A 115,343-nucleotide genomic window follows, 5' to 3' on the forward strand; every position below is an offset into this window, starting at 1 on the left:
CGTAATGAGTCTGCCAGGATAGCCCGCAAGGATGCGGGCGTAAGGCGGGGCGGCACACGATGTGCCATCCCCCGGCGGTCCGTCAGGCAGACGAATGAAGTGAAGGTACCGCTTTAGCGGCGCGAGGACAGCCAGCCCCAGAACGACCCCAGACTGCGTTATCACTCGTCACTTAACTAAAGAGGACACCATGAATACCCCCGTAACAATCCAGAATGTATTTCACAGGGGACACATTCATGCGCACCGATTATCCGCGCGGGACGTTTAAATCAGAAACTCATCCATCGAACCGCCCGCATCTAATACGGATTTGATCGGTGATGGTGTACGACCCTGACCAGTCCAGAATTTCTGGTTACCGTCTTCGTCGATGAACTTATATTTCGCCGGACGCGGAGCGCGTTTCGCTTTAGGTTTGGTTTCGCTCTGGTTTAATTTCGTCAGTTCACTAATATCGATGCCATCATTTAGCAGCATCTCTTTATATAGCGCCAGTTTTTCTTCTTTCTCGCGCTGAGCGGCATTATTGGCTTCCGCTTCTTCACGGCGTTCTGCAACCACCACGGCGAACTTTTCCAGCATTTCGTTTAATACCGCAATCTCAGTATCACGTGCCTGGGCACGCAGCGTACGAAGATTGTTCAATGCTTTGAGTGCATCGCTCATGAATAAACCCTTATAACTTATATAACGAATGTCAAAGCGAGCATTCTACGGTAATTTAAAGTAAATGAAAATATCGTGGGCGTAACAGAATTATCCGGAAAACAGGCGGGGGATATATCCAATTCTGAGTGTGTGGTGACGTTAATTGATGATATTTCACCCGTCAACGCAGGAAAATAAGCCGCACTTAATAGCGGCTTATTTTCCGGGTTTTTATTCTATATGCTGCGGTAGAACGGGAAGCAACCAGTGACTAACGCCACCAGCAATAACACGATTGAGGTAATAAATGACCAACGTAAGGTGAATCGTTGTGTCTGTGCGTAGTCAAGTTTTAACATGCCGACTAATAAGTAGGTCGAGGCAACCAAGGGACTCAGAATATGTACCGGCTGACCGACCAACGCGGCGCGCGCCATTTCAATCGGTTCGATACCATAATGCCCGGCGGCCTGCACCAGCACCGGCAACATACCAAAGTAGAACACGTCGTTGGAAACCATCCAGGTTACCGGAATACTGATTAATGCGGTAATCACCGCCAGATAAGGGCCGAGCGCGTCAGGAATGGTGTGAACGATGGCCTGCGCCAACGCATTCGCCATGCCGGTTTCAGCAAAGATCCCGGTGAACACCGCGGCGGCGAAGATCAGTCCCGCTACGGCGAGGATGGCCGGCGCGTGGCGGCCAATCTGCTCCTGCTGCTGGCTCAGTTGCGGATAGTTAACCACAAACATGATCGCGGTCGCTAACATAAATAGATAGGCCATGGGCATCACATCCAGCACCAGCATCGTCATGAGCGCAAGGGTGAGTCCCCAATTAAACCAGAAACGCCAGGCGACGCACGGCTTCTCCTCAAACTGAATAGCGGCGCGATCCACCGGCAGATGCTGCTGGAAACCGAGGCGCTTGCGCTCACTTCTGCCCAGCATGATCGCCAGTATGAAGGTCCATGCGACACAAGCCAGTAAGGGAACCAACAGTGGAACAAACAGCGTGGCCACGTCCGCCTGCACGGCCGCTGCCGCGCGCGCCGTGGGGCCGCCCCACGGGAACATATTGCCGAGCCCGGTACACTGTAATAGCAGTGCTGCAACGCTGAGTTTTGATAATCCGACGCGTTCATATATCGGCATAAAAGCAGCCAGCACAATCATATATACCGTCGCGCCATCACCATCCAGCGCCACAATAAAGCCCAACAGGACGGTACCGATAAATATCTTTACCGGGTCTCCATCCACAGCAGAAACAATACGTTTAATGATGGGATCAAACATCCCGGCATCCGTCACGCTCATAAAATAGAGCATGGCAAATATCAACATGACGCCAGTGGGCGCAACGGTACGTAATCCTTTGATCACCATCGGGCCCATATCTGCGCCATGGCCGGACAACAACGCAAATAGCGTCGGGATGATGATTAATGCGGTGAGCGCAGAAAGCTTTTTGCTCATTAATAAGCCAATAAAGCAGATAATCATAAGCAGACTGATGATCAGCAACATGACGATATTTCCTGTCCAGAGGGATATTGCACGTTCGTGGGTAGCAAACGCGACGTGTTCGGAATAAATAAAAAACAGCGAATGATTATTTATTGTTCAAATTAACCTTCTGCAACCTCGTCAGTCTGGTTATATTATCCAGCGTTTTTTTCGGCAGGCACAAGGTTAGGTTATCGCGAAATATGTGCGTAACCTCTTAGTTTTAATAAATTTAAAATAGCGTACGGTGATGATTTATCGTGGTGTTATTTTCTCCAGTTGATGATGACAGTAGGATTGATTAAGGGCGGTTTTTACACCGCACCCAGGTTAATGGCTGCAAACCGCTCAGCTTTTATTTATGGTCGAGCGGTGAGGGCTTAATCGGCAACGGTAAACGATAAAGTTTGACCGGATATTCCACAGTTGACGGTTTGCCGCCGGTGGTCGCTGGCGTGCGATTGATCTGTCCGGATGGCATCCACAGCGCACCGTTGGAGACCCACATCGCGTCAATCCACACCAGACGCGGATCCTGCACCACGGTGGTGACCTGTCCATCCGGTGCAATGCGCTTAATGCTGCGGGTGTTGATGTCTGACGCATAAATATTGCCATCGGCATCAATTGCGGTCCCGCCGGTGCTCCAGGTTTCGCGCACCTTCTCAGCGTGCTTCGCCACCTCCGCCGCGGACAACGTGTTGTCATTCAGATAACGCGTTTCAATGCGCGCCAGCGGCCCTGGAATCGCCTGATAATAGAGCCATTTGCCATCCGGCGAGACTTCCAGCTGATCGAGGCCCACACGCTTCTCCCGGCCATCGCGCAGAATCAACTTCTTGCCATCTGCATAAATTGGCTGGTGGTCAATCGAGAGCGGATGGTTGTCCAGCACGCGCCAGCTTTTACCGCTTTTCAGGTTCAGCACCACTAATCCCACCGCACCCGGATCGGTAATATAGGCAAAATCACCGTTGAAGCGCACATCATCCAGATAGCTGGTGGATTGCAGCGTCGGTGATTTAAAGACATAGCTGTTCATCACTTTGCCTGTTGCCAGACTAATGTGGACCAGCTTGGCGCCCCCGGTCACGGCCTGATCGCCAGTGCCAATCCCCTTATTACCCGAATCCATTACCCACAGATCGCCATCCGGGCCGATACGTAACGCGTTAACGTGGTAAAAGTGATGCTCAGGATCGTTAGCATTCCACTGGTTCCAGCTCTCATCCGGAAACGCCTTCAACTGATTGTTAACCACTTCCGCCAGCTGCAAACCCGCCCCTTCCGATTGGGTCAGTGAGGCGAACAGGCGATTATCTTGACTCACGGTGATGCCATTCCATACGCGCGGCGAAGTTGCTACCTGTTGCAAACGGCTATCCTGCTGAGTCGGCAGCGTTGCGGGCAAGGTGTCATGCGCCAGCGCTTGTGCGCTGGAGGCCAGTGCAATCATCGTCACCAGTGCTTTCAGTGAATGTTTCATCCTTCTCTCCCTTGTTAAGCGCCACAAGGTGACGCGAACAGAGTGTTGCTCTGTTGTTAATGTCTTTCCATCCTGGCAGCGTAAAGTGATAAATTATATTCTCTGATTTTTATCAATCGATTCCTGGTGGGAATGAATGGAACTGAAAGATCTGCATTATTTGCTGGCGGTGCGGGAGACGCAGCACCTGGGTAAAGCGGCGCAATCCCTTGGTATCACTCAGCCGGCACTGACCAAATGCCTGCAACGTCTGGAGAAGTTTTACGCTACGCGCTTAATTCTGAAGGTGGGCCGTGGCATGCAACTCACTGAAGCGGGACTGCTACTTTGTGAACGTGCTCATAAAGTGGTGCATATGATGCAGGTCACAAGACAGGATTTGCAGGCGCTGGGTGCCGGAACCGCAGGGGTGATTCGCCTGGGCGTGGCGGCGACGGCGGCAGAATTTATGTTACCGCTACTCAGCAAAGACCTGTTGCACAAAGCGCCTACCGCCAGACTCGAAGTCACCGTCGGCATGAACGATTTGCTGCAAAAGTTACTGCGCGAGAACAAAATCGATCTGATTTTAGGATTCCTGCCGCAGGGGAACAGCGAGTTTATCACTCGTCCGCTGATTGAAGATCCGGTAGTGATTGCCGCCAGCCGCCATCATCCTCTGGCCAACATTCATCCCTCGCCTGAGCAACTTGATGCTTACAACTGGCTGTTACCTTCGGATAACGTGGCCACGCGCCAGTGGCTGGAACAGCGCCTGCGCAGCGGCGGTTATGCGTTACCGCGCGCGCAAATGGAGAGCAACACGCTATCACCCCTGCGCGCTGTTGTGGCGCAAACGCAACTCCTGAGTTTTATATCCCGGCGATTATTAAAAGGTGAGGGTGGGGAATTGATCGAAATCCCTCTGCCGCTGGTAATGATGCCACGCACCTTTGGCTGGCAATTCCGTTCATTAAGCGAGCTATCGCCTGCATCACGTTTATTGGTCGATTTGGCGGAAAAACGCTGGCCCTGGTAGCCTGCCAGGTCGCGTATTGACGATAACCTGTGAGTTATCACAGGTTTGCTCCATTAACGTGCGTGAAAATTACCGAAAATAACTCACCTGTATTATTAATCATTGAAGAATAAGGATTTATCCAAATGTAAAATTGCCGGATAACCGGTAACAATTTCTTGCAATACTAATCTTAATGCGTATATTTCTCATTTGCTTTCTTAACGGCATCTTTACGGTCGTTCTGTTTGCGCCTGGATGGCGCGGTCAGGTAATTACCTCATCCTGATATTCCCTCTCAGCTCGTTATTCATGGCAGGAGCCAACAGACGTCAACAGGCATGCCGCCAGTAAAAATAACGATAAGTTGATTGAGGAATATTATGTCTTTCGAAGAAAAGCGCGTCAGGGAATCTGGCCGAGTGCCGCAACGCGTGTTGCGAGTTTCTCTGCTGGCAATGATGGTGGCATCCGGTATTGCCCAGGCCGCCGATAACACCGCGTCAGAACAAACCCTGAATGTTGATGCCAGCGCCAGCAACGATGCGCAGCAAGAGCAGGCAGCAAAAGATTACAGCGTACCGATCACTCGTGCCGGTACCAAAATGGCATTAACCGCGCGTGATATTCCTCAATCGGTTACCGTTGTCAGCAAGCAGCGTATGCAAGACCAGCAGCTGCAATCACTGAATGATGTGCTTTCGAATACCACCGGTATTAGAGGCGTCAGCAGCGATATGGATCGTACCAACTACTATTCGCGCGGTTTTATCATCGACAATTACATGGTCGATGGTATTCCAACGGCGTTTGCTTCTCGCTGGAACCTCGGTGATGCCCAGACCGATATGGCGCTGTATGAGCGAGTTGAAGTGGTGCGCGGTGCAACGGGCCTGTTGACCGGCCCAGGCAACCCGTCTGCTGCCATCAACATGGTGCGTAAGCACGCCGACAGCAAAGAGTTCACCGGCAATCTGGAAGCGAGCTACGGCAGCTGGGACAAACAGCGTTATGTCGCCGATCTCTCAGCGCCCCTGTCGCCTGAAGGCAACGTGCGTGGCCGCGTAGTCGCAGGTTACGAAGATAAAAATAGCTTTATTGAGCGCTATGGTTTCGAGAAGAAATTCATCTACGGTGTGGTGGATGCTGACCTGACTGACAAAACCAAGCTGTCTGTGGGCTATGAATTTACCCAGGTCGATACCGACTCCCCAATGTGGAGTGGTTCGCCGCGTTGGTATACCGACGGTTCGCAAACGCATCTACGTCGCGGATACAACACCTCACCAGAGTGGGCTTACAATAACAAAGAAAACAAAAAGGTCTTTGTTAACCTGCAGCAGAACTTCGATAACGGCTGGAACATCACGCTTAACGGCACGCATAACGAGATGTTCCTCGACAGTAAGCAGCTCTACATTGATGGTTATTTCGATAAGAACACCGGTATCGGCACCTCACCTTACGCAAACTACCCTGTTGTAGGCGGCACTGGATACAATACCGGTAAACGTAAAGTCGATGCCGTCGATGCGTTCGCCAGCGGCCCTTATGAATTGTTAGGTCGCCAACATGAACTGATGGTGGGTGTGAATTACAGTCGTCAGGATAATAAGTACTACAGCGCGTGGGCGAATATCTCGCCGACAGAGCTGGGTAATTTCAATAACTTCAATGGCAACTTCCCGGAAACCGACTGGAACCCTCGTGAGCCGGCATCGGATACGCAGTTGGTGCGTCAGAAATCCGCTTATGTTGCCACTCGCATTTCACTGGCCGATCCGCTGCATGTAATTTTGGGTGCGCGTTATACCAACTGGAATCGTGAGACGCTGAATGCAGAGATGGAGAAAAATAACACCACCCCGTACGGTGGTGTAATTTGGGACTTCTATGATAACTGGTCGGCTTACGCGAGCTATACCTCAGTATTCCAGCCGCAAGATTATCAAGATGCTTCAGGGGGTTACCTCTCACCTGTGATTGGTAAGAACTATGAAGCCGGTGTGAAATCTGACTGGCTTAACAGTCGTTTGACCACATCAATTTCAGTGTTCCGTTCAGAACTGGATAACGTTGCAGAAGCGACTGGAGCGACCAACCCGGATACCGGTAATGCCATCTATGTTGGCAAGAGTGGTGTAGTTAGCCGCGGCGTAGAGTTTGAAGTCAACGGAGCGCTGACGGACAACTGGCAGATGACCTTCGGTGGCACCACCTACGTGGCTGAAGATCGTGATGGTGAGAACTACAACTCACAGCTGCCACGCACTTCATTCAACCTGTTCACCAGCTATCGTCTGCCGATGCTGGATCAGCTGACGCTGGGTGGCGGTGTTAACTGGCAGTCGAAGACGTATAAAGACGTTGGCGCACCGGACGGCAATGGCACATGGCGCGCACGTCAGGGCAGCTACGCGCTGGTGGATCTTTTCGCACGTTACGACGTGACGAAAAACCTGAGCGTGCAGGGAAATCTGAACAACCTGTTCGACAAAGAGTATGACGAAAACGTCGGCAGCGGCGGTATCGTTTACGGTACGTCACGCAACTTCTCAGTTACCGCATCTTATCGTTTCTGATTTCAACCAGCCGGGCACGCAGCGATGCGTGCTCTGCCAGGACTTACGCTTGTGTTCGTGAGTCACTGGCCGGGGAGGCAAGGATGCCGGCCCGGCGTTGTTCGCATCAAACTTTATCCATTCTCAACATCCCGCCGCAATATAATCCCCGTTTGCACTGATCGGCACCACGGTTAAAAACAGCACCAGCGCAAATAACATCAGCAAAGCACCTCCGGCAATACGTAATATCCCCAGTATTTGCTGCGAGCGTGGCGATGACTCTGCCAACCATAATTCGCCTGCACGATGACGGAAATGGCGGACAAACAGGGCCAGCGCGACCAGTGCCATACCGGTGCCGAGCGCCATGGTCATCACCGCAAACATGCCCCAGCGGGTAATGCCAATCACACTGGCAAACAGCAACACCGTAAGTGCGCCGCTGCAAGGCCGAACGCCGGTGGCAATAATAATGCCGATCCACGCCTTCCAGTTATCGACGGATTCCGCCGTAATGCCGTGATGGTGGCCGCAGCCATGATGATGTTGCTCATGTTCATGTTCATGCTCCTGATCGTAACCATGCCCATGCCCATGCCCATGATTGTGATTTAGATTATGGTGCTGATACTGACTGCGGCTTCGCCATGCCTGCACCATCATCATCACGCCCAGCGCGGCAATAAACAGCGAGCTGGCCTTTTCCAGATACCAGCGGCTGGTGCTGAGATCGCCGGTCGTCAGGTTAAAGCCAACGGCCAGGATAAACACAAAAGCGATGGCGCTGAGTCCCTGCACCAGGCTACCGAGAAACGGTACGGTGAGGGCGACACCGCGCGGCGGTTGATGAGTGGTGAGCCAGGTGGTGACAATAAATTTGCCATGACCCGGCCCAACCGCATGCAAAATGCCATAAATAAAGGTCACGCCAATCAACCACAACCCCGCGCTGTATTGCCCGCTATTAATCTGCAGCAGATGCGTCACCAGCAGTCGATGGAGTTGAATCTGCGTTTGCAGTGACCAGGCGAGAAACGCCGTCCAGTGGGAAAACAGTACGGCGAGCGCCGTCAGCATCACCAATGCAGCAAGGGTAAATCCAGTTTTAGTAGCAATCATACCAATCAGATATCGCGGCCCTGAAAGCCGACAGCATGCGGGAAATTGCGGAGATTTTGTAGGGTGCGCACGTCTGCGCACCGAAATAATCTGCCTAAGCAGCGGCAGCCAGTGCCTTAACGCGTGCACGAATACGCGGTAACAGGTGCTGGCCATAATCAGTGGCATCCCGCAGTTGATCAAAACCACGGAACAGGAAGGTGGTAATGCCGAGTTTGTAGTATTCCAAAGCCGCATCGGCCACGGTATCGGCTGAACCCACCAAAGCGGTAGAGTTGCCCGCCGCGCCGGAGAGCGCTGCGATTCCGTCCACAGGCAGCTGTCATAGACTTTGCGTGCAGTCGCCAGTTGATAAAGCCGCTGTGAGCCGGTGTTGCTGTCGGGCTGAATGGATCTGCCACCAATATTGGCTTGCGCCTCGCGCAGCAAACGGTTTGCGCGCGCCCATGCCTGCTCATCGGTATCACCAAGAATCGGACGCAGTGACAGGCTAAAGCGAATATGCTTTTCGCGGCCATATTTTCTTGCCGCTGCGCGCACCTGCTCAATGCGTGATTTCACCTGCTCCAGCGGCTCGCCCCACATCATGTAGACATCGGCATGACGCGCAGCGATATCAATCGCGGCCTCAGAAGCGCCAGAGAAATAGACCGGCACGCGTGGTTGCTGCCAGGGTTTAACCTCGGTGAGGTTATCTTCTACTTGATAAAATTTACCGTCGTAGCGGAACGGGGTACGGGATTCCCAGGTGAGTTTCATGATGTCGAGATATTCGCCGGTGCGAGCATAACGCTCATCCTTGCTGAGAAAATCTCCGTCGCGTTGTAAGTCTCCACTGTCACCACCCGTAATCACGTTGATCGCTGCGCGTCCGTGGCTTAACTGATCCAGGGTGGCAAACTGACGTGCGGCGAAGGTCGGCGCCTGGAAGCCGGGACGATGCGCCACCAGCAAACCGAGTTTGTCGGTAAATGCCGCGACATAGCTGGCAAGGATCATCGAATCCGGCGCGCGGGTATTCACCGCCAGCAGCACTTTATCGAATCCCGCGTACTCCTGGGCGTGTGAAAAGGCTTTGATAAAAGGCAGATCGACAATGGGGCCTTGCGCAGCCAGTGATTCACTGCTCTCCTGCGCGCCCACCAGGCCTATAAATTCAAGCGTCATGACGTACTCCTCTCAGCAGATAGGGCGGTTTTGCCCACGGAAGTGAAAATAGCGTCGCTCTGCGGGGTGTGAATGCGACCGCAAAGCACGTTACGGTAGTGACGTTGTAACGGATGTTGACGCGTTAGCGCATGATTACCGATGCTCTCCACCATAAGTTCAACAGCACGAATCGCATTCTCGGTAACCACCTGTTTGATTTGTGCCGTATGGCTGCTGGGTATCTGATCGCGAACGGCGCTATTAAGCAGCGTGCTGTTGGTGAACAGCAGTGTATCGATGCGTCCGACTAACTCTTGAAAACGCGGCAAGGAGGCCAGTGGAGCACCGAGATTGGCGGGAACACGCTGTTGTAAAAAGCCGATAAACCAGTCGCGAGCGCTCTGGGCAATCGCGTCATACAGCGAGCCGAGCAGCACAGCTAACCACACAGACTCTTCTTCATTTAACCCAGTTCTCGGTGTGCTCCAGGGCGCAACGTTGACCGCGTGACCCAGCGGAATGTGCACCTCATCTAACACCACGCGATGGCTACAGGTGCCGCGCATTCCCAGATGATCCCATTCATCGACGATTCGGATGCCAGGCGCATCGGCGGGCACCAGATAGCCGCCGACCAGCGGATCGGCATCATCACTGCTGGCCCAGACGAGAAACCAACTCAGCCCATGGCTGCCGGTGGAGTAAATCTTCTCGCCGCTGATGCGCCAGCCCTCGGGTGTCCGTCGCGCTCGGGTTGCGGGCAAACCGCCACGCGCTGGCGTGCCCAGTTCAGGCTCGACGCGCAGCGCATTGATCAACGCGCCTTGAGAGACCACGCTGCTCGCCACAGTCGCGCGTACATCAACAGGCCAATGAGATTCCTCACTTAACCGCCGCGTGTTGAGATACTGCATGATCAGAATCAGCGCAGCGGAGGGTTCGCCACGCGCTACCGCCTGAATGATCGACTGACAATCGCGTAAATCGCCACCGCCGCCGCCTGCGGAGACGGGGAGAGCGAACTGCAACAATCCCAGTTGTCGCAGATGAACGAAAGCCGCGCGCGGAAATTCACCGCTGCGATCAACTTCTTCAGCATGTTCAGCCAATAGTTCGGTGAGCGCTGGCAATATTTCAGCGAGAAAAGGCGTGTTATTTGCCATTGAGAAAACCTTATTTATCTCTGGATAACATAAGGTCGATTGTTTCCTGATAGGGCGAGACTGTAAAAGCAATAAAACCGCTTAACACATGCGGAATCGGCATAATTACGCGTCTGGTTGCGCTGTTAATTAACGATTAATCTGCCTGTTTCTGAAATGAATGATTACAACGCAAAACCTTTCACCTGCATATATTTTTGGGAGCAAAACCATGCCAGAAAATTATTTACTTTCGCGTCGTCGCTTTCTCGGATATTCCGCAGCGGCGATGATGGCGTCAACGTTACCGGGACGCAGTTTTGCCGAAGACTCAATGCACAATATGCCAATGTCCGGCGACCTGTTGCAGGGCGGTGCAGGAAAATGGGCACTGGCGAAACCCACTCATATTCGCCTCGCAGTAAACCTCAACGCCATCTGCCTCGCACCGGTTGTGGTGGCCGATCAGCATAACTTTTTCAAGGCGCATAACCTCGAAGTGGAGTTCGTTAACTTTGGAAACTCCACCGAATTACTGCTGGAGTCGATTGCCACCGGGAAAGCAGAAGCGGCAGTTGGCATGGCGCTGCGCTGGTTAAAAGCGCTGGAGCAGGGCTTTGATGTGAAGCTCACCGCAGGCACGCACGGTGGATGCATGCGCTTATTAGCGCGTAATGACGGTCCCGCTACGCTGGAGCAGTTGAAGGGCAAAACCATCGGCGTCACCGATATGGCGGGTGCGGATAAGAACTTCTTTTCACTGATGCTGAAAAAGCACGGCGTCGATCCCAACACCGACGTGAACTGGCGTGTGTTCCCGCAAGATTTGCTGCCAATGGTGTTGGAGAAGGGAGAAATTCAGGCCGCCAGCGGCTCAGATCCGATAATGTGGCGCCTGGCGCAGAAACCGGGTTACCGCGAAGTCGGCACCAATCTGATGGATGAATATGCCAACCTGAGCTGCTGTGTGGTGGGAACGCGCGGTAGTCTGATTCGCGAACAGCCAGAGGTGGCTGCCGCGATTACGCATGCCATCTTGCAAGCGCATGCTTATGCCGCGCAGCATCCGGAAGCTATTGGCAGCGAATTCAATGGCCAGGCACTGAACACCACGCCGCAGGAAATTGCCAGCGTGCTCAAAACACATACCCATGGGCACTATTCGGTGGGCAACGCGTTCGTCAAAGAAATCGATGTCTATGCGCGGGATTTAAAAGCCATCAACGTGCTGCGGCCAGAAACCGATCCGCTGCTGTTCGCAAAGGGGATCACCAGCAATGTGCTGGTGTGAGGGGTGATCTAATAGCAAGCCATCTCTGGTAGCGGCGTGATTTATCGCGCATTCACCCGGCAGTGTTGCTGCTAAGGAATGCGCAATAAATCACATCGTGATCAAGATAAGTCAGCGAATCAGGCAATCTTCTGCGATGTCTGAATCGCATTTGCCAGTTTGAAGGTCTCAGCTGGCACCTGATGGGCAAACAGCTGGGTACTCAGATAGCTGCTGCCGCCATCCGCCAGCAAAACCACAATACGTTTGCCGTGATTTTCCGGCCGTGCCGCTACCTGTTCTGCCGCCCATAACACTGCCCCGGAAGAGTCGCCGACTAACACGCCTTCGCTGAGCGCCAGTTGACGCGCCGCTGCATAGGCTTGCCAGGTTTCTACTGCGATCACTTCGTCATAGACGCGGTGATCGAGGTTCGCTGGAATGCGTTCAGGCGGCTGATTACTGAACGCATGCACGCCGGTGATCTCCAGCGGTTCCGGGCGCAACTCGCTAGGCTGCGAACCGACACCAGGCTCCACGGCGATCACCTGTAAACCCGGATGCTGCTGTTTCAAATAGCGTCCAGTGCCGGATAAGGTGCCGCCGGTGCCGACCGCGGCGATGAAGATATCCAGCTCACCGCCGCTGTCGCGCCAGATCTCCGGCCCGGTGGTTTGCACATGCACCGCTGGGTTGGCTGGATTATCCAGCTGCAACAGGAAATGCACGTCCGGTTCCGCTGCTGTGACCTGTTCCGCCAACCATTTGGTGGCCGCGACAAAATCACCGTTGCTGGCATCGTAAAATTCTTTGAAGCCTTCGATGGTGCTGAAGGGCACCACTTGCGCGCCGAATGCCTGAATCAGCTGGGTGCGTTCGATGCTGACAAAATCATTGATGTAAACGCGGAATTTGTATCCCTTTGCCGCAGCAATCGCCGCCAAACCGATACCGGTGTTACCGCTGGTGGTTTCCACCAGCGTATCGCCCGGCTGAATGATGCCATTGCGTTCAGCGGCTTCGATCATGCTCAGGGCGATACGATCTTTCACGCTGTGATTAGGATTGAACAGCTCCAGTTTGGCGATCAGTTCGGCTTGAATTTCATGTTGCTGAGCATAGCGCGAGAGCCTCAGCAGCGGCGTATTACCAATCAGTTCGGTGATTGACGAGGAAATTTTTGCAACCATAGTTCACCTCTGTGGTGGAGTAGCCTGCGTGGGTCGCCATGATTGACGACCCTTCATATGTGGTATGCGTTGCGACAAGGTGCGCCATCGGGCGCATCGCCCTGTCGTTACCATTTCACCGCGCTGCGCTGCCACGAAAGCAGGCGATCGCGAATCACGAACAGTAGAGAGATCAACGAAGAGAACAGTAGCGCCATCACAATCAGCGCCGCGTACATGTTGGCGTAAGCTGCCCAACCCTGCGCCCATTGCAGATACCAGCCGAGGCCGGATTTTACCCCCATCATTTCAGCGGCGACCAGGACTGAAAACGACGCGCCCAGCCCCATAAACAACCCGACAAACAGGTGCGGCAGCGCTGCCGGCACCGCCACGCGCAGCACCAGGAACAGCGAGTTAGCACCGAGCGTGCGTGCCACGTCGTAATAGCGAGTATCGACGCTGGAAACGCCGGACCACGTCAACACCGTCACCGGGAACCAGGTGGCAAGCGCAATGAGAAACACCGCCGCAGAGAAGCTGGAAGGGAAGAAGTACAATGACAGCGGCAACAGCGCGGTAGAGGGCACCGGACCCAGAAAACGCAAAATCGGATGTACCCAATAACCCAGCCCGCGCGACCAGCCAATCGCTACCCCGGTGACGAAGCCCACGACGCTGCCATAGATAAAGCCAAATGCCAGCAAACGCAGAGAGTTGAGTACGCTATCCAGCAAGCGCGGCCAGTCGGTGGCATAGGCTTCCACCAGGGCACGCGGCGGTGCAAAGAACGGGGCGGGTAACCATGCCAGCTTGCCGGTTACGGTTTCCCACAGACCTATCAGCAGCGCCAGCACAATCAGCCAGGGCCCACTGCGTTTGAGCGGTGCCAGCAGCGCCAGCCGGGGAAAAAGCCGGAGGCGATCGCTAGCCCAGTCAGTAACAGCGCAATCGCAGCAAACAGTTCATGGGTTTCATTGACGAAGCGCGGGGCGGCGAAACCCTGCGGCTTATCCGGCACCCCCACCATCAGCGCCACCAGCGCCCACCACAGCAGCAGTGCGACTAACACGCTGGGTTGCAGGCGGCGCGGGGCGTCACGGTGTTGGGCTATCGTCAGGGTTTCACTGGCCATCAAAGCCTCCTTAGCTCGACATGTTGTTCATGTGCGCCATATTACTGGCGTGCTGGTGGGCGGATTCCGCTGGCAGTAGATCTGGCACATAGTGCTCAGCAAAACGCTGTGCATCGGTATCCGGACGGATCACGTTGATTTTCTTCAATTCATTCACATAGGTCGCCACTTCGCTGCGAAGCTGTGCGCCCGTTGAGTGATGGTGGTGAGTGTGCTCCTTGAGCATCGCGGTAATGTCATCCACCGACACCGAACCCGGTACAAACGGCTGGAAGATTTTGGCGGTTTCGGCGGGATGATCGGCCGTCCATTGCTGTGCATCGACAATGGCCTGAGTGATGGCCCGTGCGGTGGCAGGATCGTCGCGCACCAGCGAACCGCGCAGCCCCAGCACGCAGCAGGTCATGGTGGCGTATTCACCTTTCAGGTTGTTGTCCACTTCCAGCAGGTTATGTTGCTTCTTCAACAACCAGCCCTGAGGGTCATCCGTCGCTAACGCCTGTACTTCGCCTTTGCGCAGTGCCTCGCCAAACAGGTCGGGCGGATATTGCAGCCAGTTGACCTGTTTATCCGGATCGATGCCCTGTTTCGCCAGCTGCACGGCGAAGAAGTTGCGGATTGGGCTGGCCTGATCGCTGACCGCGACAGATTTACCGACCAGGTCTTTTACATCGCGAATGCCACTGTTTTGCGGGGTCAGTAAGCGCATGCACCCGCCGTGAGTGCCGACGGTGAGATCGACGTCAAAGCCCTGCTCCAGCGGTTTTAACCAGCGCAACGCCATGCCAATGCCGCCATCCGCTTGCCCGGTAGCGATCGCCTGCAGCAGGGCATCGGTTGGGCCACTGAAGTTAACCGGTTCGACGTTGAGGCCGTATTTTTTGAAGAATCCCTGCTTCAGCGCGACGGAAATCGGTGCCTGACACACCGCCGTTTGTCCCCACGCCAGTTTGATGGTTTTAAGCGGTTTGTCGTCGGCGAAAACATTGCTGCTTAGCAATGGGTTCACCGCCACACCGGCGCTGAATAAACTTAGGCCGCGTAACAGTGCGCGGCGGCTCAGAGTGTAATTGTGCATTGCCATGCTACTTTCCTTGTCGAAATAAAAAAAGATCACAGGCACTATCTCTTAGCGATTTCGCTCAACCAAATAACAATCCCGCATGAGTTCATGCAGTTTTTCTTTATGAGCGATCGGGGATAAGTTTGCTGAAATGGCTATTTCAGCCGTAATGAAGAGAGGCTTACTCTTAATTTATTAAGATAATCAGGAGCCAAATATGACCATTACCTCTGCTGGCGTGAATATTTCGATTGAAAAAGTGAATCATCATTTCACTCTCGAAGGCCAGGATCTTCCAGTGCTGGAAAATATTAATTTACAGGTAAAAGCGGGGGAGTTCGTTGCGCTATTGGGACCGTCCGGCTGCGGTAAATCGACATTGCTGCGTTTGCTCGCCGGGCTGGAACCGCCGGCCAGCGGTTTGCTGGCGGAGGAGGGCAAAGCCATCACCGCGCCCGATCCGTCTCGCGTGGTGGTGTTCCAGGATCCCACGCTTTATCCGTGGCGCACGGTATATGACAACGTCGGTCTTGGATTGCAGATTCGCGGCGAGAACCGCGCAGTTAAAGAGCAGCGAATTAACGCCATGTTGGATCGTGTCGGCTTGAAGGATTTTGCTCGCGCCTGGCCGCATCAGCTGTCTGGCGGCATGGCCCAGCGAGCAGCATTGGCTCGCGCGTTAGTGAATGTGCCACGTCTGCTTATTCTTGATGAGCCTCTGGGCAAACTCGACTCGTTGACGCGATTGCGTATGCAGCAGGAAATTGTCGAACTGTGGCAAGAGCAGCAGTTCACCACGCTGATGGTGACGCATGACGTTGAAGAGGCGCTGGTAATGGCCAATCGCGTAGTGGTGTTCAGCCCGCGCCCGGCCAAAGTGGTAGATGTGATTGAGGTCGATCTGGCCTGGCCGCGCCGCCGCGATGATCCGCAGTTGGTGGCGCTCCGCAGCCGGATTTTGGATTTGCTGGGTACAGAGCGCGTAGCGGCTTAAAGGGCAGTGGAGAACAGTAATTCACGCAACCAGCGGTGTCCGGCATCGCGGTGCGTGCGTTTATGCCAGACGACGATTTTGCTGAAGCCCTTAATGGTCAATGGCGGCGGCAGGATTTTCAGTCCGGGTAAATCGGCCGTTGAGCAAGCAAGCGCGAAACCCAATCCGATGATTAACGGTCATCAGGATTGGCTGGACGGGCTGGTTGCGGCAGCTAAAGCGCGCAAATAAACCTGAATGCTCGTCATTTAAGGCGATATTTGCAAATGCTGTGAATGTTGAAAGTGGCCGCTTTTTGGCGCGAATGCTTGAGTGCGGGCCTGAGCACCTCTGCTGCTGCCGGGCCGTCCTCGCGCCGCTAACGCGGTGCCCTCGGCTTCCACGTCGTGCCGGGCGGACCGTTCGGGTAAGGCCATCCAGGCCAACCCGAACTGCCAGTCGCATCCCTGCGACTGGCTCCTGGCACAACGTAAAAGCCTCAGCGCTGCGGATAGCCCTTGCAGCAGCAGAGGCGCTCAGGCCTCTACTATCGTGCCCTTTTTAACAGCACGCACTGAAGCTAAAGAGCAGATAGGGCACCAGACTGCGTTATCACCTGTCGCTTTACTGACAAGCGTTATGCCAATAAGCCCGACATTCTCGCTTCAAACCCGTGCACAGATGCGCAACAGGGGGGATTCAGATGAAAGTGGGATTAGCTTTTAGCGAAAATCCACAGATCCTCTTTGGGCAGCGAGATGCGGAAGCGCTGATTCCCGCGGAATTCTTTGCCATACGCCCTCAATGCGAAATCATCCCCTTCGGTACGGAACAGATATTCCCAGCGATCGCCTAAATACATGCTGGTGAGTAATGGCAGCTCAAGTGCGTTGTCATCGGAAGTGTCTGCGATGTTCATGCGCTCGACGCGAATCACCGCCGTCCCATCCTGTCCTACTTGCACATCGCCGCTTGGTTTACCCCACAGTGCCCATTTCGCCCCGGCAATACGCGCCCGGCCGCCTTCAACGTGGGTGATTTTGCCGTGCAGACGATTGTTGCTGCCCATAAACTCAGCGGCAAACAGCGTTGAGGGCTGGCTGTACATCTCTTGCGGTGTGCCTTGCTGCTCAATCACACCGTTGTTCAACAGCAGAATACGGTCAGAGATCGCCATGGCTTCATTCTGGTCGTGCGTCACCATTAAGGCAGACAGTCCGAGACGAATAATCAGCTCGCGCAAGAACACGCGCGCCTCTTCACGTAGCTTGGCATCGAGGTTAGAGAGCGGCTCATCCAGCAGAATCACCGGCGGGTTGTAGACCAGCGCACGCCCAATCGCCACGCGCTGTTGCTGTCCGCCGGAAAGTTGATGCGGATGGCGTTTGCCGAGGTGGCCGAGCCCTAACTGATCCAGCACAGCTTGCACGCGTTGATTGATTTCTGCTTTCTCCACTTTGCGCAATTTCAACGGGTAGGCGACGTTCTCAAACACCGTTTTGTGCGGCCACAGCGCGTACGACTGGAACACCAGGCCAAGATTGCGCTCCTCAGCCGGAACTTCGCTTTTGGGTGTGCCATCGAACACCACATTCTTGCCGATGTTGATGCGGCCCTGTGAAGGTTTCTCCAGCCCGGCAACGGCGCGCAGCAGGGTAGTTTTCCCGCTGCCCGAAGGGCCCAACAGCGAAACCACTTCCCCTTTTTTCAACTGCATCGATACGCCTTTCAGCACTGGATTATCGCCGTACATCAGATGCAAGTTATCTACCGATAATTCAATCATGTAATTTCACTCCAAAGCGTAAGGCAATGCCGAGGCCAACCACCACCAGCACAATATTTATCAGGGAGAGCGCCGCCACGATATCAATCGCGCCGGCTGACCACAGTGACACCAGCATGGAACCAATGGTTTCTGTGCCCGGTGACAGCAAATAGACGCCGGTTGAATATTCGCGTTCGAAAATCAGGAACATCAGCAGCCAGGAACCAATCAAACCGTGGCGAGAAAGCGGCACAGTGACGTGGCGCATGGTCTGGCCAGGCGTGGCACCGGCACTGCGCGCGGCTTCTTCTAGCTCAGGGCCCACCTGTAACAGCGTTGAAGTGATCAGGCGCAAGCCGTAAGCCATCCACACCACGGTGTAAGCGAGCCAGACGCTGAAAATGGTTTGACGCAACGAACGTAGCCAGACAATGAAGTTTTCCCGTAGCCAATCCGCCATGGGTAAGCTGGAGAGCCAGCCGTTTTTCAATGACTGATCGAGCCACATCGGAATGAACAGGAATACCCAGAGGAATGCCAGACCGGCCAACAGGCCGGGCACCGCGCGCGGCACCAGCACGCTGTAATCAAGGAAGCGCGTGACGTTATCCTGTTTGCGGTGCATCGCGATACCGACAAATAAATAACAGATCACCGCAATCGCCCCGCCGATAACGCCAATGAGCATCGAGTTGACGATGGCGCGCAGTAGATTCGGCTGCTCCCAAATACTGTGGAAGGTGGCTAAAGACACTTCATCCCACAGCGAGACGCCAACGCCCCAGTGCGAGATAAATGCGCGCAGCACCACGCCAAGTAACGGCACACCGATGGTGACAGTGAGCCAGGTCAACACCACTGCACCCGCAATCCAGCGCCATTTGCCCAGCGGCAGAGCCCGGGCTTGAGAGGCTTTGCCCTTCATGGTGACGAAACGATTAGCGGTGCGCATCAGCCAGCGTTGCAGCATCACCAGCGGCACGGTGAAGCAAATCAGCACCACCGCGACCGCAGCCATTAAATGATATGACGGGGTGCCGAGTTTATTGGTGAGCTTATACAAATAGGTGGCTAACACCATGTTGCCTTCAGGATCGCCCAGCACCAGCATCAGGCCGAACACTTCTAGTCCGAGGAAGAACAGCAGCACGCAGGCATAAAGAATAGAAGGGCGCACCATAGGCAGGCTGACGGCGGTCATTACCTGCAACGGTGAGGCGCCAACGGTACGCGCGGCCTCTTCCACATCTGAACTGACGCTGCGTAAGGCAGAGGAAATATATAAATAGGCATGAGGCACATGGGTAAGCCCAGCGATCACCACAATGCTGGTCATCGAATAGATGTTCCACGGCACCACGCCGAACAGTTGATTTGCCCACTGCGAGAGAAAGCCAACCGGACCCGCTGCCACCACGTAGCCAAAGGCCAGCACCATCGGTGAAACAAAGATCGGTACCAGAATCAGAGGTTCGATCAGACGCCGGCCGGGGAGATTGGTTCTCACCATCAAAAAGGCCAAAATGCCGCCAAGGGGAATGGCAATGATCACCAGGCCGAACGCCAATATAAAACCCGACTCGAGCGCTTTATAGAAATCCGGATCGGAGAAAATGAAACTAAATGAACCGAACGTCAGCTCTTTCTTTTTGGCAAAGAAGGGCGCGGAAAGAAAACTCTGCACCACAATAAACATCAGCGGCACGTAAATAACCAATGCCGTGATCAGAACAATCAATGCACGTGGCAAACTTTGCCACCTTTTCAGTAACCTGTTCATATGCCAACCCTGTCAAACACCGGAGGCGAAAGGAAACGTTATGCATCAGCGCTGACGCATAACGTGGGGAGCATTATTTACCGGCTGCGGTACGCCACTGTTTAATAAATTCCAGGCGCTTAGCCGGTCCCAGATATTCCAGCAGTGACTCATCCACCGGAATCGGCTTCAACGCATTGCCCAGCATTTTGGTCATGCCATCAATATCGTTTTTGCCTTCAATATCATTACGCAGTGAAGGAATATCCGCCTGATTAGCCAGAATGTTTTGTCCCTTCTCTGACAAGACATAGTCCAGCCACAATTTGGCGGCATTCTCATGCTCAGCCTCTTCGGTCACAAAGGATACGCGGGATAACACCAGGATGTAATCTTTGGGATAGGCGATGCCTAACGCGGGATCGTTCTTCGCACGAGCCTCGGCGTAGGAACCGAGAATGTTGAAGCCGATCAGGTTTTCACCGGATGACACGCGCTCCATCATGGTGCCGGTGGAGGACTGCACGGTCAGGCCACCTTTCGCCATCCCCGCCAGATTCTGCTTGTATTGCGGATCTACCTTGCTGTCTTCCACGGTGAGCATAAAGCCCAGGCCAGACTTTTCGATATCATAGGTCGTGACTTTGTTTTTGAATTTCTCAGGATTGGCAGAAATCATTTTAGCCAGTGCGGTGTGGGAGTCTGGTGCTTCACCTTTTGGAATCAATTTATTGTTATAAATGAACACCACCGGTTCGTAGGTGGTTCCATAAGCTTTATTTTGCCACACCGCCCATTTAGGAATTTTGCTTTGTTCCGGCGAGGCATATTCCGCTGCGTATTCCGTCGCCAGCTTGAGTGCGGTATCCATTGATGAACTCCACACCACATCGCCACTGCCACTGCCCGAGGCCTGCTCACTGATGTAACGGTTATACAGCTCGGTGCTGTTCATATCGTTATATTCAACTTTGATACCCGGATAGAGCGATTCAAAGCCTTTGATCAACGGACCCGCCGCTTTGGTATCCGTGGTGGAGTACACCACTACTTTCCCCTCTTTGGTGCCGGCATCGATAATTTTCTGATATTCAGCAGGATAACCAGCAGGCACGGCTGCGAGAGCAGAGAAGGAGAGTCCTGCTAATACAGAGGTGGTCAAAAAACGCAGTGAGGTTTTCATACAGATCCTTTTGGTTACATTTGTTACAAGAATTTAACAGTAACCCATTGCGACTCCGATGCAATCCGCCATCAAAGGTTTTTACAGCTTTTGTGACCTTCGTAAGGTTATTCATTTCAACGTAAAGTTATTTCAGGGCGCATCGTTAATTAATAACGGATGCAACTGAAACATACTCATCATTTTCTTAATTAAACATTAAGGCTGATATTTTATTACCAAAGCAAAAATGGGTAATGAGAGAACTAATCACCTTTGAATTAAAATTCAATTTTATCCGCTCATGACAACTGAAATCTGTTGGTATTGATACCGAACAGAATGGGAAGAGGCAGATGACAAATTGTCATCTTCAGATGCGTTGCTTCTTCTGTGGGTTACGAAAAAGAAAAACGCCACAGCGTGGCGTTTTAGTGGGTGAACCAGATGGTCAGAAAACTCACAACGGCGAACAGGCTCAGCGCAACGGCCAGATACTCACTGGCGGGACGAACAAACATCGATTTCATAAAAATATCCTCGTGGTAATGAGGCTATTTTCACGAACAAAGATTAATTCAACCTTAGGGCTGAGGCGCTTCGCTTAGCCGCCCCAAAAAAAATCAATTGTGAGTCCAATAAGTCCCGGTTTCCGGAATCGGCAGGAACTGCTGGTTCATCTCCCGCAGCGTGTCATCAGGCGACAGATCGTGGAACAGTTGTGGGTGGAAAGTTTTGGCGAAAAACTCGGCGGCCAGCAGGTGCCACGGACTCATATAGAAATTCTGCCAGAAGGCGGCGGCACGTTGCTGCTGCACGGCGGGCAGGGCTGAGACCGTAGTGTCTTGCGCTAAAGCTCGCAGGAAAGTGGTTTTGGCTTGTTCCGCCTTCACCAACGGGCCGAGTTGCAGCGCGCTGGTCTCTTCCGGGCCCGAAGAGCCGGTGGCGATATAAATATCCGGATTGGCGGCAATCACCGCTTCCGGATTGAGCTGACCAAACACCGCGGGAAAACGCCCGGCGGCGATGTTGTCGCCACCGGCGAAGGCGATCAAATCCGCCAGATTGCCATGCGCCACCGTGGTACAGCATTCGGCTTTCTTACCCAGATGCAACTGCAACATCACTTTCGGCCGCGTGCCGTGCCAGTTAGCTAAGCGATCGCGAATGCGCTGCATATGCTGCTGATAGAACGCGATAAAGCGTTCACTTTTGGCTTCATCATTGAGTGCGGCACCGAGCGTACGCAGGCTGGCAACGGTATTCGCCAGCGGATCAACGCGGAAATCGAGAAACAGCACCGGGATGTTCGCTGCCTGAAGCTGCAGCATAAACTGCGAGTTATTGGGCGGGGTACGCGCATACACCGGCAGGATCACCAAATCCGGCTGCAGCGCGATAATTTTCTCTACATTAAGCTGCGAGAAGTTGGAGTTGCCAATCTGGGTAATCTTGCCAATCTCCGGGAACGCTTTGACGTAACGATCCCAGGTCTGTTTATCCAGATTGCGCAGATCCGCGGGCCAGCCCACCACCCGTTTCGCCGGGTTGCCGTCTTCCACTAGCGCAAGGGTATAAATCATCCGGCTTTCGCCAATCACAATCCGCTGTGGATTGTCCGGGACGTTCACCTGGCGTTGCAGGCTATCCGTGAGGGTCTTGCTCTGCGATGCCAGTGGCAATAGCAGCAGTAATGTCAGTAGCACTCTTTTCATCGCATTGCTCACAGTGGGCTCCACCGTTAAAGGCGGAGCGCAGCAGATTAGAAGTCGACAGCGGCCTGTAAGTACATCACGCGTGGTTCACCTTCAATCACACGCAGGTTTCCGGCGCTGGATTCGTAGTATTCGCGGTTGAACAGGTTCTTCACGTTGAGCTTCAGTTGGGTGTGTTTACCGATCAACTGGCTATCCCAGGCGATAAAGGCATCGGCCACGGTATACGCAGGCATCACGAAGCTGTTTTCCGGATCGCCAGCACGGGTACCGACATAACGTCCACCGCCGCCGAGGCGCAGTTCACCCGGCAGCCACGAGAAGCGTAGGGTGTGGCTCAGATACAGGCTGCCCATATTAGTCGGTGCGTTGACCAGACGGTTGCCGACGTTGTCAGGGTTAACGTTGTCGGAAACAATCTCGGTTTTGTCGTAGCTGTAATTGGCGATCAGATTCCAGTCTGGCGCGAACTCCCCGTTGACCTCCAGCTCAGCACCGGTGGAGCGTGCTTTCGGGATGTTGCGCGTTACGCCGTTAATGAAGATCGACATGTCCTCTTCATCAATACGGTACAGCGCCAGCGTGGCCGCCAGATTGGACGCAACTTGCCACTTGGATCCGACTTCCCAGCTGGTGCCTTTCTCGGTAGACGCAACGTTGCCGTCATCATCGGTTTGGGTGGATGGCGTAAAGGATTTGCTGAAGCTGCCGTACAGCGAGACATCCGGCAGCACTTTGTACACCACGCCGAGCTGTGGCAGGAAAGCGTTGCCACGATCGTTGAGCGTGCTCTCTGGATCGATAAATCCGTTGCTGGAGGTTTGGGTATAGCGCTGGAAACGACCGCCCAGTACCGCGATCCATTTATCCGTCAGGTGGATGCTGTCTTTGGCAAATATCGAACGGCTATAAAGATTGGTGCGCAGGTTGCTCAAGGCATCGTTATAGGTGCTGTCGCTGACAATTGGCTCTTCGCCGTACACGGGATCGTACATATTGAAGGTGCGAGAAACGGTGCCGCGATAGGATCGCGCTTTGTAGGTTTCATTCTGCTCATAATCAACACCCACCAGAAGGTCATGCTGCATACCCGCAATAGTGGGTGAACCGCTGACATCCCAGGAGACATATTCGGTCTGATGGTTGAATCCGCGGTTGGCGTCAGCGCGGCGCGAGACAATGCCGGTGGTGGTATTGATGGCGGTGGCGCGCACTTCGTTACTGTCATAACGGCGCTGCATCCAGCCGTAGTTAAGATGCGTATCCCAGACGTCATTCAGGTTGTAACCGTAAGTGACGTTCAACCGTTTGTTTTTGCCCCAGGCATGGTTAGCACTGTCATCAAGGCGACGGTTATAGGGAATATCCACGGGTTTACCGCCGATAAATGCCGTGCCACGGTCGTAAGGCACATCGTATTTGTACTCGACGTAGCTAATGTTGAATGACGCGCGATCGCCGTACCAGCTTAATGACGGCGCCAGCAAGGTGTGCTCGTTAACGCCAAAATTGCGCCAGTAATCCTCGCGCTGGCGTTCTGCCACCATGCGGAAAGCAAAGCCGTTGCCGAGTGGCCCGGTGATGTCGACCATGCCAGTGCCGCCGCCGTAACTGCTGGATTCACCGCTGATGTGGGTGTTCCATTCGTATTGCGGCTTTTTGCTCACCAGATTGATGATACCGCCAGGATTAAGGATGCCGTACAGCAGCGATGACGATCCCTTCAGCACTTCAACATGATCGATGCTGGAGTCCATGGTCAAACCCTGGTTACTGCGCACGCCATCGATAAAAATTGAACCGTCAGTGTTTGAACCAAAACCGCGCTTCACAAAGCCATCTTCAGTGCCGCCAAGGGTATTGCCCTGTGTGACGCCGCTGACGAATTTCACCGCATCATTCAGGCTGGTGACCTGATAGTCCTTTATAACTTGTGGCGTCACCACGCTGATCGACTGCGGCGTTTCATTGCGTGGCGTGTTGGTGCGCAGTGTGGCGGCGGCATCATCCTGGTTATAACTGTTTGTCGAAGTGGACGGGGCAGCTGTGACCGTCAAGGTCGGGTCAGCACCGCTGGCGGCGTAACTGTACAGCAGTGTGGAAGCCAGTAATACCTGAGAGCCAGAGAGGGTATATTTTACCGCTGGAGAAAATAAGCAAAGATACTTCATTGATCTAAATCCGCATCAAAAAGGGAAATATTCAGAAGAGCGGATGGTAATGAGATTGATTTCTATTTACAACAAAATATTGACGGTCAGGCATCAGTTTATCTATTTATTTTTATATTTATCTACTCTTCAATCCGGCACGGAAACCCTATTCATTGCAACCTTAAAATTAAATGTAGTTTTTAAATAAATTGATTTTAAAAGATTTATTGTCGATATGTAGTAGTGATTGTAGTTTCAGGTCGAGTATTTATTTATCACTACATTTTGTCGATTGTCATATCAGGTTATCGTTGCCTGGTGATAAACACGGCCGTTTTGATTATTTTAATTAAATTAAGGTATTCTTAATTTTCAGGTTGATAATACCTTTTTAACTCATGAAATATCATCATGAGCGAGTCTGCATCGGCTTTGATTCTGCATGGGTTCTGGATTATCCTCGCATGACTTTGTCACGACGCAACCGTGCATTTGACCCAACTCACTCCTTTAAAGGTGTCCATTCCAGTGAGCGATACTGCACCGAAAACCAGCAAACGCCCTTATGATCTCTACGGCGAACGCTTTCATGCCTGTAAACATCAGCTCACGCCTCGCCTGTATAAAGTGGCGTACTACATTCAACAGCATCGGAGTGCGGTGCTGGATAAAACCGCGTTGGGCATCGCAATCGATACGCAAACCTCGGATGCTACGGTGATCCGTGCCATTCAGGCGCTGGGATTTTCCGGCTACCGCGATCTTAAAATTGTGACGGCAGAGTATCTGGGCGTGACGCAGCGCTCGCCGGCGCGCGTCGCCTCTACGGTCAATGCGTTGTCGCAAGACGCCAAAGGGAGCGTTGATTTCGTGCTGGATAGTTATCGCATGAGTTGCGATGTCCTGGCGACGTCAGCGAACAGAGAGGCGATTCAGCAGGCCATCGATTTATTGCAACAGGCGGATAGGGTGGCGATCTTTGGCATCGGTGCTTCAGCCATTCTTGCCGATTACACCGCGCGGCTGTTTAAACGTAACGGCACCGCGTCCTATGTGCTTAACCGCACCGGCATTGCCCTCAGCGAACAGATTGCCGAGATGCGCCATGCCGATGTACTGATTATGTTGGTGCAAAGCAGCGCACATCCTGAAGGATTGGTCACCGTGACTGAAGCACAGCGGCTGGGGATGAAAATCATTGTGCTCACCGGCGCGCCCGACAGTATTTTTGCCCAACGTTCAGATGTCACCATTGAGATCCCGCGTAGCCGCGAAACGGACAAAATGCCGGTGCATGCGACACCGATGATCTGTCTGGAGATTTTGGTGCTGGGGCTGGCTGCCACTGCGCCGGTCGCGACCATGAATAGCATGAGCAAGCTTTATGAAATCAGTAACGCGTTAACCCGTCCCGGCGCGCGAAAAACTCAAAAGTCCTGAGTCTCCCCACTTATTTTTGGAAGCCATCATGACCACCGATATTCCCCTGCTTGATGCTCAAGGGGTCACTTATGCCATGCAGGGTCAAACGCTCCTGGCGCCGGTTTCACTGCAACTGCATGCCGGTGATTTTCTCCTGCTGACCGGCCCCTCGGGCAGCGGTAAGAGTACGTTGTTAAAAATTCTGGCCTCATTACTGGCTCCGACTACCGGAACGATCCGCCTTGAGGGGCGTGATATCGCGACCTTGAAACCCGAACAGTATCGTCAACAGGTCTCTTACTGTTTTCAGACGCCGCAGCTGTTTGGTGACACGGTCTTCGACAATCTGGCACTGCCGTGGCAGATTCGCCAGCAGAAGCCAGCTCGCGACAAGCTGATCGCCTCGCTGGAGAGTGTTCATCTCAACGCGGACATGCTGGATAAACCGGTTGAACAGTTGTCCGGTGGTGAAAAACAGCGCGTCGGGCTGCTGCGAAACCTGCAATTCTCGCCGCAGGTGCTGCTACTGGATGAAGTCACCAGCGCGTTAGATGAGGAAAACAAAATCGCGATACAGGCGCTGATTCGTCAGTTAGTGGATCACCAGCGGATGGCGGTGGTGTGGATCAGTCATGATGTGAATGAGATCCAGCACGCCGAAAAGTGTTGCGGCTGGAGACACCGGAAAAAGGGGTGACCCATGAGCCAGCATAATATTAGCGATAACTCATTGTTGCTTTCACTGATGCTGGTGGTGATTGCACTGCTGATCAGTCAGAAAGAGAAGCTCGGCATGGGTAAGGACATCATCTGGAGCGTGTGCCGCGCCATCGTGCAACTGGTGATAGTGGGTTATGTACTTAAGTCGATCTTTGACATCAATAACCGCTGGCTGACCCTTTTAATGGTGCTATTTATCTGCGTGAATGCGGCACTGAATGCGCGTAAACGTAGCCGCAATATTGACCACGCGCTGATCATCTCTTTCGTGGCGATCGCCAGCGGCACCACGCTTACCCTGACGATTTTGTTGTTGAGCGGCGCTATAGAATTCATCCCGATGCAGGTGATCCCGATTTCCGGCATGATCGCGGGCAATGCGATGGTGGCAGTAGGGCTGTGCTACAGCAATCTTAACCAACGATTCAGCGATAACCGGCAGAAGATTTTGGAGATGCTGAGTTTAGGCGCCACGATAAAAATGGCCTCGGGTCGTCTGATTCGCGACAGCATTCGCGCGGCAATGATCCCGACGGTAGATGCGGCGAAAACCGTGGGACTTGTCAGTTTGCCAGGCATGATGTCAGGATTGATTTTTGCCGGTATCGATCCGGTAAAAGCGATCAAATATCAGATTATGGTCACTTTTATGCTGATCGGCACCGCCAGCCTCTCGACGATTATTGCTGCGTATTTATCGTATCGTCGTTTCTACACCGCGCGAGCACAGCTCAAAAGCGCAATTTAAAGGGTGCGGCCCCTGGGCCGCCCGCAAAACTCAAGCTGACTGCTGAAACCGCAGCGCCACGCCAAACGCATGTTCAGCGCTGACGATAAGGGCAGCATCCTCTTCATGAAACGGGATATCACCCAGTAACAAACTGGCCTTCACCTTGCGCAGGTCTGTACTACGCAAGCTCAATGCCGCCATGCGTGCACTGCCGTTGTAATCGAGCGGTAAGCCAGCGAAACGTTGCGTGACATACTCTGCGGCCGCAAAACGCACGGTCGCCACGCCGGTTTTTAATACAAATGCACCTTCCTGGCAGGCGGTGAGCTTATCCCCGCCGAAAAGTCGACTGTAAGGCTGCGCCGCTGCCGCAGGATCCTGCGCCACCACCACAAACTCGACAATGTCGGTCACGCCGTTGGGATGCTGACGCCATGCATCCTGCCACACCGCTTGAGGTGTTTCGTGCTGGCAGAAGAAACTGCGGCCATTTGGCACCAGCGCAGGCCGTAACTGTACGGTGCGGAAACGCGCCTGATCTTCGGTGCCATCCGGTAACTGTACCGGACGGAAGAAGCTGGCCGGCAGATCGCCATCAATGTCCTGGCTCTCCAGATAACGCCATACCGCATCGGCATCGTCAGTCTTCCATACCAAACCGCTTAGGCCAATCGGTGACTGCCAAACATCATGGCGCAGATTGGCACGCCCCGCTTCAAAGCCCAGCAACTCAAGGTAGTTATCACCAAACACCGCCAGATGGTTACTGGAGCCGAGTGAATGATGGCCGCGTTCAGTAAGCTGAAACCCTAATCGGCGAAACAGCGCACTGGCGTCATCCAACTGATCTGCCACATTGATCACCACATGATCAAGACGGGGAGCCGGTACTGAAATCGCCATCGCTTTCCTCCTTGCTCTCATTGTCACAGCGCCCATGCTGGCGCGCCCGGTTCGGTTGCTGACAGGGGTTGCCAGTTGACGTGCGTTTCGGCACCAAAACCAGCGGCGATGCCGGCAATCAGGGTGGTGATTTGTGCATCGGTGTACTGATCCTGACTGCGAACAATGCCTTCTATTTCCGCCGTCTGAGGTAGCACATTCCAACTGTTACCGGCGGTGATGCGCGTGACGCCCAGCGTCCATTGTCGATGTCGCCCCGGCAGCGCATACAGTGCGGAAATGATATGGCTGCCGATTACAATCACATCAATACCCTCATGTGGCCGTGCGGCGTGCGCGCCTTTTCCGGTCAGGGTGATATGAAAACGCTGTGCGGGAAGTGTTTTACCAGTCATGGTCATCCTTGTGATTGTTCGGGTAAAAAAGGTTCGCCCAGCGTCAGCATCAAGCGGTTTGCCCAGGCAAAGAACGCGGCGGACTGGATCACATCCAGCAGTTCCAGTGTGGTGAAGCCTGATCGCGCAACCTTTGCACCTGCTGCAGGCTCGCGGCTGCGGGGGTGATGGAAAGCGTCGCGACCAGATCAATCATTGCCGCCCAGCGTGGTGATTGGCCGTGTGCCAGCTCTGCGCCCGGTGCAACGTTGAGTAACTTCTGCACCGCTGGCTCATCCTTAGACAGCTGGCTGGCTTTACGCGCATGGACAGAGGCGCAATAGATGCAGCCATTCACCTTGCTGACCACCGTGGCGGCCAGTTCACGTTCCGCGCGAGATAATCCGCCAGAGGTGTAGAAGATGCCTTTGTCGGTGAGGGTACGTTGTTCCAGTAACGGCAAATTGCGCGCCAGCAAACGGAAGTAGTCGGAGTCGCTGTGACCATTCTTCTTCAGGGTAGCCTGTTCATCTGCTGTGAATTCATTAAGCGGTTTGGCCGCCAGCCAGGCTTCCCAGCCTAACTCTTGCTGCGTGAAGGCGGTGAGCGCGGTTTGACCACTCAGCGTACGTGGCGCGTCGTGCCATGTGCCTGCCACGGCGTGCGTCTGCGTGGCAGTTTCTTCTCCGGACAGTAAACGCAGGCCAGTTAACAGACGACTCTGGAAACTAACAAAGGCGATGAGTTGCGCGAGGGTTACGATGCCGCGAGGTGTCCATCCTGCCTGTTGAAGGCGTTCAATATGCTGCGGCGTCGCATCGACGGGGTGCAGGCTTAACAGCTCAGCAAAAGCGTGGCCGCTGGCGACACGCGCATCCGGCGTGGTGGTCGTCACCTGTTGTTGATAGTGGGCTTGTAAGCGGGTGGCGCCGTGCCAGCCGGCAATCAGTGCGGCTAAGGCAAAGCGAGATGGCAAAGGCAAGTCGGAATCATCCTGACTAAAGAGCACCTCGTAGCTGCCCTGCGTATGTTGCGTGGCGGCGTGGCGTTCAGCACGCGCCTGGGCCAATTCTGAAGCGGGATCGATGTCCGCTAATGCAGAGAGTAAATCAACGGGTTGAGACATCATGTTCTCCTGTTAAACGTTACCCAGAGCGCGCAGCTCAGGGGCGATATGGTCAGCGATTAATTCAATGGAACGCAGAATGTCAGCGTGTGGCGGATCGATCGAGTGCACCTGGAAAGTGATATCGGTGACGCGTTGCAAGGTGGAGTCCGCGCGCAATGACGCCAACACCGCAGGCGCATCACCAAAGTGCGCATCAAGCTGGCGCGCATGGCTTTCCAGCGTATGGCCTGTGATAACGTGGCCAGCAGCCTGGAACTGTTCAGCCTGACGCTGCAATCCCGGCTCCGCGAGGCGGCGCGCATAATCATTCGAATCAGCGACAAACGCGGTGCGCGAGGCGAGAATGCGCGGGGCAATATCAGCCGGTAGCGCGGCCAGATAGGCATCGATCATCGGATTTTGAATGGCATCCAGCGGTAAATCAGGCTGGCCCGGCGGACGTGACTGCGTGCGAGACAACATCAAACCATGGCCAGCGGCACCCGCACGTGTGGCACCTTCAACCGAGAATGTGGCGATCCACACGCGCTGTGCCAGCGTTGGGGCGGGCGGATAAAGATGATTATCCGGGTGCGCAAGCGTATCGCCGCGCCAGGCGCTGAGCAGCGTGTGCAACTGGTCGGCAAACACGCTGGCGCGTTGATCGATGGTTAAGCCAAAGGGCAGAAAAGAGGTTTGCGTGCCGCCCGATCCCAGCCCGACCTCCAGCCTTTCATGGCTAAGCAGATCCAGTACGGCGGCATCCTCCGCCACGCGCAGCGCGTTTTCCATAGCCAGCGTGATGATACCGGTGCCGAGACGAATCGTGCGGGTCTGCGCAGCCACGTGGGCGAGGAAAACCAGCGGAGAAGGTAAACCGCCTTCCTTCTCATGAAAATGATGTTGGGCGATCCAGGCGCTGTCGAATCCCAGACGTTCGGCGTGCTGAATCTGTTCGGTCGCGAGGCGATAGCGCTCTTTCGCTGACACTTCATCCAGCAGGCGGGTGAAAAACCCAATGCGTTTACGCGTCATGCTGACTCCTTGATCGGCGGACGGATAGCGGGAATAGCCTCAATCAGCGCTCGGGTGTAAGGATGCTGAGGGGCGCTAAATAAGGTGACGGTGTCACCTTGTTCGACCACTTCGCCAGCGCGTAGAACGGTGACGCTGTGCGCGATGCGGCGCACCGTGGCGAGATCGTGGGTGATAAACAGATAGGTCAATCCCAGCTCTTGTTGCAGCTGTTGCAATAGCTGCAAGATCTGCGCCTGTACGGTAACGTCCAGCGCCGAGGTGGCTTCATCCAGCACTAAAATCGACGGTTGCAGGATCAGTGCGCGGGCTATCGCCACGCGCTGGCGTTGACCCCCAGAGAGTTCACGCGGCTTGCGTGTGAGTAATTCCACGGGCAATGCCACGCGCTGAGCCACGGCTTCAACCCGCTGGCGGCGCACATCGGTACTGAGTTTTTCAAAATTGCGCAGCGGCTCTTCAATGATGGCGAACAGTGTCTGGCGCGGATCCAGTGATGCAAACGGATTCTGGTACACGAACTGGATCTTGCGTCGGAGTTGGCGCAGGGCTTCACCGCGCAGCGCACTGGCATCAATGCCATCGATCACCACGCGTCCGCTGTCAGCCTGTTCAAATCCCAGTAGAATCCGCGCCAGCGTGGTTTTACCGGAACCGGATTCACCCACCAGCGCGTGCGTGGTGCCGCGTGCCACCGTCAGGCTGACCTGTTTGGCGACCTGCAGCAGCTGCTGTTTCCCGAGCGAGAACTGCTTGTTGATGGCAGCAAGCTGGATCGCCGGGGTCGAGAATTTTGCCTGGGGCGGGATCGACAGCGCCGTGGAGTCAGGCGAGGCATCCTGCAGCAGCTGCTGTGTATAAGGATGTTGCGGCGCGTTAAACACCTGTGCGGCTGGACCCTGTTCCTGAATCTCTCCGTGACGAAAGACCAGAAGCCGGTCGGCGCGTTCGGCCGCCAACCCCAGATCGTGCGTGACAAACAGCACGGCGGTCCCTGATTCACGGCGCAGCATATCCAGCAGATCCAGAATGCGCTTCTGCACCGTGACATCCAGTGCGCTGGTCGGCTCATCCGCGATGATAATTTGCGGACGCAAGGCGAGGGCGATAGCAATCAACACCCGCTGCTTCATGCCGCCAGAAAGCTGATGTGGATACTGCGTCAGTCGCTGTTGCGGATGGCTCAGTCCAACTTTTTCCAGCAGTTCCAGCACGCGCTGCTGGCGTTCAGACTTGCTGATTTTCTGATGCAGTTGCAGCATTTCACCCACCTGATCGCCGATGGTTTTACCGGGTTGAGTGAGTTGCCGGGATCCTGTGGTACCAGACTGATACTGACGCCGCGCAGGCCGTCCATGCGCCTCGCCGACCAGTTGGCAATGTCGGTGCCGTTTAATACGATCTTGCCGCTGTCGCGGCGACCATTTTCGGCCAGCAGGCCAATAATCGCCTGTGCAGTGGTGGTTTTACCGGAGCCGGATTCACCCACTAATGCCACCATTTCACCCGGCTGCAAAGTGAAGCTCACGTTGTGCACCACTTCACGCCACTGCCCGCGCTGTTGATAGCTGAGGGTAAGATTTTCTATTGCGAGTAATGCACTCATGCGTCACCTCCAGCAATCTGTTGGCTAATACGATTCGCGGCCAGCACCACGGCCACCACCACGACGCCAGGGAAAGTGGTCAGCCACCAGGCGGTTGCCAGATAGTTACGCCCCTCAGCAATCAGTAATCCCCATTCTGGCGTGGGTGGCGGTGTGCCATAACCCAGGAAACTCAGGGTGGAAAGCGCCAGAATCGCCTGGCCAAACTGCAGTGCGGCGAAGGCAATCACTGCCGTCAGCGAGTTGGGTAAGATGTGTCGCCACAGCACGTGCCAAAAACTGCCGCCGCTGCCATAGGCCGCTTCGACATATTCACTGCGACGCACGCGCACCACTTCGCCACGCGCAAGGCGGGCAAAGCTGGCAATGGAGGCAATCCCCACGGCCAGCGCGGCATGCACCGTGCCAAATCCCAGCAGAATCAGTACGCTAAGTGACAGCAGCAGTGATGGAATCGAGAGCAGCACATCAACAAGGCGCATCAGGGTGTTTTCCGTGCGTCCGCCTACGGCACCCGCTAATACGCCGAGAGCGGTGCCGCCAATCAGGCCCATCGCCACGGCGGCAAACGCGGCTGCCAGCGACTGTGATGCGCCGTAAACAATGCGGGTAAACAGATCGCGGCCGAGTTGATCGGTCCCGAGCCAATACGCGGCCTGTGGCGCTAAACGTTGCGCGCCGGGGACTCCTTGTGTCGGGCTGTAATGGGTCAATAATCCCGGCGCGAATGCGGCCAGCAGGGCCAGCAGCATCACGGCCCAGGCCAGCCAAAGTCCGGGCTGGATCTGCAAGTGGCGTTGCGGACGTGGGGTGGCACCGCGCTGGCGGGCGGTGGCGTAATCGACGAGGCTCATCGGTTTCCTCCGGCGATAGGTTGCAGACGGGGATCGAACAGTGGCATCAGCACATCGACCAGCAGATTAATCAGTACAAAGGCCAGTGCAGAGATCATCACCACCGCTTGCAGCACGGCGACATCCTGATTATTGACCGCCTGCTGCGTCAGTTGGCCGATGCCGCTGAGCCCAAATACGGTTTCAGTGATCAGCGCGCCGGCGATCAACTCGCCCAACAGCAGACCGGCTACGTTAAGTACCGGCAGCAGCGCATTGCGCATCACGTGTCGCCACAGCACGCGACTGGCGCTGGCGCCTTTGGCCCGTGCGACGGCTACAAACGGCTGTGTCGAGATTTGATCGATACTGCGCAACAGAATTTGTGCCAGCGGCGCGGAGATCGGGATCGCCACCGTGACCACCGGCAGGATTAACCCCTGCAACGGCGACGGATTGATCACCGGTATCCAGCGCAGCTGGAAGGAGAACAGCTGAATTAACGCGATGCCGAGCCAGAAGGTCGGCAGCGAGATAAACAGCGCAGGAACGGATTGCAGCAACGAACGCAGCATACGCAGCGCGGGTAGCCGGGACAGTGCCGCCAGCGTAAAGGCCAGTAATGTGGCCAGCGCAAAGCCCAGCAGTGCCAATTGCAGCGTGGCGGGCAGGTTGCTGATCAACAGATCGCTCACTGACACACCGGCCTGCACCGAATAGCCAAAATCACCATGTAGCATCGCCAGCAGCGTATGGAAATATTGCTGCCACAGGGGATTATCCGCGCCATAGGCCAGCCGCATCTCAGCGATCTGATCCGGGCTCAAGCCCAGATCCGGATTCTGAAACTTAATCAACACCGCATCGCCCGGCAGCACCTGCAGCAGTAAGAACGACAGGGTAAACGCGGCCCACAATACCAGCACGCTTTGACCCACTCTTCGCAGCAGAGAACGTTGCATCATCAGCCTGCCTTAGTGTTTTTCCAGCCACGCGCCGTAGAACGAAGGACGACCCACCGCTTCAAAGCTCACGCCTTTAAACCATGGAGCCCCCGCGAACACCTGCGGCTCTTCAAAGATCGGGATCACGTAAGCCTGATCGAGCAGATAGCGTTGGGCATCGCCGGTCAGGGCGAGGCGTTTAGCCGGATCCACTTCCGCTGAGATATCCACCAGCAGCGCATTCAGCTTATCGTCGCGGAAGTTTTGCACCTTGTCGCTGGAGCCGCCTTTTTGCAGCAGTACGTTGCGGTTGGTGGGGTAGAAACTGCTTTTGATCACATCGGGATCGGCGCGGCCCACTTCCGTGACGTTAAGCGGCGTTTTCAGCGGATCAAGATTATCCAGCGTGGCGCTGCCCGCATCACCGGCTTTCACCGTTAAGGCGACACCCACCTGACGCCACTGTTGCGCCACCAGTTGCAGCACCTCTTTGTTTTGCGGCTGTGGCACGGATTCGTAGATGGCGAGGGCGAGTTTTTTACCCTCTTTCTCACGGATGCCGTCGCTACCGACCTTCCAGCCCGCTTCATCAAGCAGCTGTTTTGCCAGGGTTGGGTCGTACTTCAACTTGTCGGCGAGATTGACGTAACCGGCTGCCGAATTGGCGATAACCGATGTGGCCTGCGGATAGTTAGGCGAGAACAGTGTCTGCACCACTTGCTGCGCGTTAGTGGCGTGCAACAGCGCCTGGCGCACCTTCAGGTCACTGACCAGCGGATTATCAGGACGGAAGCTGATGCTGTCATTCACACCGCGCGTGGGTGCGGCGTAAATCGGGAAGTTTTGCTGCTGCGCCTGTTTTTCGTCATAGGCCTGCACCTGACGGATAAAGTCCGCCTGGCCTGCCAGCAGGGCACCGATACGCACGCTGTCTTCCGGCGTGACGATAATCTTGATGCCATCGAGATTAGCTGGGCCTTGTTGAGCGATATTTTTCGGGCCCCACTGATAATCTTTACGCGCGGTGAGATCGACTTCACGCCCGAGTTTTTCATCACTGACCACAAACGGACCGGAGCCAATAATATGGCGCGCGTCACCCAGTTGATCGAGGCTACGTTGCAGGGTACTAAGAGAGACTAATCCGGAACCGATGGTTGCGGTGCCCTGCAAAAATCCCGGAGACGGTTTTTTGAAATAGAATTTCACCGTCAGGGGATCGACAACTTCGCTGTGATCGTAGTTATTAATCACTTCCGAAACCGGCAAGCGCAGGGCTTTATTACCGAGGCCGTAGGTATCAAAGTTTTTGGCTACTGCGTTGGCATCGAGCGGCGTGCCATCGGAGAATGTCACGCCCGGCCGAATCTTAAAGGTGTACTCGGTTTTATCGGCGTTGCTGCTCCAGCTTTCGGCCACCCAGGGTTCCACCTGCAGCGTTTTCGGATTTTGCCACGTCAGTTTATCGGTGATCTGGTTGAGAATGCCGCCGTTCGGGTAGAAACCACCGGCAGGCGGATAGAGGTTGGTATGCGGTTGCTGCTCAAGATACACCAGCGTGCCACCCTTGACCGGAGTGTCCGCCGCGTGCGCGCTAAATATCCCTGTCAGCAGGGCTAAGCTCAATGCCTGCAAGTGAAAATGCTTACTCATGGTGAATTCCTTATGATTCAATAGCCCGACGGGCGGATTTCATCATCAAATGCCGCACTCGCGAGTAGAACCAAGGAATTGCACTAAGCTTTTGCGAAAAAAATAAATAGCCGTAAATTAATCCCACATTATTTTGTGGAAACCATCAAATATTGGCATTGTTTTGCGTAAACGATCAATATTGTTGAGACGGGATGTGGGCGCACCAGGATGCGCCCCTTACGCTATATATAGGAAAGATTTAATAACCTCAGCTTTATCGGCCGACGCGAGCTTGCATGGCTTCGGGATAACGTGCGCCAATAATATCGATGGCCTGCAGGGCGACCGTAATCTTATTAATTTCATTTTGGTTTAATGAAATAGGGGCGGCGGCGAGATTCTCGGCCAGACGATGCAATTTTGTCGTTCCGGGAATAGGCACAATCCATGGTTTTTGCGCCAGCAACCAGGCAAGCGCAATTTGCGCAGGCGTCACGCCATTTTCACTCGCGATACTTTGTACCAACGTCACCAGTTGCAGGTTGGCTTCCCTGGCCTCGGCCGCAAATCGCGGCACTTTGCTGCGGAAGTCATCGTCACCAAATGTCATTTGCGCATCGATGGTGCCGGTCAGAAAACCTTTACCGAGAGGGGAGAAGGGTACAAAACCAATGCCTAACTCTTCAAGCAGAGGCAGGATTTTTTCTTCCGGCTCGCGCCACCACATCGAGTATTCGCTTTGTAACGCGGTCACCGGTTGAATGGCATGCGCACGCTTAATGGTCTCGGGACCGGCTTCAGATAAGCCAAAGTGTTTTACTTTCCCTTCAGCGATCAGATCTTTAATCGTGCCCGCGACGTCCTCAATTGGCACCTCAGGATCAACCCGATGTTGATAATACAGGTCAATCACATCGGTTTTCAGGCGCTTTAATGAGCCTTCGATGGCATGGCGAATATGATCCGGTCGGCTGTTGAGGTTCTGCTGCTTATTATCATCGCCAAAGGTGAAGCCAAACTTGGTGGCAATCACGACTTTGTCGCGATACGGGGCTAGCGCTTCACCCACCACCTCTTCATTGAGGTAAGGACCATAAACTTCCGCCGTATCAAAAAACGTCACGCCCTTTTCGTAGGCGCTGCGTATCAGTTCAATGGCATGCTGCTTACTGACTGCAGGTCCATAACCGAAGCTCAGTCCCATACAGCCAAGGCCAATAGCTGAGACCTCAAGTTTTGCGTTGCCCAGAAATCGAGTTTGCATGTGTTACTCCTTCAGGTTGTTTTGAGCGGATTAAACGTCGAGTTTTCGACCGGTCAGCCACTCCACCATGGCCGGATCGCGATGCGAGAAGAAGGCGCTGGTTGCGGTATCCAACGCGGTAATGCGGCCCATTTCATCGCTACTTAATTCAAAATCGAGCACGTTGATATTTTCTGCCATGCGCGCTTTGCGCACTGATTTTGCGAGAGAGACCACGCCACGCTGGAAGATCCAACGCAACACCACCTGGCCCACACTTTTGCCATGCTTTTCGCCTATCGCAGCCAAAACCGGATGCTGGAACAAACCGTTTTTACCTTCGGCAAAGGGCGCCCATGCTTCTGGCTGGATGTTTCGACTCTTCATCCACGGCACGGCCTGCAGTTGCTGCTGGAAGGGATTCACTTCAATCTGATTTACGGCGGGCACAACCTTGTTAAAGGCGATGAGATCGGCCAGGCGATCGGGCTGGAAGTTGCTGACGCCAATGGCTTTAATTTTGCCGGCTTCGTACAGTTTTTCCATCGCACGCCACGCGCCATGTACATCGCCGTACGGTTGGTGGATCAGATAAAGATCGACATAGTCCATCTGCAGTCGATTCAAGGAGCGTTCAAACTGTGCTTTTGCGCCTTCATAGTTTGTATCCTGTAGCCACAATTTGGTGGTGACAAACAACTCGTCGCGCGCAACACCGCTTTGCTGTAGTGCATTACCAACCTGTGTTTCGTTTTGATAAGAGGCCGCTGTGTCGATCAGGCGATAGCCGGTTTCGATAGCATCAATCACTGCGCGTTCGCACTCGGTGGCATCCGTCATCTGAAAAACGCCAAAGCCCAGCAGGGGCATGTCGAAACCGTTATTTAGTTTTATACCTGGCATGAAGATATCCTTGCGTGAGTTTTAGAGAGCATAACGTCAGGAGATTGATTTGATTAGACCCAGTAATCAGCTAGGGTTTATTAGCTCGGCTCATTAATAATGCATCGTAAAGTGAACCCGTCCGTTAGGCAGATGCTAAAGAGTAATGCGCGTAAATTGAAGGCCTGCGTTGACGTGCGTGAGATGAGACAACGCTTAAGTACAGTTTGTTTGTGATAGCTTCAGTAGACCTGGACGGAGAAGTGAGTAGGCGATGTTAAGAGAAAATTTCAGCGATTTAGTGTATCTGGTGATGGTCGCTCAGGAACGCAGTTTTACCCGTGCCGCCGCCAGGTTGGGTGTCTCTCAATCCGCGCTAAGCCATGCCGTGCGCGGTCTTGAAGAGCGGCTTAATACGCGACTGTTGACGCGCACCACCCGCAGCGTGGCACCCACCGAAGCCGGTGAACAGCTTATACAGAATATCGCGCCCTTGATGTCAGATATTGAAAAAGCGCTGGTGGCATTGACTGAACACCAGACGCGGACTTCGGGCAATATCCGCATTACCGCCGGGGAACATGCGCTGCACTCCACGCTATGGCCATTAATCAAGCCATACCTCCAGGAATATCCTGACGTGAATATTGAACTCTCCGTCGATAACACGCTAACCGACATCGTTAGCGGTCGTTTTGATGCGGGGGTGAGATTAGGTGAGCAGGTGGAAAAAGATATGGTGGCGGTGCGCATCGGCCCAGACTGGAGAATGCTGGTGGTTGCCACCCCCGAGTATTTTAGACATCACGGCATTCCTGAAACACCCTACGAGTTGCAGCATCACAACTGTATCAATATGCGTTTGCCGACATTGGGTGGATTGTATAACTGGGAATTCACCAAAGATAAAAAAGAGATTCGCGTTAAGGTTGAAGGTCAGCTCATTTTCAATAACCTCAGCTCGCGTATTGAAGCAGCACTTAGCGGCATGGGGATTTTGTATGCCCCTGAAGATTCTGTACAGAAATATATCGATGAAGGTCTGCTGCAGTGCGTATTGATCGACTGGTGTGAACCCTTTAGTGGTTACTATTTGTATTATCCCAGCCGCAAGCAGCATACAGCGGCGTTCTCTAAATTGATTGAAGCGGTGCGCTATCAAGCCTGATCAACTGATAGCGTCTATTAGTGAATTTTGTTCATAAACCCATCCTGATTTCACTACCTTATCAATCAATCCTCAGGGTCCTACACTTTTACCTGCAATCAATGTGGCCGCCCGTTCCAGAGCGGTCATCACCCGAACCTGAAGTACGGAGCCCAGATATTGAGAATTGCTGCTGCACTCATACTGGCGTTATCTGTCTCAGCTGTTTCTGCAAAGGAGAACACATCGATGATCACTGTTTGGCAAAGTGGTGAAAAACCTTCTGTAAAAGGCAACTCAGAGTATTTCACCGGTACGGTGCGTATTGATGCGCCGTTTCAGGGAAGCGAACCTGCACGTATTGGCGGCGCGACCGTGACCTTTGAACCCTCCGCGCGCACGGCATGGCATACCCATCCGCTCGGGCAAACGCTGATTGTGACCGCCGGTCTGGGGCGTGTGCAGGAGTGGGGCGGTGAAGCACGTGATATCCGACCGGGCGATATCGTGTGGATCCCCGCAGGCGTGAAACATTGGCATGGCGCCGCACCGGAAAACAGCATGTCGCACATTGCTATCGCTGAAGCTGAAAACGGCAAGGTGGTTGAGTGGCTGGAGAAAGTCAGCGATGAAGAGTACGAGGCCGCTAAAACGGCGTAAGCATACGCATCAGCTAAGAGAATGGGGCTGAGATAAGAATGTCACCGTGCCGGAATTCAAACCGGTGCGGTTCACGCCATTTAATAACCCTTTAAAATGCATTTTTGTGTAGGCTTATATTCATTTTTGCAAACCATTCCCAATTAGTTTCTGATGTGCACTTAACCCTATAAATTATCATTGATAATTAAATAACCTTCTGTTTTATCGCTACTATTTAACTTTTGTTATCTCGTAATATCTCAATATGCATTAATTAATAATGCATACGACAATAATATGTTTTACCCATTACCCGCCGCCATCACACACTGCTCGCCATAATCATTGAGAAAAAGGATTTGGCGTATGTCATATCGACTGAGCTTGTTAGATAAATCGCCGATAGCCGATGGAGAGAGCGCTTCGCATGCCCTGCATCGCACGTTACAGCTGGCGCAGCAGGCTGAAGGCTGGGGCTATCACCGTTTCTGGCTGGCAGAGCATCACAATACTGACCGCCTGGCGAGCCCCTCTCCTGAACTGCTGATTGCGTGGATCATTGGCCAGACACAGCATATTCGCGTCGGGTCCGGTGGCGTGATGTTGCAACACTACAGTCCTTATAAAGTCGCCGAAAACTTCAACCTGTTAGCTTCACTCGCGCCAGGCCGTATCGATCTCGGTGTGGGTAAAGCGCCAGGTGGCTTACCGCTCTCCACCCGCGCCTTACAGCAAGGTATTCATCAGGACGAGAAGGGCAACTTTGCTGAACAACTGTCACTGCTGGATAGCTGGCTTAATGTCCCACCGGTCGGAGATGAAGAGATTCTGCGCGCCACGCCGCAGCCGCCACGTCCGGCAAACCGATTCCTGCTGGGTGCCAGTGAGCAAAGTGCCCGACTGGCAGCAGAACTGGGCTGGCAACTGGTGTTTGCTGCACATCACAATGGCGATCCGCTGTTGATGGAACAAGTGCTTAATAGTTATCGCCAACATAGCAACGGCAAGCAGGCGCTGGTGGCCGTGCAGGTGGTGGTCGCCGATTCACCCGCTGAAGCTGACTTGCTGGTGGATAATCTGCGCGTCTATCACGTCAATGTGAAAGACGGTCCGAGCGTCAACGTGGGCAGCGTTGAGCAAGCTGAACGTTACGTGCGTCAGGGCGGTTACACCGATTATGTCATTGAGCCGCGCACGCCATCGTTGCTAAAAGGCACTGCCGCACAGGTGCACGCCAAACTGGACGCTCTGCACCAGAATTTTGGCATTGAAGAGTTTGTGATTGATACCCCGATTGCCGAGGAGCAGGCGCGAGTGAAGTCTCTCGAACTGCTGGCAACTCATCGACTGGTTGCGGCGTAATCCGGAGATAACCATGACTCACACAAGCGAACAGCAACTGATTGACTGGCGACGCGAGCTGCACAGCTGGCCTGAGCTGTCTGGATATGAGGTAGAAACCACGGCACGTTTGCGCCGCTGGCTACAGGACGCTGGCTTGCGGTTGCTCGATTATCCGCTGGAAACCGGTCTGGTGGTTGAAGTGGGTCAGGGTGAAACGCTGATCGCGTTGCGAGCTGATATTGATGCCCTGCCGATTCATGAAGCCACCGGCCTCCCATACCGTTCGCGAAATGCGGGCGTGATGCACGCGTGCGGCCATGATGTGCACAGCGCGGTGATGCTCGGCGCGGCACTGCAACTCCACGCGCTGCAAGATCAACTGCCGGGACGCATCCGTATTCTGTTCCAGCCAGCCGAAGAAAACGCCACCGGTGCGCGAAAGTTTATCCATGCTGGCGTGCTGCAAGATGTGCAGGCGATCTTTGGTATGCACAACGAACCAGGCTTACCGACGGGTGCTTTCGCCACGCGCGGCGGGGCGTTTTACGCCAATGCCGACAAGTTTGTTGTGCGCGTCGCCAGCCCTGAACAGGGCGTGGATGCCATCCTCGTGGCCAGTCAGATCATTCAGGCACTGCAATCCCTCACCAGCCGCAGTTTTAACACGCTGGATAGTTTGGTGTTGAGCGTGACCCGCATCGATGCCGGTCAATCCGGCAATACTTTACCGGGTGAAGCCGAGTTTGGCGGCACGGTACGCACCCATGACAAGCAGGTGCGTGCACAACTTGAACAGCGCGCGCGACAGATTGTCGAGCAAATTGCTGCGGCGAACGGTGCTACCGCGACGTTCAGCTGGCATCCGGGCCCGCCGGTGTTAGAAAACGATGCGCGCTGGGCGCAGTTTGCCAGCGAGATTGCACAGCAGGTGGGTTATCGCGTGCAAACCGCAGAACTGCACCTCGGCGGCGAAGATTTTGCATATTACCTGCAGCAGATTCCCGGCGCGTTTGTCAGCATTGGCAGCGCCAGCGAATTTGGTCTGCACCACGGCGGCTTCAACCCCGATGAAACATTGATTGCCCCTGCCGCGCATTACTTCACCCAACTGGCGCAGCAGGCTTTGCAGCACCTTAATGCACGATGTCGTGACGCCATTCTGAGTTAGCACCCCTTACCAATATCCTCCGCTCTGTATGGCGACGAAACCGTCGCCATCAGGCTATGCCATGGAAAAGAGAGAACACTATGACTGCAAGACAACTGCGACTCGGCACCATTCTGCATGGCGCATCTGGCAATATGTCCGCCTGGCGTCATCCGGCGGCACAGGCCAATGCCAGCATCAATTTTGACTATGCGAAGCACATCGCGCGCAAGGCAGAAGCCGGCAAGCTGGATTTTCTGTTTGTCGCCGATGGGTTGTTTATCAATGAAAAATCGATTCCTCATTTTCTCAACCGCTTCGAACCGCTGACGCTGCTTTCCGCGCTGGCGGGCGTGACAGAACATTTAGGATTGGTCGGAACGGTCTCCACTTCATACAGCGAACCGTTCACCGTCGCGCGCCAGTTTGCCAGCCTCGATCATCTCAGTGGCGGGCGTGCGGGCTGGAACGTGGTGACCTCGCCATTAGAAGGGTCGGCCAAGAACTTTTCGCGTCAGCAGCATCCGGAGCACGCGCTGCGCTATCGCATCGCCGACGAGTATTTGCAGGTGGTGAAAGGGCTGTGGGATTCGTGGGAAAACGATGCCTTTGTGCGGAACAAAGAGAGCGGCCAGTTCTTTGACGCGGCCAAACTTCATACCCTCAATCACCACGGTGATTTCTTCCAGGTGCAGGGACCACTGAACATCGAACGCACGCCGCAGGGACGTCCGATCGTATTTCAGGCCGGTGCATCAGAGGATGGTAAAAAGCTGGCAGCCCGTCACGCCGATGCCATCTTTACCCATCAGCCGACGCGCGAAGAGGCGCAGGCTTTCTATAAAGATGTGAAAAAGCAGCTGGTAGCAAACGGACGTGAGCCGCAGGATCTGCATATCTTCCAGGGCGTTGGCGTGATTGTTGGCGACGATGCTGAAGACGTTGAGCGTCAGTATCAAACTACCGCCGCACTGGTTTCCATTAAAGATGCATTGAATTATCTCGGTCGCTTCTTCGATCACCACGACTTCTCGCAGTATCCGCTTGATGAGCCTTTCCCGAACATTGGCGATATCGGCCAAAACAGCTTCCGTAGCACCACTGATGAAATCAAACGCAAAGCAATCGAGCACGGTCATACGCTGCGTCAGGCCGCGCTGGAAGCTGCCACGCCGCGCCCGCTGTTCTTTGGCACGCCAGAAGAGGTGGCGGATGGCTTACAGCTGTGGTTTGAAACGGAAGCCACCGATGGCTTCATTATCCAGGGCGGCACGCCGGATACCTTCGAACGCTTTGTCGATCGCGTTATCCCTATCTTGCAAGCGCGCGGCCTGACCCGCAGGGAATACCCTGGCACCACGCTGCGTGCCAGTTTCGGTCTGAAAGATCCCGTTAATCAGTTCACACAACAATAAATTAAAGAGAAAACACGCTATGCAGAAGAAATCCCTTATTGCGCTGATGTTGCTGAGTTTAAGCAGTGCAGCTTTGGCTGAAGAAGTGGCGGTTAACGGTCAGCAGATCAGTATCGAAGCCAATAAAACGCCGGTGAATACCGCCAAAAATCCGGCTGCGGTGGCACAAATTCCTGCCGGACATAAGTTTGCCGTACCGGGCTCATTTACCGTGGCGGTGGCCGCACTGAACTCGCCGCCGTTGACGGTGTTCAGCGATGACAACAAAACCCTGCTCGGTAGCGAAGTGGATATCGCGCGTCTGGTCGCCGATAGCCTGGGGCTGAAGCTCAATGTGGTCCCGACTTCGTGGGAAGACTGGCCGCTCGGTGTGGCTTCCGGCAAATATGATGCGGCCATTACTAACGTCACCGTCACCAAAGAGCGTAAAGAGCGCTTCGATTTCGCCACCTATCGCAAAGATTCCCTGGGTTTCTACGTGAAATCCAGCAGCCAGATTAAATCATTGAACAAGGCCGAAGACATCGCCGGGCTGCGCATCATTGTAGGTTCTGGCACCAACCAGGAAGCGATCCTGCTGGCGTGGGATAAAGAGAACCAGGCGAAAGGGCTGAAGCCATTCACGCCGGTTTACACCAAAGATGATGCCGCCCAAACGCTGGCGCTGCAGGCGGGGCGCGCCGATGCCTATTTCGGTCCGAACGTGATTGGCGCGTGGAAAGCCGCGTTAACTCATCAAACCAAACTGGTGGGCAGCGTGGACGGTGGTTGGCCGAAAGCCGCACACATCGCGGTGACGGTGAAAAAGATAACGGTCTGGTACAGCCAGTTAACACCGCGCTCAACGGCGTGATCAAAAACGGTGACTACGACAAGGTGCTGAATCGCTGGGGTGAAGGCGTGGAGCGTCTGGACCACTCTGAAATCAACCCGGCCGGTCTTGGCGACTAAGGAGATAGCATGAGCCAGCAATTTTTCCGCGAAGTGCATCCTGAAGCCGCTGAGTTACAGCCGATTATCACCGGCCTGTTTGGTGAATACGCTGCCCGTTACGGCGACTTCTTCAAAAGCGCCAACGAGGTTGAGCTGACCGAATGGTATCTGCCACCGCGTGGGCTGTTTATCGTGCTGGAGCGTGACGGCGAGATCATCGCGATGGGCGCTTATAAACCTTATGACGCGGTGACCGCCGAGTTTAAGCGCATCTGGACCCGAAGCGATTTGCGTCGTCAGGGTTTAGCGCTGCTGATTTTGCAAGAGCTTGAGCGTCGTGCGTTGCGTGCGGGCTATCAGCGCGTGTTCCTGACCACCGGATTTCGTCAGCCGGAAGCGGTAAAGCTCTATATCGGCCACGGTTATCAGCCGCAGTTTGCGCTGCTGGAAGATATGGAAATCTACAGTCAGCCACCTCATGACGGGCGTTTACGCTTCCTCAAGGTGATTGATGTGCATAGCGTGGCGCAAGCCAGTTAAGGAGTTGAAATGAGTAAGCAACAACACTTAACCGTGGTCCCTGCACGTTATCCGGGGCGGATCATCGGGGCGTTGGTCGCACTGTTTATTTTGGCCAGCGTGATTGATTCGGTGGCCTTCAATCCACGTTGGGAATGGAGCGTGTTTGCCCGCTGGTTCTTTGATCCGGTGATCCTGTATGGGCTGGGGCAAACGCTATTGCTGACGTTGTTCGGTACGGTTTTGAGCCTGTTTTTCGGCGGCCTGCTGGCGCTGGCACGGCTCTCTTCTTCATGGTTATTGAGCACGCTGGCGTTTGGCTACATTTGGCTATTCCGCTCGCTGCCGCTGATTGTGGTGCTGATCATTCTGTATAACTTCTCCTATCTGTACGACACGCTCTCGCTCGGCGTGCCCTTCACGGCATGGTCGTGGGGGCATTTCCAGACCATTAATGTGCTGGGGCAGTTCCCGGCAGCGGTGATTGGTTTGACGCTGGTGCAGAGCGCCTACAGTGCGGAGATTATTCGCGGCGGCTTTTTGGGTGTCGATCACGGCCAGTTCGAAGCGGCGTCAGCACTGGGATTATCTTCATCCCGTCGGACCTTCCGCATCATCCTGCCACAAGCATTGCGCGCCATTATTCCCACCACGTTTAACGAAATCATCAGCCTCGCCAAGGGCACTTCAATGGTGTACGTGCTGGCGATGCCGGAACTGTTTTACACCATCCAGATGATCTACAACCGCACCCAGCAGGTGATCCCATTATTAATGGTGGGCGCGGCCTGGTATCTGATTATTACCACCGTACTGTCACTGTTGCAGCACAGCGTTGAACGTTCGCTGGCCCGCAGCGTGACGCGTGAACCGCAACCCTCGCGCTGGCGTCAATGGCGCAACCGTTCTGCCACCGCCAATGAGGAGCTGTCCCATGTCCGAAGCCATTGATTATCGCTCTCTGCACACTACCGGTGCCATCAGCATTACCGGCGTCAGCAAGTCGTTTGGCATACATAAAGCGCTGGACGAGGTGTCACTGGAGCTGGAGCCGGGCTCGGTGACGGTCATTCTCGGCCCGTCGGGTTCCGGTAAATCCACGCTGCTGCGCACCATTAATCATCTGGAGCGGGTTGACGAAGGCTTTATTCAGATCGACGGCGATTACATCGGTTATCAGCGTCGTGGCAATAAGTTGTATGAGCTGAAAGAGAAGGCGATTTTACGCCAGCGCATCAACGTCGGTTATGTGTTCCAGAACTTTAATTTGTTCCCACATCTTACGGTGCTGGAAAACCTGATCGAGGCACCGATTGCCCATCGTCAATTATCACGACGTGAGGCGATTGAGCGCGCGGGTGAATTGTTGGATATCGTGGGCTTGCGCCATAAAGCCGATGCCTGGCCGCGCCACCTTTCGGGTGGACAGCAGCAGCGTATCGCGATTGCGCGTGCATTGATGCTGAATCCGCGCGTGATGCTGTTCGATGAACCGACCTCGGCGCTCGATCCCGAGTTAGTGGGCGAGGTGTTGGACGTGATCAAGAAGCTGGCGCGATCCGGTACGACGCTGGTGATTGTGACGCACGAGATTGGCTTTGCGCGCGAAGTGGCGGATCAGGTGGTGTTTATGGTCGATGGCCGCATCGTCGAGCAGGGCAGCACGCACCAGGTGTTGAATCAGCCGCGCCATGAACGTACGAAACGATTTTTGGCGCGAGTGCTGTAATGGAAAGAGTCATAGTCAGCGCGCTGGCGGCGTGGTTGTTCAGTTCGCCCCTGCTGGCCGCTGAAACGCTGGATGCAAAAACAACGAAACGCCGATCAACATTCCGGCTAACCCGCAGGCGATTGCCAACATTCCGGCCGGTTTCCATTTTGTCACGCCGGGCTATTTGACGGTGGCGACTTCGGCATCGAATTCACCACCGATTGGCTTGTGGGCATCGGATAACAAAACGCTGATTGGTAGCGACCCTGATTTTGCCCGTTTACTGGCCGACAGTTTAGGCTTAAAACTCAAACTGGTACCGGCCGCCTGGGAAGACTGGCCGCTGGGCATCACCGCAGGACGTTATGATGTGGCGATGTTCAATATCGCTGTGACGGAAGAGCGTAAGAAGAAGTTCGATTTCGCCACTTACCGGGCGGATAATCATGCGTTTGCCGTGAAAACAAACAGTGCGATTACGGCGATTAAAGGGCGTGAAGATGTGGCGGGTAAACGCATTATTGTCGGTTCCGGCACCAACCAGGAGAAAATTTTGCTGAGTTGGGATGCGAAAAACCGCGCGCAAGGTCTGGCACCGGTTCAGCCAATTTATCTCAATGATGATGCCTCAGCGACGCTGGCGTTGCTCTCCGGGCGGGCGGACGCGTCTTTTGGTCCACAAGCGATGGCCGCATGGAAAGTGGCTTCACGCGGTCAAACCAAAATCGTTGGTCACGGTCCGTTCCGCGCCTGGGTGGCAGTAACCACTAAAAAAGGCAATGGTCTGGATACGGCATTGCAGCAGGCGATCAATGGGGCGATAGCCAGTGGGCAATATCAACAGGTGTTGGCGCGTTGGGGAGAACAGGAGGAGGGCGTGGAAGCGTCACAGGTCAATCCGCCTGGGATTGTGTATCAGTAAAGGATTTATTTATTAATTGAGAGAAAACTCACAGCTTAATGGTTGTGAGTTTTTGTTTTTCAGCGTTATTGTGAATTCATTCATTCATTCATTCATTCATCCATTCATTCTTTTATTTATTTTACGCATGATTTAAAAGGTGAATTTCGATTTTTAACCGTGAAATAATCTCGCCTTGCATTTAATTAATCGCTTCAGATGGTTTTTTTATCTTCTCTTACAAGGATCGGTATCGTTTTGCTTGTCGGCGAAATGCGATATTGGCGTTTCCAGAGGGAATGTGAGGTTGAAAAAGAGTAAAAAAGGAGTTTAAACAGGTCTGGCTTAACCTGCATTACCCAATCAACGCATAAACAGATTGGGGTTAACATGTTAATTGAAAATATAAGAGGTCAACTTAATATCTGCCACGCACGATCCGTACAGTGCAGACAAATTAAGTGGCCGAGATTGGGAGGCGTTGTCATGGAGTCAAGAGTCAGGAAGCTGGAAGAGTCGGTTGCAATCATCGCTACAGATGTTGCCGTTATTAAGTCGAATTATGCCACTAAACAGGATATGGCAGAGATCAGGACGGAAATCGTTGAAGTCAAATTAGAAATAGCGGAAGTGCGGTCGGAGGTTCGAGAAGTGAAAGGCGATGTTGCGTCTGTAAAGGAAAATTACGCGACCAAAGCGGATGTACTGGCGATCAGGGGCGATCTGTATCAGGCACTGAACAAACAAACCAAATGGATGGTTTCAATGCAACTCGTCACGTTAGGACTGGCGTTAACTATCGCTAAAGCGATATTTTAATCCTGCGCATAATGGCGGCTCAGTCGCCGCCATTGCAAACCTCTTATGTTGTGGCTTTACGAATCCACAATGCAGCTTCTCCCGCAGGCAGTGGACGGGCAAAGTGGTAGCCCTGGAACAGGTGACATCCCTTATCGCGCAGGTAATCGAAATACTCTTCGCTTTCGATACCTTCAGCCAGCACGTTTAATCCCATTTCACGCGACAGTTCGATGGTTTTATGCACGACAATGGCGGCAGATTCGTTTTCAAAAATATGCATGATCAGCGATTTATCGATTTTGATATCATCAATAGCAAAATCACTGATCGACTTCAGCGATGAATAACCTACGCCAAAGTCATCGATCGCCCATTTAATGCCAAGCTGACTAAAATGAGCAATCACCGATCCGATTCTTTTCTGGTCATAAATAAAGGCGGTTTCAGTGATCTCGAATTTTAGTCGTTTTGGACTGATTCCGTGGTGTGAAAGCGTTAGCAGCGTATCCTGAGTGAAATCGCGGTGCATTAATTGCAAAGGGCTAATGTTGATGGAAAACATTAATTTTTTGAAGTTATATCTGCTATCCCAATCGGAGATCTGTTGCAGAGTCCGTTCCATCACCCATTTTCCAATCTCGATAATCAGGCCACTTTTTTCTGCGATGGGTATGAATACTTCCGGTGAAATAAACCCTTTCACCGGATGTTTCCAACGCAGCAAGGCTTCAAAACCAATCAGTTTTTTTTCCGCATCAACTTGTGGCTGGTAGTAAAGTTCCAGCTCATTTTTCTCAATGGCGTTTGAGAGTTCTCGCTTGATCAAATCTGTTTCAGAATAATCGCCACGCGAGGTAAACACTGTTAATAACAACGCAATAATGGGCACGCTGCAGTTGACAATATAGAACCCTTTTTCCTCAGGGATATCCAACTGGAATGCGCCGTTCTGAAATGTCAGTCCCGTGACGATAAACATCAAATAGACTATAAGACAAATTAACGGGAAAACTTTACTGAGATAAGCTGAATGCTGTCGCATGACCAGTACCGATCCAATCGTTAATGCCAGTAAGTAATTATATTCCGAGCGCTTGCCTGCTACATGATAATTGTCCAGCAGCATCAAAGTGACAATCATCACTAATAGCGCATGAACAATGATGTACAGGTTGCGCTGTAACCCGCCGCAAAAGGCTGCACCAGTGATATAACTCCCCAAAGCGATGCCAAATACGTAAAGACAGGCAATATCCTGATGCCCATTGGCAACATTAAAAAATGCCATATAAATACCAGCCAGAATACTGGAAATCCCGGTGATCAATAAGGTTAAGCGCAGCTTCTTTTCCAGGTTGTCACCCTTCAAAAGAAAAGGCAGGTTGCGAATCATAGAATATCTTGAACTGAAATAAGAGATCATTAGCTGTTCTCAATTTTATGTCATAATTATTTAATATTTTCAGTGGGGTATTTTAGGGAAAAGCGAGACCACTGTCTCAATAGTTTTCACGTTATTTACACTCATTCCGGCTGCAATCTGATTTGACATATGCTACGACGTTTTAACGTTGTTTGCCGTTAAGTTGGCAGAGTAACGCGCCCTAAGTCGATTACGCTGCTCTCGTCACTGTTCTGCAGCTTTATTAAGCGGGAACAGCGCATTTTCTCCACACTGACATTGTTCCTACCCAGGGACAAATTCGCACGTTAGAATGAAACGTAAGCGCCTTAGCGTGTAGACAGCACCTCAGGCCAATGAACGCAGGCTGAAACCGAATCCCGCCGTGCGTGCTTTGATGGCTACACCCACTTTAAAACATCGGGTTGCAATGAAAATTCGTTTCCTATCTGCAAATGAGCTCAAGCTGGCTGAAGTGCGTACCATCCTTGAACCGGTAGGCGTTGAGGTGATTCCCATCGCGCGTCGTATCGAAGAGATTCAGACTGAAAATGAGGTGGAATTGGTGCGGGATAAACTCACCAAAGCTTTCTCAATCATTGGTCGCCCACTGTTTGTTGAGCATACTGGTTTGTATCTGGATGGACTGAACGGCTTGCCCGCCGGGTTAACGCGTATCTTTTGGAGCCGATTAAATGCAGAGCGTTTCACCAAACTGGTGAACGGACTGGATAGCCCCAGCGTGACCGCCAAAACGGTACTGGGCTATTGTGATGGCCGTAAAATGTACCAGTTTGAAGGTGAACTTCGCGGCACTATTGCACCCGCTCCAGCCGGGCCACGCGAATTTCAGTGGGACTGTGTTTTCATTCCTGAAGGGCATTCACAGACCTTCGCCGAAATGGGTGAATTGAAAAATGAAATATCCATGCGCAGACTGGCACTGGATCGTTTCGCCACCTTTCTTAAAACTTCACGGGGACTGGCATGAAACCGGAACTCAAACGCGCCTACGATGCAGGCAAACTGATCCTGTTTGCGGGCGCGGGTATTTCACGCAATCTTGGTCTGCCGGAGTGGCATGAGCTGATTGCGCATCTGGCCAAAGAATTGGGTTACGATCCGAAGATCTTTAATACCTACGGTACGCACCTTTCGCTGGCGGAATATTACAAGCAGCGCAAAGGTTCGCTAGGTCCGTTACGCAGTTGGATGGATCGCGAATGGCATCGCCCGGATATCGATGTGCGTAGCTCTGAAATTCACACCATGATCACGCAGGGCAATTTCTCGCGCATTTACACCACCAATTACGATCGCTGGCTGGAGATGGCGCACGAAGCGCATAATGTGCCGTACAGCAAAGTGGCGAACGCGGCGGATTTAGTCTCATTGACTGAAGACAAACGTCACATTATTAAACTTCATGGCGATTTTGACGATGATACGTCTATCGTGCTGGATGAAAGCAGCTACTTCGAACGCCTCTATTTTGATTCGCCGCTGGATATCAAACTGACGCATGACGTGATGGGCAATTCAGTGTTGTTTGTCGGGTACAGCATCAGTGATTTTAACATTCGTCTGTTATTCTACCGCCTGACGAAAATGTGGGGCCGCACTGGATTGGCTACCGCGCGCCCTAAATCCTATCTGTTCACCAACCGCAATAATCCGGTGGCGAGAGAGGTGTTAGGGCAGTGGGGCATTGAAATGATCGTGTCCGAAGAGGATGATCCGCGCAAAGCGCTGGCCACGTTCCTGGAAGAATTACTGGCTTGATGAGCAGAAAGTGATTGCTCAAAAAAGTTTGCTTAGAATATACTGTATATAAATACAGTAAGCCGAGGTGCATCATGGCAGTCGAAACCAAATATGTTGTTGTCAGAAAGGGTGAAGAGAAGATGACGTTTGCCAATAAAAAAGACGCGGATGCCTGGGATAAAATGCTCGATATGGCCGACGCCTTCACCGACTGGCTGCAGCAAAATCAGCCTGAACTGGGTGAAGCACAGGCCGAAGCATTGGGCATGTTACTGGCAGAACAGAAAGACGCGGTGCAGCATATTTTGCGTACCAGCAAATTGCCGGATGCGGTAAAGGAAGAAGCGACTGCCGAAGTTGAAGTTGAGACTGAAGCTTCTGCTGAATCTGAAGCCTCTGCGGAAGCTGAAACCGGAAAACCAGAAAAGAAAGTGCGCGCGGTTAAAGCAGCCTGATAAGGCTGTTGTTCTGACAGGTGCGCTTCGATGCGCGCCTGAATAATTTATCCTGTTTATCAAGCGATAACTCGGCAGTCACGCTGCTGCCATAACGACCTCATTATTTCCCCCTTCTGATCATCTGAACCGAACACTGACTTTAATTGGCTCATGCAGTGAGCCGATTAAATTTTATTCGGCTCACTGCATGAGCCGAATGTGGGTAGCATTGGCTCATTGACCAGCAGCAATCGTGGCGATTTCAGCCTGAAATTTCTATCCAGAGACGTGGATAAAGCCTTATTGGCCGCTAGTTAACAGGCTACCCCTGAGTAAACCGTCATGAGGGTTGAGCACCGACTGTGCACGGGGCGGATTTGCGCCGCAGATTCAGGTGAGTCACGTCTGACGTTTTACGCCAATGGCTTATCAGATGATCAAATAAGCTCGTGCCTTTTTGTATTATGAAGTCTTTAGAAACTCTTTTAATCTGCACTCCCTATAGGATGGCGGGGTATGTAGATTAAATTATGCAATATATCAGGAACGTTATTTTCGATTTAGATGGGACGTTAGTCGATTCATTTCCCGGCATAGAAAAAAGCATACTTTTCGCACTGAAAGAATTAGGCTATGAAAAACCAGATAATCAGAATATTAAGGCACTGATTGGCCCACCGATGAGGGTTATATTTGAAAAGCTTCTGGCACCTTTTGATGATGCTCGTATCGATCAGGCTATTGAAATCTATCGTGAACACTATCGGCGTTACGGTGTGTTCATCGCAAGATGTTATGAAGGAATAGATGATGTTTTAGCGAGGTTGATAGAATCAGGCATTCAATTGTTTATCGCCACTTCAAAGCGACAACACTTTGCCGACCTTATGCTGGAAAACAATGGACTTCAGCATTTTTTTCATCAAGTCTATGGCAGCACAAATGATGGCCGTTTCGATAATAAAGATCATTTAGTCGCACATTTGGTATCTGAAAATAAATTGGCGGTGAGTGAATGTGTGTTAATCGGTGACCGAAAAGATGATGTCGTGGCTGCTCAGCATAATGCCATTACGTCCATCGGCGCAGCATGGGGTTATGCCAGTCAGGGGGAGTTGATGGCGGCTCAGGCGAACTCTATTTGTGAATCACCGGACAAATTGCTTCCACTCATTCTTCGTAGATAATCAGTGCTTGCTGCCAATAAAAAAGCCATTTCAAGGAAATGGCTATGCCAGTAGTTGTTTGCAATTTCAGATGCAAGATCAATGCGTAAACAGTGAAAATGTTCCGGAGTAGTAAGTCACCATCCACGCTACGTATACCAGCCAAACCACTAACAATCCCGCCAATCCCATTTTACCTGTCATGATTTTATTCCTCTTGTTATGCGGCGTTGTGCGCCTGTGAGGAATAAGCTGACAGCAGTCCGAGTTAGCGATCTTGCGCCAGATCAAAAACCACCGTTTTTAGTAGGGAAAAAATGGGAGCCATCATTGATCCAGAGACAAGTTGCCCGTTTAGTTATAGAAAAAGTAGGGAAAAGAAGCGGATAAAAAGTGCCGCTTATTTGCTCTCTTTGCCAATCAGATCAGCAAAATCACTCAGAGATTCTAGAATTAAGCGCGAAGTTTAAAAAAAATTTAATCCTGCAATTATTTATGGCAAAGGAACATTATTTTGAACATCGCAAATCAAATACCCAGACTTTCGCTCTGGAATAAACTCTTTGCCCTCATTCTGCTGTTGCTGGGGATTATCCTGGCCGCAGGTGGGGGCTGGCTGGTGGCATTAGGTGGTAACGGGTACTACGTGCTGGCCGGTATCGGGCTGATCATTTCCGCTGTGCTGATATTCATGAAGCGCACCAGCGGTGCAGGCTGGTTCGCGCTGGTATTTGTCGGCACGCTGATCTGGACCATTCAGGAATCAGGGCTGGATTACTGGCGCTGGGTGCCGCGCTTCGCATTGATGCTGATTCTCGGCATTGCGTTTGCCTTCCAGTTGCCGAATCTGGTACCGCGCATCAGTCGTGGTGCTTCACGCGCGCTGGCGGCAGTGCTGATTGTCGCTTTTGTGGTCGCTGCGGCGCTGCCCTTTGCACCACTCAATGAAACGCCGGCCACAGATGTACCTGCAGCAGGGTCAGCCAACTACATGGCGGACACCGGCAGTGGGAAAGCTTCTACGCCAGACAGTGGCGATTGGTATACCTACGGCGGTTCCCTGGCGTCACAGCGTTTCGCCAATGCCAGTCAGATCACGCCTGATAACGTGAAAGACCTCAAGCTTGCCTGGCAATTCCGCACCGGTGATTTACCGAAAGCGCGTTGGGGTGGTGAGAACACGCCGATCAAGGTGGGCGATACGCTGTATACCTGTACCGCACGCAATATGGTGTTTGCATTGGATGCAGCCACAGGTAAAGAGAAGTGGCACTTTGACCCGAAGGTCAGCGATAAATCGATTCCCTACACCGCTGCCTGTCGCGGGTTAACGTGGTACGACAGCCAAACCAACAGCCACGCAACTGTCGGGCAAGTGGCTGACGCGCCGAGCGGTGATAACAGCGACTGCCAGCAGCGCATCATCCTTGGTACGCTGGATGCCCGTATCATCGAACTTAACGCCAAAACCGGTGAAGTGTGCCGCAGTTTCGGCAATCAGGGCACGGTTAATCTCGCTGAAGATATGGGGGAAACTTACGACGGCTATGTGGCAGTCAACTCCGCACCGGTGGTGATTCGTGACACCCTGGTGGTGGGGCATCAGACCATCGATGGACAGCGCGCATTCGGTCCACCGGGCGTGATAAAAGCCTATGATGTGCGTACTGGCGCACTGAAATGGGCTTGGGATGCTGCCGACCCGGATACGGCTACACCGAAGAAAGGACCCAATGCGTACAAACGCGGCTCACCTGATGTCTGGACCTCATTCACCGGCGATGACAAGTTAGGATTGGTGTATCTGCCCGTCGGAAACTCATCCGGTGACTACTGGAGCGGCACGCGGTCGCCTGCCGAAAACAAGTATTCGGTCTCACTGACCGCACTGAATATTGATACCGGCTTGCCGGCCTGGACTTTCCAGACCGCACATAAAGATGTGTGGGATTACGATCCCGGTTCTCAGCCTACACTGGTGGATTATCCGGATAAAAACGGTGGCAAAACGCCTGCCATTATTATGCCGACCAAACAGGGCGAAATTTATGTGCTGGATCGCCGCACTGGCAAATCGCTGTTTGGTGTGGAGGAACGTCCGGTGCCTGGTGGCGGCGTAGAGCCAGATCAACGCTCGCCAACCCAGCCTTATTCGTTGTTCCATCACCTCAGCAAACCGGATCTCACGCCGCAGGATATGTGGGGCTTAACGCCAGTGGACCAATTGGTGTGCCGCATTCAATTCCAGCAAGCCAGCTATAAAGGGCAGTACACGCCGCCGGAGGCCGATCGTCATTCGATTGAGTATCCGGGTTATAACGGCGGTTCTGACTGGGGCAGCGTGGCGGTGGATCCGACTCGCGGCATCATCATTGCTAACTATAACGATATGCCGAACTACAACATTCTGGTGCCGCGTGCTAAAGCCGATGCATTGGGATGGAAACCCCGCGATGAAATCCCTTATAACCCGCACGATACAGGCCATGCTGAAGGGGCAGGCGATCCACAAATCGGTGTGCCTTACGCGGTGAACGTGAATGCGGGCTGGCGCTTGCCCTATACCGGAATGCTGTGTAAAGAGCCGCCGTATGGAGGTATCCGCGCCATCGATCTGCGCGATGGACGCACTATCTGGGATCGTCCACTGGGCACCGCACGGCGCAATGGTCCGTTTGGTCTGCCAACCGGATTGCCGATTAACATTGGTACGCCGAACAATGGCGGTTCAGTGGTGACATCCAGCGGACTGATCTTTGTCGCGGCGGCCACGGATGATTTGATCCGCGCTATCGATATGCAAACCGGTAAGGAAGTGTGGAGCACCGAATTGCCTGCAGGTGGCCAGGCCAACCCAATGATCTACACGCAAAATGGACGCGAGTATCTGGTGATTGTCGCCGCAGGGCATCACTTTATGGAAACGCCAGTGGGCGATTATGTTTTGGCGTACGCGTTGCCGGAACAGAAATAACCATCATTGAAAACGGGATTAGGCAGCTGCCTAATCCCGCCACTTAAACCTTGTCTTAACATCCCTTTGGTCATCACACCCTTAAGGATTCACCTCTTCTAAACGGCGATTCAGCGTACGCGGACCAAAGATACCGATGGTAAACACCACGATCGCCATCGCGCCTGAGATTACAGCGAATACCGAGCTGACACCCATCTCACTCAGCACCCAGGCAATGGTAAAGCCTGACAGCATGCCGCTGATACGGCTCACCGAGTAAACCAGCCCAATCGCTTTAGCGCGAAAACGCGTCGGGAACAACTCAGCCTGATAAGCGCGGTAAGAGAAAGTCATACAGGTACTGGCTAACGACAGCAGCAGTCCCAAAGTCACCAGCATCACCGGCTGTGACTGCCATGAAACACCGTACCGACCAGCGCAATCGCCAGCGCAGAGCCACTGACCAGCCACTTACGCTCGATGCGATCGGCAAAGGTCATCGCTAAAAGCGGCCCCAGCGGGCTGGCAAAGGCGATCAGGAAGGAGTAGAGCAAACTGTGGGTAAAGGTCACGCCTTTTGCTGCCAGCAGTGTCGGGATCCAACTGGCAAATCCGTAATAGCCGATCGACTGAAAGAAGTTGAATACCAGCAGCATGATGGTGCGACGACGATACGGCGGACGCCACATCTCGTTTTTCACCGCCGGTGCCAAAGGAGTCGGGACCAGCAGCGCAGGATCAATAGCAGGCAGCGCGGAACCGGTGGATTTGGCCACACGCGCTTCCAGTCGGCGTACCACGTCTTCCGCTTCTTTGTAACGGCCTTTCTCCACCAGCCAGCGTGGGCTTTCCGGTAATCCCATCCGCAGGATCCACACCAACACCGCGCCGATACAGCCAAACAACACCACCCAACGCCAGCCGCTTAAGCCGAGGATTTCCTGCGGGACTAATTGCCATGAGAGGAAAGCGATTGTCGGAATCGAGGTGTACTGGATCGCCTGCACAAAGGCATAGGATCGTCCGCGCAAACGCGCCGGGATAAATTCAGAAACATAGGCATCAATGGTCACCAGCTCAGCACCCACGCCGATGCCAGAGATGATGCGCCAAAACACCACAGCAAACGGATGGTGCTGAAAGGCCATAATGCCACTGGCCACCGCGTAAACCAGTAACGCGATAATAAACACCTTTTTACGCCCGATGCGGTCAGCCAGATTGGCGATCAGCAAGGTGCCGAGGAACACCCCGAGGAACATCGCCGCGACAAATGCACCGAGGCTTTGGGGATCGAAAAAGTTATGGCTACCGTGGGAAAAAATCCCTTCACGAACCATGCCTGGACCGATATAGGCGGTCAGGAACACATCATAAACTTCAAACCAACCTCCCATCGCCAGCGCAAAATAATCAGCCACAACGGGCGCGCGGCAGGTAAGCGTTCCAGACGCGCAGAGAGTTGCGCACCAAAGGCCTTACCTTCTTCTGGTGTGAAGTTGTCACGCCAGGTCATCGGCGGGGGGATCGACTCGCTCAGCGAAATTTTTTTCAGCACGGTAGGGTACTCCGTTATTTTTATAATGGTTTGTGAAGGGCGGATATCATTGCGCGCCCTTCAGCACAGGTGTATCGACCGACAGCCTTAGACCGGACAACCTTTGGCACGCAGGATGGCATTGAAACGCTCAGGATCGTTGCTGCCTGCTAAATTGCTGGCGCGGATCTTCTCTTCACGCTGTGCATGTTGCTGCACGCGAGGGAGCAGCACGCTCAACTCATCCTGGGCGATGGCAATCACGCCGTCAGCATCGGCAACGATCAAATCGCCGGGCGACACCACCAGTCCCGCACAGTGCACCGTGGTGTTGACCTCGCCTGGGCCTTCTTTGGAAGGACCGCGCAGGGTGTTACCGCGTGCCCAGCAGGCAATACCGCCTTCCGCCCATTCATTGAGGTCGCGCACTGCGCCATCAATCACGAAGCCGGCAATCTTTTTGGTGACAGCGGAGGTGCGCATCAGGCCGCCGATCAACGCTTGTGTCAGGTCGCCTGAGCCGTCTACCACGATCACATCGCCCGGCTGCGCCATCTCGATGGCTTTATGAATCATCAGGTTATCGCCAGGGCGCACTTTCACCGTGATCGCCGGGCCGCACAGCACCAGATTGGCATCGTTGTGATAAGCCTGTAAGCCAAGCGCACCGACACTGCGCCCCATGGAGTCGCCAATATTCGGCACCGGCAGTGCACGGAAGGCATCAATCACGCCCGCATCGATCGGCGCGCCGCGTTCACCAATGAAATAGCCAATCGGCCAGTCTTTATGGATGGTCATAGGTTAACTCCGGTTTAGCACCTGCGGATTCACGCAGGCGGTTGGGTTGATCTGTTGAATATCAAGAAAATCCAGACACTGGCGTGCCGCACTTTGTGCCACGGCATCCAGTGCCTGCGGCGTTGAGCCACCGATATGCGGGGTCACGATCAGGTTGCTGAGCGTGCGGAAGGGATGATCGGCAGCCAGCGGCTCAAGCGCCACGGTATCCAGTGCCGCGGCACGCAGTTGGCCAGTTTGCAACGCGACAGCCAACGCCTCTTCATCAATCAATTCACCGCGAGCGGTATTGATCAGCGTGGCGTGTGCGGGCAGCTGCGCCAAACGTTGTGCGTTGATCATCAGACGAGTTTTGGGTGTAACCGGACAGTGCAAACTCAGCACATCCGCTAGCGGCAATAGCTCGTCTAGCGAACCACAGCGCTGAGCACCTTCAAAGTCGCCATCAGCCGGGGCGGCAGGATCAAAAAATGAGACCTGCATCCCAATCACACGTGCGAAGCGCGCCACGCGACGGCCAATCTCACCAAAGCCGACCAGTCCAAGGGTTTTGCCCTGTAACTCTTCGCCATCGCCGCTGCGGGTCCAGCGTCCGGCGGCGACTTCCTGTTGGAAAAGGGCAGGCGGCGCGCGCAGTTCAGCATCAGCGCCAGCGTCAGTTCAGCAACAGATTGTGCATTGGTAGCCGGCGTGGTCAGCACCGGAATGCCGCGTTCGGTAGCGGCCGCCACGTCGATATTGGTGACGCCCACGCCGTGCTTGCAGATGATTTTCAGCGTTGGGCAGGCGTTGATGGCTTTCGCGTTCAATTCAACGGTGCGCGAGATCACCGCGTCGTACGCCACGCTGCTCATCCGACGCTCTACTTCAGCAACGTCATTGGCGTCATCAAGATAATCGACCACACAGCCTGCATCAGCGAGGCGTTGACGGCCTCCCTGGCCGAGGTCAGTGGTGGTCACGAGAAAGCGATAAGTCATGTCGGTTCTCCGATAGGGTTTACGTCATCCTGGCATCGACAACCGATAAAAAATATTCTGCGAAGGTTATTAATTCATTCCTTCCAGGAATAATGCTGCCCGGCGCGGCATAAATCACGACGCAAGACAGTGTTATATTTTTGTTAATGATCAGATCGCTTTTGGCTGACATTGCGCTGCGCTTTACGCTTTAGGATTTTTACTTAAAAAAGCGTTAAAAACGTAGAGTTAGCGGAGCGCAGCGGCCCTATATCCGCAGGTCAAAGACCGCATAAATAGTGTGATCTACTTCAAAAAGATCCCTCAGCGCCCTGATACCCATCAGATATTTTATCGCCGTTGTTTTAAGCGAAGTGCGCTGCAATGTTGCACAAGTCATGCGCCGAACGTTTTTTAGCCGCACGAAATGATAAATGTAACTAAAGTTATAGAGTGTACCGTTTGGTTCATTAACAACTACATAATAGAACGGTTACATCATGTCTCACTCAAAAGATCTCTTCGCTGTGCTCGGCCGCGTCATGGCGGTGGGTCTGTTCTTCGCTTCCGGTCTCGACAAAATCACCCACTATGCAGACAACCTGCAAACCATGGCGGATAACGGCGTCCCTGCTTTCTTCCTGCCGCTGGTTATCCTGCTGGAAGTGGGCGGCGGTCTGGCGATTGCCTTTGGTTTCCTGACCCGTTTCACGGCCATTTTTATGGCGGTGTTTTCGGTCATGGCAGGTTTCCTGTTCTATCAGGGTTATAGCCACGCACACCTGATGGTGTGGTTGAAAAATATCTCCTGCGCCGCCGGTTTCCTGATGCTGTGCCTGCACGGCGGCGGCAAATGGAGCCTCGATCATCTGATTCAGCAACGTCTGGCACGTCGCTGAGCTTTCCCCCTAAACGATTCACTATTCAGGATCTTACCAATGAAAAAAATCACGACAGTGCTGCTGTGCGGCGGACTTTTCTGTGCCGCAGCGCAAGCCGCCGAACCCGTTAACCAGGTCGCCGTTTTAACTCATCACCAGGCACAACAGCTGGTGGCAAAAGCCGAGCAGATCATTGGCAGCCATCACATCGGCGGCGCGATTGCGGTGGTCGATCCGTTTGGCCAACTGATTGCCTATGAGCGTCTCGATGGGGCAACGCTGGCGAACAGCGAACTCGCGCCGAAGAAAGCGCACTCGGCGGCAGCTTTTGGCGTGCCGACATCCAGCTTCCAGCAGAAAATCGCTGCTGGAAATATCGGCATGCTGGGTAATCCGGTGGTGGTGCCGCTGCCAGGCGGTGAGCCAGTAAAAGTGAACGGTGTGGTGGTCGGTGCCATTGGTGTCAGCACGCCAGATGGCAACGTGGATGCGGAAGCGGCGCAGGGCGCGCTGTCGGCATTGAAAGCGGGTTAGCCATGGAAAGGAGACGTTTTTTACAACTGATGATGGCCACGCCGGTCATCGTCTCCATCCCGTTACAGCCGCTGTTGGCCGCACCTGCGGATGCCGCTCAGGCGCTGCTGTTGCGTGCCAGTGAACTGTTAACCGGACGCCGTGGCCTTGATATTGGCATCACCGAACGGTTATGGACGCTGTTGTGTGAGCAGGATACGCAATTCCCGGCACAGCTGGCGCGCCTGATGACCCGTCTCAATGCGTTGCATAGCGAAGATCGTGAGCAGATCGTCGCGCAACTCGATGATGCAGATGTGAAGACCGCGCTAACAATTATTTCCCCGTGGTATCTCGGCTATACCGGACATCCCTCCACCACCAAAGCGGTGGATGACGCGCACTTCGTCACCTTCTTGTCGGCGCTGATGTATGAGCCAACGCGTGACCACACCATTCGTCCGAGTTATGCCAGAGCAGGCGGGGATTACTGGGCCGAAGTGCCGCCGGGTGTGACAGCGCCACCGATGTCCACCTTGATTCGCGAATGGGGCGATCAATCCCCGCTGGCCGCAAAGCAGATTAAACAGCCTGATGCCCCCTGGTTACTGATGGTGCAGGGCAAAGCCAAAACCCTCGTGGAAGCCGAGGCGATGTTGGCGCAGCACAACAACCTATAACAAGAATCGAGCAGGTACATCATGAGTGAATTTGATGCCGATGTGGTGATCGTCGGCTCCGGTGCGCTGGGCGCCAACGCCGCTTATCAGCTGGCGAAAGCGGGCAAATCGGTAATTATGCTGGAAGCAGGGCCTTATATTCCGCGCTGGAAAGCGGTGGAAAACTACCGAAACGGTGCCAGTAAACGTAACTGGTGCGCGCCTTATCCGAATCTGCCGTGGGCACCGAACTCTTACACCGAAGGCTATATCGATGCCAAAGGGGATGAAGATTTCGAATATGTCACCAGCTACTTACGTGTCGCGGGTGGTAGTACGCGTCACTGGGCATCCGCCTGCTGGCGCTTGTTACCCAACGACTTCAAGCTAAAAAGCGTTTACGGCGTTGGCCGTGACTGGCCGATGGAATACAGCGAGCTGGAGCCGTGGTATGTCAAAGCCGAGCGAGAAGTCGGCGTCGTTGGCACCGCCGATGAGGACCAAAGCGGGCAAGGGCGCGGTCACTATCCGCCACGTTCAGCAGAGTATCCGCTGCCGCCGGAAGCCAAGCCGTATATGGTGCAGCGCATGCAGTCAAAGCTGGGCCCGATGGGTTATCAGGTGATTCATGAGCCGCACGCCCGCGTGTCACGTCCTTATGATGGCCGCCCGGCTTGCGCAGGTAACAACAACTGCGAACCGATCTGCCCGATTGGCGCAATGTATTCCGGCGATATGCACGTCGATAAAGCCGTGGCGCTGGGCGTGCAGCTACGCACCGAATGTGTTGCCTGGAAGCTGGAGAAAGGCGCAGGTAACAAGATCGTCGCGCTGCATTATCGTCAGCCTGATGGCAAAGATACGCGCCTCACCGCGAAGACTTTTATCATCGCCGCACACGGTCTGGAAACGCCAAAACTGTTGCTGATGAACGATATCGCCAACAGTTCCGATCAAGTTGGTCGTAACCTGATGGATCACACCGGTTTGAGCCTGACGTTCCTCGCTGACGAACCGCTGTGGACCGGACGTGGATCCGTGCAGCACGGCACTATCGCCAATCGCCGCGATGAAGCCAGTCGCGCACAGCATTCAGCCATTCGTTACTCGCTGCGTAACCTGGTGCCGAACGTCGATGTTACCGTGCCGTTGCTAAAGCAAGGCATGATGGGACAAGCGCTGGATGACGCGATTCGTGACCGCGCTTCACGCATCATGAACATCAGTACCATGAGTGAAACGCTCCCAAGTCCGACCAACCGCGTAACGCCAAACTACGATCGCAAAGATTCGATTGGCCTGCCGATGATCAACGTTAATTACCATCTTGATGATTACGTGCGCGGCATGCGCCCGCAGGCGTACAAGGATTTCGCTAACTTCCTGCAGGCCTTTAACGGTGAAGTGATTGAAGCACCGACCGGCTGGCGCAATCAGTATCACATCATGGGCACCACCATTATGGGCGATAACCCGCGTGATTCGGTGGTCGATGCGCACTGCCGTAGCTGGGATCATCCCAATCTGTTCCTCGCCACCACCGGCGTGATGCCCACCTCTGCCACGGTGAATCCGACGTTGACCGGCATCGCGTTGGCGCTGCGCATGGCCGACACCATCGCGAGGGAGATCTGATGATGCGCAAACCATTGTTGCGCCTTGCCGCTGCCAGTCTGCTACTGGCCGGTGCTGTGCAGGCGCAGGAGGCCTCGCCGGATCTGGTCAAGCGGGGTGAATATCTGGCCACCGCCGGGGACTGTTCGGCCTGTCATCGCGATCCGCACAGCGGCAAACCTTTCTCGGGCGGTTACGCGATTCAGTCACCGATGGGGATGATTTATGGATCCAACATCACGCCATCGAAAACCGCCGGGATTGGCAACTATAGCCTGGCGGATTTCACCGATGTGATGCGTAAAGGCAAAGCGCCGGGCAATCATTACCTCTATCCCGCGATGCCTTACACCTCATTTGCCGGGCTGTCAGACGAAGATATCCACGCGCTTTATTCGTATCTGATGCTCGGCGTGCCAGCCGACGATCATCCGGCCCCCGCAACCGATCTGCCGTTCCCGTTCTCTTTCCGTCCGGTGATGGCGATGTGGAATTTGTTGTTCCTCGATAGCAAGGCGGTGCCAGGCAGCGATGCGGCCGCAGGCAGTGCAGAACGCGGCGAGTATTTGGTGCGCACGCTGGCGCATTGTTCCACCTGCCATACGCCACGTAACGGCATGATGGCGGAACAGGGCGATCGCTTCCTGTCGGGCGGTAAGGTTGGCAGCTGGACGGCACCGAATATCACGCCAGATGCGCAGGCGGGTATCGGTGACTGGAGTGAAGCGGAGATTGTCACTTACCTGCGCACTGGCGCGCTGCACGGTAAAGCGATTGCCGCAGGTGAGATGGGCACAGCGGTACAGAATTCGTTCTCGAAAATGCAGCAGAACGATCTGGAGGCGATGGCACATTACCTGAAACAGGTGCCTGCGATTGGCGGCGTGGATCGTAAAGCGCCTTCGGTAGCGCCTCAGGCTACACCGCTGTCGGCCATTGAAACCGGCATGAAAAATGAGATTACCGATTATGTCTCCGGCGATGCGATGAGCGGGGCGCAACTGTACAACGGGGCTTGTGCCACCTGTCACGCCAGTGATGGACGCGGAACCCACGATACGCAGCGCTTCTATCCCTCGCTGGTCGGATCGTCAGCGGTGCTGTCGGACGATCCCGCCAATCTGATCATGACGATTGCAGAAGGGGTCGATCGCCAGACCGGCAACGATCACGCCTTTATGCCGGAATTTCGCACGCAGTTTAGTCAGGCCGAACTGGCCAAAGTGGCGGATTACGTCTCCACCAACTTCGGCAATCCGCAGCATGTGATTACCTCAGCCGATGTAGAGCAAACGCTAAAAGGTGAAAGCGGCAGCTGGCTGGTGCGATACGCGCATGCGTTAAGCATCATCGGTGGCGTGGTCGCGCTGCTGGTGATCGTGGTGGCGCTGATCCTTTTCCTGCGCCGCCGGAAATAACTTTTACGGGCGACGTATACGTCGCCCGGATTCATAACGGTATGACCCTTTAAGGAGTGACTTCAATGAAAAAGGCTTTATCCCTTGCGCTGTTGAGCGCCGCGCTGTTTGGTTCTGCCGCCGCGCACGCCACCCTGACGCAAACCATTCTCTCGCAAGGCGATGCGCAGAAGCTGATCGCGGCCGCACAGGAAAAAGCGCATGCGCTAAACGCCAACGTCTGTATTGCGGTGTTGGATCAGTCAGGCCAGCTGCTGGCGTTTAATCGCATGGACAATGCGCCCGTCGGCTGCATCGATTCCTCGATTCTGAAAGGTCGCGCGGCCGCGTTGTATCGCACGCCAACAGACAAATATATGGATCGCGCCAACGGTAAAGAACCGGCTATCGCAACCTTGCCGGGCGTGATCCCGCTGGGCGGCGGCTCACCGGTGGTGTGGCAGAACAATACTATTGGTGCCGTGGGCGTCAGCGGTTCTGCTAACCCGAATGAAATCGCCATCGCCAAAGCGGCAAGCGACAGCTTTAAATAACGACTGATGTTTTAGCTCAACTATTCATGACGGAAAGGTGCACTTTGATGCACCCGCGGGCGGCCTGAGAGGCGCCCGTGCAACACAACACGCTGCAAACTTCCCCTTCATCACGCTCTCCTCCGACCTGCTCATCCATCAAGTTCCTGTGCCGCGCGCCGATAGTCTCTTCAGAAGGAATGTAGGTGCACAGGGAGTGGTTCATTTTAAGCCGAAAAGTGTCAACCCCAGGAGCGCCATAATGGCCAAACACGCATCAAAGAAAACAATGAGCACCCGCACGCAGATGCTGCTGACGGGCGCCTTAACTATCACCCTTGGCTTTGCCGTCACTATCGGCGTGTTGAGCTGGCAGTCCAGTAACGAGCAAAAGTCACTGGCAGAAAACTATCTGCAGCAGATTGCGCAGACCCAGGCGCTGCAAATTCAGCAGCAGTTAAGCTATGCGCGCGATGTGGCGCATAACCTCGGGCACAGCCTGATTGCACTGCCTGCGGCAGGGATTCAGGATCGTAAAGTGGCCGACAAAGTGATGGAATCCGCGTTACGTGATAACCCGGACTATCTCTCCATTTCAGTGATTTTTGAAGAAAATGCCTTTGATGGACGCGATGCCGAGTTCGCGACTCAGCCTAATGCCGCACCTAAAGGGCGCTATGCCTACTTCGTCGATCGCAATCAGGCCGGCAATTTTAATATGCATCCGCTGACCTCAATCTTTACGCCAGGTCAGGGTGATTACTATCTGCTGCCGCAGAAAAGCCAGAAAGACACGTTAATCGAACCCTATAGCTATGCCTATAACGGCGTCCCAACGCTGTTGACGTCAGTGGCTGCGCCGATCATCAGCCAGGGGAAACTGTGGGGGGTTGTCACGTCTGATATTTCACTGGCGTCATTGCAGGAAAAGGTCAACAAAATCAAGCCGTGGGATGGCAGTGGTTACGCTATGCTGCTGTCCAGCGCGGGCAACGTGGTGTCCTATCCGGATAAAAACCAGACCAGCAAAGCGTGGAAGGGCGATACGCACAACTACAGCGCGTCAGTGGTTGAACAACATGACGCCTTGTTGGGTGAAGATGGCATGGTCACCTGGCAGCCGATTATCATCGGCAACAGCGGTCAGAAATGGTATCTCGGCGTGGTCGCCCCGGTGAGCAAAGTGATGGCGGCGGCCCATCGCCAGTTGGTCAACGCCGTGATTCTGATGATCATCAGCATTCTGGTGGTGTGTGCGCTGCTGGGTCTGTTATTCAGTCGTAAAGTATTGAAACCGATTGGGGGCGAGCCGCTGGAAGCCGCCACCATTGCGCTGGCGGTAGCCGATGGCAAGCTAGATAACGTGATCGTCCTAAAAGAACGTGACAACAGTAGCCTGTTCTATGCGCTGCATACCATGCAGAACCAACTGCGTGAGATTGTCGGTCAGATCCAGGATGCCAGTTCGTCGGTAAGACAGGGCGCTGGGGAGATCGCCAGCGGCAACCTTAATCTGGCCTCACGCACCGAACAGCAGGCGGCGGCGCTGGAGCAAACGGCTGCCAGCATGGAGCAGATTACGGCTACGGTGAAACACAACGCCACCAATGCACATCAGGCAACGGAGCTGACGGAAAATGCCACGCAGATTGCCGGCCGGGGTGAATCGCTGGTAGGTGAAGTGGTGCAGACCATGGCGCAAATTGATGACAGTGCGAAAAAGATCGGCGATATCACTGCCATCATTAACAGCATCGCTTTCCAGACCAATATTCTGGCGCTTAATGCCGCAGTTGAAGCGGCGCGTGCCGGTGAGCAGGGCCGTGGTTTTGCCGTAGTGGCCTCGGAAGTGCGTAATCTGGCGCAGCGCAGTGCCAACGCGGTGAAAGAGATTGCGGCGCTGATTGAGGAGTCGAGCCAGCGTGTTGGCAGCGGTGTTCAACTGGTACAGGACGCCGGTAAGACCATGCAGGAGATGACCCAGGCAGTGAACTCTGTGCGCACCATCATCGGTGAAATTGTGGTGGCATCCGATGAGCAGGCGCGCGGAATTAGTCAGGTGACCATTGCGGTGAATGAAATGGACGGCACCACGCAGCAGAACGCCGCGCTGGTGCAACAGATGTCGGCGGCGGCTAGTTCGCTGGAAGACCAGGCCGCACAGCTGGCGCATACGGTAGGGCGTTTTCAGTTAAGTTGAGTTAGTCATCTGAGTTGAAGACCTTGTCACAACGGGCCGCGCCTTATAACGTAGGGCGCGGCCTTGTGCTATTTGCTCAAGGCCAACAATGACTGCCACACATCGGGAACCACCATGAATCGCCAGCAACTGTTCGAGCACATCAGCCAAACCTACCAAATTGAACCCGACTATCCGTGGAAAAAACACAGTGAATATGCGGTTCTGCGGCACCCTCGCCACCGTAAATGGTTTGCGTTGGTGTTCCCGCTGGAGAGCCATAAACTCGGATTGGACGCAGGCCCGGTGGTTCAGGTGATGAATATCAAAACCCATCCCGAACTCACCGGTTCACTGCGCCAGCAGCATGGCGTCTATCCGGCCTATCACATGAACAAAGAGCACTGGATTAGCCTGACGCTGGAAAACGGCTTGCCGGATAGCGAGATCATTGCGCTGCTGGATGACAGCTTTAGCTTAACGTTTTAGGTTTTCGCGCCATGATGACATCGAGCGGCGACATCGGGAACGGTTGCATTCGCTGGACGCGCTCAATCACAAATCCTGCCTGTTGCAATTCCTCGCACAACATCCCTTCATTAGTGACGTTGTAACCTCGCATCATTAACGGGGTAAAGAATGGCAGCACCTGCCGTGCCTCCTCTGGGTTTTCGGGGACTTCTGCATGGGCACTGATCAGCAATCCGCCTGGCTTTAAGCGCGTGAACCACTCGCGCAGCATCGCCTGTCTGTCCGCCATAAAGTAGAGAAACGATGAACTCCAGATGATGTCGACCTGACGCTGTTCTGGAAAGGTCGCCAGCGCACAACAGCGATCGCTCAAGCCCGCCTTTTCAATATTGCGCTGCGCCACCGTGGCGGTTTGGGGCAAATCAAACACGATGGCTGAAAGCTGCGGAAAACGTTGGGCTAATGCAATGCTGATCAACCCTGGCCCACCGCCCATATCCAGCAACAGCGCCGGACGCTGAAAATCAGCCAGCGTATCCGCAATATCACAGGCGGTGTCGGCGCTGAGTGCACGTTGTTCCTGAGCAATCTGATGCAGCGCCGCATCGGCCCATGCGGTGTCAATCTGCAACGGGTCCTGCCAGCCGGGTTGCGCCTGGGTTAACAGCTGCGGCAGGCGTTGGCCAAACTGCTGCAACACCTGATGTCGATAGCGCCAGGCATCGCCGATATAACGGCTGCTGCCGTGACAGAGAAACACATGCACATCGGGCGCCAGCACAAAGCAATCACCTTCATGCACCAGCAGTTCGGTGCTCCATATCAAACGTAACAGATGATTAGCCTGTTGTGGTAGCCAGTCATAATGCTGAGCAACTTGCGCAGCCGTGGCGGGCAGTGCCAGAAAATCAAACAAACGATGTTCAAACGCCAGCGCAACGGCGCCGTTAAGTGCCTGCTGAGCCAGCAAAGCATCGAGTGTGGAAAGAGGTGAGCGCATAGCCATGTCCTGAGCAGATAACGAGAACATCAGCCTAGCCTTTCGCGCAAATGCAATTTATTCTCATTTGTCTGTGGCACGGCGATTAAACTCTGCGTGAGGAGAAAGGATGCAAAAGCCCGGTGAAAGGCATGTGCGCCAGCATCAACTGTCATGGGATATGCGCATGGTGCAGTCGGACTACTGGCCGATTCACGCGCTGAGTGAATCCGCGCAGCCCAGTCACAATCAGCCTCTGCTGGTGCTGACTTTCGGCCAGCTGGGAAATTCACGCTATCGCGAATGCAACGGACGCGAGATCGCTTTCAGCGCCGGACATCTCACTGTCACCAGTTTTCAGGCCAGCGATGGCGAGCGGCTTTATCGTGCCGGTGAACGGGTACAACAGCTGCGGTTGATCCTGAGTGCCGCCAGCGTTCGTCACTACTTTGGTGAGCAGGACGCTGAGGGTTTATTACAGCCACAGCTCAAGCGCCATCTGTTCAGTCGCTTCGGCCAGGCCACTGTCGCGCAGCTTAATCAAACGCAAGACGACCCGTTGTTACGGGAAATTCAGGCGTTAAGCCTGCTGGCGCTGCATCGTCATCAGATCCAGCCCAGTGTTTTGCTGCCAAAGTTGCATCCGCAGATGATTGAGCGGCTGGAGCACGCGCGCGGATGGATGCACGATCATCTCAACGAAACGTTTTCGCTCGGCACGCTGGCATTGGCGGCAGGACTGAGTGACTATCAGCTGAAAACCGGGTTTCAGCAGCATTTTCACTGCACGCCGGGGGCGATGTTGTTGCAGATGCGCATGGAACACGCGCATCACTTGCTGGAACAGGGATTTCAGGTGGCGCAGGCGGCCTGGCAGGTGGGGTATCAACATCCGCGTAATTTCAGCGTGGCATTTCAACGCTATTTTGGTCGCCCGGCCAGTGCGATTACCGGGCGCAGAAAGCAGGATTAGCGCGAGCGACGCGACGGCATCATGCGCAGTAATGTGTTGTCTTTGAACAGGTAGTGATGGGCGAGCGCTGCTACGGCATGAATACCAATCAGCCAGTAACCGTAAGGGGCGAGTGTTTCATGCCAGTCGGCAATGCTGTCCGCGAAATCCGGATCGGGATCGCCGCTCACCGGCATCGGAATGCCGAAGATCCACCAGGTGCGGCCCATATAGAAGCGCGACAAAATGCCAAGGATCGGCAACACAATAAAGAACAGATAGATCGCCAGATGCATCAGATGCGCGAGGCCGGTTTGCCAGTGCGGCGGTTTAGGCACAATCGCGGGACTACGATGGCGAAAGCGCAACAACACGCGTGACAGCATCAGCACCAGCACGCAACTTCCTGCGCTGAAATGGCCGATGATCATGGCGAAGCCTTGCCATGAGCCGCGCGTCGCTAATCCGCGAAACTCCATGGTGCAATAGGCGGTGACCACCAGCAAGAAGGTCAACCAATGGAGAATAATCTGCGAAGGGGCGTATTTGGTGCTCATCATTCAGTCCGTAAAAGGCGTAGCAGAAGCGCTAACATAGCGGAAAACGGGCTGAATTAATTCATAATTTGACACATCCCACAACGAAATTTTTACCGCTGTGCTTCCGTCGCCTGCATGAGCTGACTGAGTAACGCCTGCAGCTGTTGTTGTTGATCGCTGGTCAGGGGCGAGAGCAGTTGGCGTTGTGTTTCAGTATGCACCTGCAGTGCCTGCTCGATCTTTTCTCGTCCGACTTCCGTCAAGGCAACCCGCATGCTGCGCTTATCGTCCGGATCGGCCACGCGTCTGATCGAACCCACGGCTTCAAGCCGATTAAGCCGATTGGTCATTGCGCCTGAGGTAATCAGCAGCGATTGATACAACTGCGTGGGTGAGAGGCAATAAGGTTCACCGGCTCGACGCAGCGTTGCCAACACATCAAATTCGCCATCACGAAAATTAAACGGCGCCAATGCCTCCGCGCGCGCTGTGGTGAGTTGCTTCATGATGCGCAGCATGCGGCCGAATACGGCCATGGACGAGGCATCGAGTTCCGGCATCGCGCTGGCCCACTGCTCGATTACAAAATCAACGTGGTCGGTCATTTTTCCTCTGTCATTTGTTGCATTGTGCGCATCCCTCTATCGCGACATCGCAAAGTATCTTAACGTTAAGATACTTCAACGCGCAAGGAGACGCAATGTGAATCGTACCTTACCTGCAATGGGCATGTTTGCCTTACTGGTTTTTATTATCGCACTGAATTTACGGCCTATCATGGCGGCAATGGGGCCGCTGTTTCCCCTGTTACAACGTGAGGCTCAGCTCAGTGCGACGCAACTCAGCCTACTCACCAGTTTACCCGTCATTATGATGGGCCTGGCGGCACTGGCGGGGCCGTGGTTATTGCGCTTTATTGGCGAAGTGCGGGGCATTGCCGCCGGGTTGATTCTGCTGGCTTTGGCTTGTCTGGCGCGCGGTGTGGATCCCTCCGCTACGGTGTTGATTGCCAGTGCGCTGGTGGCGGGTATAGGTATCGGTGTGATTCAGGCGCTGATGCCTGCGCTGATTAAACGGCATTTTGCGGCGCAGGCGGGCACCCTGATGGCGCTGTTTACCACCGGGATTATGGCGGGTGCGGCGATCGCGGCCGCGACAGCCGCACCGCTGGCCGATGCACAAGGATTGGGCATGACGCTGGCCATTCCGGTGGTGCCGGCGATTATCGCGGTGCTGCTGTGGCTGATAACCTTGCGCCGAACCGTGCCAGCCATCTCTACGCATCGCCCCAAAGCCACGCGCTCTGTCCGAGCCTGGCTGCTGATGGTGTTCTTCGGGATCGGCACGGGCGCTTACACCCTGGTGCTGGCCTGGCTGCCGCCGTATTACATGCAGCATGGCTGGTTGCCGCAGCAAAGCGGTTATGCGCTGGGTGCGTTGACGTTAACCGAGGTGGTGGCCGGGTTTATCGTGTCTGGTCTGATTCATCGCTTCCGCGATCGCCGACTTCCGTTACTGCTGGTGCTGGCCTCCATCTTGCTGGGATTACTCAGTTTGATGTGGCTTGGCGGTGCGCAGGCATGGCTGCCGACCCTGCTACTGGGATTAGGGATTGGCGCGCTGTTCCCGCTCTCGTTGATCGTGACACTTGATCATGCAGAGTCGCCGGAGCAGGCGGGCGCGTTACTGTCCTTTGTGCAAGGCGGCGGCTATTTGCTGGCGGCGCTGATGCCATTGGTAGCCGGAATGGTTCGCGATCGCGCAGATTCTCTGCAGAGTGCGTGGGCGATTATGAGCGTTGGGATCGTGATTTTGATGGTAATGGCATTTCGGTTTAAGCCTCAGCAATGACTGGACTGATTGCGAGATGAAACGGTTGTAACGCTATGTATCTTGTTTTATAACGCCTGCCTGACTCTCCTATGTCTATCAAAAGGAAATGACCACGTGAACCTGTTTATCTTTTACGTAGGCGGCAATGCCGGAAAATCTAACATTGAAGTACATGACATTCAGTTTGTTGCGGCTGAGAAACCAGAGGATGCCTGGCCCGCGCTGCGTGAAGCCTGGTTTGGTGATGCCGATAAAATCCATGTTGATGGCTATGCGCGCGTGACCTGGGCTGATGGCTATCGCGTGTCTCTGTCTGATAAGCCCACAACCGGCAGTGAAAAGCTGTTTTTTGTGAATGCCGGTGCGTACCATCCTTCTACGCTGGCAGAGCTGCATGCTTTCGATCTGTTTGTCGCAAATGACGTCAAAGCGGCGAAAGCTAAAGGACTCGCCAACCTGTTGCCGGGAGCCGACCACCAGCATAAAGATAACCTGAAGGATGTGGATGATTGTCTGCTGCTGGAGCAGGTCGGTGGTTTGTATATTCATTTGACGCCAGATGCCAGCGGCGAACCTTTCCGTCCTGAGTGGCAGGGTTATCAGCCGATTGGGATTGAGTGATAATGGCTGGGTCGTCAGTGACGACGGCCCCTTAATCGTAGGAGCTTTTATGTCACCGCAAGTTGGAGTGGGCGTGCTTATTTTCCGCGACGGAAAATTATTGCTGGGCCGCCGTAAAGGCAGCCACGGATCGGGGGACTGGTCCGCTGCCGGCGGACACCTGGAGTTTGGTGAATCTCCGGAAGATTGCGCACGGCGCGAAGTCCTGGAAGAAACGGGATTCGTGTTGGGGGAATTGAGCCATGGCGCTTTTGTCAGCGATATGTTCCCTGAGGTTAACAAACACTACATTACCTTGCTGCTGGTGGCGCATCATCCACAGGGTGAACCGCAGTTGCTGGAGCCGGATAAATGCGAAGGCTGGCAGTGGTTTGCGCCAGAAGCGTTGCCGGAGCCACTGTTTGCGCCACTGCGCACATGGATTGCACGTGACGGCATCGTGGCGCTGCAGCAGCTGGCGCAAATCACAGCGCAATAATGGCTTCGATCTCAATGCTTAAATCAGGCGAGAATAGCTGGCTAATTTGCACCAGTGAACTGGCCGGTAAGTGATCGCCGTAATGTTTAAATAGCACAGCTCGCAAATCGTTGATCTCGACAAATGAGGTGATGAAGATCGTCACCTTAATCAGATTGTTAAGCGAGGTATTTTCTGCCGCAGCAATCAGGTGCAGTTGCTGGAAAATGGCTTCAGCTTGTGTGGCCATGTCGCCTTGCTGTGCAGGTGTGGCGAATGCCGTTAAGCCAGAGACGTACAGGGTTTCGCCGTGCTTGACTGCGTGCACGTAGGGCGCTTTGACTTCACCCAGTTCCGGGTAGTTTTTGCGTATCAACATCGATTGCTCCTTATTCCAGTTTCAATACCATCACCGTGACGTCCTCATCGGCGATGTTTCGCTGTTCCACGTCCTGCCAGCCGAAGCGGCGATAAATGGCCTGTTGGTCTGGTGTATACAGCCAAAGTGCAAGGATCGATTTTGCTCGCGCTTCGTCAATCAGGCGGGTTACCAGCGCACTGGCTAAGCCTTTACCGCGATGCTCGCGAGCGGTGATCACTTCACCCAGCCAAAATTCACGCTCGGGGATATCACTCAATTCGTAAGGGATGATGCTGGCGGTCGCCATCAACTCGCCTTCGCGTGTGGTGGCAAACAGCGTCATCGTTTGGGCATCAGCGGCATTACGTGATTGCAGCCGCTGGCGGATCACATCGCGGTTGTGCCAATTAGGCAGCTCGGACCATTCGCGATGCAGCATGTCAGTAACTTCATCATAGAAATGTGGCATCTGAGCCAGACAGTGAATCTGCATCCATCGTTCTTCAAGGCTAACAGGGGAGTCAAACAACATAACCGTTAACCTCGAAGGGAACCAGGCTATTTACCTGGTTCTTATGCTTAAGCTGTCTGATTGGCCAAAGCCACCGCATCTTCCCCGGCGGGAATGCGCATCGGGGCATTCGGATCTGTCGCCGCACGCCACACTGCTGCGGCAACGTCTTCAGCTTGAGTGGTGGGCTGCGGCTGGTGCATCCCCGCCATAATGCCATCCAGCATCGGTTGATAGGCGTCGAGGAAAGTCTCCTCCATGCGCGGCATGGCGTTCTTGCCGAAGTCGGTGGTGGGCGCCAGGCCCGGCAACACCAGTCGCACGTTGATGTTGAATGGCTGCAACTCCAGCGCCAGTGATTCAGTGAACGCATTCACTGCGGCTTTGCTGCCGGTATACACCGCCAGCAGCGGCAATGATTTCAGCGTGACGGTTGAGGTCACGTTGATCACCGTACCGCCGCGTTTAGCGCGGAACTGAGGCAGCACAGCCTGCGTCATGGCGATGGTGCCGATCGTGTTAGTTTCAAACACATCACGTACCGTTGACATAGGGATGCCTTCCACTGAAGTCAGCACACCGATGCCGGCGTTATTGACCAACACATCGATTTCACCCGCATCAGCAATGGCCTGTTTAATGCTCTCTGCATTACAGACGTCTAACGGCAACAGGCGCAGATGTTCTGAGGCTGGGAACAGCTCAGGACGCGGATTGCGCATGGTGGCAATCACCTTCCAGCCGCGCTCAAGAAAATAGATCGCGGTTGCGTGGCCGAAGCCGGAAGAACAGCCGGTGATAAGGATCGTTTTCATCTTTCACTCCTGCATTGCATTGGGTAGATGCTCACTATAGAGTCAGTGAGCTGGACTCACTACAACGCTAAGTCCATATATCATTCGCAGGAGTCCATGATGATCGATCCCCTGGCCGAGATGGTGTCGCTGCTGCAACCGCAGGCGGCCTACTCCAAACGCGCACGCGCCAATGGCCGCTGGCGTGTAAATCGCAGTGAAACCGGACAGCCGTTTTACTGTTTGGTACTGGCTGGGCGCAGTCAATTGAAGATGAAAGGGCATGAACCCATCACGCTTGAGCAGGGCGATTTTGTCCTGATTCCGGCAGCGTGGGAGTTTTGCATGAGCAGTGCCGAGCCACCAGAAGACGATGCCCCTGAAACACTGCCCGAAATGCTCAGCCCCGGTGAATTCTGGATCGGCGATCAACAACAGCCTGCAGACGTCCAGACGCTGATTGGTTATTGTCAGTTCGCTGCGCCCGACGCAGGATTGATCGTCTCGCTGTTACCCCAGTTTATTCATATTCGCGGTGAGTCGCGGCTGACCACGCTGGTACAACTGGTGATGGATGAGTGCCGTGCGCAGCGTCCCGCGCGACATGTGGTATTAGAACGTTTGCTGGAACTGCTGCTGATTGAAGCATTGCGATCGATGCCCATTCGCAATGCCTGTCCTGGCGTGATGCGCGGTTTGGCGGATGAACGTCTGGCAGTGGCGATCCGTGACATTCACGCCAATCCTGCCCATTCCTGGACCGTCGCACAGTTAGCCAAAGTGTCCGCGCTATCACGCTCGGCCTTCTTTGTCCGTTTTCGTGAAGCCGTGGGCGTTGCGCCGATGGTCTATTTGCTTACCTGGCGTATGGCATTGGCAAAAATATGCTGCGCGGCAAAAATATGGCGGTGGCGGATGTCGCCGAACGTGTCGGTTATCGTTCCGCCAGTGCATTTAGCGTGGCCTTTACCCGTTATGTGGGGCAACCACCCACGTGGTTTGCCGCTGGGCAGGAGGGTTAGCGGAAAAGTTTAAGATTGCCCGTCAGACGAGTGATTTTCTTTTTCGGCCCAATCAAGCCGATGGCGACCAGTTCAATATGATTACTGGCGATTCGCTCGCCGTATTCTTCATAGGTTTTGCAGGATTGCGCCAATGCGCTAAACGGCATGGCAACGATTTCGTCCTACGCGCGGCTCTTTATCCTGATAATCAGGAAGGACAGGTCGTTTGTTGAACGGTGCTGTATTAAAGTAAGGTCGTCTTAGGGGGCTGATACCGCTTTCATGGTAGAACCACTGTCCTGCGTTTCCACAGGCATGAGACATGACGGGCATGTTCGGTCTAAAAATTCAAATCCCCAGCCGCTTTAGGGTACTGATTAAAAACGCCGTTTAACCCGTAATGTACATTACCCATCCCATGATGCTTAAAGCAGATGTAAGGATATATCCCACACCTTCACCTGTCATATAGCGGCGCATGGTCATATCAAATTGACCTACTTTGATTTTTTTCGCGTTGTTCGTCATCAGTGGAGTTAAGGATGGTGCGAAAAGCCGCAATGCCATTGGTCAGAAAAAGTGCGCAGACCGAGGCGATAGTGAGGGTAAGAACATCATGAATTTGCATCGGGAAAGTTTCTACTCGTCAAATAATTGAGAGTTGATATTAATGTATTAGATTAATCGATTCAGTTCACATTTATCTATTATTGCTATCGCCGAAAGGTCCCTAACAGCGGCCTCAACCAGGTCGCTGTTAACAACATGGGTGTAATCCGCTGCACCTTTAACTCGCCCCCTTTTAAAACATCTCGCTCATTTATTATCAGAAACTGACTTGGTAAAGGGTACTTCAATCTTTTATGGCAGGCATCCCCACCTATTACCCGCAGCCCGCATTGTCTGTTTTATACGCCAGTCCTGCGAAGCCAGAGAGTTAGTGGAGTTTTTATACTTGACGCCATCACGCGCGTCATTATGTCGCACCGAGAAAGCACCGTTGCGACTGCAGACAGGATCATCGTTTTAAATGATAGCAATGTGCTGGCTGGGATTGATTCATTCAAACAGGCGGCGCAGAGGTCGCCTGTATAATTGATGTATTACGCCTCTAACCCCGCATTATGCATGCCACGGCGCAGCGTGAAGTTTACGCCCATGGTCAGGAACGGATCTGGCGGATTCCACTCTGGCTTCGGCAGTGACAGCAGATAATCAATGGTATCGTTGCTTTTACCTGCCAGCCAGTCGGCCAGCATAGTGCCCATGGCGGTACAACGTACGGTGCCGAGACCATTACAGCCCAGTGCGCCATACACATTCTTGCGCAGTTCGCCGAACAGGCTGGAACCGTTGCGCGTCATGCCTAAACCACCGCCCCAGGTATGTTCGAAAGGCACATCCTTCAGGGTTGGATAACGACGCTCAAAGGATTGGCGATGGGTTAGGCGATACTTCTCGGTGTATCCCGGCTTGTGGCGTCCATCTTCGTTGAAGCTGAAGCTGTTACGGATCAGGATGCGGTTGTCGTGCGTACGACGCGAAGTGGTGCCAAACGGATCTGCTGGAATGATGCCCCAGAAATCTTCGCCACCGATGCTGGCCTGCTCGGATTGGGTCAGCGGACGGGTCAGGCTGCCGTAAGTGAAGATTGGGAAAATGGTGCGTGGGCCAAAGCCAAAATGCGTACCAAAGGCGTTGTTACCCAGAATCAGCTTTTCGGCAGTAATACGGCCGGTGGCATGGTGCAACACAATCTGCGGTTCATACTCAATCGCGGTGATGGCGGTATCTTCATACAACGTAACGTTTTCCGGCAGCGTATCGGCCAGACCTTTCACTAAGCCAGAAGGCTGAACCAAAATCGTACCTGGCGTATACAGCGCTTTGCGATAGAAGCTGGTGCCGAAAATATCTTCCAGCGCGCTGCCTTCAATGATTTTGCACTTCTCGCCAAGGGCTTCAAGACCGCCGCGATAGGCATCCAGCACCGCCATGCCGCTGTCTTCAACCGCTGCCTGATATTTTCCGGAGTGGCGCATATGCGCGTCGGTAATATTGTGCTCTTCGACCAAATCTTTGAGGATGCGCTGGCCGGTCTGGTTGAGATTGAGGATATTGCGGGCAACGGTTTTATCGCCGATATAATCCGGTGCGCTGATGTCGTGTGGCACGTCGATCAGGAAGCCCGCATTGCGTCCAGACGTACCAAATCCAACCTGCTGAGCTTCAACCAAAATCACCTGATCGTTAGGGAAGTTCAGCGCCAGACGACGCGCGGCTGCCAGGCCAGCAAAACCGCCGCCGATCACCACCCATGGCGCTTTGGCATCACCGACCAGCGCAGGTTTAGGAATACGCTTCTGGCTGGTGTGGAACCAGCCGGGAGTCGGATCATCTGAAGGCAGCGCATCAATACGCAGTAACGATTCAGGATCGTTCGGCAGATTGTCTGTTAACAGCGTTGCGCCACCGCCCGCGGCAATGACTCCGGCACCGATTCCTGTGCCCACCAACAATTTCCTTCTGGAAATACCCATGTAAAAAAGACTCCTTGATACAGATAAGATGTTCTAAAAATTGCCCGTGATGCCTGAAAAACGGTTCAGGTAACGACCTAAAGCATTGCTTAAAAATGTACCCTTTATGTTTCTATGTATATTTCATGTATACATGATGTATTCAGATTATTTCGATTTGTAAATTCCATGTCAACCTTGTTTTGTGTTTGCCGCGTCCGAGTTGCTCGGTCACACTGGCGCGAATGGAATAACTCTTGCATCCCAACCAGCGATCAACGCCGCGATTTGCTGGAGATGCCTGTGAACCTCAACACCTATAAATATTTCAATGAAGTCGCTGCGACGGGATCGATACGCCGCGCCGCGGACCGCTTGCATGTGGCGCCATCCGCTATCAGTCGGCAGATTGCATTGCTGGAGCACACGCTCGGTGTGATGTTGCTGGAACGCACCAATACAGGGATTCGGTTAACCCTGCGGGGACATTGCTAGAAGGTTTCACGCGTAAGATGTGTCGCGATCTCGACCGTATTCATGAGTCGATAAAGAATTTAAAAGGCTTGCGTGAAGGGGAAGTCAAAATATGGGTGATTGAAGCGGTGGTGCAGGCGATTTTGCCGCGCATCATGACGGACTTTAATGAAAATTACCCGGCGATACAGTTTTCGATTAACAGTGAATCATCCGATCGCACTATTGAAGCGATAATTCGGGATGAAATCGACATTGGCATTGTGTTTAACATGGGGGACCGCCCTGGAATAGAAGTGATTAAACGCTGCGCTGCACCAATTCAGTGCCTGGTTTCACCGAATCATCCGCTGGCACAACATCAATCTTTAAGTCTGGAAGATATTTGTTTCTATCCGATTGCGCTGCCGGTCTCCAGTTTTGGCATGCGACAAACCTTCGATAAAGTCACGCGCAGCCTGCATCTTCATCCGCAATCGATCGTTAACACCAACAACCTGGAACTCACCAAAGCCATGGCGATTGCCGGGCGAACGCTAACCATCGGACCGAAGCAAATCGCTGCCCGCGAAATCGAACAGAATATGCTGCGTGCGATTCCGATTGATAATGAAGCGATGGAATCCGCCAACATTGAAATATGTGTCCATCGCGACCGCACACTCTCTTTTGCGGCTCATCAATTCCTCAAACATGTGTGCCGGGAATTCAATTAATCATGAATTCACGCATTACTCTCGTCGTTTTCGTCATAATCTTCCCTTATCCATAAATTAAAAAACGAGGGAATTGACCGGGTTAATGCGTTGGTTTTGGGTGTTCTAAAAACGGCAACACGGCGTGCTGCATTCGATATTACTGATAGTCCGAAATTGCGTGGTATTTATTTCCCATCGCAGAGTTTACACACCAGAAGTGAATGCTTGACGCCAACCAGGGGAAAACCATGCCGGACATTATGACTAACGGAATTCGAACGCATTATGAAATCGAGGGAACAGGTCCGGCGCTTATTTTTGTGTCAGGACTTGGCGGCACCGCCGCGTACTGGCAGCCGCAGCTCAAAGCCTTTGCACAGCACTATACCGTGGTGACTTACGATCAACGCGGTGCAGGCAGCTCGGACCATCCAGCAGGGCCTTATAGCATCGATACGCTGGTCGAAGATTTACTGGCGCTGATTGCTGCGCTGAAGCTGGATCGACCGGCATTGATTGGTCATTCAACCGGGGGCGCGATTGGCCAACTGCTGGCCGCGCGTCAGCCTGGCTTGCTCTCCGGCATGGTGCAATATGCCAGCTGGGCAAAATCGGATAGCCATTTTAACTGGTGCTTCCGCATGCGCCGTGCGCTGCTGCTCGGCAGCACCATGGAAGAGTATGTGCACGGTAGCGCGCTGTTCCTCTATCCACCTGAGCATATCCAGAACCATGCGGAAACCCTGTCGCCAGGATTGCTGGCCTCTGCAACCCGTTTTCCCGCACGCGATGTGGTGCTCAGCCGTATCGACGCGATCATGGCGCATGACGCCACCGCGCAACTGGCCGCCATTCAAACACCAACGTTAGTGCTGTGTGCGCAGGATGACATTCTCACGCCGCCCTATCAGTCGCGCTTTCTGGCGCAACACATCCCAGGCGCGGAACTGAAAATTGTGCCGCAGGGTGGCCACAGTTTCTCCGAAAGCGAAACATCATTATTCAACCAAATTACGCTCGAGTTTATCGCGGGCATTCACGCGTCAGCGTAATGAATGAAGGAGTGTCACATGAGCCAATTTGATCAACGCAATGTGGAGTTCGGCGTGTTTCTGCCGGTGGGTAACGGCGGCTGGATCACCTCGACCACCAGCCCGCAGCTGCCGGCAACTTACGACTACAACAAACAAGTGACGATTCTTGCGGAGCAGCTGGGCTTTGATTTCGCGCTGTCGATGGCGAAATGGCGCGGCTACGGCGGTCCTTCGCAACATTGGGACGTCACGCTGGAAAGTTTAACCACCATGGCGGGCCTGGCTGAAGCCACCAGTCGGATTGGTGTTTGGGGCACGGTGCACACCATGGTGTTTCATCCTGCGGTGGTGGCAAAAATGACTGCCGTGTTGGATCAAATCTCCAAAGGACGTTTTGGCCTCAACATCGTGTCGGTTCGAACCCAACCGATCAGGGACAGATGGGCTTGTGGATGGACCTCGACCACGCCGAGCGTTATGAACTGGCGGCAGAGTGGCTGACGGTGCTGAAGCGCTTGTGGACTGAGGATCGTGTCGATCATCAGGGCAAGCATTATCAACTGACTGACTGCATGTCGAATCCTAAACCGGTTTCGCCGCCACCGATTATCTGCGCGGGCGCTTCGGATCGCGGTTTCCTGTTCACCATGGAGCACTGCACCGGCAGTTTCATGCTCGGTTCCGATCATGATGATTTCATCAAAACCGGGCTGCGTGCCAAAGAACTGGCGATGCAGCAGGGCAAGCCGGATTTCAAAACCTACGGCTTATTCACCATCGTGCCAGGCGCGACCGATGCAGAAGCACATGAACGCGTGGCGCTGTATGACGCCGGTGTTGACACCATCGCGCTGGACAACCAGACGCGCGAGTACTCCGGTGACAAGAGCTTTAAACAGAACACCATGGCGCAGCGCTTTGTTTCACAGGGGGAACAACGTAATTCCATGACGCGTGCCGCGCTGGTGGGTTCAGCGGAAACCATCGGCAACAAGCTGGCGGCGATTGTGAAGGGCGCACAGCTGGATGGCGTGACGGTGATCGTGCCGGACTTTATCGATGACCTGCGCATTGTCGGTACTGACGTGCTGGAAGTGCTGGAGCATCACGGCGTGAATACCCATGCCCGCGCCTATCAAAAATCCATTACTGCATCGTAGGGGAATTCCCCTGCCAAAACTTAAATCACTTTACCGGGAGTCAAACGATGAGAATAAAGATGATGGTGGCTGTTGCTGTGGCTGCGGTATTGGCGAGCAGTGCGATTCAGGCGGATGAGAGCAAACCACGCGTGGCAGGTCTGTTTACGCAAACGGTGACGCAAGGTTCCTGGGATATGGCGGGCTATGCCGCGTTTAAATCCATGGCGGATAAACAGGGCTTTGCGCCCAGCTATCTTGAGCACACCACTTATGAAGCGGCACCTTCGGTATTACGCCAATTGGCCTCCGATGGCGTGAAGTTAATTATCGCGCACTCTTCCGGCTATTCGGCGGCGATTAAAGAGGTCGCGCCCTCGTTCCCGAACACCCAGTTCGTGTTGTACTCCTACGAAGGTTCCACCTCCAACTTGCCCAACTACTCGGCGTGGTCAGTAGATTGGGACGAGTACGGCTTTGTGCTCGGTGTGTTAGCGGCCAGCGCCAGCAAAAACGGGCACATCGCGGTAATCAGCGGTGAACCGATTCCGTCTGCTGAACGCACGGTGCAGTTCATCAAGAAAGGTGCCGCCTACGTGAACGCGAAAGTGCAGGTGGATTCTGCTTATGTCGGCTCGTTTACCGACGTGGCGCGCGCCAAAGAGATCGCCACTGGCGCGATCGCACGCGGCGCAGACTTTGTCATCCCTTCTGCCGATACCGCCGATGCAGGCATTCAGCAGGCGGCGGATGAAGAGGGCGTGCTGACCATCGGTTCCTACACCGATCAATCCAAATCCTTCCCGAACTCGATCATGACCTCAACGGTGATGAACTTTGATAAATCCTACGCCGATATCGGCAAGCATTATGCCGACCACCAATTAGGTAATCGCATCATCACCGAGAATCTCTCCACCAATGGCTGGACGTTATCGACGCCGTTTGCGCACGTCGACAAATCGGTGCAGGACAAAGTGTTCAAGGTTATCGCCGACCTGAAGTCCGGCAAAGTGAAGATTGAGGAGTAACACATGAGCAGCCCGCTTATCGAACTCGATCACGTTTCGAAGCGCTATCCCAATGGCTTTGTGGCGCTAGAGAACGTGTCACTGTCGCTTTTTCCTGGTGAGATTCACGCGCTGCTGGGTGAGAACGGAGCGGGCAAATCCACGCTGATGAACATTCTGTATGGCGTGCACGAACCCAGCGCAGGCGGGGTACTGATGGGTGGTCGGCAGGTGATTCATCGGCGGCCGGCTGACGCCATCGCCAACGGTATTGGCATGGTGCACCAGCACTTCAAGCTGGTTGCGCCGTTTAGCGTCGCTGAGAACCTGGCGTTGGTGGCGCGGGGCTCACAGCGAAAAACGTTACGGCGTCACGCAGAGATTCGCGCTTTTATGCAGCGTTATGGCGTGGATCTCGATCCCAATGCGATTGTCGGCCATTTACCTCTGGCGTTGCAGCAACGCGTGGAAATCCTCAAGGCGCTGGTGAATGACACGCGGGTGTTGCTGCTGGATGAGCCTCCACCATTCTGACGCCTGCAGAAATCAGTGCTCTGTACGCCACGCTGCGTCGCATCAGCGATAAAGGCACGGCGGTGGCGGTGGTGACGCATAACGTCGATGAAGTGCTGGCGCACGCCGATCGCTATACCGTGCTACGTCGGGGCAAAACCAACGGCAGCGGACTGACAGCGGCCTGCAGCGCAGAACAGCTGGTTGAGAAGATTGTAGGACGCACCGTCAGCAGCGGTACGCGCTTGGGCACGTTGCGCAGCGGGGGTGCAGAACAGCTGAAAATGCAGAGCGTCAATGTGCGGGCCGGCAGCGGCTCGCCGGGTTTGCACGACATTAATCTGAGTCTGGCGGCGCGTGAAGTGGTGGGCGTGGCAGGCGTGGAAGGCAATGGTCAAAGCGAACTGTTTGCGCTGCTGGCCGGTGAACGTGTACCGGACAGTGGCGAGATAAAACGCAGTGATGCACAGGTGACGCTGGCGCTGGTGCCACAAGATCGCCATCACGAAGGGTTATCCCTCGATCTGCCGGTGTCACACAATCTGCTCTATCCCGAGATTATGCAGGGACAATATCGCCGTTTCGGGCTGCTCGATCACGCAGCGATTGCGCAGCGCGCCAGTGAGATGATCGACCAGTCCGATATTCGTACCCATTCACACGCCAGCCCGGCGCGTTCGCTCTCGGGCGGTAATCAGCAAAAAATCGTCGTGGCGCGCGCCATGGCACAAGATGCCTCAATCATCGTGGTGTATCAGCCCACGCGCGGTCTGGATTTGGCCGCCGCCGAAGCGGTGTTGATGCGTCTGGCCGATGCTGCGGATGCCGGCACCACGGTGCTGATTATCTCCTCCAATATCGAAGAGCTGATTCGCGTTTCGGATCGCATTGTGGTGATGAACGGCGGGCGAATAACGGGCGAAGTCACGGGTGAGGCGATGAACATTGAACGCATCGGCACGCTGATGACATCGGGCCGTAGTCTGTCTTTACAAGGTGCAGGAGAAGTCCATGTCTGAATCATTAAGCGCCTTAACCGAGACCCGTGCCGGATTGCGGCGGGCATTGGCGCAGCTGAGCGCTTCACGATCGCTGTGGGTCACGCTGAGTGCTTTTGTTGGATCGCTGATTTTGGGGTTGGCGCTGATCACCGCGCTGGGCGTGCCGATGCAGGGGGCGATGAGCACCGCCTTTGACGGCGCGTTTGGTTCGGTGCGCGCGCTGTCCGACACGCTGGTATTTATGACACCGCGCCTGCTGGTGGCGCTGGGGGGCGTTAATCGCGATTCGGGGAGGCATGTTTAACCTCGGCGGTGAAGGGCAACTGCAGATGGGCGCAATTGGCGCCATGCTGCCATTCCTGGCTTTCGGTGACGTTGGACCCGCGCTGCTGCCACTGGCCATTTTGAGTGGTGCGTTGTGCGGAGCCCTTTGGGGCGCAATTCCGGCACTGCTGAAAGTGTGGCGCGGCGTGGATGAAATCATCGTCACGCTGATGATGAATTTCATCGCCATCTACACGCTGAAATATCTGGTACAGGGGCCGATGCGTCCGCTGGGTTCCAACTTCAATATGTCCGCGCAAATTCCCGCCGATGGCGTATTTCAGCCACTGATCGAGGGCGCGCGTTTGCATGCCGGCGTATTCCTCGCCCTGCTGATCGCGCTGGCGGTGTGGGTGATGCTTAACCATACCGCGTTTGGTCTCAAGCTGCGGGCCAGCGGACAGAGCCCGCGTTTTGTGAAATTGCAGGGACAGTCAGCCGCCAAAACCGTGCTCTCCAGCATGGCGATTTCAGGCGCGGTGAGTGGGTTGGCGGGCACGTTTGAAGTACTCGGCGTGCAGTATCGCCTGATTGACGGCTTCTCTTCCGGACTGGGCTTCGAAGGGCTGGCGGTGTCATTTCTTGCCGGATTACAACCGTTTGGGGCGGTGATCGTCTCTCTCTATTTCGGTGCAATTAACAGTGCGGCACTGGCGCTGCAAAGCACTTTCTCGATTCCGGCCGCACTGGCAGATGTGCTGGGCGGCATGCCAATTCTGATTCTGGCGGTATTAAGTGGCGTGATGTTAGTAAAAGGGAGGCCGGTATGGAATTCAACACTGTAACCCTGGCGCTGTTTCTGGCAGGGGGCTTGAGGCTGTGTGTGCCGGTGCTGCTGGCGGCGTTAGGGGAAACCCTCTCTGAGCGCGCCGGTGTGTTCACCATCGGGCTGGAAGGATTAATGCTGTTTGGCGCGGCGAGTTCCGCGCTGGGGCTGATGTGGAGCGGATCTCCCGTGCTGGCGCTGGGCGTGGGCATGCTCGGCGGATGCGTGGCAGCCCTGCTGCTGGCATTGGGCACAGTGATCGCGCGAGCTAACCAAATCGTCATGGGCATTGGCTTGAACCTGTTTGCGATTGGTGCCACCTCTTTGATGCGTCAGCTATGGCTCAGTGGTGCACCGCCTGCAGGTTCGATGCGTGTGGTATCGATGCTGAAACTGCCGGGATTGTCCGATCTTCCGGTGGTGGGACGCGCGCTGTTTTCCCAAAGCCCGGTGTTTTATTTCGCGGTACTGGTGGCGCTGGTGCTGTGGGGCGTGTTGCGTTTCAGCCGTGCTGGCTTGCTGCTGCGTGCCGTCGGGGAAAATGCGCTGGCCGCCGATGCGGCCGGACACTCGGTATTACGCATTCGTTTCAGCGCCACTTTGTTTACCGGGGTGATGGCGGGACTGGGCGGCGCCTATCTGTGCATCGTCGCATCCGGTGGCACCTTCGTTGACAACATGACTGCCGGGCGGGGCTATCTGGCCATCGCCATTACCATCTTTGCTCGCTGGATGCCGCTGCGCGTGCTGGTGGTGGCAATTGTGTTGGGCCTGCTCGAAGCCCTGCAGTTCCAGGGGCAATATTTAGGCGTCAACATTGCGCCCTCGCTGCTGATGGCGATGCCGTTTGCCGTGGCGCTCATCGCCTGGATCATGATGGGCAAAGCTGGCGCGGCACCGGCTGATTTAGGGCGTCCTTTCCTGCGCGGCAACGGGCGCTAATTCATTTTCAATTAACAGGAGTAACAGATGAATCAGGCAATCAATCCAGAAGGCTGGATTATCGGCAAAACCGCTACGGGTCTTAACCACCTGAACTGGGGTATTAAAGCAGGCAATCACGTGTATGTGGCGGGCATGCTGTCTACCGATCCGATCGATGGCGGCCTGGTGGGCGTGGGCGATATCGAAGTACAAACGAGACGCGTGCTCGACAGCATCAAAGTGGTGCTGGAATCGGCGGGCAGCAGTATGGATCACGTGGTGATGAACCAGATCTTCCTGCGCAATCTGGACGATTACCACAAGTTCAATGAAATCTACGTCAGCTATTTCCCGGCGATGTTACCCGCACGTTTCTGCGTCAAACTGGAGATGGTGCGACCGGAGTTTCTGATTGAGATCGCCACCACGGCAGTCATTCCCGCGTAAATGGGCGGCTCCAGGGCCGCACCACACTGAACACCACTCACTATTGAGGATGTTTGCATGCAATACCGTTATCTCGGACGCAGCGGGCTAAAAGTGTCCGAAATTTGCCTCGGTTCCATGATGTTTGGTGGAGCCACCGATGAAGCCACAGCGCAGCGCATCATCGCTGATGCCAGCGCCAGCGGGGTTAACTTCATTGATACCGCCGATATGTACAACAAAGGCGAATCTGAACGCGTGGTAGGCCGGGCCATCGCTGCCGATCGCCATCGTTGGGTACTGGCCACCAAAGTGGGCAACCCGATGGGCGATGGCCCGAATCAGCAGGGCATGTCGCGCAAATGGATTCGTGAGGCGGTGCACGGTTCTCTGACGCGTCTTGGCACCGATTACATTGACGTGCTTTACATGCACAAAGCAGATTTAGCCGCGCCGCTGGAAGAGATGGTGCTGGCATTTGCCGATCTGATCCGTGAAGGGAAGATCGGTTACTTTGCCGTGTCGAATTTCAAAGCCTGGCGCCTGGCTGAAACCGTACGTCTGGCACGTGAAGCCGGGATTGCCGGGCCCGTTGCCACTCAGCCGCTGTATAACCTCGCCAACCGTGAAGCCGAAGTGGAGATTCTGCCTTCCGCCGCCTATTTTGGCGTCGGAACCGTGTGTTACAGCCCGCTGGCACGCGGCATTCTGACCGGAAAATACCGGGTTGGTGAAGCCCCGGACAGTACCAGCCGCGCCGGGCGCGCCGATCCGCGCATGCTGGAAGCTGAATGGCGTCCGGAATCGCTGCAGGTGGCCGGTGAATTAGCCACCTATGCCGAACGCACCGGCCGCCAACCCGCGCATTTTGCGCAACAGTGGGTGATGCGCAATCAATTAGTGACCAGCACGCTGGTGGGCCCGCGCACTTTTGAACAGTGGCGCGAAGGTGTTGCAGCGCTGGATTGTCCTTGGTCCGCGGAAGATGAAATGTTCTGCGACCGTCTGGTGTCACCGGGCAAAGGCAGCAGCCTCGGTCCGGTCGATCCTCATCATCCGATTGAAGGCCGCGTCGTCGGTCAAGTTAAAGCAGGTTCTCAATGACTGATTCACTTCTGATGCCGAGTATCGCCGATGCGTATCGCGGCGGTATGCGCCAGTTGGCGGCGGGCGTTAGCCTGATCACCAGCGCTGATTTACAACAACCGGGCGGGATGATCGCCTCTGCGGTAACGTCGGTCAGTGCTGAGCCGCCAACACTGTTGGTGTGCGTCAATCGGAATGCCTCGATGTTTGAATTGATCCAGCGTAGCGGCCATTTCTGCGTCAACGTATTATCAGCTGACGCGCTGGGTTTGGTGGATATCTTCAGTAATGCAGCACGCCGCGCTGAACGGTTTGCGACCGGTGAATGGCTGCAGGATGATCTGGGTTCACCGATTGCAGCCGACGCGCTGGTGGCGTTTAGCTGTAAATTGGTCAATACCGTTGACTGGCATACGCATGCGATCTTTCTGGGCGAGGTGACCAACGTGGTGCATCCCAACAGTGATGCGCAACCGATGGTGTATCACGACCGTGCATTTCATCAACTCTCTGCACTGTAACCCAATGAACGGGAGGGCAATCGCCTCCCGTTATTCTCACGGCAGCATAATCACCACATCAATTTCCAACAGCAATTCCGGCTCGGCGAGCGCAGAGATCTGAAAGAGTGTACTGGCAGGTAACTCAAGCCCCTCAAAGAAGCGCTGGCGAATCGGATGAATGTGCGGCACCAGCGCCAGGTCGGTGACATAAGTGGTGGTCCGCACAATCCAGTCGCGCTGTGCTCCTAACCCCTCCAGCAAACGATCGATATTGGCATACACTTGCTCGACCTGCTGCTGCATATCTCCAATGCCGACCACGTTTCCTTCTTCATCCCACGCGACTTGCCCGGTCGGGAATACCGGCGTACCGGGACGAATTTTGACGTGATTGTAATAGCTACGCGCCTTTAAACCAGCGGGATTGATAATGCTCATAACGCTCCTTAACCCTGTTTCAATCGCGAATGTTTTCGCCTCAAGGCTACCACTCGTGCGCAGTGCCGGGTAAACGTATCCCGGCAACGCCGCGTTGCAGTCAAAGCAACACGGCGGCGGGGTTACAAACGCTTTTGTGATGCGGCATCGAACAGCATCGCACGCGCATAATCCACTTCCACTGAGATGATATCGCCCGCTGCGGCACCGGATCGCTGGGTGGTAAACAGCATCACATCATGACCCAATAAGCTGCCATGGATCAGTTCGGATAAACCGGTGGGTTCGACAAGGGAAACTTCCAGCGGCAGCGCATGTGCAGCGTCTGCTGAGGCCAGCGCAATGTTTTCAGGTCTGATGCCATAAATGACTTCACGCCCTTCCGGCTGGCTGGCCCATGCCGGGTTTGCCGGTAGTAGCGCGCTGTCGCCGATGCGCACGCCATTCGGGGTGACAACGCCGTTAATAAAGTTCATCGACGGTGATCCGATAAAGCTGGCGACAAACTTGTTGGCTGGCGTGTCATACAGCTCCAGTGGGGTGCCGACTTGTTGGATGACCCCGTGGTTCAGCACCACAATGCGGTCGGCCAGCGTCATCGCCTCAACCTGATCGTGCGTGACATACACGATGGTGTTGTTCATCTGCTGGTGCAGACGTTTGATCTCGACGCGCATCTTGCCGCGCAGTTGTGCATCCAGGTTGGAGAGCGGTTCATCAAACAGAAAGACCTGCGGCTGACGCACGATTGCGCGTCCCATCGCCACGCGCTGGCGCTGGCCGCCGGAGAGTTCTTTGGGGCGACGATCCAGCAGGTGTGAAAGATTAAGGATATCCGCCGCACGCTTCACCTTCTCTTCAATCTCTGCACGCGGACGTTTCTGGATTTCGAGGCTAAAGCCCATGTTGCGTGCCACGGTCAGATGCGGATAAAGCGCATAACTTTGAAACACCATTGAGATATCACGATCCTTGGGGGCGACATCATTCATCAGCCGCTTGCCGATGCGGATATCGCCGCTGCTCGCCAGTTCCAGACCCGCAATGGTGCGCAGTAAGGTGGATTTGCCACAGCCGGAAGGCCCGACCAACACCACGAATTCTCCGTCGTGAATGGTGAGGTTGATATCGCGCAGTACTTCAACATTGCCGTAGCGTTTGTCGATCTGCGCCAGTGTAATTTCTGCCATGTTTACCCCTTAACCGCGCCAGCGGTCAGACCCTGAACCAGATATCGTTGAATAAAGGCGAAGAACAGACAGGCAGGAATCAGCGCCATTACGGCGGCTGCCATCATTTCACCCCATGAAACGGCAAATTTGGAGACGAAGCTGAGTAACCCTACCGGGAAGGTCATTACTTCGTTTTTGTTGATCAGCATTAGCGAGAACAGCAGTTCGCTCCACGCGGCGGTAAACACGAAGCCGAGCGTGGCCGCCATACCTGGCAAGGTCAGCGGAACCAGCACCCGATACAGCGCCTGGAAACGTGTGCAGCCCTCCAGCATCGCAGACTCTTCCAGATCTTTGGGAATGGCATCAAAGAATGACTGCATCAAAAAGGTGGCGAACGGGACGTTAAAGGCGGTGTAGATCAGAATCAGGCCCAGCAGACTGTTGGTCAGGCCGAGCGAGGCCATGACGCGGTAAATCGGGGCGATGATCATCACCAGCGGGAACATCTGCGTAAACAGCAGCAGCGCCGCCATCACCATTTTGCCGCGAAAGTGGAAGCGCGAAAACGCATAGCCGGCACCGGTGGCAATCAGCGTGGTCAGGAATGCAGTGCTGAATGAAACAATCAGGCTATTGCTAAAAAAGGTGGGGAAGTCACTGTCAGTGAGCACTTTTTGGAAGTGACCCAGGGTGAAGCCGCCCGGCAACAGCGTGACGCCCTGACTGAACAGCAGTTGATCCGGCGTCACTGAGATCTTAATGATCCAATAGAGCGGAAACAGGGCAAACAGCAGATAGGCGCCAATACTCAGGCGATGGCCAATCATCGGGAGCAGTTTCATCTCGCCTCCTTATTTCAACAGTTGATGACGAATACGCAGCAGTACCAGCGCGTAGCAGGTCATCAGCAGTAACAGAAACACCGCCATTGCCGAGGCATAGCCAAAATCGAGTTTGCGATAGGCGGTGGTGAAGATGTAGCTGGAGAGAATCGAGGTGGATCCGGCAGGGCCACCGTCGGTCATCACCACGATCAAATCGGCAAAATTGGCGATCCAGATGGTGCGCAGCATTACCGTGATGGCGATCATTGGCGCGAGGAAGGGCAACGTCACGCGACAGAATTGCTGCCAGCCGCTGGCGCCGTCAATCGATGCCGCCTCGTACAAGTCTTTGGGGATCGATTGCAAGGCGGCCAGCAAGGTAATGGCAAAAAAGGGATACCAAACCAAACGTTAGCAATGATCGGTCCCCACATGGCTAATTGGGGATCGGATAAAATGTTGTAAGGCTCACTGAGTAATCCAAGGTTACTTAACCACTGTGGCAACGGGCCCACCACCGGATTGAACAGCCAGGACCAGGTCAGGCCGGAGAGAAACGCAGGCACCGCCCAGGGCAGAAACACCAGTGCCTGCACCCAGCGACGAAAACGAAATTCGCGGTTGAGCAGCAGTGCCAGCGCGAGGCCAAAGAAAAACTGCAGCAGCAGTGAACTGACCGTCCAGTTCAGCGTGTGACCGAGTGCTTTAAAAAAGCGCCGATCGTCAAACATCTCGGCAAAGTTATCCCAGCCAACCCAGCCGCTCTCCATTGGATTGAGCAGATTCATGCTCTGAAAAGCATAGGAAATGCCGATCGCCATCGGCACAAAGATAAACAAGGCGATCAGCAGCAGTCCCGGCGAAAGATAAAACCACGGCTCAGCCAGCCGTAGCCAGCGCGTGTAGCGCGGGCGCGGCGAGCGGGCGTCAAGTGAGGTTTCTAACATCATCATTGTTCTCCGCGCGATCGGTGATTACTGCGTGGCGAGCCAGCTTTTCTGCTCTTTGCTCAGATATTTAGCCCAGTCTTTCACCATGTCTTCGGTGTCGTTTTCACCCAAAAGTGTTTCCTGGCTGCTCTCTTTCACGATCACCGAGTTGAAATAGCCCCAGCCTTTCAGGTGTGTCGGCATGGTCAAGGGCACATAGTTCGGATCGTTTAACTCTTTAAACCAGCCGGCAAACTGCGGCGTTTGATAGAAAGGATCCTGTTCTGCGCCCTTATAAATCGGCAGGGTGCCGACAAATTTCGCCCACGCGAGGTTGTTGGTTTTGTTACTGAGGAAGGTGATCAGCGGCCAGGCAAGATCGTTTTGCTTGCCCTGTTTGAACATCGCCCAGCCGGTATAACCAATGGTGGGGAAGGCTTTACCCGACGGCCCGACAGGCATCGGCGCAACGGCGAAATCATCGGCGGCCATGCTATTTTTAATCGCTATCAGCGCATCGGGATCCTGATCGAGCATGGCGCATTTACCCGAGTAGAAACCGGAGACGATTTCGTTAAAGCCCCAGTTAACGCTGTCTTTTGGTGCGCCGCCTTGTTTGTACATATCCACCAGTAACTGCGCCCCTTTGATCGCCCCCGGCTGAGTCAGGGTGCTGTTACCCGCTTTATCGAAGAAATCAGGTGATCCATTCATCGCCGCCATAAACATCATCCACGCATTGGTGCCGCCGACGCCGCCGCGCATGCAATACCCGCTGATGCCGTTACCCAACTGGCTGATGCGTTTGGCATCGCTGGCAAACTCTTCCATGGTTTTAGGTGGCTCGCTTAACCCGGCCTGCTGGAACAGTTTCTTATTCCAGAACAGGGCGCGCAGGTAGAAGCCATAAGGGATCATGGTGGCTTTGCCATTGGCGGCACGCGCCATCGCCAGCGTCTTATCGGTTAACTGGGCGGTGCCATCCCAGTTATTGAGGCGCGGCTCTAAATCTTCCAGCATGTTGTTGCTGGCATACAGCCCTTGCCAGGTGTCCGGCATTTCCACCACATCGGGTACTTGTCCGCTTTGCAGCATGGTGCCTAACTTTTCAAACGCCTGACCCCACGGCAGCGAGATCAGCTCAATTTCCGTGCCGGGATGCTGGGCTTTGTATTCGCTCAACATCTTCTGCAGCAGTTCGGTGCGGGGCGGGCTGGTAATCACTTCCACCACGGTTAATTTTGCCGCCATACTGCTGAGTGCTGAACCCAATCCAATGGCTAAAACCAGTGCGTTAATAGCAAAACGAGTCGTCATTGCAGCTTCTCCTGGGAGTGATTATGCGCGGGTTGCGGTGGCAAGCGCCTGTTGCAGGTCGTTCCAAAGGTCTTCGGTTTCTTCCAGTCCAATCGAGATGCGGATTAATCGTGGCGAGACGCCAAAATCAACGGCCGAGTTAAATTCGCTGGCTTGGTTGATGACCGAGATGGCGGGCATCACCAGGCTTTCGAATCCGCCCCAACTCACACCCATATGGAAGTACTGCAAGGCGTTGCAGAAGGCGGGGATATCGATTTGTTCGGTCACTTCAAACGCAAACAGGCCGCTGTAGCCGCGCAGCGATGACCAGGATTTGGGGGCTAAACCGGGATGACACACCGCCGTGATCTGTGGATGTGCACGCAGCTTTTGTGCCAGCTCCATGCCGCTTTGGTGATGCTGCTTCATGCGCAGGGGCAGCGTGCGCAGACCGCGCATCAGCAATGAGGCTTCATGCGCAGAGAGTTTGCCGCCGAGGAAGGGACTAATGTGGCGTGCGATATTGCCGATGTGTTGCTGGCTGGCAATCACCAGGCCTGCCACCACATCACTGTGTCCGCTGATGTATTTCGATGCCGAATGCACCACGATGTCGATCCCACACAGCAGCGGCTGCTGGAAAATCGGCGACGCCCAGCTGTTATCAATAATGGTGACCGCACCTGCATCACGCGCCAGCGTGGCCAGTTTATTCAGGTTTAACTCGCTCATCACCCAACTCACCGGGCTTTCCAGGTAGAGCAGGCTGGCACCCGGCAGCGCGGCACGAATCGCCTCTTCATCATCACCATCGACGAACTCGGTGGTAATACCAAAACGCTGGCAGAAGCCGCGCAGGAAGCGATAGGTATCGGGATAGACGTGATTGACGCACACCACTTTTGCGCCGGGTTGCAGCACGCTGAGAATGGCATTGCTGATTGCGGCCATGCCGCTGCCGAACGCCAGACAAGCCTCGCCACCTTCCAGTGCGGCAACTTTTTCCTGCAGCGCTCGGACCGTAGGATTATCAACGCGCGAATAGAGCGGCTGATCGCTTTCGCCACGGAAGCGGGCGATCATGCTGTCGTAATCACTAAAGGTGAACAGTGATGATTGGTAGATCGGCGGAGTGACCGCGCCTTTTTCATGGCGTAAATCGTGAGACAAAAGCGTTTGTTGCGAGACAGGTTTATCGTTTGGCATTGATGACATCCTTCATGTCGCGTTCAGTGATATCGAGAATTTGATGGCAAATAGCGCGCGCTGCTTCGCCATCCCGCTGGCAAATGGCATTGAAGAGATCGCGGTGTAACAGGAAGGAGTCGGCAAACAGTGCCTGCTCCGGTGGCGATTCAAAAAAGGCGTGCAGGCTGTCGTAGATGCCGTTGAGCATTTGCAGCAGCAGAGGATTGCCCGAAGCGCGGTAAACGCTGGTGTGAAAGGCCCAGTCTTCGGCACCGGCGGAACCGACCGCCAGATGCACACGCTCCATTTCAACTAACCGCTGTTCAATTTCCAGCAGGTCTTCGGCGCTTGCGCGCTGTGCGGCAAGTACACAGGATTCGGATTCGATAATGCGACGGACCTCCAGCGCGTGCAGCATATTGGCGGAGTCATTTTTGAATCGCAGCGAGAGGAAGCTGTCGTTGATGCCCACGTCGGCCTGCAAAACGTACCGCTGCCTTTCTTACGCAGGATGATGCCCAGTGCTTCCCAGCGTTTTAGCGCCTCACGCACGGTGTTGCGGCTAACCCCGAGCTTTTCCGCCAGTTCGCGCTCAGGCGGCAAACGGCTCCCCGGCTGCGCGCCGGATTGCGCCATAAAACGCGTCAGAGCATCAAGAATCAGCGTGTCGCTACGCGGTGTGGTTATCGGTTGAAGCTCAACAGGTGATTGCATGGCATTGCCTTAATTGGTCCAACATCTCTACCAATTGCTTAGCAAGGGGTGTGCCATTTTATTTATGTTTGAATTGATTGGTATTTTTGGCGGGTAATAAGCGAGAGATCTGAGTTTTACTGGTGCAAAGTGGAAAATGACGCACTGCAATGTCACAAACTTGACATAAAAAAAGGCGCGAATCAACGCGCCGGTTTATTACGAACAAAGGGATTAACTGGCATCAAAAATTACATACAGTTTACGCATGGTATTTTCAATCACCCAGGTTCCTTCGGTATTTGCTTCAAAAAAGAAGGAATCACCCGGTTTAAAATTCAACGTGGGCTCGCCGTCGGGAGTAAAAGAACCCGTGCCGTTAAGAAAATGCATAATTTCAGCCTGTTTCACTGAGCGCCGATAAGAGCCCGCAGCACATTCGAATATTCCCGTGTCGATATCTTCCTTGCCGGGAATCACTTTTTGAATGCCGGAAAGCGCAATGGAACCGCTGCCAGGCAAGCCTTCTACGCTACCCCAGGGTTCCATTTTTTCAATTAAGGCAGGCTGTTCAATTTTTTGCACTTTCATCAATTATTTTTCCAGTCATAAGTGGCAAATAGCACCCGTCACCATCGCCGGGTGCATTGGGAATACATTCAATTCAGATTAGGGGATTGCCGTAAAACCTGAGGGTGCTTATTGCCGCACGAAAAACATATTTGAATGATTATTCGTGCGGCTTTAGCAGAAACTTTTGCCGTTGTTCAACTGACGGCCTGACAACAAGAACAGGGTTGAGACACGGTATTGCCTAACACGCGGCGCAGGAAATCTTGCGTGCGCGCTTCTTGCGGCCGCAACAGGAGGTTATCCGCAGGACCTTGCTCCACAATCTGTCCGCTGTGCAGGAAACAGACGCGGTCGGCCACTTCTCGGGCGAATTGCATTTCATGTGTCACCACAATCATGGTCATGCCTTCACGAGCGAGATTGCGCATCACTTGCAGCACTTCACCGACTAATTCTGGATCTAGCGCGGAGGTGGGCTCATCAAACAATATCGCTTTGGGCTGCAGGGCTAAGGTGCGGGCAATCGCCACGCGCTGCTGTTGACCGCCAGATAATTGGGTTGGCCAGGCGTTGATTTTCTCGGCCAGCCCCACCATCGCCAGTAACTCTTTCGCACGCTTTTCCGCCACGTTACGGGATTCACCGTTAACGTGAATCGGACCCTCCATCACGTTTTCCAGCACGCTGCGGTGCGGGAAAAGATTGAAGCGCTGGAACACCATGCCGATCTGGCGTCGCAGATCGTTAATGCTCTTGTGCTTATTGTTGACGCGCTGGCCCAGCACAGTGATATCGCCGCCTTCATAGGTTTCAAGGCCGTTGATGCAGCGCAGAATGGTAGATTTGCCCGATCCTGAAGGACCAATCAGGCACACGACCTCGCCTTCACTGACCTTAAAACTCACGCCTTTCAGCACCTCAATGGGGCCGAATTTTTTGTGCACATCATGAATTTCTATCATCTCAAACCCCTTTAATCTGGCGTTTTTCCAGCTTTTTGGTGAGTGCCAGCAGCGGCAGGCAAAGCACCAGATACATCAGTGCCACCAGTGTGTATACCGTGGTGTTATCGAACGTAGAAGCGGCGATAAGCTGGCCCTGACGGGTCATTTCAGTAACTGCGATAGTGGAGGCCAGCGCCGAATCCTTGAGCATCATCACTAACGTATTGCTAAAGGGCGGTAAGGCAACATGAAACGCCTGCGGCAGCACCACGCGGTACATGGCTTTGCCATAGCTCATGCCCATCGAGCGGGCAGCTTCAAGTTGCCCGCGATCGACCGATTCAATGCCGGCACGGAATATTTCCGCGATATAAGTCGAAAAGCAAAAGGCAATACCGATCACGCTGGCCTGAAATGAGCTGAGGGTGATGCCAATATCAGGGAAGACAAAATAGATATAAAACAACACCACAATCATCGGCAGGCCGCGTGTGATGTTAATGATGGTGGCGATCGGCCAGGAAATAATTTTCCACGGGCACATCTTCGCCGCGGCAAAAACCAGGCCTAATGGCGTACTGATGATCAGAGACAAAATGGTGATGTAGATCGTCATTTCAGCCCCTTTTAATAAAAAGGGCAGATAAACGTGGATGCTGCTCCAGTCCATTGTGTTCTCCTGGGTCGTGGTGTCACCGGAAAGTGAGGTGGCTAATTCATTATAATGAATATCGCTGATGACAAATCGCTGTCAATCATTACCCCTGATACTGAGATAGCTTTTACTTATTACGCACATACGAACAAGCTATAGATGTGATATTTATTGAAATCAAAGGCTTTATTGATAATTTGTGAATCCGCGCATTTTCATTAAATAAAAGGTTGACAGCAGGCGGACAATTTTCATTATAGTGAAAAAGAGCGTTCCCCTTTTCATTGCACCCAGGAGTGAGTCATGTCTGCCATTCGTTCCCAGTTAATGATCCTAAGCCTGACGGCTGCATTAAGTCTTAATGCCAGTGCCGCAGTGTTAACCGCCGGTTCGCCGCCATCGAGCGCCCCAACCACCTTTTTAAATACGCAGACAGGGAAGATTGAGGGTTTTATGCCGGATGTGGCCGCCGAAGTGGCCAAACGTGAGCATTTGGACATCCAATACAGCGCAATCCCTTTTTCCACGCTGATACAATCTGTGATTGCCGGCAAGATCGACATGATTGTGGCGGGAATGACGCCCACTGAAGAACGCGCCAAACGTATTACTTTCTCTCAACCGGTTACCGCATTTGGCGCAGGGCTGATCGTGCGTGATGACAACAAAAAAGCGTATGACTCCTGGCAGGATCTCAAGGGTGAAATCGTCGGCACCATGGCCGGTACCGATTACACCCAGAGCCTGATGGCCAGCGGCATCGCCAAAGAGGTGAAGGTTTATGACAGCCCGGCGGATATGACCAGAGACTTGTCACTGGGCCGCGTGGCTGCCGGATTGAATGATTACCCGATTTTGAAGGCGCAGGAAAAAGCGGGTGGTTTAAAAGGCATGCACGTGGTGGATGGTTATAAACCTGAGCATGTTTCCCCGATGGCGTTTGGTGTGAAGAAAGGTAACGATGCATTGATGGCGCAGATTAATAGCGCGTTAACCAGCATGAAAGATGACGGCACCTTGCAGACCATTAAAACCAAATGGGGCATGCCCTGATTCATGATACCCGTAAGCTCAGCTGACAAGGATGCGAGTGGAATTCAGCAGATGAAAAAAGAACCGGGCATTAAAGGGGAATCTGGCGCGCAGGAAGCGGATATAGGATCTCGCGTCAAAGGTGTGCGCAAGGCGCAGAATATGACGATTACTGAACTGGCGCGGCTGGCAAACGTTTCTGCTGGCGCCATCAGTCAGATAGAACGCAATTTGACGAATCCCACGGTGCGCGTGCTGGAACAGTTGCGATTGGTATTGAAGGTTCCCCTCTCGGCCTTTTTGGAAGAGGCCGAAGCGAATCATCGTGGTGCTGAGCACTTTGTTCGACGCGCCGCCGAACGCCCGCATTTTAACGTGGGCAAGCAGGGCATTTCAAAGCAGATGCTTTCTCCCTCTGGCGACCATGACTTGCAGTTTATGTTGATTAATATCCCGCCGGGCGTGCGATCGACTGAGATGTTAATGGGGAAGGGAGAAAAGGCAGGTTTAGTGATGGCGGGCGAACTGACGCTGGACATTGAGGGTGACGCCGCGCGCCTGATAGCGGGAGACAGTTTTCAATTCCAGAGCCATCTGCGGCACAACATTTTCAACCCGACGGCCAGTGACGCCACGGTATTGTGGATCATGCACATTTCCTCTGAACAACATTTATAAAGGTCAGGATTAAACATCATGCGTATTAGCGTTAATACCGTAGCAGACAGTGAAACCTTCCCCAGCGCGGTGGATGTCATCGTCATTGGCGGCGGGATTATCGGCACGTCCGTTAGTTATGAACTGGCGAAGCAGGGCGTTTCAGTGGCGCTGTTTGAAAAAGGCGTGATCGGCGGTGAGCAGTCGGGACGTAACTGGGGCTGGGTTCGCCAGCAAAACCGCGACTTGTATGAGCTGCCGATGGCGATGCGCAGTTTGCAGCGTTGGGAAGCGTTGAGCGGGGAAATTGGCCTTGATCTTGGCTTCAGTCGTCAGGGAATCACCTACGGCACACTGAGTGAAGCGGATGTGGCGCGCTGGGATGCCTGGGGCAAGCAGGCGAAACAAATCGGCTTTGTCAGCCATTTATTGACGTGTAAAGAGACGCGCGAGCGCATTGGCGACCAGGCCCAATGGGTGGGTGGCGTCTGGTCACCGACTGATGCTCGTGCTGAACCTTCCATGGCCGCACCGGCGATCGCCACAGGTGCTAAAAATTTGGGTGCCTCAGTACATCAAAACTGCGCGGTGCGTGGATTGGATATCACTGGCGGGCGTGTGACCGGCGTATGGACCGAGCGAGGATTAGTGAAAGCGAACCGGGTGATCTGCTGTGGCGGCGCCTGGAGTTCACGCTTCTGCATGCAGTACGGCGTTGAACTGCCAAGCGCCAATATATTGGGTACGGCGTTTAAAACCACAGCCGCACCGGAAGTGATCAAAGGCTGTATTAGTATGGGCGGTTTATGTATTCGCCGTCGTCAGGATGGCAGCTACACCGTGGCGCTTTCCGGGCGTGGCCAGATCGATCTGGCACCGCAAAATATCCGCTATGCCACCAAGTTTTATCCGATGTATCGCAGCAAAATTGCGAAAAAGCTCAAAGTGCGTATCAACGGTTCCTTCTTCAATGGCCCGGAAGCCGCGGGTTCCTGGTCAAATCAGGGTCTGTCACCGTTTGAAAAGATTCGTGTACTCGATCCCGCCGGCGATCCTGCGATTGTGCAGGAAGCGATGCAGATGCTGGTTCAGTTTTACCCTGAGCTTAGCGGGATCAAAGTCGATCATGCATGGGGTGGCTGGATCGATACCACGCCTGACCTGGTGCCGGTGATTGATGAGATGGATAATGTACCGGGCCTGTTTATTGCCTCTGGCTTCAGTGGGCACGGTTTCGGCATCGGCCCTGGAGCGGGCTTGTTGTGTGCGCAGATGGTGAATAATCAACCGCTGTTCACCGATGCAGAACCTTACAGTCTGGCGCGTTTCGCCAAAGGTAATGCGATTCGTGAACCGCAGATGATGTAAAGGCGAGATCCACATTTAGCGTCATCATATTCTTTTAAAATGAAAGGCGGCCTTCAGGCCGCCTCCTCATCGCTAAAGCGTCATCACTTAAACATCCAGTCGATGAATCACATTCACAAACTCGTGCACGCCACTGTTAATTTCACGCAGGCTGCGTGACAGCACGCTGATTTTATCCTGCTCGGTCACCACAAACTGTTTTACTTCCCCGAGCTGCTGCTCCATTTGCTGGATCAGGCTGGCGTTGTGTTCAACCACTTGCGTGATTTTTTTGGTCGCGCTTGAGGTGGAGGCGGCCAGTCGGCGTACTTCATCAGCCACCACGCTAAATCCGCGTCCGGCCTCACCGGCGCGCGCCGCTTCAATCGCCGCGTTTAACGCCAGAATATTGGTTTGTGAAGCAATCAGGTTGATGGTCTCAACTACCTCGTTGATACTTTTCGCTGAGGCGTTGAGCTGGATGCCAACATCCGTTGCAGCTTTCACCTGCAATGCCACCAAACCTGAGTTGCGAATGGTTTCATCCAGTACTTCGTTGGCATTGTCAGTGATTTGCGAGGTTTGTTCGGACGTGGTGAGGGCGATATCGGCCACACGTTTGGCTGCTTCAACGCGTGCGGTGATATCAGAGGCAATCTTGATCACCTTGTACACGTTGCCATTAGCATCAAATACCGGGTTGTAGCTGGCTTCCAGCCAGATACGTTCGCCGCTGGCTGTCTTGCGCTCAAAGCGACCGACAAAATGCTGTCCTTTGGCAATTTTGCGCCAAAAATCCGGGTTCTCGCGGTAAAAGGTATCGAAGCAGAACAGGCGATGATGCTGACCAACAATCGTTTTGAGATCATATCCCATGTGGGTGAGGAAGTTGGTGTTGGCCGTCAGGATATGGCCATCTGGCGTGAATTCAATCACCGCCATCGAGCGATCAAGCGCCGTGATCACCGCCTCCTTGTGTTCCAGTTCCTCATGGCGGGCGGTGATATCGCTGGCGACTTTAATCACCTTGTAGACTTTCCCTTTGTCATCACTGACCGGGAAGTACGTTGCGCTCAGGAAGAAGCGTTGGCGCTGTTTGTTAAATCGTTCAAAAATGCCCGTGACTGACTCGCCTGAAGCCAGGGTTTGCCAGAAGGTAAAGTAATCGGATGATTGGCTGTAAGCAGGGCTGCAGAAAATGCGGTGATGCTGACCCTGAATTTCATGCAAGGTGTAGCCGGTAACATCAAGAAAAAGGGGGTTGGCGCTGAGGATTTCACCACTGGGCGAAAACTCAATCCATGCTACGTGCTGCTTGATTGCATTGATGTCTTTGAGTACATCGCCACTTTTATAAAATGGCAGAGAAAGGCTGGATTTCTTCACCCCAAACATGTGTGACCTCAGGCAAGATTATGTCATTGAACATAATGCGTGCAGCTCTGCGCCGCGCCGCTGGATTTCCTCAGCCGAACACGTGATCTCGCGATGGTGTCTCTCTGCGCATGCGCAGGCTGGGTTTATTGAGTTATGGCTGCCTGATGTTGTTGCAAACGGACCTAAAAAAAGTCCGCTTTGATAAAAGTATCTTAATTATCGGCGTGGTTTCCAGAACATTTAATCGAAATGCATGAAAAAGCGCATCGCTCGCCTGACGGAGAATTAGCAAGAGTTTTCAGCCGATCTTTAGATGAACCCGAGACTAAAATGCCAACCAAACCTTCAGATATCAGTGCCACTACGACCGCGAGTCAACCTGAATAATGACTATGGGTCAGATCTTTCCTTTTTCCCAATAAGAGTTGCAATAACCGAACCGCGAAAAAATAAAAAATCATTCCACTTCCAGACTCGCTAACGGCAGATTCTGAAAAATTACGCTGAAATTTTGCTTAAGTAAGTTGGTATTACCCTCTTATCGTGACTAAACCTTAAACGTCCTTGTTATTTCTCTTTGCGACTTTTCGCATTCTTGATGCGACCTTGCTGGCCTGCGTTGCTGCTGCATGATGCGCACGGCCTACCTTAAAAGTGACCAGACGCGATCCGTCTGGCCCATCACGGAGTTGATGATAATGCGCAAATCTGCACTTTCTGCTGTCGCCGTAGCTACCCTTGGCGCGCTTTTGGCTGCCTCTCCCGCGCGTGCCTGGGATAGTCTGACGGTGTTTGGCGATAGCTTAAGCGACAGCGGCAATATCGGTCGTTTTACCGCCGATGGCGCGCAACATCCGCTATACGACGAAATCCTGGCATCGCATCTTGGGGAAGATTTGCAGGCATCTTCGCGCGGTGGCAGTAACTATGCTGAAGGCGGCGCGGTGGCCGTTCCGGCGCTCGACCCTGAACTCAACACGCAGGATCAGCTGGCAGCGTATCTGCAATCCACTGGCGGGCGCGCGGATAGCAATGGTTTGTATATTCACTGGGTCGGCGCCAATGATATCGCTGCCGCGGTGCCCAACCCCTTGACCGCGCGTGAAACCATCAGCAACAGTGCCATTGCGGCGGCTTCTCAGGTTAAAACCTTGCTGGATGCGGGGGCAGGAACCGTCATTGTGCCGAACGTCCCGCAACTGGGATTAACGCCCTACATGGTACAACTGGTGCTGCGATCTTTGGGCACCTCAGCGATGGTCGCGGCGTTTCAGTCGCTGGACAGCGCAGCGACACCGGATGTTGCGGCTCGCGAACAGGCGGTGCAGGATGCGTTCACCGCCGCAGCGGGGCAAGTATCGAGCAGTCCCATGGTGCGGGATGCGCTGGCTCAGCAGCTCTATACCGCCTGGCAGGAACTCAGCACTCAGGTGACGGCGTTGTCAGAGGGTTACAATCAGCAGGAAGAGGCTCAGCTAGCGGCGCTCAACGGCAATATTGTGCGCGTGGACATCGCGGGTCTGTTTAACGAGGTGGTAGCCAATCCCGGCCGCTATGGCTTAAGTAACACTATTGGCATTTCATGTCCCGTGGGCACCTCAGCGGATGAATGCCAGTCTACCGATGCGGGCTTCAGTACCGCACAGCAATATCTGTTTTCCGATCGTCTGCATCCAAGCCCGGCAGTACAGGCCATGCTGGCAGATTATATTCAATCGATCCTTGATGCGCCGGCGCAGGTGGCGGCTCTGTCGCAATCCACGCTGCTGATGGCGCGCGACATGCATAATACGTTAGATGGGCATTTGCAACAGCAGCGCCAGCAACCGGCCAGCGCGGGTCAGTTCACGGTGTTTGGCGGTTACGCAGGACAACACGTCGATTATCAAGGTGATGCCTGGAGCAATGGTGATGCAAACACCACCAATCTGACGTTGGGGATCGGCTATCAGCTGACCGATAACTGGCAAACCGGTTTGCTGTTCTCAAACAGCAATCAGCGCATGGATCCCTCATCAAATTATGACTACAAGCTGCGCGGTAATCTGGTGGCGCTTTATAGTCAGCTGACCTTGTTCGATCAAGCTGGATCAACGCCGATCTCCACTATGCCGATCTCGATTTCGACAGCATCGAGCGTAACATAAACATCGGCCCGGCCACCCGAACTGAACAAGGCAGCAGCAGCGGTAAATTAATGGGCATGCGCATACAAACCGGCTGGGATTTACCTTTGGGGACGCATATCACCACAGGCCCGGTTGCCAGCTATGCGCTGGATTATGGTCGTGTTGACGGCTATCAGGAAAATGGCAATAGCAGCACTTCGATGCGCTTCTCAGACCAAACCCTTCACTCGCAGATCGGTTCAATTGGCTGGCGCGTCGATAGCCGGCAGTGGGTGGTCAATCCGTGGGCACAGATCAGTTATAACCACCAGTTTGGTGATACCGACTCCACGGTGCGCGCGGGGCTGAAATCCACCCAAACCTCGTTTGAGCGGACGGTGGAAGCCGGGGATAAAAACTGGCTCGACGTGGCGGTGGGTGCCAATGTGCCGTTGGGCGACACCGTCAATGCCTTTGCTGGCGTGTCCACCGTCGCCAGTAACAGCGATTACCATCAGGTGACCTGGAACGTCGGGGTGAATGCCACATTTTAAGATGACGTGCCAGCAAGTCGTGGCTTGCTGGCACCGCTTTAGCTTCAACAAACCTGCATTAATAAGTGAATGAAACAGTTACCGGGTTAAGGTATTTGATCGGAATCTTGCGTCAGCCGGTCATTTTTTGCGGCCGCAATAATCAATAATGTGCCTGCGATTATTCTGTAAAATCCCGCCTTACCGCTGCGCTTTCTTTCTGCAATCATTATCTTGCTGGATCCCACTTATTGGCGGGATGATAAACGCCTCTAATTACACTGGCACGCATCAACACATTAACTATCAGCTACTTATACTGCATGGGGCAGTTATTTTCTCTTAATATTTAAGGGGTACACCATGGTTAATGCGTCCAATAACACCACGCCACAAAATGCTGTGAATGCAACAAATGGTCCCGTCGTACAGTTGAAAACCATTGATGAATTGCGCGCTACCGAACCGGCATCTGCTGGTGAAATCGCTTCCGTGCTGGAGTACAGCAAAGGCAGCAAAATGGGCGGCGGGGTTTTTGTTCATGACGCGACTGACACCATCAGTCCAGACGACGGCGGGATTGTCTTCATCACCGCAGGGAAAAAGCGCTGGAAGCGGGTGATCCAGGATTATAGCACCGTCACCGTTTTGGATTTTGGTGCCATAGCTGACGGTAAAACGGATTGTATCGAGGCAGTCAAACGTATGTATACCTGGTCGCAGCGCGTGCTGCCCGCTGCGGGAATCCGTTTTACTGCCGGGGTGTTCAGTATGTCCACCTTCGACATATCCGATAAAGAGATAAACCGCTTTAAAGTTGCCGGTGCGGCGGTTAACTTTGGCTATTTCCCCACCACCACATTGACCTTTAACTGGGGGACGCAGCCACGAGGACTGCACTTCTTTAAGGTTAATGCGCGCTATGCAGAGATATCGGGCATTGTAGTGAAAGGCATGAGTTCTAATAACGGCGGAGACGGCGGTACCGCATTTAATAAAGTTGGTTTTTACGCCAACATTATTACCGGCGGGCAGTTTCTGCGCGTGAGCAGTATGGAGTTTCGCTATCTGGGCGGACGCGCGCTGGACCTTATTGATACGCTGGATTGTAAGATTGATCAGTTTTATTCCAGAGGGTGTCAGGACAGCATAGTGTATGCACGCTGGTCCGACCGTGAAGCAGGTGCCTGGGACCATAGCACGGCCATTGAATTATCCAACTTCAATTTGCAAGAAAATACCCTAAAGCCGGTTTTGGATTTGCCGCGCTGTACCCAATCCTTTATTCGTAATGGCTGGATTGAACATTCAGAATTCGCCGGAGATTTAACCAATGGCCAGTGGGTGATTGAGGGGCTGGCGATTGAATCGACGACTAACCCGCTAAAACTGGGTTATTGCCGCGCGTTGATCATTCAAAAAAGTATTCATAATCAAAGCGCCGGATTTGATTACAGCACCGCAGGTATCGAACCCTGGTCACTGCTGGCGGAAGGTGATCGCGGGGTTATGGAAATATCGGATTGGGGCGCCATCATTCAGGGATCGTTAAACTACGATTACATTACCTCCCAGCACCACATGGATAACCGCACGGATAAAGAGAAATGGTTCTACATTGGCGAATTTAATTTCTCCGATGAAGGCACGCAGATTCACGTACGTGTGGTGGGAACGTCGCAAATATTGTCGCAAAGCGCAACGCAAACTCAGCACACTGGACGAACACCAGAAGGTGTGGCCAATATCTACCTTCAGGCGCGCAACAATGCGAATACCATTGGCAGTTGGTATGGCGAAGGCTCATGCCCGGTGACCAAAGTGCATATTGAAGGGGGCGCCACCCGCACCAAACTTTACGTTAAACTGGCCCAGTTCACGGGATTTGCGACAGCTCAGGTGGAAACCAATGGCAAAGATCGTTACAAGGCGGGATTATGTTTTATCTTCCGAAAAAGTTACACCGCCTGCTCGGAAACCGATGCGCAAAAGTTTGATGCAGCCCCTGTTGTGGCTTTCGAACAGCACTGGATTGGTAATGAAAAGGTGGGAATTGGTTATAACGATAACAAAGAGTTGTTATTGAGTGGGCCGGTATTCGAAAAAGCGGTGGTAGATGAAACAGGGAAATGGCGTACACGCCGATTTGTTAAGTTGTGGATAAATGGCAAAGAACAGTCCATAGAATATCTCAGCGCAACCGATCCATTTTAAGTATTGAAGCCAGCAATATGCATTGCTGGCTGATTCAATGCTAATCAAATTAAGCAATTCTGTATCAAATGAGAATGATACAGTGCTGAAGTCTGGGCGTCAGCGGAATCTGCGACGCTCAGAGCTTTTAACAATACGCTGAATAGCCACATTCAGTTTTGTCGTCATAAACCTATTCATTCACGCCCGGAATATGTACGTCCGGTAAGGTTTCCCGCACTTCCCAGCCGCGGAGTTTACCGGGGTTTAATAAATTATGCGGATCGCAGGCGCGTTTCATCGCCACCACATCGGCACGCACCATGCCTTGCTTGCCATCTTCGATATGAATCACGTGTGGATTATTGATTTTAATACCCTGGCTGCGGTAAATATCCATGATCGCATTCAAGCGCTCCTCCGTGCTGTAACGCACCAGCGGCAATCCGCTGCAGGTGAGTGTGCCGTTCATATCACGCAGAAACTCAATATGAGACATCACTTCATCCGACAATTGTGTTTCCATCGCCAGTGCTTGCTGGTGGTAATCGTCAGCCGCATACGCAGTTTGCAGATAGGTCAGGGTTTTATCGATTTTGAGTGCCTGCAATGTGGTGTGGTTCCAGCAATATTCAATCAGTGAATGACCGCTGTTTTCACCCTCGGCATAGCGCAGTGCATTGTGTCCGGCATGCTGCGTCAGCATCGTGGGCAGCAGAGCGTCACTTTCGCTGCCCACCACTGAAATCACGCCGTGCATGCCGCTGACGTTGGCATCGGCCAAATCGCTGAAGTAATCCAGCACCGGCGCAGCAAACACCGCGATCTGGCGTTTCACCAGACCCGGTGAACGCGCCAGCGCATCGGCGAAAGCATCGCAGCAGCGAAATCGGTGAAGGTATCGAGACGCTCAATCCAGTCATGGCACGGAGCCAGTGCCAGTTCGATCTCAAGCACTATGCCATTACTGCCATAGGCATGATGCAGCAGCAGCGCATCCGGGGCCTGCAAATGAATGATGCGTGGCGTCTCTTCCATGGTCATCATTTTTACCGACAACACGTTGCCCGGCGCGGCCAACGGCCCGTAATTAATCGATCCTACACCGCCAAATCCTCCGCCAAACAACCCACCCAATGTGGCCAGTTTCCAGGTGGACGGCATGCAGCGCAACTCCCAGCCATGCGGGCGCGTGTAGGCTTCCAAATCCCCGAGCCGAATGCCCGCCTGTGCTCGCACCGTGCCGCTGCCCATTGCCGCGACGGCGTTGAGGCGCGTCATATCCACCATCACTCCGCCATCCAGCGGGATCAGTTGACCGTAGTTACCGGTGCCACCGCCGCGCAAATTAAGCGGTACGCGGGCTTTGGCGCAGGCGGCGACGACCGCAGCGAGTTCGGTCTCATCGCGCGGGCGCACCGCCAGTTCGGCAAATTTCTCTTCCAGCTGTGGTTTAAGCACCGGGCTGAACCAGTGGAAATCTCGTGACAGGCGTTTGACCTTGGGCGCTGCTTTAATCCAGTCAAGTTCAGGCAACGCCGCGACCAGCGCCGCCAGTGCAGACTGGCGATCGGAATCAGACATGTGGACATCCTATGCATATTTTGGGGAGGGCGACCTGAAGGCCGCGCCTGATGTAAATCAGAGCGATGTGCAACGGCAATCATCAGCCGCCACGTCGATTAACCTGGACTCAGCTCACTCTCATGCCAGGCGGCCAGCACCCGACGTGTCAGCCACGACATCAAGGCAAACAGCAGGAATCCAGCCAGAGAGATCAGCAACAGTGCGGCAAACATCAGCGGAATATTAAGCTGGTAGCCGGCCTGCAAAATCTGGTAAGCCAGCCCGGTATCCGTGCCACCGGTGCCCGCGACAAACTCCGCCACCACGGCACCAATCAACGATAAACCGCTGGAGATGCGTAACGCGCCGAAGAAGTAAGGCAGCGCCGAAGGAATGCGCAGACGCAGCAGAATTTGCATGCGTGATGCATGGTTGAGTTTGAAATAGCTCAACAAACCGGGTGAAACGCTGCGTAAGCCCTGCGTGGTGTTAGAAATGATCGGGAACACTGCCATCAGTGTGGCGCACACCACCAGGGACAGCGTGGTGTCTTTTACCCAGATGATGATCAACGGTGCAATGGCGACAATCGGCGTGACTTGCAGAAAAACGATATACGGAAACAACGCCGTTTCAATAAAGCGGTTCTGCACCAGCAGAAAGGCAATGATCGACCCGATGACAATGGCGACCGCGAAGGAGATTACGGTGATCTTCAGGGTATACAGCAACGACATGAACAAGGTTGGAAAGTTTTGCACCAGACTTTGCGCGACCACGATCGGTGAAGGCACCAGAAAGGTCGGCACCTTAAAGGTAGTCACCAGAAATTGCCACAGCAACAGCAGGGCAATGGCGACAATTGCCGGGAATAACCATTGTTGGAATCTGTGACTGGTTGCGAGCGGTTTCATGGTTTGCTCTCCTGACTGGCTGCCAGCAAACCGCGCTGCAGCTGTTGCGCATATTGGGTGAATGGCTGACTGACGCGGAATTCATCATCGCGGGCTTGAGTGGTATCAATGCGAATATCATCGACCACGCGCCCCGGACGCGCCGCCATCATGATCACGCGTTGCGACAGGAACACCGCTTCCTGAATCGAGTGGGTGACAAACACCACAGTGAGCTTTTGTTCCTGCCACAGATCCAGTAAATCGCTGTCGAGTTTATTGCGGGTAATCTCATCCAGCGCGCCAAAAGGTTCATCCATTAACAGCACTTTGGGCCGCGTGACCAGGCCGCGCGCAATCGATACGCGCATCTGCATGCCACCGGAGAGTTCGCGCGGCAGCACATGGCCAAACTGGCCCAGCCCGACCAGTTCGAGGATTTCACGCACGCGGGTATCGGCTTCAGCACGTGGCACGCCGGCTAAATCCAGCGGCAAGCGCACATTTTTATGTACCGTGCTCCACGGCATCAGCGTGGCTTCCTGGAACACAAATGAGAGCGGCAGATCGCGCTGATTTTCCCGACGATCGCGACGGAACAGCATCAACTTTCCATCCGTTGGTTCAATCAACCCGGCAATCATCTTCAACAAGGTACTTTTGCCACAGCCAGAGGGCCCCAGCAGCGAAACAAATTCACCCTGGCGAATGGTGAGGTCCACTGGCAGCAGCGCACGTGTACCATTGGGGTAGATCTTTTCCGCTGAGAGTACCTCAATGGCCGGCGGTGCCGCAGGCAGCGGCACCGGTTGGCTATCCGTATTTCTTAAGGTTAATTTGCTGGCGGTGTTCATGGCATGACCTTGACGTCTTTAATGAACTGCAAGGTATAGCTCCCCTCAAACGGGACTTTAGCCGGATCGATTAGCTTGTTGTCCACCAACAACTGCCAGGTCTGTTTCAGACGAGGCTCAGTGAGGATACCGATGCCGCCCGTTTGCGCATCGCCGCCGGTCACCATTTGATATTTCTTCATCTGTGCGATACCGAAGGCAATCTGTTCATCGCTCATCTGTGGGTTTTCTTTCTTGATCAGCACGTTGCCTGCGCTGGGATCCTGCAGATAATTTTTCCAGCCTTGCATCGAGGCTTTAACGAACGCGGCGACAGCCTGTGGACGCTTCTCGATGGTCGATTTCATGCAAACAATACTGTTGCCGTAAGGGGGATAGCCCCAGTCACTGATCGGATAGACATTGGCCTGGGCATTGGCTTTTTGCACTGCAAACGGCTCAGAGGTGATATAGCCCTGTTGCACCAGCGTTTTATCCGCAAGGAATGGCTGAATACTGAAGGTGTACGGACGTACGCGGGCATTTTTCAGGTTTAGCGCGCTTTGTGCCCACGGCCAGTAGGAGGTGTAAGCCTCTGCGGCAAGCAGGAAGGTTTTACCTTGCAGATCGGCTTTATCTTTCACATCGGGATGGGTGAGAAATGCGATGGCCGAATGCTGGAAGGTGGTCGCGACGGGCACGGCTTCAACACCTTGCTGCCACGATTCCAGCGCCTGCATATTATCGCTGATGATGCAGTCCGCCTGACCCGCTGCCATCAACTGCATGGTGTGCACCTGCGGGCCGCCCATTTTAATCGTGACGTCCAGGCCGGCTTCTTTATACAGATTCTGTGCCTGCGCCTGATAGAAGCCGCCATGTTCCGCCTGGGCATACCAGTTGGTCATAAAGGTAAAGGGTTCAGCCGCCATGCCCTGGGCCGACAGCACCAGTGAAAGTGCGGCTACCATGCTCAATTTTTTCATCATCGTCGATTCCCGTTTAGCGCGGTTGTAATAGTGATGCAGCGTCGTTGTGATCTAATACCTTGCCCTGCCATTGGCCTGTGCCCCACGCCGGTTCGGCGCGTGTCACCCAGACCATCTGGTGCACTTCAGTGATCACCTGCGCCCAGCTTTCGGCGAGAGAATCGAGAATGGCGGCACCTTGCTCAGGAGTGGAAGGCAACGGATCGCCAATCACTCCGCTTGGACCAAAATCATAAGAGGCCCACGCCGCCATCGGCTTGTTGGTGGAGAGCGTTGGGCAGGGGAATTCAGGCGGATAATTCGCCACGGCTTTGCTCATCTGCACGGTGTCCGGTGCCAGCGCCAGCATCAGCGCGGTTTCAGCGTGCCCGGCGTGCATCGCCATTTGTCGCTCTTTTTCATCCATAAAGCTCTCGGCGCAGTTCGGGACCTTGAAGGTGTCCTGCATGATGATGATCATATCGCCGTGACGCAGGCGCAGTTCGCGCGCCGCCATCTGCAACGGCTGTGGCTGACCGCCATGGCCATTCACCATCAAAAACTTACGAAAACCGGCGCGATACAGTGACTCGCCGATTTCCAAAATAGTGTGCAGCAAGGTTTCACCGGTTAGCGTTAGCGTGCCAGGAAAGTGCAGGTGCTCATCAGATTTGCCATAGGTGATGGGCGGAATGGCGTAAGCCGGTATCGTGGCAGGTAACCGCGCCAGCGCGTGACCCACCACGCCAGAGGAAATCACGCTATCCACCGCGCAGGGTAAATGCGGGCCGTGCTGCTCAATCGCGCCAGTGGGCAGCACAATAACGGTATTCGCTTTGTCATCCAGCGTGGCGATATCAGTCCAGCTCAGATACGGCAAAAAACGGTTTGCCGGAATGTAACCATGCAACATAGTGCTTCCTCGTGTTATTGCGGCAACCACGCCGTGGCTTCAACTTCGATTAAAACGTCCGGACTGGGCAGCATTTCACTGACCTGCACCACCGTGGAAACCGGCGGTTCATCGGGGAAGAACTGCTTGCGCACCCGGCTGTAATGCGGGAAATGGTCGAGATTGCGGAAGTACTGCACCAGCTTAAAGACATCGCTCATCTGGCCGCCGGCGCTTTCAATAGTGGTGCGGATGCTCTCCAGCACGTACCAACTCTGCGCCAGAATCGGGCCTTCTTTAATGTCCGTGGAGAACTCGCCGGTGCGCCCCAGCAGTAGCTGAGCGGCTTCCGGAATATCGCCGTAACCGCGCACGATGGTGGCAGTTTGCGGGTTCACCGGAATAATGCCGGAGAGAAAGATAAAGTCACCCACGCGTCGCCACGCGGCATATTTTGCCAGCGGTTTTCCCGCTCCCTCATCAAGCGCCATTGGTTTCGTCTCCATAACGGACACCCTGTTTTAACCGATAGCGCTGACGCTGACGCAACGGCCAGCTGGCAACATCGGCCTGTGGAAAAATCACTAAATCGTTGTGATAAAAAGCCTGCGGATGGCAGATAAGTTGGGAAGCTACATCGAAGGCAGCGCCCAGCTGCAGGCTTAACAAGCCACTAAATAGCGTATCCAGCGGGTCGTAACTGCCAAAAGGGCAAAAGGCGTCCTGCACGTTATCGGCGCCCAAAAGCACCGGCATGTCCCGCGCCAGTGCTTCTTTCACCAGCGTTAAACCGCGCTGACGCGGCGTGCGATCGGGAACGGCGTCTTGTAGCAGTAAATTGGTTAGCGGCAGGGCGATCAGCGTCACGCGCTGCTGTGCTAGCTGGTCGAGTATCTGCAACGCATCGTCCTGTTGCGACAGCGCGCAACTGTGGCTGCAGGTGATGCTGCCACTGAAAGGGTGCTGGTGGAGATAGTTCGCCAGCCAGCGCATCCCTTGCGCATCCGCGTTCAGCTCTTCATCAATGTGCAGGTCAATGTTCAGCTGCCACTGCTCGGCGGCTTGCATTAAATGGGTAAAGGCCTGCGCGTCCCAATTGCTGCTGTGAATAAACCCGCCGAGTAGCGCACTCGGACCACTGACAGCGACCTGTGCGGCGATATGTTGGGCATCTGCGGCATCGGCGAAGAAACTCAGTGGGGCAAGGGCGACGCGCTCGATCTGACACAGCGGATGATGAAGATCGCCAATAACTTGCCACGCTAGCGGCGCATCGGCGGTGAACCAGTCAACATGGGTGCGCAGCAGGCTGACGCCACTTTGAGCAGCCCAGTTTAATGCTTGTTGAGCGCGCTGGTGTAAATCGTCATGGCTCCAGTGCACCCGGTCCTGATGCATCGCATCAATGGCGGCCAGTAAACCGGGTTGCTGTGCCGGACTGCGTTCAACGGTGAAGGTTTTATCAAGGTGCGCATGTGGCTCGATCAGCGCAGGCAGCACCAACGCGCCGTTGAGTGTCAGATAGTCGGGATGCAGTGTCTCATCGGGTTCAAGTTGTAACCCATCGGCATGAAAATGTAGCGTGGCGAGTTGTGGCTGATTGCCCTTCATCGGCCAGTTATCTGGCAATAGCCAGCGAGGTAAACGCGCTCCGGTTGCGCCCGTATAGGTCTTCATAGGTCAAGCACCAGCAACGGAGTACGAGCACGTGAACAGCACAGGACGATGCAATCATTGGCCGCACGCTCTTGCTGACTTAATACTTCATCACGGTGGTCGGGTTCGCCTGACAATACGCCGGTAATACAGGCACCGCACATTCCCTGTTCACAGGACAGTTCAATGTCTATTCCCGCGTTTTCTAATACCTCGGCGATGCTTTGTGCTTTGCCCACAGTAAAACGTGTACCCGAAGAGGCGATTTCGATTTCAAAGCTGTCGCCCGGCAGGCGTGGGGCCGCGTCAGGTTTGAAACGTTCGCTATGCATCTGCTCACTGCGCCAGCCATATTCCAACGCCAGATGTTGCAGATGTGCCATAAAACCCGATGGGCCACAGGCAACTAACGCGCTATTTTCCGAACAAGTCAGATCGGCGGGGATGCGGTGGCGCAAACTGTCGCCCTGCGTGCTGTAGTGGATCATCACGCGGTCGCCAAGTCGCGCCAGACGCTGAGCAAAAGCCAGCTCGTCCTGCTGTTTTAAATACAGGTGCAGGACGAAGTCAGTTTGCTCAACAGCCAGCGCCTCAGCCATCACCAGCAAGGGCGTTAAGCCAATACCTGCCGCAAACAGCAGGATGCGCGGGGCGTGGGGTACAGGAAAATGGTTGCGGGGAGCCGAAATGGTTAGCACATCATTGATTTGAAGCTGCTGATGCAGCCAGCGTGAGCCGCCGGCGGAAGCCTGATCCAGTCGCACACAGATTTCATAGTGCGCGTCGTTGACAGTGGAGCACAGAGAGTATTGGCGAGTGCTGCCAAAGGGCAGATGCACATCAATATGCGCGCCCGGCGTAAAATGCGGTAGCGATTGACCGCTAGCACTGCCCAGCGTGAGTAAAACATTGCCAGCACCGTTTAACTGCTTTGCGATGACGGTGACAGCCAGGGTTGTCGATTTCATAATCAGCCTGTCTGAACAGGGATGTCATCAGCTGAGTGGCCGCGCATACCCTTGTTTTTATCATGGCTGTGATTATTATTTTGCCGTAGTGTAAGCGTCCATCTGTTTAATTCGCATGATGTGTTGCAAAAAGAGAGCACCCACTATGTTCGCCTTCTCCCGATTTTTGCTGTATTTCACCGAAGTGGCGCGCCAGGGTTCACTGCGCAAGGCTTCGGAGGTGTTGCACGTTTCAGCCTCATCGATTGATCGGCAGATACTGCGCGTTGAAGAGCAGCTGAATATGCCGCTGTTTGAACGTCATCCATCAGGATTACGTATGACGGCGGCGGGGGAGATCTTGCTCAATGCGGCGAAAAACTGGCAGCGCGAGTTTGGACGAGTTTGTACCCAGCTGGATGATTTGCGCGGTTTACGCCACGGGCATGTACATATCGCCACCATAGACGCCATTAATCGCGGCTTTTTTTCCTCGATCCTGCAACGGATTCGTGAAGAGTACCCCGGTATCTCCTTTACGCTCACCACCATGAGCAACATTCATATCGCCAATGCGCTCACCGCCGGTGATGCAGATTTCGGCATCATGTTAAATCCGCAAAGTTCGCGTGAACTGTTGGTAAAGTCTTTTGCTGATTTACGATTGGGGATTGTGGTCAGCAGTCATCATCCCCTGGCGAAGCTGGAATCCATTCGTTTTAGCCATTGTGAATCCTGGCCGTTTATCGTCCCTGCCGCGCCCCTGATGTTAGCCGACCCGCTGGAAGCATTGGTAAACAGTTCCGGTATTCGCCTGAATGAAGTTGGCCGCACCAATAATATTCATATGCTGCGCTCGCTGGTGCGCGATGATGTCGGCATCAGTTTGATGTGCTGGTTGGATATTGTGGATGAGTATCGGCGCGGTGAATTGAAGTTTATCCCGCTCATCGACACGGTATTGAAACCCTTCACGTTGTCGCTGTGTGTGGCACCGCAGCGGCAGCTGTCTATCGCCGCATCGATGATGCTGCGCGAGCTGGAATCGTTTTTTGCCTTAATGCAGAGTGAAGAGGCATCGGCGGGCGTGGATCAGGGGTGATAG

Annotated in this window: 103 protein-coding genes and 14 pseudogenes; 57 read left to right on the forward strand and 60 right to left on the reverse strand. The window is 54.1% G+C overall.

Annotated features, from left to right (window positions below; genetic code table 11):
* Positions 1 to 267: 267 nt before the first annotated feature.
* The 3 genes from HA45_RS04545 to HA45_RS04555 all read right to left on the reverse strand — a co-directional run bounded on the left by HA45_RS04545 (position 268) and on the right by HA45_RS04555 (position 3,648).
* Entirely contained in the window at positions 268 to 669 is a 402-nt protein-coding gene (locus HA45_RS04545; RefSeq protein WP_100704058.1) for an H-NS family histone-like protein, read from the reverse strand.
* A gap of 218 nt (positions 670 to 887) precedes the next feature.
* Positions 888 to 2,183, reverse strand: a complete 1,296-nt coding sequence (locus tag HA45_RS04550) for a CitMHS family transporter (RefSeq protein WP_100704057.1) — start codon at positions 2,181 to 2,183, stop codon at positions 888 to 890.
* Positions 2,184 to 2,517: 334 nt separating this feature from the next.
* The gene (locus HA45_RS04555) at positions 2,518 to 3,648 is read right to left on the reverse strand and encodes an L-dopachrome tautomerase-related protein (protein ID WP_100704056.1); all 1,131 of its coding nucleotides are present in this window, start codon (positions 3,646 to 3,648) and stop codon (positions 2,518 to 2,520) included.
* A 136-nt stretch (positions 3,649 to 3,784) separates the two neighbouring features.
* Between HA45_RS04555 and HA45_RS04560 the strand changes: the two genes are divergently transcribed.
* Both HA45_RS04560 and fhuE read left to right on the forward strand, forming a co-directional pair.
* Positions 3,785 to 4,666 carry a LysR family transcriptional regulator gene (locus HA45_RS04560; protein ID WP_100704055.1) on the forward strand — a complete coding sequence of 294 codons (882 nt, stop codon included), beginning with the start codon at positions 3,785 to 3,787 and terminating at the stop codon, positions 4,664 to 4,666.
* A 362-nt stretch (positions 4,667 to 5,028) separates the two neighbouring features.
* A complete protein-coding gene (fhuE, locus tag HA45_RS04565) occupies positions 5,029 to 7,227 on the forward strand; it encodes a ferric-rhodotorulic acid/ferric-coprogen receptor FhuE (protein WP_100704054.1) in 2,199 nt (732 codons plus the stop codon).
* 123 nt (positions 7,228 to 7,350) lie between these two features.
* Here fhuE and HA45_RS04570 read toward each other — a convergent pair whose 3' ends face one another.
* The 3 genes and pseudogenes from HA45_RS04570 to HA45_RS04580 all read right to left on the reverse strand — a co-directional run bounded on the left by HA45_RS04570 (position 7,351) and on the right by HA45_RS04580 (position 10,640).
* Positions 7,351 to 8,328: a nickel/cobalt transporter gene (locus tag HA45_RS04570; RefSeq protein WP_100704053.1), complete on the reverse strand. Its 978-nt coding sequence runs from the start codon at positions 8,326 to 8,328 to the stop codon at positions 7,351 to 7,353.
* Positions 8,329 to 8,691: 363 nt separating this feature from the next.
* Positions 8,692 to 9,495: pseudogene (locus HA45_RS04575) on the reverse strand (LLM class flavin-dependent oxidoreductase); the annotation flags it as partial.
* On the reverse strand, positions 9,492 to 10,640 hold the full coding sequence (locus tag HA45_RS04580; protein ID WP_100704051.1) for an acyl-CoA dehydrogenase family protein: 1,149 nt from the start codon (positions 10,638 to 10,640) through the stop codon (positions 9,492 to 9,494). The pseudogene HA45_RS04575 and the gene HA45_RS04580, both read right to left, overlap by 4 nt.
* Positions 10,641 to 10,851: 211 nt before the next feature.
* Here HA45_RS04580 and HA45_RS04585 point away from each other — a divergent pair, with 211 nt between their 5' ends.
* Complete coding sequence (locus HA45_RS04585) at positions 10,852 to 11,910, forward strand: ABC transporter substrate-binding protein (RefSeq protein WP_100704050.1); 1,059 nt, start codon at positions 10,852 to 10,854, stop codon at positions 11,908 to 11,910.
* A gap of 119 nt (positions 11,911 to 12,029) precedes the next feature.
* On the opposite strand, the gene HA45_RS04590 is transcribed toward HA45_RS04585, so the two are convergent.
* From HA45_RS04590 to HA45_RS04600, 3 genes and pseudogenes are all read right to left on the reverse strand, one after another.
* Complete coding sequence (locus HA45_RS04590) at positions 12,030 to 13,079, reverse strand: PLP-dependent cysteine synthase family protein (protein ID WP_100704049.1); 1,050 nt, start codon at positions 13,077 to 13,079, stop codon at positions 12,030 to 12,032.
* Positions 13,080 to 13,186: 107 nt separating this feature from the next.
* Positions 13,187 to 14,193 (reverse strand): annotated as a pseudogene (locus HA45_RS04595) (ABC transporter permease).
* A gap of 10 nt (positions 14,194 to 14,203) precedes the next feature.
* Positions 14,204 to 15,277, reverse strand: a complete 1,074-nt coding sequence (locus tag HA45_RS04600) for an ABC transporter substrate-binding protein (protein WP_100704047.1) — start codon at positions 15,275 to 15,277, stop codon at positions 14,204 to 14,206.
* Positions 15,278 to 15,473: 196 nt separating this feature from the next.
* Here HA45_RS04600 and HA45_RS04605 point away from each other — a divergent pair, with 196 nt between their 5' ends.
* Positions 15,474 to 16,250, forward strand: a complete 777-nt coding sequence (locus HA45_RS04605) for an ABC transporter ATP-binding protein (protein ID WP_100704046.1) — start codon at positions 15,474 to 15,476, stop codon at positions 16,248 to 16,250.
* A 78-nt stretch (positions 16,251 to 16,328) separates the two neighbouring features.
* On the forward strand, positions 16,329 to 16,481 hold the full coding sequence (locus HA45_RS04615) for a hypothetical protein (protein ID WP_240629292.1): 153 nt from the start codon (positions 16,329 to 16,331) through the stop codon (positions 16,479 to 16,481).
* 463 nt (positions 16,482 to 16,944) lie between these two features.
* Here HA45_RS04615 and HA45_RS04620 read toward each other — a convergent pair whose 3' ends face one another.
* The 5 genes from HA45_RS04620 to HA45_RS04640 all read right to left on the reverse strand — a co-directional run bounded on the left by HA45_RS04620 (position 16,945) and on the right by HA45_RS04640 (position 24,804).
* On the reverse strand, positions 16,945 to 18,015 hold the full coding sequence (locus tag HA45_RS04620) for an ABC transporter ATP-binding protein (protein WP_100704045.1): 1,071 nt from the start codon (positions 18,013 to 18,015) through the stop codon (positions 16,945 to 16,947).
* Positions 18,008 to 19,777, reverse strand: a complete 1,770-nt coding sequence (locus HA45_RS04625; RefSeq protein ID WP_100704044.1) for an ABC transporter permease — start codon at positions 19,775 to 19,777, stop codon at positions 18,008 to 18,010. Before HA45_RS04625 ends, HA45_RS04620 begins: the two co-directional genes overlap by 8 nt.
* Before the next feature lie 73 nt (positions 19,778 to 19,850).
* Positions 19,851 to 20,939 (reverse strand): ABC transporter substrate-binding protein, encoded by a 1,089-nt coding sequence (locus HA45_RS04630; protein ID WP_100704043.1) that lies wholly within the window; start codon positions 20,937 to 20,939, stop codon positions 19,851 to 19,853.
* Positions 20,940 to 21,541: 602 nt separating this feature from the next.
* Positions 21,542 to 22,633 carry an ABC transporter substrate-binding protein gene (locus HA45_RS04635; protein ID WP_100704173.1) on the reverse strand — a complete coding sequence of 364 codons (1,092 nt, stop codon included), beginning with the start codon at positions 22,631 to 22,633 and terminating at the stop codon, positions 21,542 to 21,544.
* Between the two features lie 47 nt (positions 22,634 to 22,680).
* Positions 22,681 to 24,804: a TonB-dependent siderophore receptor gene (locus tag HA45_RS04640; RefSeq protein ID WP_205960982.1), complete on the reverse strand. Its 2,124-nt coding sequence runs from the start codon at positions 24,802 to 24,804 to the stop codon at positions 22,681 to 22,683.
* A 510-nt stretch (positions 24,805 to 25,314) separates the two neighbouring features.
* Here HA45_RS04640 and HA45_RS04645 point away from each other — a divergent pair.
* From HA45_RS04645 to fetB, 3 genes and pseudogenes are all read left to right on the forward strand, one after another.
* Entirely contained in the window at positions 25,315 to 26,226 is a 912-nt protein-coding gene (locus HA45_RS04645) for a MurR/RpiR family transcriptional regulator (RefSeq protein WP_100704042.1), read from the forward strand.
* A 28-nt stretch (positions 26,227 to 26,254) separates the two neighbouring features.
* Positions 26,255 to 26,922: pseudogene (gene fetA, locus HA45_RS04650) on the forward strand (iron efflux ABC transporter ATP-binding subunit FetA).
* Positions 26,909 to 27,676 (forward strand): iron efflux ABC transporter permease subunit FetB, encoded by a 768-nt coding sequence (fetB, locus tag HA45_RS04655; protein ID WP_100704040.1) that lies wholly within the window; start codon positions 26,909 to 26,911, stop codon positions 27,674 to 27,676. Before fetA ends, fetB begins: the two are co-directional and overlap by 14 nt.
* Positions 27,677 to 27,706: 30 nt before the next feature.
* Here the strand turns inward: fetB and HA45_RS04660 are convergent, their stop codons facing one another.
* The 10 genes and pseudogenes from HA45_RS04660 to HA45_RS04705 all read right to left on the reverse strand — a co-directional run bounded on the left by HA45_RS04660 (position 27,707) and on the right by HA45_RS04705 (position 38,242).
* Positions 27,707 to 28,561 (reverse strand): VOC family protein, encoded by an 855-nt coding sequence (locus tag HA45_RS04660; RefSeq protein ID WP_100704039.1) that lies wholly within the window; start codon positions 28,559 to 28,561, stop codon positions 27,707 to 27,709.
* Between the two features lie 23 nt (positions 28,562 to 28,584).
* On the reverse strand, positions 28,585 to 28,956 hold the full coding sequence (locus HA45_RS04665; RefSeq protein WP_240629291.1) for a peptidase dimerization domain-containing protein: 372 nt from the start codon (positions 28,954 to 28,956) through the stop codon (positions 28,585 to 28,587).
* 2 nt (positions 28,957 to 28,958) lie between these two features.
* Positions 28,959 to 30,061: pseudogene (locus HA45_RS04670) on the reverse strand (alkylhydroperoxidase domain protein).
* Positions 30,062 to 30,073: 12 nt separating this feature from the next.
* Entirely contained in the window at positions 30,074 to 31,078 is a 1,005-nt protein-coding gene (locus tag HA45_RS04675; RefSeq protein ID WP_100704036.1) for a putative FMN-dependent luciferase-like monooxygenase, read from the reverse strand.
* A pseudogene (locus tag HA45_RS04680) lies at positions 31,075 to 32,684 on the reverse strand (dipeptide ABC transporter ATP-binding protein). Before HA45_RS04680 ends, HA45_RS04675 begins: the two are co-directional and overlap by 4 nt.
* A complete protein-coding gene (locus tag HA45_RS04685; protein WP_100704034.1) occupies positions 32,681 to 33,538 on the reverse strand; it encodes an ABC transporter permease in 858 nt (285 codons plus the stop codon). The pseudogene HA45_RS04680 and the gene HA45_RS04685 overlap by 4 nt, the downstream one beginning before the upstream one ends.
* A complete protein-coding gene (locus HA45_RS04690) occupies positions 33,535 to 34,479 on the reverse strand; it encodes an ABC transporter permease (RefSeq protein WP_205960984.1) in 945 nt (314 codons plus the stop codon). The genes HA45_RS04685 and HA45_RS04690 overlap by 4 nt, the downstream gene beginning before the upstream one ends.
* A gap of 12 nt (positions 34,480 to 34,491) precedes the next feature.
* Positions 34,492 to 36,114, reverse strand: coding sequence for a TIGR04028 family ABC transporter substrate-binding protein (locus tag HA45_RS04695; RefSeq protein WP_100704032.1), 1,623 nt, complete (start codon positions 36,112 to 36,114; stop codon positions 34,492 to 34,494).
* A 256-nt stretch (positions 36,115 to 36,370) separates the two neighbouring features.
* Positions 36,371 to 37,360 (reverse strand): aldo/keto reductase, encoded by a 990-nt coding sequence (locus HA45_RS04700; protein ID WP_100704031.1) that lies wholly within the window; start codon positions 37,358 to 37,360, stop codon positions 36,371 to 36,373.
* Between the two features lie 30 nt (positions 37,361 to 37,390).
* Positions 37,391 to 38,242: an aldo/keto reductase gene (locus HA45_RS04705; RefSeq protein WP_100704030.1), complete on the reverse strand. Its 852-nt coding sequence runs from the start codon at positions 38,240 to 38,242 to the stop codon at positions 37,391 to 37,393.
* 253 nt (positions 38,243 to 38,495) lie between these two features.
* Between HA45_RS04705 and HA45_RS04710 the strand changes: the two genes are divergently transcribed.
* The 11 genes and pseudogenes from HA45_RS04710 to HA45_RS04760 all read left to right on the forward strand — a co-directional run bounded on the left by HA45_RS04710 (position 38,496) and on the right by HA45_RS04760 (position 48,799).
* Positions 38,496 to 39,389, forward strand: coding sequence for a LysR family transcriptional regulator (locus tag HA45_RS04710; protein WP_100704029.1), 894 nt, complete (start codon positions 38,496 to 38,498; stop codon positions 39,387 to 39,389).
* 228 nt (positions 39,390 to 39,617) lie between these two features.
* Positions 39,618 to 40,028, forward strand: coding sequence for a (R)-mandelonitrile lyase (locus HA45_RS04715; RefSeq protein ID WP_100704028.1), 411 nt, complete (start codon positions 39,618 to 39,620; stop codon positions 40,026 to 40,028).
* A 348-nt stretch (positions 40,029 to 40,376) separates the two neighbouring features.
* Positions 40,377 to 41,372 carry an MsnO8 family LLM class oxidoreductase gene (locus HA45_RS04720; RefSeq protein ID WP_100704027.1) on the forward strand — a complete coding sequence of 332 codons (996 nt, stop codon included), beginning with the start codon at positions 40,377 to 40,379 and terminating at the stop codon, positions 41,370 to 41,372.
* A 13-nt stretch (positions 41,373 to 41,385) separates the two neighbouring features.
* Complete coding sequence (locus HA45_RS04725) at positions 41,386 to 42,522, forward strand: amidohydrolase (RefSeq protein WP_100704026.1); 1,137 nt, start codon at positions 41,386 to 41,388, stop codon at positions 42,520 to 42,522.
* 80 nt (positions 42,523 to 42,602) lie between these two features.
* The gene (locus HA45_RS04730; RefSeq protein ID WP_100704025.1) at positions 42,603 to 43,916 is read left to right on the forward strand and encodes an LLM class flavin-dependent oxidoreductase; all 1,314 of its coding nucleotides are present in this window, start codon (positions 42,603 to 42,605) and stop codon (positions 43,914 to 43,916) included.
* 19 nt (positions 43,917 to 43,935) lie between these two features.
* Positions 43,936 to 44,867: pseudogene (locus HA45_RS04735) on the forward strand (ABC transporter substrate-binding protein).
* Between the two features lie 9 nt (positions 44,868 to 44,876).
* Positions 44,877 to 45,389, forward strand: a complete 513-nt coding sequence (locus HA45_RS04740; protein ID WP_100704023.1) for a GNAT family N-acetyltransferase — start codon at positions 44,877 to 44,879, stop codon at positions 45,387 to 45,389.
* A 9-nt stretch (positions 45,390 to 45,398) separates the two neighbouring features.
* Positions 45,399 to 46,319 carry an amino acid ABC transporter permease gene (locus HA45_RS04745; RefSeq protein ID WP_100704022.1) on the forward strand — a complete coding sequence of 307 codons (921 nt, stop codon included), beginning with the start codon at positions 45,399 to 45,401 and terminating at the stop codon, positions 46,317 to 46,319.
* On the forward strand, positions 46,303 to 47,097 hold the full coding sequence (locus HA45_RS04750; RefSeq protein ID WP_100704021.1) for an amino acid ABC transporter ATP-binding protein: 795 nt from the start codon (positions 46,303 to 46,305) through the stop codon (positions 47,095 to 47,097). Before HA45_RS04745 ends, HA45_RS04750 begins: the two co-directional genes overlap by 17 nt.
* Positions 47,097 to 48,001 (forward strand): annotated as a pseudogene (locus HA45_RS04755) (ABC transporter substrate-binding protein). The gene HA45_RS04750 and the pseudogene HA45_RS04755 overlap by 1 nt, the downstream one beginning before the upstream one ends.
* Before the next feature lie 465 nt (positions 48,002 to 48,466).
* Positions 48,467 to 48,799: a hypothetical protein gene (locus HA45_RS04760; protein ID WP_100704019.1), complete on the forward strand. Its 333-nt coding sequence runs from the start codon at positions 48,467 to 48,469 to the stop codon at positions 48,797 to 48,799.
* Between the two features lie 43 nt (positions 48,800 to 48,842).
* On the opposite strand, the gene HA45_RS04765 is transcribed toward HA45_RS04760, so the two are convergent.
* Positions 48,843 to 50,174 carry a putative bifunctional diguanylate cyclase/phosphodiesterase gene (locus HA45_RS04765; RefSeq protein WP_240629290.1) on the reverse strand — a complete coding sequence of 444 codons (1,332 nt, stop codon included), beginning with the start codon at positions 50,172 to 50,174 and terminating at the stop codon, positions 48,843 to 48,845.
* Positions 50,175 to 50,613: 439 nt separating this feature from the next.
* Between HA45_RS04765 and HA45_RS04770 the strand changes: the two genes are divergently transcribed.
* The 5 genes from HA45_RS04770 (at position 50,614) to HA45_RS04790 (ending at position 56,524) form a co-directional block, all read left to right on the forward strand.
* Positions 50,614 to 51,174 carry a non-canonical purine NTP pyrophosphatase gene (locus HA45_RS04770; RefSeq protein WP_100704017.1) on the forward strand — a complete coding sequence of 187 codons (561 nt, stop codon included), beginning with the start codon at positions 50,614 to 50,616 and terminating at the stop codon, positions 51,172 to 51,174.
* Entirely contained in the window at positions 51,171 to 51,965 is a 795-nt protein-coding gene (locus tag HA45_RS04775) for an SIR2 family protein (protein ID WP_100704016.1), read from the forward strand. Before HA45_RS04770 ends, HA45_RS04775 begins: the two co-directional genes overlap by 4 nt.
* A 74-nt stretch (positions 51,966 to 52,039) precedes the next feature.
* Positions 52,040 to 52,402 (forward strand): YebG family protein, encoded by a 363-nt coding sequence (locus HA45_RS04780; RefSeq protein ID WP_100704015.1) that lies wholly within the window; start codon positions 52,040 to 52,042, stop codon positions 52,400 to 52,402.
* A 512-nt stretch (positions 52,403 to 52,914) separates the two neighbouring features.
* On the forward strand, positions 52,915 to 53,571 hold the full coding sequence (locus tag HA45_RS04785; RefSeq protein WP_100704014.1) for an HAD hydrolase-like protein: 657 nt from the start codon (positions 52,915 to 52,917) through the stop codon (positions 53,569 to 53,571).
* 493 nt (positions 53,572 to 54,064) lie between these two features.
* Positions 54,065 to 56,524, forward strand: a complete 2,460-nt coding sequence (locus tag HA45_RS04790; protein WP_240629289.1) for a membrane-bound PQQ-dependent dehydrogenase, glucose/quinate/shikimate family — start codon at positions 54,065 to 54,067, stop codon at positions 56,522 to 56,524.
* A gap of 81 nt (positions 56,525 to 56,605) precedes the next feature.
* Here the strand turns inward: HA45_RS04790 and HA45_RS28610 are convergent, their stop codons facing one another.
* From HA45_RS28610 to HA45_RS27880, 6 genes and pseudogenes are all read right to left on the reverse strand, one after another.
* A complete protein-coding gene (locus tag HA45_RS28610) occupies positions 56,606 to 56,899 on the reverse strand; it encodes an MFS transporter (protein WP_280174495.1) in 294 nt (97 codons plus the stop codon).
* Positions 56,900 to 56,904: 5 nt separating this feature from the next.
* A complete protein-coding gene (locus HA45_RS04795) occupies positions 56,905 to 57,927 on the reverse strand; it encodes an MFS transporter (RefSeq protein WP_280174496.1) in 1,023 nt (340 codons plus the stop codon).
* On the reverse strand, positions 57,867 to 58,064 hold the full coding sequence (locus HA45_RS27870) for a hypothetical protein (RefSeq protein WP_244563370.1): 198 nt from the start codon (positions 58,062 to 58,064) through the stop codon (positions 57,867 to 57,869). Before HA45_RS27870 ends, HA45_RS04795 begins: the two co-directional genes overlap by 61 nt.
* An 87-nt stretch (positions 58,065 to 58,151) precedes the next feature.
* Complete coding sequence (locus HA45_RS04800; RefSeq protein WP_100704012.1) at positions 58,152 to 58,844, reverse strand: RraA family protein; 693 nt, start codon at positions 58,842 to 58,844, stop codon at positions 58,152 to 58,154.
* Positions 58,845 to 58,847: 3 nt separating this feature from the next.
* Positions 58,848 to 59,480, reverse strand: coding sequence for an NAD(P)-dependent oxidoreductase (locus HA45_RS27875; RefSeq protein WP_244563412.1), 633 nt, complete (start codon positions 59,478 to 59,480; stop codon positions 58,848 to 58,850).
* Positions 59,481 to 59,518: 38 nt separating this feature from the next.
* A pseudogene (locus tag HA45_RS27880) lies at positions 59,519 to 59,824 on the reverse strand (hydroxyacid dehydrogenase); the annotation flags it as partial.
* Between the two features lie 479 nt (positions 59,825 to 60,303).
* Between HA45_RS27880 and HA45_RS04810 the strand changes: the two are divergent.
* The 8 genes from HA45_RS04810 to HA45_RS04845 all read left to right on the forward strand — a co-directional run bounded on the left by HA45_RS04810 (position 60,304) and on the right by HA45_RS04845 (position 68,068).
* Positions 60,304 to 60,702 carry a DoxX family protein gene (locus HA45_RS04810; protein WP_100704010.1) on the forward strand — a complete coding sequence of 133 codons (399 nt, stop codon included), beginning with the start codon at positions 60,304 to 60,306 and terminating at the stop codon, positions 60,700 to 60,702.
* A 39-nt stretch (positions 60,703 to 60,741) separates the two neighbouring features.
* Positions 60,742 to 61,218, forward strand: a complete 477-nt coding sequence (locus tag HA45_RS04815) for a GlcG/HbpS family heme-binding protein (protein ID WP_100704009.1) — start codon at positions 60,742 to 60,744, stop codon at positions 61,216 to 61,218.
* Between the two features lie 2 nt (positions 61,219 to 61,220).
* Complete coding sequence (locus HA45_RS04820; protein WP_100704008.1) at positions 61,221 to 61,877, forward strand: sugar dehydrogenase complex small subunit; 657 nt, start codon at positions 61,221 to 61,223, stop codon at positions 61,875 to 61,877.
* A 21-nt stretch (positions 61,878 to 61,898) separates the two neighbouring features.
* Positions 61,899 to 63,491 (forward strand): GMC family oxidoreductase, encoded by a 1,593-nt coding sequence (locus HA45_RS04825; protein WP_100704007.1) that lies wholly within the window; start codon positions 61,899 to 61,901, stop codon positions 63,489 to 63,491.
* On the forward strand, positions 63,491 to 64,888 hold the full coding sequence (locus HA45_RS04830; RefSeq protein WP_240629288.1) for a cytochrome c: 1,398 nt from the start codon (positions 63,491 to 63,493) through the stop codon (positions 64,886 to 64,888). The genes HA45_RS04825 and HA45_RS04830 overlap by 1 nt, the downstream gene beginning before the upstream one ends.
* A gap of 65 nt (positions 64,889 to 64,953) precedes the next feature.
* Entirely contained in the window at positions 64,954 to 65,421 is a 468-nt protein-coding gene (locus HA45_RS04835; RefSeq protein ID WP_034829794.1) for a GlcG/HbpS family heme-binding protein, read from the forward strand.
* Between the two features lie 241 nt (positions 65,422 to 65,662).
* On the forward strand, positions 65,663 to 67,600 hold the full coding sequence (locus tag HA45_RS04840) for a methyl-accepting chemotaxis protein (protein WP_100704006.1): 1,938 nt from the start codon (positions 65,663 to 65,665) through the stop codon (positions 67,598 to 67,600).
* A 114-nt stretch (positions 67,601 to 67,714) separates the two neighbouring features.
* The gene (locus tag HA45_RS04845; RefSeq protein WP_100704005.1) at positions 67,715 to 68,068 is read left to right on the forward strand and encodes an MmcQ/YjbR family DNA-binding protein; all 354 of its coding nucleotides are present in this window, start codon (positions 67,715 to 67,717) and stop codon (positions 68,066 to 68,068) included.
* On the opposite strand, the gene HA45_RS04850 is transcribed toward HA45_RS04845, so the two are convergent.
* Positions 68,052 to 69,050, reverse strand: a complete 999-nt coding sequence (locus HA45_RS04850; protein ID WP_100704004.1) for a methyltransferase domain-containing protein — start codon at positions 69,048 to 69,050, stop codon at positions 68,052 to 68,054. The genes HA45_RS04845 and HA45_RS04850 overlap by 17 nt on opposite strands.
* 109 nt (positions 69,051 to 69,159) lie before the next feature.
* Between HA45_RS04850 and HA45_RS04855 the strand changes: the two genes are divergently transcribed.
* Positions 69,160 to 70,002 (forward strand): helix-turn-helix domain-containing protein, encoded by an 843-nt coding sequence (locus HA45_RS04855; RefSeq protein WP_100704003.1) that lies wholly within the window; start codon positions 69,160 to 69,162, stop codon positions 70,000 to 70,002.
* Here HA45_RS04855 and cybB read toward each other — a convergent pair.
* Both cybB and HA45_RS04865 read right to left on the reverse strand, forming a co-directional pair.
* Complete coding sequence (gene cybB, locus HA45_RS04860) at positions 69,999 to 70,538, reverse strand: cytochrome b561 (RefSeq protein WP_100704002.1); 540 nt, start codon at positions 70,536 to 70,538, stop codon at positions 69,999 to 70,001. The two genes, HA45_RS04855 and cybB, sit on opposite strands and share 4 nt — an antisense overlap.
* Before the next feature lie 92 nt (positions 70,539 to 70,630).
* Positions 70,631 to 71,125, reverse strand: coding sequence for a MarR family transcriptional regulator (locus tag HA45_RS04865; RefSeq protein WP_100704001.1), 495 nt, complete (start codon positions 71,123 to 71,125; stop codon positions 70,631 to 70,633).
* A 97-nt stretch (positions 71,126 to 71,222) separates the two neighbouring features.
* Between HA45_RS04865 and HA45_RS04870 the strand changes: the two genes are divergently transcribed.
* The 3 genes from HA45_RS04870 to HA45_RS04880 all read left to right on the forward strand — a co-directional run bounded on the left by HA45_RS04870 (position 71,223) and on the right by HA45_RS04880 (position 73,452).
* Positions 71,223 to 72,371 (forward strand): MFS transporter, encoded by a 1,149-nt coding sequence (locus tag HA45_RS04870; protein WP_240629287.1) that lies wholly within the window; start codon positions 71,223 to 71,225, stop codon positions 72,369 to 72,371.
* Between the two features lie 96 nt (positions 72,372 to 72,467).
* Complete coding sequence (locus HA45_RS04875; protein ID WP_100703999.1) at positions 72,468 to 72,974, forward strand: DUF1543 domain-containing protein; 507 nt, start codon at positions 72,468 to 72,470, stop codon at positions 72,972 to 72,974.
* Positions 72,975 to 73,023: 49 nt separating this feature from the next.
* Positions 73,024 to 73,452 (forward strand): nucleotide triphosphate diphosphatase NUDT15, encoded by a 429-nt coding sequence (locus tag HA45_RS04880; protein ID WP_100703998.1) that lies wholly within the window; start codon positions 73,024 to 73,026, stop codon positions 73,450 to 73,452.
* Here HA45_RS04880 and HA45_RS04885 read toward each other — a convergent pair.
* Genes HA45_RS04885 through HA45_RS04895 form a run of 3 tightly spaced genes read right to left on the reverse strand, consistent with a single transcriptional unit; the run spans position 73,439 to position 75,118 of the window.
* Positions 73,439 to 73,810, reverse strand: coding sequence for a RidA family protein (locus HA45_RS04885; RefSeq protein WP_100703997.1), 372 nt, complete (start codon positions 73,808 to 73,810; stop codon positions 73,439 to 73,441). The genes HA45_RS04880 and HA45_RS04885 overlap by 14 nt on opposite strands.
* A 10-nt stretch (positions 73,811 to 73,820) precedes the next feature.
* On the reverse strand, positions 73,821 to 74,324 hold the full coding sequence (locus HA45_RS04890; protein WP_338064393.1) for a GNAT family N-acetyltransferase: 504 nt from the start codon (positions 74,322 to 74,324) through the stop codon (positions 73,821 to 73,823).
* Between the two features lie 47 nt (positions 74,325 to 74,371).
* Positions 74,372 to 75,118 carry an SDR family oxidoreductase gene (locus tag HA45_RS04895; protein ID WP_100703995.1) on the reverse strand — a complete coding sequence of 249 codons (747 nt, stop codon included), beginning with the start codon at positions 75,116 to 75,118 and terminating at the stop codon, positions 74,372 to 74,374.
* 120 nt (positions 75,119 to 75,238) lie between these two features.
* On the opposite strand from HA45_RS04895, the pseudogene HA45_RS27885 reads away from it, so the two are divergent.
* Together HA45_RS27885 and HA45_RS27890 are read left to right on the forward strand one after the other, a co-directional pair.
* Positions 75,239 to 75,694: pseudogene (locus tag HA45_RS27885) on the forward strand (cupin domain-containing protein); the annotation flags it as partial.
* Positions 75,695 to 75,999: 305 nt separating this feature from the next.
* Entirely contained in the window at positions 76,000 to 76,119 is a 120-nt protein-coding gene (locus HA45_RS27890) for a helix-turn-helix transcriptional regulator (protein ID WP_244563413.1), read from the forward strand.
* On the opposite strand, the pseudogene HA45_RS04905 reads toward HA45_RS27890, so the two are convergent.
* Positions 76,116 to 76,283, reverse strand: a pseudogene (locus HA45_RS04905) (DUF2000 family protein); the annotation flags it as partial. The gene HA45_RS27890 and the pseudogene HA45_RS04905 overlap by 4 nt on opposite strands.
* Before the next feature lie 921 nt (positions 76,284 to 77,204).
* A complete protein-coding gene (locus tag HA45_RS04910) occupies positions 77,205 to 78,614 on the reverse strand; it encodes an NAD(P)/FAD-dependent oxidoreductase (RefSeq protein WP_338064391.1) in 1,410 nt (469 codons plus the stop codon).
* 309 nt (positions 78,615 to 78,923) lie between these two features.
* Between HA45_RS04910 and HA45_RS27895 the strand changes: the two genes are divergently transcribed.
* From HA45_RS27895 to HA45_RS04960, 13 genes and pseudogenes are all read left to right on the forward strand, one after another.
* Positions 78,924 to 79,115 (forward strand): helix-turn-helix domain-containing protein, encoded by a 192-nt coding sequence (locus HA45_RS27895; RefSeq protein WP_244563371.1) that lies wholly within the window; start codon positions 78,924 to 78,926, stop codon positions 79,113 to 79,115.
* A gap of 17 nt (positions 79,116 to 79,132) precedes the next feature.
* On the forward strand, positions 79,133 to 79,810 hold the full coding sequence (locus tag HA45_RS04915) for a LysR substrate-binding domain-containing protein (protein WP_244563372.1): 678 nt from the start codon (positions 79,133 to 79,135) through the stop codon (positions 79,808 to 79,810).
* A gap of 242 nt (positions 79,811 to 80,052) precedes the next feature.
* Positions 80,053 to 80,844 carry an alpha/beta fold hydrolase gene (locus HA45_RS04920; RefSeq protein WP_280174501.1) on the forward strand — a complete coding sequence of 264 codons (792 nt, stop codon included), beginning with the start codon at positions 80,053 to 80,055 and terminating at the stop codon, positions 80,842 to 80,844.
* A gap of 18 nt (positions 80,845 to 80,862) precedes the next feature.
* Positions 80,863 to 81,986, forward strand: a pseudogene (locus HA45_RS04925) (LLM class flavin-dependent oxidoreductase).
* A 47-nt stretch (positions 81,987 to 82,033) separates the two neighbouring features.
* Positions 82,034 to 82,996 carry a BMP family protein gene (locus HA45_RS04930; protein WP_100703989.1) on the forward strand — a complete coding sequence of 321 codons (963 nt, stop codon included), beginning with the start codon at positions 82,034 to 82,036 and terminating at the stop codon, positions 82,994 to 82,996.
* A gap of 3 nt (positions 82,997 to 82,999) precedes the next feature.
* The gene (locus HA45_RS27900) at positions 83,000 to 83,509 is read left to right on the forward strand and encodes an ATP-binding cassette domain-containing protein (protein ID WP_244563374.1); all 510 of its coding nucleotides are present in this window, start codon (positions 83,000 to 83,002) and stop codon (positions 83,507 to 83,509) included.
* A 62-nt stretch (positions 83,510 to 83,571) separates the two neighbouring features.
* A complete protein-coding gene (locus tag HA45_RS27905) occupies positions 83,572 to 84,507 on the forward strand; it encodes an ATP-binding cassette domain-containing protein (RefSeq protein WP_244563375.1) in 936 nt (311 codons plus the stop codon).
* Positions 84,500 to 84,793, forward strand: coding sequence for an ABC transporter permease family protein (locus HA45_RS29280; RefSeq protein ID WP_244563376.1), 294 nt, complete (start codon positions 84,500 to 84,502; stop codon positions 84,791 to 84,793). Before HA45_RS27905 ends, HA45_RS29280 begins: the two co-directional genes overlap by 8 nt.
* Positions 84,786 to 85,598, forward strand: coding sequence for an ABC transporter permease (locus tag HA45_RS04940; protein ID WP_244563377.1), 813 nt, complete (start codon positions 84,786 to 84,788; stop codon positions 85,596 to 85,598). The genes HA45_RS29280 and HA45_RS04940 overlap by 8 nt, the downstream gene beginning before the upstream one ends.
* Positions 85,580 to 86,521, forward strand: a complete 942-nt coding sequence (locus HA45_RS04945) for an ABC transporter permease (RefSeq protein WP_100703986.1) — start codon at positions 85,580 to 85,582, stop codon at positions 86,519 to 86,521. Before HA45_RS04940 ends, HA45_RS04945 begins: the two co-directional genes overlap by 19 nt.
* A 27-nt stretch (positions 86,522 to 86,548) precedes the next feature.
* Positions 86,549 to 86,950 carry a Rid family hydrolase gene (locus tag HA45_RS04950; RefSeq protein WP_100703985.1) on the forward strand — a complete coding sequence of 134 codons (402 nt, stop codon included), beginning with the start codon at positions 86,549 to 86,551 and terminating at the stop codon, positions 86,948 to 86,950.
* Positions 86,951 to 87,007: 57 nt separating this feature from the next.
* Entirely contained in the window at positions 87,008 to 88,033 is a 1,026-nt protein-coding gene (locus HA45_RS04955) for an aldo/keto reductase (RefSeq protein WP_100703984.1), read from the forward strand.
* Positions 88,030 to 88,536: a flavin reductase family protein gene (locus HA45_RS04960; protein ID WP_100703983.1), complete on the forward strand. Its 507-nt coding sequence runs from the start codon at positions 88,030 to 88,032 to the stop codon at positions 88,534 to 88,536. The genes HA45_RS04955 and HA45_RS04960 overlap by 4 nt, the downstream gene beginning before the upstream one ends.
* Before the next feature lie 36 nt (positions 88,537 to 88,572).
* Here the strand turns inward: HA45_RS04960 and HA45_RS04965 are convergent, their stop codons facing one another.
* The 12 genes and pseudogenes from HA45_RS04965 to HA45_RS05010 all read right to left on the reverse strand — a co-directional run bounded on the left by HA45_RS04965 (position 88,573) and on the right by HA45_RS05010 (position 97,251).
* Complete coding sequence (locus HA45_RS04965) at positions 88,573 to 88,956, reverse strand: RidA family protein (protein WP_100703982.1); 384 nt, start codon at positions 88,954 to 88,956, stop codon at positions 88,573 to 88,575.
* A 122-nt stretch (positions 88,957 to 89,078) separates the two neighbouring features.
* The gene (locus tag HA45_RS04970; RefSeq protein ID WP_100703981.1) at positions 89,079 to 90,146 is read right to left on the reverse strand and encodes an ABC transporter ATP-binding protein; all 1,068 of its coding nucleotides are present in this window, start codon (positions 90,144 to 90,146) and stop codon (positions 89,079 to 89,081) included.
* A gap of 2 nt (positions 90,147 to 90,148) precedes the next feature.
* Positions 90,149 to 90,973, reverse strand: a complete 825-nt coding sequence (locus tag HA45_RS04975; RefSeq protein ID WP_100703980.1) for a carbohydrate ABC transporter permease — start codon at positions 90,971 to 90,973, stop codon at positions 90,149 to 90,151.
* Between the two features lie 9 nt (positions 90,974 to 90,982).
* A complete protein-coding gene (locus tag HA45_RS27915) occupies positions 90,983 to 91,333 on the reverse strand; it encodes a carbohydrate ABC transporter permease (RefSeq protein ID WP_366557317.1) in 351 nt (116 codons plus the stop codon).
* Positions 91,243 to 91,908, reverse strand: coding sequence for a carbohydrate ABC transporter permease (locus tag HA45_RS04980; RefSeq protein ID WP_244563379.1), 666 nt, complete (start codon positions 91,906 to 91,908; stop codon positions 91,243 to 91,245). The genes HA45_RS27915 and HA45_RS04980 overlap by 91 nt, the downstream gene beginning before the upstream one ends.
* A 21-nt stretch (positions 91,909 to 91,929) precedes the next feature.
* A complete protein-coding gene (locus HA45_RS04985) occupies positions 91,930 to 93,201 on the reverse strand; it encodes an ABC transporter substrate-binding protein (RefSeq protein ID WP_100703978.1) in 1,272 nt (423 codons plus the stop codon).
* Positions 93,202 to 93,222: 21 nt separating this feature from the next.
* Positions 93,223 to 94,389, reverse strand: coding sequence for a PLP-dependent transferase (locus HA45_RS04990; protein ID WP_100703977.1), 1,167 nt, complete (start codon positions 94,387 to 94,389; stop codon positions 93,223 to 93,225).
* Entirely contained in the window at positions 94,376 to 94,855 is a 480-nt protein-coding gene (locus tag HA45_RS04995) for a FadR/GntR family transcriptional regulator (RefSeq protein WP_280174497.1), read from the reverse strand. Before HA45_RS04995 ends, HA45_RS04990 begins: the two co-directional genes overlap by 14 nt.
* 59 nt (positions 94,856 to 94,914) lie before the next feature.
* A pseudogene (locus tag HA45_RS28915) lies at positions 94,915 to 95,085 on the reverse strand (GntR family transcriptional regulator); the annotation flags it as partial.
* Between the two features lie 213 nt (positions 95,086 to 95,298).
* Positions 95,299 to 95,655: a cupin domain-containing protein gene (locus HA45_RS05000; protein ID WP_100703975.1), complete on the reverse strand. Its 357-nt coding sequence runs from the start codon at positions 95,653 to 95,655 to the stop codon at positions 95,299 to 95,301.
* A gap of 176 nt (positions 95,656 to 95,831) precedes the next feature.
* Positions 95,832 to 96,599, reverse strand: coding sequence for an amino acid ABC transporter ATP-binding protein (locus tag HA45_RS05005; RefSeq protein ID WP_100703974.1), 768 nt, complete (start codon positions 96,597 to 96,599; stop codon positions 95,832 to 95,834).
* Position 96,600: 1 nt separating this feature from the next.
* On the reverse strand, positions 96,601 to 97,251 hold the full coding sequence (locus tag HA45_RS05010; RefSeq protein WP_100703973.1) for an amino acid ABC transporter permease: 651 nt from the start codon (positions 97,249 to 97,251) through the stop codon (positions 96,601 to 96,603).
* Positions 97,252 to 97,539: 288 nt separating this feature from the next.
* Here HA45_RS05010 and HA45_RS05015 point away from each other — a divergent pair, with 288 nt between their 5' ends.
* The 3 genes from HA45_RS05015 to HA45_RS05025 are packed head-to-tail and all read left to right on the forward strand — an operon-like array spanning position 97,540 to position 100,293.
* Positions 97,540 to 98,289: a substrate-binding periplasmic protein gene (locus tag HA45_RS05015; RefSeq protein ID WP_100703972.1), complete on the forward strand. Its 750-nt coding sequence runs from the start codon at positions 97,540 to 97,542 to the stop codon at positions 98,287 to 98,289.
* A 51-nt stretch (positions 98,290 to 98,340) separates the two neighbouring features.
* Positions 98,341 to 98,946: a helix-turn-helix domain-containing protein gene (locus tag HA45_RS05020; RefSeq protein ID WP_100703971.1), complete on the forward strand. Its 606-nt coding sequence runs from the start codon at positions 98,341 to 98,343 to the stop codon at positions 98,944 to 98,946.
* An 18-nt stretch (positions 98,947 to 98,964) separates the two neighbouring features.
* Positions 98,965 to 100,293, forward strand: a complete 1,329-nt coding sequence (locus HA45_RS05025; protein ID WP_100703970.1) for an NAD(P)/FAD-dependent oxidoreductase — start codon at positions 98,965 to 98,967, stop codon at positions 100,291 to 100,293.
* An 87-nt stretch (positions 100,294 to 100,380) separates the two neighbouring features.
* On the opposite strand, the gene HA45_RS05030 is transcribed toward HA45_RS05025, so the two are convergent.
* A complete protein-coding gene (locus HA45_RS05030; RefSeq protein ID WP_100703969.1) occupies positions 100,381 to 101,667 on the reverse strand; it encodes a methyl-accepting chemotaxis protein in 1,287 nt (428 codons plus the stop codon).
* Positions 101,668 to 102,341: 674 nt separating this feature from the next.
* Between HA45_RS05030 and HA45_RS05035 the strand changes: the two are divergent.
* A pseudogene (locus HA45_RS05035) lies at positions 102,342 to 104,311 on the forward strand (autotransporter outer membrane beta-barrel domain-containing protein).
* 342 nt (positions 104,312 to 104,653) lie between these two features.
* Positions 104,654 to 106,504 carry a putative phage tail protein gene (locus HA45_RS05040; protein ID WP_100703966.1) on the forward strand — a complete coding sequence of 617 codons (1,851 nt, stop codon included), beginning with the start codon at positions 104,654 to 104,656 and terminating at the stop codon, positions 106,502 to 106,504.
* Positions 106,505 to 106,676: 172 nt separating this feature from the next.
* Here HA45_RS05040 and HA45_RS05045 read toward each other — a convergent pair.
* The 8 genes and pseudogenes from HA45_RS05045 to HA45_RS05080 all read right to left on the reverse strand — a co-directional run bounded on the left by HA45_RS05045 (position 106,677) and on the right by HA45_RS05080 (position 114,259).
* Positions 106,677 to 108,067, reverse strand: a pseudogene (locus HA45_RS05045) (FAD-binding oxidoreductase).
* Between the two features lie 98 nt (positions 108,068 to 108,165).
* Positions 108,166 to 108,963, reverse strand: coding sequence for an ABC transporter permease (locus tag HA45_RS05050; RefSeq protein ID WP_100703964.1), 798 nt, complete (start codon positions 108,961 to 108,963; stop codon positions 108,166 to 108,168).
* Positions 108,960 to 109,796, reverse strand: a complete 837-nt coding sequence (locus HA45_RS05055; RefSeq protein ID WP_100703963.1) for an ABC transporter ATP-binding protein — start codon at positions 109,794 to 109,796, stop codon at positions 108,960 to 108,962. Before HA45_RS05055 ends, HA45_RS05050 begins: the two co-directional genes overlap by 4 nt.
* Complete coding sequence (locus HA45_RS05060) at positions 109,793 to 110,764, reverse strand: ABC transporter substrate-binding protein (RefSeq protein WP_100703962.1); 972 nt, start codon at positions 110,762 to 110,764, stop codon at positions 109,793 to 109,795. Before HA45_RS05060 ends, HA45_RS05055 begins: the two co-directional genes overlap by 4 nt.
* Positions 110,765 to 110,777: 13 nt before the next feature.
* Positions 110,778 to 111,656: a creatininase family protein gene (locus HA45_RS05065; protein WP_100703961.1), complete on the reverse strand. Its 879-nt coding sequence runs from the start codon at positions 111,654 to 111,656 to the stop codon at positions 110,778 to 110,780.
* A gap of 14 nt (positions 111,657 to 111,670) precedes the next feature.
* Entirely contained in the window at positions 111,671 to 112,126 is a 456-nt protein-coding gene (locus tag HA45_RS05070; RefSeq protein ID WP_100703960.1) for a RidA family protein, read from the reverse strand.
* The gene (locus tag HA45_RS05075) at positions 112,116 to 113,312 is read right to left on the reverse strand and encodes an amidohydrolase family protein (protein WP_100703959.1); all 1,197 of its coding nucleotides are present in this window, start codon (positions 113,310 to 113,312) and stop codon (positions 112,116 to 112,118) included. Before HA45_RS05075 ends, HA45_RS05070 begins: the two co-directional genes overlap by 11 nt.
* A complete protein-coding gene (locus tag HA45_RS05080; protein WP_162288442.1) occupies positions 113,309 to 114,259 on the reverse strand; it encodes a PDR/VanB family oxidoreductase in 951 nt (316 codons plus the stop codon). Before HA45_RS05080 ends, HA45_RS05075 begins: the two co-directional genes overlap by 4 nt.
* 145 nt (positions 114,260 to 114,404) lie before the next feature.
* Here HA45_RS05080 and HA45_RS05085 point away from each other — a divergent pair, with 145 nt between their 5' ends.
* On the forward strand, positions 114,405 to 115,340 hold the full coding sequence (locus HA45_RS05085) for a LysR family transcriptional regulator (RefSeq protein WP_100703957.1): 936 nt from the start codon (positions 114,405 to 114,407) through the stop codon (positions 115,338 to 115,340).
* Positions 115,341 to 115,343: the final 3 nt, after the last annotated feature.

It is taken from the genome of Pantoea rodasii, assembly GCF_002095465.1.
GTDB lineage: Bacteria > Pseudomonadota > Gammaproteobacteria > Enterobacterales > Enterobacteriaceae > Pantoea > Pantoea rodasii.

Bases quoted from the DNA above. Each gene is read 5' to 3' on its own strand.
- HA45_RS04545 (WP_100704058.1), bottom strand. From the start codon at position 669: ATGAGCGATGCACTCAAAGCATTGAACAATCTTCGTACGCTGCGTGCC.
- HA45_RS04550 (WP_100704057.1), bottom strand. From the start codon at position 2,183: ATGTTGCTGATCATCAGTCTGCTTATGATTATCTGCTTTATTGGCTTA.
- HA45_RS04555 (WP_100704056.1), bottom strand. From the start codon at position 3,648: ATGAAACATTCACTGAAAGCACTGGTGACGATGATTGCACTGGCCTCC.
- HA45_RS04560 (WP_100704055.1), top strand. From the start codon at position 3,785: ATGGAACTGAAAGATCTGCATTATTTGCTGGCGGTGCGGGAGACGCAG.
- fhuE (WP_100704054.1), top strand. From the start codon at position 5,029: ATGTCTTTCGAAGAAAAGCGCGTCAGGGAATCTGGCCGAGTGCCGCAA.
- HA45_RS04570 (WP_100704053.1), bottom strand. From the start codon at position 8,328: ATGATTGCTACTAAAACTGGATTTACCCTTGCTGCATTGGTGATGCTG.
- HA45_RS04580 (WP_100704051.1), bottom strand. From the start codon at position 10,640: ATGGCAAATAACACGCCTTTTCTCGCTGAAATATTGCCAGCGCTCACC.
- HA45_RS04585 (WP_100704050.1), top strand. From the start codon at position 10,852: ATGCCAGAAAATTATTTACTTTCGCGTCGTCGCTTTCTCGGATATTCC.
- HA45_RS04590 (WP_100704049.1), bottom strand. From the start codon at position 13,079: ATGGTTGCAAAAATTTCCTCGTCAATCACCGAACTGATTGGTAATACG.
- HA45_RS04600 (WP_100704047.1), bottom strand. From the start codon at position 15,277: ATGGCAATGCACAATTACACTCTGAGCCGCCGCGCACTGTTACGCGGC.
- HA45_RS04605 (WP_100704046.1), top strand. From the start codon at position 15,474: ATGACCATTACCTCTGCTGGCGTGAATATTTCGATTGAAAAAGTGAAT.
- HA45_RS04620 (WP_100704045.1), bottom strand. From the start codon at position 18,015: ATGATTGAATTATCGGTAGATAACTTGCATCTGATGTACGGCGATAAT.
- HA45_RS04625 (WP_100704044.1), bottom strand. From the start codon at position 19,777: ATGAACAGGTTACTGAAAAGGTGGCAAAGTTTGCCACGTGCATTGATT.
- HA45_RS04630 (WP_100704043.1), bottom strand. From the start codon at position 20,939: ATGAAAACCTCACTGCGTTTTTTGACCACCTCTGTATTAGCAGGACTC.
- HA45_RS04635 (WP_100704173.1), bottom strand. From the start codon at position 22,633: ATGAAAAGAGTGCTACTGACATTACTGCTGCTATTGCCACTGGCATCG.
- HA45_RS04640 (WP_205960982.1), bottom strand. From the start codon at position 24,804: ATGAAGTATCTTTGCTTATTTTCTCCAGCGGTAAAATATACCCTCTCT.
- fetB (WP_100704040.1), top strand. From the start codon at position 26,909: ATGAGCCAGCATAATATTAGCGATAACTCATTGTTGCTTTCACTGATG.
- HA45_RS04660 (WP_100704039.1), bottom strand. From the start codon at position 28,561: ATGGCGATTTCAGTACCGGCTCCCCGTCTTGATCATGTGGTGATCAAT.
- HA45_RS04665 (WP_240629291.1), bottom strand. From the start codon at position 28,956: ATGACTGGTAAAACACTTCCCGCACAGCGTTTTCATATCACCCTGACC.
- HA45_RS04675 (WP_100704036.1), bottom strand. From the start codon at position 31,078: ATGACGCGTAAACGCATTGGGTTTTTCACCCGCCTGCTGGATGAAGTG.
- HA45_RS04685 (WP_100704034.1), bottom strand. From the start codon at position 33,538: ATGAGCCTCGTCGATTACGCCACCGCCCGCCAGCGCGGTGCCACCCCA.
- HA45_RS04690 (WP_205960984.1), bottom strand. From the start codon at position 34,479: ATGCAACGTTCTCTGCTGCGAAGAGTGGGTCAAAGCGTGCTGGTATTG.
- HA45_RS04695 (WP_100704032.1), bottom strand. From the start codon at position 36,114: ATGAGTAAGCATTTTCACTTGCAGGCATTGAGCTTAGCCCTGCTGACA.
- HA45_RS04700 (WP_100704031.1), bottom strand. From the start codon at position 37,360: ATGCAAACTCGATTTCTGGGCAACGCAAAACTTGAGGTCTCAGCTATT.
- HA45_RS04705 (WP_100704030.1), bottom strand. From the start codon at position 38,242: ATGCCAGGTATAAAACTAAATAACGGTTTCGACATGCCCCTGCTGGGC.
- HA45_RS04710 (WP_100704029.1), top strand. From the start codon at position 38,496: ATGTTAAGAGAAAATTTCAGCGATTTAGTGTATCTGGTGATGGTCGCT.
- HA45_RS04715 (WP_100704028.1), top strand. From the start codon at position 39,618: ATGATCACTGTTTGGCAAAGTGGTGAAAAACCTTCTGTAAAAGGCAAC.
- HA45_RS04720 (WP_100704027.1), top strand. From the start codon at position 40,377: ATGTCATATCGACTGAGCTTGTTAGATAAATCGCCGATAGCCGATGGA.
- HA45_RS04725 (WP_100704026.1), top strand. From the start codon at position 41,386: ATGACTCACACAAGCGAACAGCAACTGATTGACTGGCGACGCGAGCTG.
- HA45_RS04730 (WP_100704025.1), top strand. From the start codon at position 42,603: ATGACTGCAAGACAACTGCGACTCGGCACCATTCTGCATGGCGCATCT.
- HA45_RS04740 (WP_100704023.1), top strand. From the start codon at position 44,877: ATGAGCCAGCAATTTTTCCGCGAAGTGCATCCTGAAGCCGCTGAGTTA.
- HA45_RS04745 (WP_100704022.1), top strand. From the start codon at position 45,399: ATGAGTAAGCAACAACACTTAACCGTGGTCCCTGCACGTTATCCGGGG.
- HA45_RS04750 (WP_100704021.1), top strand. From the start codon at position 46,303: ATGTCCGAAGCCATTGATTATCGCTCTCTGCACACTACCGGTGCCATC.
- HA45_RS04760 (WP_100704019.1), top strand. From the start codon at position 48,467: ATGGAGTCAAGAGTCAGGAAGCTGGAAGAGTCGGTTGCAATCATCGCT.
- HA45_RS04765 (WP_240629290.1), bottom strand. From the start codon at position 50,174: ATGATTCGCAACCTGCCTTTTCTTTTGAAGGGTGACAACCTGGAAAAG.
- HA45_RS04770 (WP_100704017.1), top strand. From the start codon at position 50,614: ATGAAAATTCGTTTCCTATCTGCAAATGAGCTCAAGCTGGCTGAAGTG.
- HA45_RS04775 (WP_100704016.1), top strand. From the start codon at position 51,171: ATGAAACCGGAACTCAAACGCGCCTACGATGCAGGCAAACTGATCCTG.
- HA45_RS04780 (WP_100704015.1), top strand. From the start codon at position 52,040: ATGGCAGTCGAAACCAAATATGTTGTTGTCAGAAAGGGTGAAGAGAAG.
- HA45_RS04785 (WP_100704014.1), top strand. From the start codon at position 52,915: ATGCAATATATCAGGAACGTTATTTTCGATTTAGATGGGACGTTAGTC.
- HA45_RS04800 (WP_100704012.1), bottom strand. From the start codon at position 58,844: ATGACCATCCATAAAGACTGGCCGATTGGCTATTTCATTGGTGAACGC.
- HA45_RS04810 (WP_100704010.1), top strand. From the start codon at position 60,304: ATGTCTCACTCAAAAGATCTCTTCGCTGTGCTCGGCCGCGTCATGGCG.
- HA45_RS04815 (WP_100704009.1), top strand. From the start codon at position 60,742: ATGAAAAAAATCACGACAGTGCTGCTGTGCGGCGGACTTTTCTGTGCC.
- HA45_RS04820 (WP_100704008.1), top strand. From the start codon at position 61,221: ATGGAAAGGAGACGTTTTTTACAACTGATGATGGCCACGCCGGTCATC.
- HA45_RS04825 (WP_100704007.1), top strand. From the start codon at position 61,899: ATGAGTGAATTTGATGCCGATGTGGTGATCGTCGGCTCCGGTGCGCTG.
- HA45_RS04830 (WP_240629288.1), top strand. From the start codon at position 63,491: ATGATGCGCAAACCATTGTTGCGCCTTGCCGCTGCCAGTCTGCTACTG.
- HA45_RS04835 (WP_034829794.1), top strand. From the start codon at position 64,954: ATGAAAAAGGCTTTATCCCTTGCGCTGTTGAGCGCCGCGCTGTTTGGT.
- HA45_RS04840 (WP_100704006.1), top strand. From the start codon at position 65,663: ATGGCCAAACACGCATCAAAGAAAACAATGAGCACCCGCACGCAGATG.
- HA45_RS04845 (WP_100704005.1), top strand. From the start codon at position 67,715: ATGAATCGCCAGCAACTGTTCGAGCACATCAGCCAAACCTACCAAATT.
- HA45_RS04850 (WP_100704004.1), bottom strand. From the start codon at position 69,050: ATGCGCTCACCTCTTTCCACACTCGATGCTTTGCTGGCTCAGCAGGCA.
- HA45_RS04855 (WP_100704003.1), top strand. From the start codon at position 69,160: ATGCAAAAGCCCGGTGAAAGGCATGTGCGCCAGCATCAACTGTCATGG.
- cybB (WP_100704002.1), bottom strand. From the start codon at position 70,538: ATGAGCACCAAATACGCCCCTTCGCAGATTATTCTCCATTGGTTGACC.
- HA45_RS04865 (WP_100704001.1), bottom strand. From the start codon at position 71,125: ATGACCGACCACGTTGATTTTGTAATCGAGCAGTGGGCCAGCGCGATG.
- HA45_RS04880 (WP_100703998.1), top strand. From the start codon at position 73,024: ATGTCACCGCAAGTTGGAGTGGGCGTGCTTATTTTCCGCGACGGAAAA.
- HA45_RS04885 (WP_100703997.1), bottom strand. From the start codon at position 73,810: ATGTTGATACGCAAAAACTACCCGGAACTGGGTGAAGTCAAAGCGCCC.
- HA45_RS04890 (WP_338064393.1), bottom strand. From the start codon at position 74,324: ATGTTGTTTGACTCCCCTGTTAGCCTTGAAGAACGATGGATGCAGATT.
- HA45_RS04895 (WP_100703995.1), bottom strand. From the start codon at position 75,118: ATGAAAACGATCCTTATCACCGGCTGTTCTTCCGGCTTCGGCCACGCA.
- HA45_RS27890 (WP_244563413.1), top strand. From the start codon at position 76,000: ATGGCGGTGGCGGATGTCGCCGAACGTGTCGGTTATCGTTCCGCCAGT.
- HA45_RS04915 (WP_244563372.1), top strand. From the start codon at position 79,133: ATGTGTCGCGATCTCGACCGTATTCATGAGTCGATAAAGAATTTAAAA.
- HA45_RS04920 (WP_280174501.1), top strand. From the start codon at position 80,053: ATGACTAACGGAATTCGAACGCATTATGAAATCGAGGGAACAGGTCCG.
- HA45_RS04930 (WP_100703989.1), top strand. From the start codon at position 82,034: ATGAGAATAAAGATGATGGTGGCTGTTGCTGTGGCTGCGGTATTGGCG.
- HA45_RS27900 (WP_244563374.1), top strand. From the start codon at position 83,000: ATGAGCAGCCCGCTTATCGAACTCGATCACGTTTCGAAGCGCTATCCC.
- HA45_RS29280 (WP_244563376.1), top strand. From the start codon at position 84,500: ATGTCTGAATCATTAAGCGCCTTAACCGAGACCCGTGCCGGATTGCGG.
- HA45_RS04940 (WP_244563377.1), top strand. From the start codon at position 84,786: ATGTTTAACCTCGGCGGTGAAGGGCAACTGCAGATGGGCGCAATTGGC.
- HA45_RS04945 (WP_100703986.1), top strand. From the start codon at position 85,580: ATGGAATTCAACACTGTAACCCTGGCGCTGTTTCTGGCAGGGGGCTTG.
- HA45_RS04950 (WP_100703985.1), top strand. From the start codon at position 86,549: ATGAATCAGGCAATCAATCCAGAAGGCTGGATTATCGGCAAAACCGCT.
- HA45_RS04955 (WP_100703984.1), top strand. From the start codon at position 87,008: ATGCAATACCGTTATCTCGGACGCAGCGGGCTAAAAGTGTCCGAAATT.
- HA45_RS04960 (WP_100703983.1), top strand. From the start codon at position 88,030: ATGACTGATTCACTTCTGATGCCGAGTATCGCCGATGCGTATCGCGGC.
- HA45_RS04965 (WP_100703982.1), bottom strand. From the start codon at position 88,956: ATGAGCATTATCAATCCCGCTGGTTTAAAGGCGCGTAGCTATTACAAT.
- HA45_RS04970 (WP_100703981.1), bottom strand. From the start codon at position 90,146: ATGGCAGAAATTACACTGGCGCAGATCGACAAACGCTACGGCAATGTT.
- HA45_RS04975 (WP_100703980.1), bottom strand. From the start codon at position 90,973: ATGAAACTGCTCCCGATGATTGGCCATCGCCTGAGTATTGGCGCCTAT.
- HA45_RS04980 (WP_244563379.1), bottom strand. From the start codon at position 91,908: ATGATGATGTTAGAAACCTCACTTGACGCCCGCTCGCCGCGCCCGCGC.
- HA45_RS04985 (WP_100703978.1), bottom strand. From the start codon at position 93,201: ATGACGACTCGTTTTGCTATTAACGCACTGGTTTTAGCCATTGGATTG.
- HA45_RS04990 (WP_100703977.1), bottom strand. From the start codon at position 94,389: ATGCCAAACGATAAACCTGTCTCGCAACAAACGCTTTTGTCTCACGAT.
- HA45_RS05000 (WP_100703975.1), bottom strand. From the start codon at position 95,655: ATGAAAGTGCAAAAAATTGAACAGCCTGCCTTAATTGAAAAAATGGAA.
- HA45_RS05005 (WP_100703974.1), bottom strand. From the start codon at position 96,599: ATGATAGAAATTCATGATGTGCACAAAAAATTCGGCCCCATTGAGGTG.
- HA45_RS05010 (WP_100703973.1), bottom strand. From the start codon at position 97,251: ATGGACTGGAGCAGCATCCACGTTTATCTGCCCTTTTTATTAAAAGGG.
- HA45_RS05015 (WP_100703972.1), top strand. From the start codon at position 97,540: ATGTCTGCCATTCGTTCCCAGTTAATGATCCTAAGCCTGACGGCTGCA.
- HA45_RS05020 (WP_100703971.1), top strand. From the start codon at position 98,341: ATGAAAAAAGAACCGGGCATTAAAGGGGAATCTGGCGCGCAGGAAGCG.
- HA45_RS05025 (WP_100703970.1), top strand. From the start codon at position 98,965: ATGCGTATTAGCGTTAATACCGTAGCAGACAGTGAAACCTTCCCCAGC.
- HA45_RS05030 (WP_100703969.1), bottom strand. From the start codon at position 101,667: ATGTTTGGGGTGAAGAAATCCAGCCTTTCTCTGCCATTTTATAAAAGT.
- HA45_RS05040 (WP_100703966.1), top strand. From the start codon at position 104,654: ATGGTTAATGCGTCCAATAACACCACGCCACAAAATGCTGTGAATGCA.
- HA45_RS05050 (WP_100703964.1), bottom strand. From the start codon at position 108,963: ATGAAACCGCTCGCAACCAGTCACAGATTCCAACAATGGTTATTCCCG.
- HA45_RS05055 (WP_100703963.1), bottom strand. From the start codon at position 109,796: ATGAACACCGCCAGCAAATTAACCTTAAGAAATACGGATAGCCAACCG.
- HA45_RS05060 (WP_100703962.1), bottom strand. From the start codon at position 110,764: ATGATGAAAAAATTGAGCATGGTAGCCGCACTTTCACTGGTGCTGTCG.
- HA45_RS05065 (WP_100703961.1), bottom strand. From the start codon at position 111,656: ATGTTGCATGGTTACATTCCGGCAAACCGTTTTTTGCCGTATCTGAGC.
- HA45_RS05070 (WP_100703960.1), bottom strand. From the start codon at position 112,126: ATGGCGCTTGATGAGGGAGCGGGAAAACCGCTGGCAAAATATGCCGCG.
- HA45_RS05075 (WP_100703959.1), bottom strand. From the start codon at position 113,312: ATGAAGACCTATACGGGCGCAACCGGAGCGCGTTTACCTCGCTGGCTA.
- HA45_RS05080 (WP_162288442.1), bottom strand. From the start codon at position 114,259: ATGAAATCGACAACCCTGGCTGTCACCGTCATCGCAAAGCAGTTAAAC.
- HA45_RS05085 (WP_100703957.1), top strand. From the start codon at position 114,405: ATGTTCGCCTTCTCCCGATTTTTGCTGTATTTCACCGAAGTGGCGCGC.